Genomic DNA, 113,800 nt, shown 5'->3' on the forward strand with positions numbered 1-113,800 from the left:
GGACGCCGTGCCCGCGCTGGACACCCTGCTCGACCCGGCCTCGCAGTCCCTGGGCTCCGCGCGCTTCTACGGCGAGGCGCTGGGGCTGTCGGCCGCGACGTTCGGGGGTTTCCTGCTCGTCGGCGCGATCACGGTGGCGGTGCTGCCGCGGCTGCTGAAGCCGTTCCTGCGGGCGGACCGGGTGTATCCGCTGTACGGCTTCCACTACTCGCTGCACCGGACGATCGCCCGCATGACCAACATCAAGTTCTTCAAGTGGCTGTGCGGGGACAGCTCGTACATCGTCCCCTACCTGCGGTCCATCGGCTACGACCTGTCCGAGGTGGAGCAGACCGGCTCCAACTTCGGCACCGCGGTCCAGCACGAGACGCCGTACCTGGTCACCGTGGGCAGCGGCACGATGGTCGCGGACGGACTGTCCGTGGTGAACGCCGACTTCTCCGGTACGTCGTTCCGCCTGGCGCACACCACGATCGGGGCGCACAACTTCCTCGGCAACCACATCGCCTACCCGGTGGGCGGCCGTACCGGCGAGAACTGCCTGCTGGCGACGAAGGTGATGGTCCCGCTGGACGGCGAGGTCCGCGAGGGCGTGGGGCTGCTGGGCTCGCCGCCCTTCGAGATCCCGCGCACGGTGGAGCGCGACACCCGCTTCGACCATCTGCGCGAGGGCGACGAACTGGCCCGCAGGCTGGCCGCCAAGAACCGCTTCAACCTGCGCTCGATGGGACTGTTCCTGTTCCTGCGCTGGCTGAACTGGTTCCTGCTGACCGTGCTCGGTTTCGCCGCCTTCGACCTGTACGGCGCCGCCGGCGGCGGTCTGACCGGCGGTCTGCTGATCGGCCTCTACCCGCCGGCGGCCCTGCTGTTCACCGCCGCCTACTGGATCCTGATCGAGCGCGTGATCTGCCGTTTCCGTCCGCTCCGGCCACGGCTGTGCTCGATCTACGACCCGTACTTCTGGTGGCACGAGCGGCTGTGGAAGGTGTCCGACCAGCACCTCGTGGCCTTCAACGGGACGCCGTTCAAGAACGTCCTGTGGCGCCTGATGGGCGTCCGGATCGGCCGCCGGGTCTTCGACGACGGCACCGCCATCACCGAGCGTTCGCTCACCACGATCGGCGACGACGTCACGCTGGCCGCCCACACCAAGGTGCAGGCCCACTCGCAGGAGGACGGCACCTTCAAGTCCGACCACATCACCATCGGCGCGCGCTGCACGGTGGGGACCGGCGCGCTCGTCCACTACGGCGTCTCGATGGGGGACGGCGCCGTACTCGCTCCCGACTCCTTCCTGATGAAGGGCGAGGAGATGCCGGCGGGGGCGCACTGGGGCGGGAATCCGGCGGTCGCCCCGCGGCACAGGTAACAGGCACCACGCACCACACACACCACATGCGCCACATGCACCACATGCACCACGCGTGACATGCAACAGGGGGGAAAGATCATGGAGACAGTGCCGAGCTGGACGCTGCGCCCGATACCGGGTGCGGCCGAGTACGAAGTGCCGCTGCCGGACGGCGTGCCGACCGGGCCCGAGGAGCTGCGGGCCGCCCGCGTCCGGGTCCTGGCCGCGCTCACCGGCGAGGACGGGAGCACCGTCGACGACTCCGAGCTGGAGGTGAGCGTCGACGGGGGCGTCCTGCGGCTGCGGTACCGCACCGAGCTCTTCGACGCGGACGCCGCTGCCCGGATCGCGGGCTATCACATCACCGCGCTGACCGATCCCGGACGGCGGAGTCTGCTGTCCGAGGCCGAACTCCGGTTCCAGCTGGAGGAGTTGGCGGGCCCACACCGGAGGCTGCCCGACCGGCGGGTGCACGAGCTGTTCGAGGAGCGGGCGGCGGCCCACCCGGACGCCGTGGCCGCCGTCCAGGGCGAGCGGGAGTGGACGTACCGCGAACTCAACGCCCGCGCCAACCAGGTGGGGCGCGCGCTGCTGGCACGCGGGCTGGAGCGCGAGGACGTGGTCGCCGTCGTGACGGAACGGAACCTGGACTGGATGGCGGCCGTGCTGGGCGTGCTGAAGGCCGGGGGCGTGTATCTGCCCGTCGAGCCGCACTTCCCGGCCGACCGCGTGACGCGGACGCTGTCCCGCGCGGAGTGCGGCCTGATCCTCACCGAGCGCGGCAGCGACCGCTCCCTCGATCCGGCGGCGGCACGGACGCTGTACCTGGACTCCGTGTACGCCGAGGGCCATGACGAGCACGACCTCGGGGTGGACGTCTCCCCCGGTCAACTCGCCTACATCTACTTCACGTCCGGCTCCACCGGTGAGCCCAAGGGCGCGATGTGCGAGCACGTCGGGTTCCTCAACCATGTCCTCGCCAAGCTGGACGACCTGGGTGTCGGGGCCGGGGACGTGGTCGCCCAGACCGCGCCCCAGTGCTTCGACATCTCCCTGTGGCAGCTGCTGGCCGCGCCGCTGGTCGGCGGGCGGACGGTGCTGGTGGAGCAGGAGACGATCCTGGACGTGCCCCGGTTCGTGGACACGGTCGCGCGGCACCGGGTGAACGTCCTGCAGCTCGTGCCGTCGTATCTCGACACCGTGCTGGCCGAGTTGGGTCGACACCCGCGTGAACTGCCCGATCTGCGCTGTGTGTCGGTGACCGGGGAGGCGGTGAAGAAGGAGCTGGTCGAGCGCTGGTTCGCGGCCCGGCCCCGGATTCCCCTCGTCAACGCCTACGGGCTGACGGAGACCTCCGACGACACCAACCACGAGGTCATGCGCCGGGTGCCGGACCGGGAACGGGTGCCGCTCGGGCGGCCGATCGCGAACGTCCGGGTCTACGTCGTCGACGAGGACCTGGTGCCCGTACCACTGGGCGCGCCCGGCGAGATCGTGTTCTCCGGGATCTGTGTGGGGCGCGGGTACGTCAACGACCCCGAGCGCACCCGGGCCGCGTTCATGGAGGACCCGTACCGGCCGGGTGAGCGGCTGTACCGCAGCGGCGACCACGGGCGCTGGCTGCCGGACGGCAAGCTGGAGTTCCTCGGGCGCCGGGACAGCCAGGTCAAGATCCGCGGTTTCCGTATCGAGATCGGTGAGATCGAGAACGCGCTGCTGCGGGTGCCCGGTGTCCGGGACGGCGCGGTCGTCGTGGTCGGCGGTACCCGACTTGTGGCGTTCTGTACGGGAACCGAACCGGTCGCCGCCGACGTCGTACGGGACAAGCTGGCGGCCTCGCTGCCGGTGTACATGGTTCCGGCGCTGGTCCACTGGCGGGAGCGGCTGCCGCTGACCGCCAACGGCAAGACCGACCGCCGCACGCTCACCGCGCTCGCCGAGGAACTCGACGCGGGTGCCGAGGAGTTCGACGCGGGCACGGACGAGCCCGGGACACCGGGCGAACGGCGACTGGCCGCCGCCTGGGCCGAGGTGCTCGGCGTTCCCGCGGACCGGATCGGGCGCCTGGACCACTTCTTCGACCGCGGGGGAACCTCGCTGGCCGCCGTGAAGCTGGCGATCGCCCTGGACCGGGAGATCTCCCTGAAGGACGTCACCCGGCGACCGGTCCTCGCGGACCTCGCGGAGCTGTTGGACCGCACGGCTCCCTGACAGACCACCGGCCCCGCGATCGCGGGCGCCCATCCCCGAACGACCGCTCCACGCACCATCCGAAAGGAAACTCCGAGATGTCGCCCTCATCTCCGACCCTGACCTCCGAGGTCGCCCTGGCCCCCGGCAGCCCTCCGCTGCTGCGGGCCGACGCCGGCGACGATCCGGCGCGCTGGGCGTCCGAGCACCGTGACGGGCTGCGGGACGTCGTCGCCGGGCACGGCTCGGTCCTGGTCCGCGGGCTGGGTCTGAACGACCCCGCCGCCGCGGAGGCCGTGTTCCGGCGACTGACGCGCGATCGTCTGATGGACGACCGCGAGCCCTTCGCGCCCCGGCGGCGGTACGCGGACGGCGTGTACTCCTCCACCAAGTGGCCCTCCACCCAGCCGATGTGCATGCACCACGAGCTGAGTTACGCGCTGGAGTTCCCCGGCCTGCTGCTCTACGCCTGCCTGGAGGCGCCCGCCTCGGGCGGTGCGACGGGGGTGGCCGACGCCTCGGCCGTGCTCGACGCGCTGCCCGCCGAGCTGACGGCCCGGTTCGAGCGGGAGGGATGGCTGCTGACCCGGACCTACAACGACGAGATCGGGGCGTCGGTCGCCGAGGCCTTCGGCACGGACGACCGGGGCGCCGTCGAGCGCTACTGCCGTACAAACGCCATCGACTTCGCCTGGGAGTCCGACGGCACCCTGCGCACCCGGCAGCGCCGGAGCGCGGTGGTCCGCCACCCGGTGAGCGGCCGCCGCTGCTGGTTCAACCAGATCGCCTTCCTCAACGAGTGGACGATGGACCCCGAGGTCCGCGAGTACCTGGTGGACGTCTACGGGCCCGACGGGCTGCCCTTCAACACCCGCTTCGGCGGCGGCGATCCGATCGGCGAGGACGTCGTCCGCGTGATCAACGAGGTCTACGAGGCCCACACCGTGCGCGAGCCCTGGCGCACCGGCGACCTGCTGCTCGTCGACAACATCCGTACCGCGCACAGCAGGGAGCCGTTCGACGGCCCGCGCGAGGTCCTGGCCGCGCTGGGCGAACCGGTACGGCTGACCGACCTCGACCACACCGAGAGTTCCGAAGTGAGGACCGCATGAGCACGATGTCCGCCCCACCGTTCGCGGTGATCTCCGGCGAGCAGGTCCAACAGGCCCTGCACGGGCGGGAGTCGGAGATCGCCGACCTCGTCGAGACCGTGTACCGGCTGCACGGCGCCGGTGAGTCGGTGAACCCGCCGTCGTACTTCCTGCGGTTCCCGGACCGCCCGTCCTCCCGGATCATCGCGCTGCCCGCCTCGCTGGGCGGACCGCTGCGGGTGGACGGCCTGAAGTGGATCTCCAGCTTCCCCGAGAACACCGCGTCGGGGCTGCCACGGGCGTCCGCGGTGCTGATCCTCAACGACCCCGACACCGGCTATCCGTACGCCTGCCTGGAGAGTTCGGTCATCAGCGCCACCCGTACGGCGTCCTCGGCGGCGCTGGCGGCGGACCGGCTCAGTGCCGGGCGGGAGCGGCCGACGCGGGTCGGGTTCATCGGCACCGGGCTGATCGCCCGCTACATCCACACCCATCTCCTCGGCACCGGCTGGGAGTTCGAGGAGACGGGGGTGCACGACCTGTCCGCGGACAGCGCGGCCGGCTTCCGGGGCTATCTGGAACGCTCGGGAGCCAAGGGGCGGATGACCGTGCACTCCTCCGCCGAGTCACTGATCCGCTCCAGCGATCTGGTGGTGTTCGCGACGGTCGCCCCGGCGCCGCACGTCCACGATCCGTCGTGGTTCGCGCACCATCCGCTGGTACTGCATGTGTCGCTCAGGGATCTGGCCCCCGAGATCCTGCTCGACTCCGCGAACTTCGTGGACGACGTCGAGCACTGCCTGAAGGCTCAGACCTCCCCGCACCTGGCCGAACAGGCCACGGGCGGGCGGGAGTTCATCGACGGCACGCTGAACGACGTGTTGACCGGGCGGGCGACCGTCCCGACGGACCGCACGGTGGTGTTCTCGCCCTTCGGGCTGGGAGTGCTGGACCTCGCGGTCGGCAGGTACGTCCACGACGAAGTCGCCCGGCAGGGCGGACTCCACGTCGTCGACGGGTTCTTCCACGAGTTGCGCCGGTACGGGTGACCGACCGCGCACGTGGTGCATGAGGAGGGGGACACCATGCCCGTGATATCCGATCCCGCACAGTTCAACGAGGAAGAGCTCTATGTCGACCTTCGGGCCGCACTGGGGCTGCCGCTGTACCTGAAGTGCGAGGGGTTCAACTTCGCCGGTTCCGTCAAGATGAAGGCCGCCCACGAGATGGTCACGGCCGCCGAACGCGAGGGCCGGCTGCGACCGGGCTCGGTCCTGGTCGAGTCCTCGTCCGGGAACCTGGGCGTGGCGCTCAGCGTGATCGCCGCGAGCCGGGGCCACCGGTTCCTGTGCGTGACCGACTCGCGCTGCAACCTGCCCACCATCCGGCTGATGGAGGCGCTGGGCGCGCACGTCCACGTCATCCACGAGCCGGACGTCCACGGGGGGTTCCTGGGCGCGCGGCTGGCGTACGTGAACGCGCTGTGCGCCTCGGACGAGCGGTACGTCTGGCTCAACCAGTACACCAACGAGGCCAACTGGCGGGCGCACTACCGCACCACCGCGCCCGCCATCGCCCGCCGCTTCCCGCGCCTGGACGTGCTGTTCGTGGGGGCCGGCACCACCGGGACCCTGATGGGCTGCGCCCGCTGGTTCTGGCAGTGGCGGCGCCCGGTGCGGGTGGTCGCGGTGGACAGCGTCGGCTCGGTGAGCTTCGGCGGCCCCTCGGGCCGCCGGATGATCCCCGGGCTGGGCATGAGCGTGCCGCCGCCGCTGCTGGACCGCTCCTACGTGGACGACGTGATCCGCGTCGAGGAGTCCGACACCGTGCAGACGTGCCGCCGGCTGGCCGGGCGGGGCTTCCTGTTCGGCGGCTCCACCGGCACGGTGGTCAGCGGCGCCGGCCAGTGGCTGGCCGAGTACGGCGGGCGCCGGGAGCTGACGGCGGTGGCGATCGCCCCGGACCTCGGCGAGCGCTACCTCGACACCGTCTACCGCAACGACTGGACCGCCGACGCGGAGTCCCTGGACGAGCCGGAGGTGACGGCGGCCCTGGCCCGGCTGGCCTGAGCACCGCGGCACGCTGCCGGCGCCCGCCCCTCGGGGCGGGTGTCGTCGCGCGGGCGAAGGGTGTGCGGACAGGCTGTGAGCACCGGCCGGTCAGGGTGGTGTCGGCCGCCGCGACGGGTAGGTTCGCACCATGGCAGGCAACACCCACAGCGTGACCAACCAGCCCGAGCCGCTGGTCGGCTACGACGTCTTCGGCGCCGACCGTGCCCTGGTGGCGGCGGTCGAGCGGCACACCGCCCCGGACCTGCTCACCGAGGTGCGCGAGGAGCTCGGCGCCCTCGGCCGGACCGCCGGCTCGGCGCAGGTGCAGGAGTGGGGGGCACAGGCGAACGAGAACCCGCCGAGACTGCGCACCCACGACCGCTACGGCCACCGCGTGGACGAGGTGGACTTCGACCCGGCCTGGCACCGGCTGCTCGGCAAGGGCGTGTCGGCCGGGCTGACCACGGCGTGGTCACGGCCCGCCGGGCATGTGCGGCGCGCGGCCGGTTTCCTGGTGTGGACCCAGGTCGACGCGGGCAACTGCTGCCCCCTGTCGATGACCCACGCGGCGGTCCCCGCCCTGCGCGCCGAGCCCGCGCTCGCCGCCGAGTGGGAACCCCGGCTGGCCTCGACGGTCTACGACCGGGGACTGCGGCCCGCTCACCACAAGGCCGGGGCGCTGTTCGGGATGGCGATGACCGAGAAGCAGGGCGGCAGCGACGTCCGCGCCAACACCACGGCCGCCCGGCCCCTCGCCGAGGACGGGGCGTACGAGCTGACCGGGCACAAGTGGTTCTGCTCGGCGCCGATGTCGGACGGCTTCCTTGTGCTGGCCCAGGCGCTGGAGGGCCTGACCTGCTTCCTGGTGCCGCGCCTGCTGGCGGACGGCACCCGCAACGTCTTCATGATCCAGCGGCTCAAGGACAAGCTGGGCAACCGGTCCAACGCCTCCGCCGAGGTCGAGTTCGACGGGACCTGGGCCCGCCGGGTCGGCGAGGAGGGGCGCGGGGTGCGCACCATCATCGAGATGGTGGCGGCGACCCGGCTGGACTGCGTCCTCGGTTCGGCGGGGCTGATGCGCCAGGCCGTGGCGCAGGCGATCCACCACTGCGCGTATCGGGAGGCGTTCGGCGGCCGGCTCGTGGACAAGCCGCTGATGCGCAACGTCCTGGCCGACCTCGCCCTGGAGTCCGAGGCGGCGACCACCCTCGCGATGCGGCTCGCGGCGGCCTACGACGACGGCGGCGAGGAGGAACGGGCGCTGCTCAGGATCGCCGTACCGGCCGCCAAGTACTGGGTGACCAAACGGTGTGCGCCGCTCGCGGTCGAGGCCGCGGAGTGCCTGGGCGGCAACGGCTATGTCGAGGAGTCCGGGATGCCCCGGCTGGTGCGCGAGTCGCCGCTGAACTCGATCTGGGAGGGCGCGGGCAACGTACAGGCGCTGGACGTGCTGCGCGCCCTGCAACGGGAGCCGCAGGCCCTGAACGCCTATCTCCTGGAGGTCGGCACGACCCGCGGCGCCGACCACCGGCTCGACGCGGCGGTCAAGGACCTGCTCACCGAGCTCGGTGACCTGGAAGGCGTCGAGGGGCGGGCCCGACGGCTGGCGGAGCGGCTCGCACTGGTGCTCCAGGGTTCCCTGCTGGTGCGGTACGCGCCGCCCGAGGTCGCCGACGCGTTCTGCGCCGCGCGGCTGGGCGGGGACGGCGGGGCCGCGTTCGGGACCCTGCCCGCAGGCCTGGATCTGGCGTCGGTGGTGGAACGCGCCCGTCCGGTGGCCTGATCTCGCCGTCGGCAGAGCGGGGGTGGTGCTGCGCCGACACGGCACCACCCCCGCGGCTGGCCCTTTTCAGGCCACGGACACCACCGTGGGCGGTGTCGCTCAAGTTTCAAACACGGCGGGGCCGACCACCAGGGTTGCAAGGGGTTGCAACTTGTTGGTGACTGTGTGCGGAGTGTGTGCCTCCGGCTCGGGCAAACGGCACTATGAGACGGACAGTCAAGACAGTTGCAGGCGTGTCCGAACAGTCGTACGGAAACCGGTTGTGCCCTGCCGGGGTTCCGCGGCCGGTCGGCCGCGCCTCCTACCGGGAGGACCCTGTGGCGAACCCGCCCATGGACACGACGCGCACGGCCGCCGTTCTCGCACGGCCCACGCGACTGCCCGGCGAGGTACGAGGCGCCATCTCCGCACAGCAGGCCCGCAGCGCGCCGCGCCCGCTCATCGAGGAGTCCTGGGAGCGGGTGAGCCGCTCCGGGGTCGATCCCGACCACGACTTCCGGGCCGGGCTGCTGCCGCGCGGGGAGGTGGAGCTGCGGCGCGAGACCTCCCCGCTCCGGCACGTGCTGCCGGTGCTGCGGGAGGGCCTGGTGTCGGCGGCCGACGCCTCCCACCACATCGTGCTGATCGCCGACGACGAGGGGCGGGCCCTGTGGCGCGAGGGCAGCACGCCGGTGCTGCGCCGGGCGGACGAGTCCGGCATCGAGGTCGGCTCCGACTGGCGCGAGGACGTCGCCGGCACCAACGGCGTGGGCACCCCGGCGGTGGTCCGGCGGCCCGTGCAGGTCGTCGCCGCCGAGCACCAGCTGCGGGCCCTGTCCGCGTGGACCTGCGCCGGGGCGCCGATCACCGATCCGCGCGACGGCCGGCTGATCGGCGTCGTGGACGTCAGCGGGCCGCTGGAGACCATGCACCCGGCCACGCTCGCCTGGGTCGACTCGGTGGCCAAGCTCGCCGAGGCACGGCTGCGCGAGATGCACCAGACCTCGCTGGAGCGGCTGCGCGCGGTGGCCGCCCCGGTACTCGCCCGGCTCGGCGGCCGGGCCGCGGTGGTCGACCGGGACGGCTGGACGGCGGCGGTGAGCGGGATGCCGTACGTCAACCGGGTCCCGCTGCCCAAGTCGCCCGTTCCGGGCCGCCGGTGGCTGCCCTCGATCGGGCTGTGCACGCTGGAGCCGCTGACCGGCGGCTGGCTGGTCCGCCCCGACGAGGAGCCGGTGCCGCGCGGCGCCACCCGGATCGTGCTGGACCTGGCGCAGCCGCGCCGCTGGTCGGTGACGGTGTCGGGGTGCGCGGGCTCCTGGAGCCACGAACTGTCGCCCCGGCACGCCGAACTGCTCTACCTGCTGGCCCTGCACCGCACCGGCCGCAGCGCGGCGGGACTGGCCGAGGACATGTTCGGCGACCGGGCCCGCACCGTGACCGTGCGCGCCGAGATGTCCCGGGTACGGCGTTATCTCGGCGGCTTTCTGGAGCACCGGCCGTACCGGTTCAGCGAGGACGCCGAGGTCGAGGCGCTGCTGCCGGACGATCCGCGCGATCTGCTGCCGTACTCGACGGCCCCGGCGGTCACCGCCGCACGGATGTCCGTCCCGCCGGTCTGAGAGGCCGTCCGAGCAGCCGGTCCGGACGCCGTCCGCGTGCGTCTTCCGCATAATTGCAGGGTCTTCGTCCCCCCGGCTGCCGGACTGCCGTAGCATCCCCCTACGGGTCTCCCCACCTGCTCCCTGGTCAACGTACGGATCACCAGGCGCAGTTGACCCGCCTCGGGAGGATGCATGAAACATCGCGGCAGACACCGTCGGCGCAGGCGGGGCAGGGCGCTGCGGGCCTTCCTGGCCGGGACGGCCCTCGCCCTGACCGGTGCGGCGACCATGATCAGCGCCTCGCAGGCCACCGTCGCCGACAGCCCCGGGGCACTCAAGCAGGTCTCCTCGGCCACCGACACCGCCACGCTGCGCCTCCAGGAGGACCTGGTGCCGCGGGGCACCCTCGACCGGCTCTCCTCGGCGATGGGCCGGCCGGTCGGAGTGGGCGCCGTCCTCGACGACGCCGACCACAGCCTGCGGGACGCGATCTCCTGCACGGGCGGCGAGCGCAAGGCGCTGCCGGTCGAGCCGACCGCCACCCGCGCCTTCTGCTGGGACGCCGACGACACCCGCTCCTGGCGGCCCGGCGCGGTCACCACCTCCGGGGACGCCGACGACGACGGCGCCTGGGGCGCCAACCGCGTGATCCTCTCCGGCTGGAGCCGGAACGACAACACCTCCACCGGTCTGAGCAACAGCCAGGCCGCCGTCACGGCCGGCCGGGGCCTGGCCAAGGTCGCCTTCGTCGACGCCGACGACCCGGGCCACCTCACCTACACCTGGGTCCTCCTGGTCGTCCCGGTGGACGGCGGCCGGGACTACCGGGCACTGTCCTCCCAGCTGACCGGCATGGTCTGGTACCAGAACAAGCTGCTGGTCACCGCGACCGGCGAGGGCCGCACCGCGCTGTACGTGTACGACATGAACCGCGTCCAGCGCACCACCGTCGACACGGCGGCCGTCGGCCGGGTGCGCGGCGGCTGGGCGGCGCACGGCTCCCGGTACGTCCTGCCGGCCGTCGGCTCCTACCGGCTGACCGGCACGCAGCCCGTCCGCCCCGAGACGATCTCCCTGGACCGCAGTACGGCCCCCGACAGCCTGGTCGCGAGCGAGCGTCCGGCGACGGACAGCGAGGCGCCCGCCCTGCTGTCCCGCTACTCCTTCGACGCGGCCACGCAGGGCACCCGGGCCGGGCTGCTGGCCACGGACTTCGCCGGGCGCGCGAACCCGTCGGACGTGTACGAGACGAAGGCCGACGACATCGGCGGCGTCCTGTCCTACCGCTCCGACTGGTACCTGGCCCGCACCGGCGACACCGACGACCCCCACGGCACCCTCTGGCAGCAGACCGCCGACGGCGCCCGGGCCACCCGCTGCGGCACCGAGAACCAACGCGACTGCTGGAGCCCGGACGCGGGCGCCCTGTCGTACTGGGAGGCGACGGGCGAGGTGTGGTCCCAGTCGGGGAGGGTGCTGTACGCGCTGCCGCTGGCCTCGGTGGACCGGGCGCTCGGCTAGCGAACGGCGATCGACACGGTGTCGTGGGTCGTGGTTCCCTGACCTCCATGCCCAACATCCCCGTGACCACCTGGTCCCTGGAACAGACCTCCCCCACCGATCTCCTCCCCGCCCAAGCCCCGCAGGGCGACGTGAAGATCGTCCGCGCCGAGGTTCCCTCCCCCGAGTTCAGCCGCTACCTCTACGCCTCCGTGGGCGGGGACATCCGCTGGATCGACCGCCTGGGCTGGACGTACGCCCGGTGGCAGGAGCACCTGGACCGGCCGGGCGTGGAGACCTGGGTCGCCCACGACCGGGGCACGCCCGCCGGGTACGTGGAGCTGAACCCGCAGGACGACGGCGTCGTGGAGATCGAGTACTTCGGCCTGATCCCGGCCTTCCGCGGCCGGCGGATCGGCGGCCACCTGCTGTCGTACGGCGCCGCCCGCGCCTGGGACCTCGCGGACCGCTGGCCGGGGCTGACCGACACCAAGCGGGTGTGGCTGCACACCTGCAGCCTGGACGGCGAGCACGCGATGGACAACTATCTCCGGCGGGGCTTCAAGCTCTTCGACACGCAGGTGGCGGAACAGCCCGAGGTGACCGCTCCGGGCCCCTGGCCCGGCGCCTACCCGGCCTGACCTGCGCCGACAAGCCCTCGCGCGGCTCATGTGATCGACGCCACCCTTGTCTCACTCTACGGGACAAGGGTGTCCGCATGGCGGACAAAGCTGGACTGTGTCCAGATCTCCGTGCCACGCTTCCGTCATGTCTGGAACTGGAATTGCCTTGGTGAGTCGGCGGCACGTCGACCTCGGCCGCATGTCCAGCGCCATCTGTCCGGTGGTCTGAGAGCCGCAGCACCACCCGACTCCTCCCCTTCTGTCTCATTCCTGCGCAATGCCGCGCACGTATGCCCATGCGCCCGTACGCGCAGGTCAGAGCCGCTTTCCCGCCTGTCCCGAAGGACGTATCAACCATGGCCGCCACCCCGCAGAACCCTGCCGCCGCGACTCCCCGCCGCAAGGTGAGCCGTCACCGCGGTGAGGGTCAGTGGGCCGCGGGGCACCACACCCCGCTCAACGGCAACGAGCAGTTCAAGAAGGACGACGACGGTCTCAATGTGCGGACACGCATTGAGACGATCTACTCCAAGCGTGGCTTCGACTCGATCGACCCCAACGACCTCCGCGGCCGGATGCGCTGGTGGGGGCTGTACACCCAGCGCAAGCCCGGGATCGACGGCGGCAAGACCGCGATCCTGGAGCCGGAGGAGCTGGACGACAAGTACTTCATGCTCCGCGTCCGCATCGACGGCGGGCGGCTGACCACGCAGCAGCTGCGGGTGATCGGTGAGATCTCGCAGGAGTTCGCCCGCGGCAGCGCGGACGTCACCGACCGGCAGAACATCCAGTTGCACTGGATCCGCATCGAGGACGTGCCGGAGATCTGGAACCGCCTGGAGGCGGTCGGACTGTCCACGACCGAGGCCTGCGGTGACACCCCGCGTGTCGTCATCGGCTCGCCGGTCGCCGGCATCGCCGAGGACGAGATCATCGACGGCACCTGGGCGATCGACGAGATCCACGAGCGGTACATCGGCAGCAAGGAGTTCTCCAACCTGCCGCGCAAGTTCAAGACGGCGATCTCCGGCTCCCCGCTGCTCGACGTGGTCCACGAGATCAACGACATCGCCTTCGTCGGCGTCGAGCACCCCGACCACGGCCCCGGCTTCGACGTGTGGGTCGGCGGCGGCCTGTCCACCAACCCCAAGCTCGGCGTCCGGCTCGGCGCCTGGGTGCCGCTGGACGAGGTGCCGGACGTGTGGGCCGGTGTCATCGGCATCTTCCGCGACTGGGGTTACCGGCGGCTGCGCACGAGGGCCCGGCTGAAGTTCCTCGTCGCCGACTGGGGCCCGGAGAAGTTCCGCCAGGTCCTGGAGGACGACTACCTGAAGCGCAAGCTGGTCGACGGCCCCGCGCCCGCCGAGCCCTCGGGCCGCTGGCGCGACCACGTCGGTGTGCACCGGCAGAAGGACGGCCGCTTCTACGTCGGGTTCGCCCCGCGCGTCGGCCGCGTCGACGGCGCCACGCTGACGAAGATCGCCGAGGTCGCCGAGGCCCACGGCTCGGGCCGGGTGCGGACCACCGTCGAGCAGAAGATGATCATCCTCGATGTCGAGGAGGCGCAGGTCGATCCCCTGGTCGAGGCGCTGGCCGCCCTCGACCTGACCGCCAAGCCCTCGCCCTTCCGGCGCGGCACCATGGCCTGCACCGGCATCGAGTACTGCAAGCTCGCCATCGTCGAGACCAAGCAGCGCGGCGCCACCCTGATCGACGAACTGGAGCGCCGGATCCCGGAGTTCGACGAGCCGCTCACCATCAACATCAACGGCTGCCCGAACGCCTGCGCCCGGATCCAGGTGGCGGACATCGGTCTCAAGGGCCAGCTCGTCCTCAACGACCAGGGCGAGCAGGTCGAGGGCTACCAGGTGCACCTCGGCGGCGCCCTCGGCCTGGAGGCCGGGTTCGGGCGCAAGGTGCGTGGCCTGAAGGTCACCTCGGACGAGCTGCCGGACTACGTCGAGCGCGTGCTCAAGCGGTTCCAGGCCGAGCGCGAGGACGGCGAGCGCTTCGCCGCCTGGGCGTCCCGCGCCTCCGAGGAGGCCCTGTCATGAGCGAGCGGGCCGCACCCTTCTACTGCCCCTACTGCGGCGACGAGGACCTGCGTCCGAGCGAGGCCGCGAACGGCGGTCACGGCGCGTGGGAATGCGCGGCGTGCAACCGCGCATTCCAGTTGAAGTTCCTCGGGCTGCTCGCCCGGGGCCTTCGACAGACAGACTCTGGGGGAGATCACATATGACGACGACCCAGGAAGAGCGCACCACGGCGGACCTCAAGGAGCTCGCCGAGCAGGCGGGCCGTGACCTGGAGGACGCCTCCGCGCTGGAGATCCTGCAGTGGGCGGCCGACACCTTCGGCAGCCGCTTCTGCGTGACCTCCTCGATGGAGGACGCGGTGGTCGCCCACCTCGCCTCCCGCGCCCGGCCCGGCGTGGACGTCGTGTTCCTCGACACGGGCTACCACTTCGAGGAGACCATCGGCACCCGGGACGCGGTCGAGGCCGTGATGGACGTCAACGTCATCACGCTCACCCCGCGCCAGACGGTCGCCGAGCAGGACGCCCAGTACGAGCCCAAGCTGCACGACCGCGATCCCGACCTGTGCTGCAAGCTGCGCAAGGTCGAGCCGCTGGAGCGCGGGCTGAAGAACTACGTGGCCTGGGCGACCGGTCTGCGCCGCGACGAGTCCCCGACCCGGGCGAACACCCCGGTCGTCGGCTGGGACGAGAAGCGGCAGAAGATCAAGATCTCCCCGATCGCCCGCTGGACCCAGGACGACGTGGACGCCTACGTCGCCGAACACGGCGTCCTGACCAACCCGTTGCTGATGGACGGCTACGCGTCCGTCGGCTGCGCCCCCTGCACCCGCCGCGTTCTGGAGGGCGAGGACGCGCGCTCCGGCCGCTGGGCCGGACGCGCCAAGACCGAGTGCGGGCTGCACGGATGACCGCGAGTGCCTTTCAGGCGAACCCCGAGGAGTTGCACGTGACGACCGGAGCCACCGTCTGGCTCACGGGTCTGCCGAGTGCCGGCAAGACCACCATCGCGTACGAGCTGGCCGGCCGGCTGCGCGAGGAGGGCCATCTCGTCGAGGTGCTCGACGGCGACGAGATCCGCGAGTTCATCTCGGCGGGCCTCGGCTTCAGCCGCGAGGACCGGCACACCAACGTGCAGCGCATCGGATTCGTCTCCGAGCTCCTCGCCCGCAACGGCGTCAAGGTGCTCGTCCCCGTGATCGCGCCCTACGCCGACAGCCGCGAGGCCGTCCGCAAGCGCCACCAGGAGGGCGGGACCGCCTACCTGGAGGTGCATGTGGCGACTCCGGTCGAGGTGTGCTCCGTACGCGATGTGAAGGGCCTCTACGCCAAGCAGGCCGCGGGCGAACTGTCCGGGCTGACCGGTGTGGACGACCCCTACGAGGAGCCCGAGTCACCCGACCTGCGCATCGAGTCCCAGGACCAGACCGTGCAGGAGTCCGCGGCCTCGGTGTACGCCCTGCTCAGCGAAAGGGGACTGGCATGACGACGACCGTGGCCACGACGGAGGAGGGCACGGACTCCCCGTACGCCCTGTCCCACCTGGACGCGCTGGAGTCCGAGGCGGTGCACATCTTCCGCGAGGTGGCGGGCGAGTTCGAGCGGCCGGTGATCCTGTTCTCCGGCGGCAAGGACTCCATCGTCATGCTGCACCTGGCGCTGAAGGCGTTCGCGCCCGCCGCGATCCCCTTCTCGCTGCTGCACGTCGACACCGGGCACAACTTTCCCGAGGTGCTGGAGTACCGGGACCGCACGGTCGCCAAGCACGGACTGCGCCTGCATGTGGCCTCCGTCCAGGACTACATCGACCGCGGTGTGCTCAAGGAACGTCCCGACGGCACCCGCAACCCGCTCCAGACCCTGCCGCTGACGGAGAAGATCCAGGCGGAGCGGTTCGACGCGGTCTTCGGCGGCGGCCGCCGCGACGAGGAGAAGGCCCGCGCCAAGGAGCGGGTGTTCTCGCTGCGGGACGAGTTCTCCCAGTGGGACCCACGCCGCCAGCGCCCCGAGCTGTGGAACCTGTACAACGGCCGCCACGCCCCCGGCGAGCACGTGCGCGTCTTCCCGCTGTCCAACTGGACCGAGCTGGACGTGTGGCAGTACATCGCCCGCGAGGGCATCGAACTGCCGGAGATCTACTTCGCGCACGAGCGTGAGGTGTTCGCGCGGGCCGGCATGTGGCTGACCGCGGGCGAGTGGGGCGGGCCCAAGGACGGCGAGCGGGTCGAGAAGCGCCTGGTGCGCTACCGGACCGTCGGTGACATGTCCTGCACGGGTGCCGTGGACTCCGACGCCGTGACGCTGGAGCAGGTCATCACCGAGATCGCCGCCTCCCGGCTGACCGAGCGCGGCGCCACCCGCGCCGACGACAAGATGTCCGAGGCCGCGATGGAAGACCGCAAGCGCGAGGGGTACTTCTAGCCATGACCACGACCACGGAACTCACCGAGACGACCCTGCTGCGTTTCGCGACCGCCGGTTCGGTCGACGACGGCAAGTCGACCCTCGTCGGACGGCTGCTGCACGACTCCAAGTCGATCCTCACCGACCAGCTGGAGGCCGTCGAGCGCGCCTCCGCCGGCCGCGGCGCCGAGGGCCCGGACCTCGCGCTGCTCACCGACGGCCTGCGGGCCGAGCGGGAGCAGGGCATCACCATCGACGTGGCCTACCGCTACTTCGCCACGCCCAAGCGCCGGTTCATCCTCGCCGACACGCCCGGTCACGTGCAGTACACCCGCAACATGGTGACGGGTGCCTCCACGGCCGAGCTGACGGTGATCCTCATCGACGCCCGCAACGGCGTCGTGGAGCAGACCCGCCGGCACGCCGCCCTGGCCGCGCTGCTGCGTGTCCCGCACGTCGTCCTCGCCGTCAACAAGATGGACCTGGTCGACTACCAGGAGTCCGTCTTCGCCGCGATCGCCGAGGAGTTCACGGCGTACGCGCTGGAGCTGGGCGTCCCGGAGGTCACCGCGATCCCGATCTCGGCGCTGGCCGGCGACAACGTGGTGGACGCCTCGGCGAACATGGACTGGTACGGCGGTCCGACCGTCCTGGAGCACCTGGAGACGGTCCCGGTCGCCCACGACCTGAGCCACTGCCACGCCCGCCTCCCCGTGCAGTACGTGATCCGCCCGCAGACCGCCGAGCACCCCGACTACCGGGGCTACGCCGGTCAGATCGCGGCCGGTTCCTTCCGCGTCGGCGAGCAGGTCACCGTGCTGCCCTCGGGCCGCTCCACCAAGATCTCCGGCATCGACCTGCTAGGCGAGCCGGTCGACGTCGCCTGGACCACCCAGTCGGTCACCCTCCTGCTGGAGGACGACATCGACATCTCGCGCGGCGACCTGATCGTGCCCAGCAAGGACGCGCCGCCGACCACGCAGGACATCGAGGCGACGGTGTGCCATGTCGCCGACGCCCCGCTCACCGTCGGCCACCGCGTGCTGCTCAAGCACGGCACCCGCACGGTGAAGGCGATCGTCAAGGACATCCCGTCCCGGCTGACCCTCTCCGACCTGTCCCTGCACCCGCATCCGGGACAGCTCGTCGCCAACGACATCGGCCGGGTGAAGATCCGCACCGCCGAGCCGCTGCCGGTCGACTCCTACGCCGACTCGCGCCGCACCGGCTCCTTCATCCTGATCGACCCCAGCGACGGCACCACGCTCACCGCGGGCATGGTCGGCGAGTCGTTCGCCTCCCCGGAGCCCGTCAAGGACGAGTCCGAGGACGACGGGTGGGACTTCTGACATGAACTCCACCGACTACTACTCCACGTTCGCGAAGGAGGGCGGCCGCGTCGGCAGCGGTGCTCTCGGCAGCGGGCAGGGCGGAGTGGCGCGATGTGCGTGCTGACGTACGCGCACCGCTCGCGCGCCCTCACCCCCCACAGCCGTAGACGCAGACCTGCCGACCTCCCGGCCACGACCTGAGACACCGTGACCGCCGGGCCTCCGAGAGGAACACCTCCCGTGCCTGCCAAACCCGCTCTTCGCCGCACCTTCGCGGTCATAGCCGCGCTCCCGCTCCTCACCCTGGCCGCCTGCGGCTACGGCTCCCAGGCGAAGGACGACGACACCGTCAAGGTCGCCGCCGGGGCGAAGAAGATCGACGGGCTGGACTCCGTCCGCATCGGCTACTTCGGCAACCTGACGCACGGGACCGCGCTGGTCGGTGCGAACAAGGGCTTCTTCCAGAAGGAGCTGGGGGCCACCAAGGCCGCGTACCAGATCTTCAACGCGGGCCCCTCCGAGATCGAGGCCCTCAACTCCGACTCCATCGACATCGGATGGATCGGCCCCTCCCCCGCGATCAACGGCTACACCGCGTCCCAGGGCAAGAACCTGAAGATCATCGGCGGTTCCGCCTCGGGCGGTGTGAAGCTCGTGGTCAACCCGGAGAAGATCAAGTCCCTCAAGGACGTCAAGGGCAAGAAGATCGCCACCCCGCAGCTCGGCAACACGCAGGACGTGGCGTTCCTCAACTGGATCGCGGAGCAGGGCTGGAAGGTCGACGCGGACAGCGGAAAGGGCGACGTCTCGGTGATCCGCACCGAGAACTCGGTCGTCCCGGACGCCTACAAGTCCGACTCCATCGACGGCGCCTGGGTGCCCGAACCGACCGCGTCCAAGCTGGTCGCCGAAGGCGCGAAGGTGCTGCTGGACGAGGCCGACCTGTGGCCGGACAAGAAGTTCGTGATCACGAACATCATCGTGCGGCAGGACTTCCTCAAGAAGCACCCCAAGGCGGTCGAGGCGGTGCTGAAGGCCTCGGTCGAGGCCAACAAGTGGATCAACGCCAACCCGGACCAGGCGAAGGCCGCGGCGAACGCGCAGCTGGAGGCCGACTCGGGCAAGGCGCTGCCGGCCAAGGTCCTGGACCCGGCCTGGAAGTCCATCCAGTTCACGAACGACCCGCTGGCCTCCACCCTCAACACCGAGGCGGAGCACGCGGTGAAGGCGGGCCTGCTGAAGAAGCCCGACCTCAAGGGCATCTACGACCTCACCCTGCTCAACAAGGTCCTCAAGGCCGAGGGTGGGAACACGGTCGACGACGCCGGTCTCGGCACGAGCTGATTCGAAGACCCGATGACTTCCCAGGAGGTGACGACCATGGCCACGACGTTCGCCAAGGCCGCCGACGACACCGTCGCGGTCACCCATGCCGCCCGGATCGAGCACGTCTCGAAGTCGTTCGCGGGCCCCGCCGGGCAACAGCTCGTGCTGGACGACATCACCATCGATGTCGCGCCCGGCGAGTTCGTCACCCTCCTGGGGGCCTCGGGCTGCGGCAAGTCCACCCTGCTGAACCTGGTGGCGGGGCTCGACAAGCCCACCGCCGGTGCCATCACGACGGACGGCCGCCCCGCCCTGATGTTCCAGGAGCACGCCCTCTTCCCGTGGCTGACCGCGGGCAAGAACATCGAACTCGCCCTCAAGCTCAGGGGAGTTCCGAAGAACGAGCGCCGCGACAAGGCCGACGCCCTGCTCGAACTCGTCCGGCTCAAGGGCGCGTACGGCAAGCGGGTGCACGAGCTGTCCGGCGGTATGCGCCAGCGCGTCGCGCTGGCCCGCGCGCTCGCGCAGGAGAGCAAGCTGCTGCTGATGGACGAGCCCTTCGCGGCGCTCGACGCCATCACCCGTGACGTGCTGCACGACGAGCTGACCCGGCTGTGGGAGGAGACGGGGCTCTCCGTCCTCTTCGTCACGCACAACGTGCGCGAGGCCGTGCGGCTCGCGCAGCGCGTCATCCTGCTGTCCTCCCGGCCCGGCCGGATCGCGCGCGAGTGGACGGTCGACATCCCGCAGCCGCGCCGTATCGAGGACGCGCCCGTGGCGGAACTGTCCGTCGAGATCACCGAAGTACTGCGTGGGGAGATCCGCCGACATGGCCAGCACTGAGACCGGCACGAAGGAGGACTCCGGCAGCATCGAGGCGGGCCTCGACGCGCTGGAGAGCCAGGTCGCCGGCCGGCCTCCGTTCCGGCAGACCTTCCGCGAGAAGATCCTGCCGCCGATCATCGCGATCGCCGTGGTCCTGGTGGTCTGGCAGGGACTGATCTCCCTGAAGATCGTCGACGACCCGACGAAGCTGCCCTCCCCCGGCGCGGTGTGGGCCGAGGTGGAGGACGCCTGGCTGAAGGGCACGCTGCTCGACTACATCTGGACGAGCGTCTCGCGGGGCCTGTTCGGCTTCGCGCTCGCGCTGCTCATCGGCACGCCGCTCGGCCTGATCGTGGCCCGGGTGAAGTTCGTGCGCGCGGCGATCGGCCCGATCCTGTCCGGCCTCCAGTCGCTGCCGTCGGTGGCCTGGGTGCCGGCCGCCGTGATCTGGCTCGGTCTGCGGCCCGAGATGATGTACGCGGTCATCCTGCTCGGCGCGGTGCCCTCGATCGCCAACGGCCTGGTGTCCGGCGTGGACCAGGTGCCGCCGCTGTTCCTGCGTGCGGGGCGGACACTGGGGGCCACGGGCTTCCAGGGCATCCGGCACATCGTGATGCCGGCCGCGCTGCCCGGCTATGTGGCCGGTCTGAAGCAGGGCTGGGCGTTCTCCTGGCGCTCGCTGATGGCCGCGGAGATCATCGCGAAGGCGCCCGACCTGGGCGTGGGCCTCGGCCAGCTTCTTGAGGTGGGCCGCACCAACAGCAGCATGGCGACGGTCTTCCTCGCCATCCTGCTCATCCTGTTCGTCGGTATCGCCATCGACCTGCTGATCTTCAGTCCGCTGGAGCGGTGGGTGCTGCGCAGCCGCGGTCTGCTGGTGAAGAGCTGAGACACATGGTGAACAAGCCCGTCCTCCTGGTCATCGCCCACGGCAGCCGCGACCCGCGGCACGCCGCGACGGTGCACGCCCTCGTCCGCCGGGTGCGCTCCCTGCGCCCCGACGTACGGGTGGAGACGGGCTTCCTGGACTTCAACATCCCGTCGGTGCAAGGGGTGTTGGAGTCCCTGGCGGCGGAGGGCGTCCGGGACGTCGTGGCGCTCCCGCTGCTCCTGACCCGCGCGTTCCACGCGAAGGCGGACATCCCCGCGGTCCTGCGGGACGCGCCGCCGCAGCTGAGGATCCGGCAGGCGGAGGTGCTCGGCCCCTCGCCGTTGCTGCTCGCCGCCCTCGAACGGCGGTTGTACGAGGCGGGGTTGACCCCCGCCGACAAGTCCTCGACCGGGGTCGTGCTGGCCTCGGCGGGGTCCACCGACCCGGAGGCGATCGCAGTGATCGCTGACATCGCGCGGGAGTGGCGGCACACCGGTTGGTGCGCCGTGCGGCCTGCGTTCGCCTCCGCCGCCCTTCCCCGCACCGAGGACGCGGTACGGGAACTGCGCGCCCTGGGCTGCGCGAAGATCGCCGTCGCGCCGTACGTCCTCGCCCCCGGCTTCCTGCCGGACCGCATCGCGCGGGGCGCGGCGGAGGCGGACGTCCTCGCGGACGTGCTGGGGCCGGCGCCGGAGGTGGCGCGGGTGCTGGTGCAACGGTACGAGGCGGCGCGCAGGCCGGTGCTGGCGGCTGTGGGGGCCTGATACGCGCAACTGCCCGGCCTAACGGCACAGTTCGTCGCCGAGCCGCGTACGCGCGTACCGCACCACCCGCCCACTCCGCGTGCGGCTGAGCAGTCCCGCGTCGTAGAGGACCGCGAGGTGTTGGCTGATCGCGCCCGGGGTGACGTCGAGGCGGTGGGCGAGTTCCGTGGTGGAGGCGGGTTCGGTCAGGAGCAGCAGGAGACGGGCCCGGGGGCGGCCGAGGAGGCGGGCGAGGGCGTCGTCGGTGACCGGGGGCGGGGTCTCGGAGAGCGTGGCGCGGCCGCGGGCGGGATACATGAGCACCGGGGGCAGTGACGGGTCGATCAGCGGCTGGGCGCCCCGGGCGAACAGGGTCGGCAGCAGCACCAGGCCCCGCCCGTCGATGCTCACGTCGGCCCAGGGGGCCGGTCGCACGAAGTCCCGGGTGGACAGGCGTAGTTCGCTGCCCGTCCAGGTCAGCCGTTCGTCGAGGCCGGGCAGCAGCGCACCGGCGCCCCGCTCCGCCAGCACCTGTCCGCGATGGGCGATGTCGGCCTCCAGGATGCTCTGCACCCGCGGCCACCAGTCGGCGGCCAGGCAGGTGTGCCAGTAGGCGTCGACGGCGTCCGCGATCCGGGCGAGGAACGCGTCCGGCGCGGTGAGACCGCGGGCGACGACGGGCGGCAGCTCCGCCTCGGTCCGGTAGGTGGCGCGGAAGCCCGCGACGACGATCTCCGGCGGGGTGCGGCGGAGCCGGTCCAGTTCGTCGGCGAAGGAGGGGCGGGCGCGTTCCGGGCGCGGGGTGAGGAAGTCCGGGACCCACAGCCAGGGCGCGGCGAGGACGGTGAGCACCTCGCGGTCGAGGCTGTCGAGACGGGGGCGGATCCGGCGCAGCCACGGCCGGTGATGGGGGTAGCGGGCCGGGTCGCGCAGGGAGCGCAGGGAGAACACCGCCTCCTGCAGCGGGGAGTACGCGAAGGAGGTGGTCGCCAGGTCGCCGACGGCGAAACGGAACTCGATCATTGAGTCCCAGACTAAATCAATGCCGGTGGCTCCGGACTGCGGATTGGCTGTCCGCATGACCACGACACCCACCACGTCTCCCCGGTCGCCGCGGGCCACCCGCGCCGCCGGCCTCCTCCCCGCCGACCCCGGCCTGCGCCGCGCGACCCTGCTGACGGTCCTCAACTCCCTGGGCAACGGCCTCTACTTCCCGCTGGGCGCCCTGTACTTCACCCGGATCGTCGGTCTCGACGCGACCTCGGTCGGGCTCGGGATGACGGTCGCGGGGCTGGTCGGCGTGGCGGCGGGGGTGCCGGCCGGGCGGGCCGCGGACCGGTGGGGCGCCCGGCAGACGGGTGCGGTGCTGTGGGCGGGGACCGGGTTCGCGACGGCCGCGTACACGCTGGTGCATTCCTACGCCGGGTTCCTCGTCGCGGTGGTCTGCGCGACCGGGCTCCAGATGGCGAGCCGCGGGGTGCAGGGCGCGATCTACGCGGACGTGCTGCCCGCGGCGACCCGGGTGGAGGCGCGCGCGTATCTGCGGATGGTGACGAACGTCGGCATGGCCGTGGGTGGGGTGTTCGGCGCGATCGCGCTCCAACTCGACTCGCGGGGCGCCTATGTGACGGTCATTCTGGTCAACTCGGTGTCCTTCCTGGCGCCCGCCCTGCTGGTACGGCGGCTGCCGCTGGCACCGCACGCCGTGGAGCGGGCGTCGGCCGCCGCACCGGCCGAGGGCGGTCCGTGGCGCGCGGTGCGGGACCTGCCGTACCTCTCGGTGACCGTGCTGAACGCCGTCCTGGTCGTGCAGTACACGATGGCCGAGGTCGGTCTGCCGCTGTGGATCGTGGAACGGACCGAGGCGCCGCGCTGGACGGCGGCCCTGCTGATGATCGTGAACTGTGTGCTGGTGGCCGTGCTCCAGGTGCGGGTGGCCCGGCGCGCCTCCCAGGTGCCGTCGGCGGTACGGGCGATGGGCTGGTCCGGGCTGCTGCTGGCGGCGGCCTGCGCGGTGTACGCGGTGTCGGCGGGCCTCTCCCCCGTGTGGGCGGTGCTCGCACTGACCGTCGGCGCGATCGTGCAGGTCCTCGCGGAGGTGCTGTCCGCGGCCGGCGGCTGGACCCTCGGCTACGAGCTCGCCGACGCCCGCGCGCACGGGGTGTACCAGGGGGTGTTCGGCGCGGGCATGTCCGCGGGCATGATGGCGGGCCCGGCGCTCGTCACGGTGACGGCGATCCAGCACGGGGCGGTGGGCTGGGCGGTGCTCGGCGTGCTGTTCGCGGCGGCCGGCCTCGCGGTGGGCCCGGCGGTGCGGTGGGCCGGGCGGGGTGGGGAATGGCGGGGCGAACCGGCCTGACACCCGGGGTTGACCTTGCCCCCGGGGCAGGGTCGAGCCTCCTCGCCATGGACGACTACCTGAAGCAGACGCCGTACAGCGATCCCGGCGATCTCGGTCTCGGTCTCGGTCTCGGTCTCGGTCTCGACGATCTGCCGCGCGACCCCGGCGAACTCGCCCGCGTGGTGCGGGATCTGATCATCCACCGCGGCGAGGGACAGCTCTTCGGTTACACCGTTCCCGAGCAACGCCTGCACGAGGACGCGGAGTCGCGGTACGTGCGCGAGATCCTGCGGATCCTGCGGGAGCGCGGGGACGGGCCGCTGACCGAACGGCGGCCGCCCGAGGGGCGGTTCGTGGGTACCTGCCGGGACTTCTCGCTGCTGCACTGCTCGCTGCTGCGGGCGACGGGGACGCCGGCGCGCCCGCGGTGCGGGTTCGCCGGGTACTTCGTGGAGGGTTTCCACGAGGACCACTGGGTGACCGAGTACCGCCTGCCGGACGGCGGGTGGCGGCTGGCCGACGCCCAGACGCACCACGAGTACGAGCTGCCCTTCGACCCCATGGACGTGCCGCGTGACCAGTTCCTGGTGGCCGGGGACGCGTGGCGGATGTGCCGCGAGGAGGGAGCCGATCCGGAGACCTTCGGGCTCGGCGGCAGCGACTGGCTCAAGGGCCTGTGGTTCGTGCGCGGCAATGTCGTCCGCGATCTCGCCGCCCTGAACGGCGTCGAGCTCCTCCCCTGGGACGGCTGGGGCCCCGAGTTCCTCGGCCGGGCCCCGCTCACCGCCGACGACCTCGCGGCGGCCGACGCGGTCGCCGCGGCCCGCACCGAGGACGACTGGCGGCGGCTCTCCACGGATCCGCGCCTGGCGGTCCCGGCCGAGATCGTCTCGTACACGCCCTATCTGGGCGACCGGAGGGTCACGCTTGCTCAGGGCTGAGAGCCTGTCTTTGAACCCCCGTCGTCCGCGCGCAGCGCGGGCGCAGCGGCGGTCGGTGCGTGCGATCGGCGTGCGTGCCGGGCGTCGGGGCGCAGGCGGGGGTTCAAAGACAGGCTCTGAACGGCGTGCCCTGGTGGAACCACATCTGCCACCCCACGTCGGTCAGCCGCCACAGCGAACTGCGGTGCGCCAGGACGCCGTCGTACTCGGTGTCGAAGGTCAGATGGACGACGTCGGGGGCCAGCCGGGTGCCGGTGATCGGGGTGACGACCCGGTGGCGGGCGCCCGCCGGGTCGGTGCCCGTCGGCAGGCGGGCCAGGGCCGAGGCCCGGTCCCAGCGGCGCCCCGACGAGCCGAACTCGTGGAACTCGGGGTGCAGCAGCGCCCCGAGCAGGTCCGCCGAGCGGCGCACCTCGGGGTCGAGCAGGCGCAGCTCGCCCCGGACGGCCGCATCGATGTCGGTGTCATGGTCAGCCATCGGTCATCTCCACCAGCTTGAGGACGGTGTTCCAGTTGCGGCTGGTGGCGATGACGCCCTTGGTGAGGCGGGGCCGCGACAGGACCTCGGCGAGCTTGGAGCGGCCCAGGCCGTCGGGGGCGTACAGGTACAGCGCGCGGTCGCCGAGGCGGAACTCCTCGGGGAGGTGGGCGGCCTGGTCGATCTCCGCGAAGCGGGCCGCGTCGACCGGTGCGGAGAAGTAGGTGACGTGGAGCTGCTTGCCCTCCAGTTCGGCGGCCGGGAAGGGGCACGCGTCGGCGATCGCCCTGAGATACGCGTGGTCGCGCACGATCACGTCGACGGGGAACCCGAACCGCTTCTCGATGGCCCCGGCCACCTCGGCGGCCAGCGACTCCTCGTCCCCGTGGTCGACGGCGAAGGTGGCCTGGCCGCTCTGGAGATAGGTGCGCACGTCGGTGTGGCCGAGATCCTCCAGCAACCCGCGCAGATCGGCCATCGGGACCTTCCTGCTGCCACCCACGTTGATCCCGCGCAGCAGTGCCGCATATGTCGTCATCCGCACACGATAAAACGGCCGTCGTGCCCCGTGGGGGTGGGCACGACGGCCGGCTTTCGTGGGGGTGGAACGCGCGAAACTCTGGCCGATGCGGAGGGGACGCGGCAACTGATCGGCGTAGCTGTGACTTATTCAACAAGGTTTTGTAATAACAAACAGGCCCCAAGTAGATGTAAGGGGCCGCCTCCTCCCCAGTGGGGAGGGACCGGGGTCCAGGGGGATGATTCCGGCCCGCGCGGCTTCACCGGGCAGCAGGAGGAGATGGCTTTATCCAGCCCATACCTTCGAAACGAAAGGTGGCGGCAGGGGGCTGCCACCGCTCACGAGGGGGCAAGCCCATCATGGGGAACGGAGAGATACGGGTGCGGGGCCTGGCCGCCCGGGCCGGGGGCTGGAGCGCCCGGCACCGATGGGCTGCCGTCGGCATATGGGTGCTGTTCGTCGTCCTGGCGATGGGGCTCGGTTCGGCGGCCGGCCGGGTCGACGTCGACCAGAGTGAGGGGCTGCCGGGTGAGACGCACACCGCCGCCCAGATCATCAAGGACGCCGGGATCGAGGAACCGGCCAGTGAGACGGTCCTGATCCAGTCCAAGGACGGTGGCGTCAAGGCCACGGACGCCGAGTTCCGCGCCGCGGTCACCGCGGTCATGGACGCCGTGGGCGCCACCGGTGAGGTCACCGACGTGACCTCACCGTACGACACGGACACCATCTCCAAGGACGGCCGCAGCGCGCTGGTGCAGTTCGACATCCGCGGCGAGTCCGACACCGCCGGTGAGCGGGTCGAGCCGGTGCTGAACGCCGTCGAGGACGTCCAGAAGGACCACGGGTCGCTGCGGATCGAGGAGATCGGCGGCGCCAGCATGATGAAGACGTTCGACGACGCGTTCGGCGACGACTTCCAGAAGGCCGAGTACTCCGCCGTACCGGTCGCCCTCGGCATCCTGCTCATCGCCTTCGGCGCGCTGGTGGCGGCCCTGCTGCCGGTGCTGCTGGCGGTCACCGCGATCATGGCGACGATGGGTCTGATGGGCCTCGTCAGCCATGTCATGCCGATGAGCGAGACCGCCAACTCCGTGATGCTGCTGGTCGGTCTGGCCGTCGGTGTCGACTACTGCCTGTTCTACCTGCGCCGTGAGCGCGAGGAGCGCGAGGCCGGCCGGGACCCCCAGACCGCGCTGAGGGTGGCCGCCGCCACCAGTGGCCGCGCGATCGTGGTCTCCGGTGTCACGGTGTGCGTGGCGATGGCGGGCATGCTGTTCACCGGGCTCGCCGAGTTCGAGGCGATGGGCCTGGCGTCCCTGATGGTCGTGGCGGTCGCCATGGTCGGGTCGGTGACGGTGCTTCCGGCGCTGCTCTCGCTGCTGGGCGAGCGGGTCGAGAAGGGCCGTATCCCCTTCCTGCGCCGCCGCAAGCGGAACGGCAACGGCGACAGCCGCTTCTGGACGGCCGTCCTCAAGGGCGTGCTCGCCCGGCCCGTCCTGTCGGTCGTGGTGGCGGCCGGCGCGCTGCTGGCGATCGCGGCTCCCGCGGTCGGCATGAAGACCCAGAACCTCACGCTGGACCAGGAGTTCGGCGACTCGCTGCCGATCGTGCAGACCTACAACCGGGTCAACGACGCCTTCCCGGGCGGCTCCGAGCCGGCCGAGGTGGTCGTCAAGGCCGACAACATCAACGCTCCCGAGGTGCAGTCGGCGCTGGCCGACTTCCGTGAGCGGGCGATCAGTTCGGGCGCCTCGCGCGGCCCGGTGGAGATCAAGCTGCACGACGAGCAGAACATCGCCTTCGTGTACGTCCCGCTGGTCGGCGGTTCCGACCTGGACAAGGCGGGCGCGAGCCTGGACAAGCTGCGCGACGACGTGCGGCCCGCGACTCTTGGCAAGGTGGACGGCGTCGAGGCGCCGATCACCGGGCAGGTCGCCGGGTCGAAGGACTTCAACGACCAGCTGGCCGGAGCGGTGGTCCCGGTGTTCGCGTTCGTCGTGGTCTTCGCCTTCGCGCTGATGCTGCTGTCGTTCCGCTCGCTGACGATCGCGATCACCTCGATCGTGCTGAACCTGCTGTCCGTCGGCGCGGCCTACGGCATCCTCGTCGCCGTCTTCCAGCACGGCTGGGGCGCGTCGCTGGTGGGCGCGGAGGGCGTCGGCGCCATCATCACCTGGCTGCCGCTGTTCCTGTTCGTGATCCTGTTCGGCCTGTCGATGGACTACCACGTGTTCGTGGTCTCCCGGATCCGCGAGGCGCGGCTGCGCGGCCGGACGACCAAGGACGCGATCCAGCACGGGGTGGTCACCACCGCCGGCGTGGTCACCAGTGCCGCGGTCATCATGGTCGCCGTGTTCGCCATCTTCGGGACGCTGTCCATGCAGTCCATGAAGCAGATGGGCGTGGGCCTGGCGGCCGCGGTGCTCATTGACGCGACGATCATCCGGGGCGTGCTGCTCCCGGCGGTGATGGCGCTGCTCGGCGAGCGCAACTGGTACCTGCCGAAGTGGCTGCACCGGCTGCCGGACCTGACCCACGACGAGGCCGCGGACGCCGTGGTGGCACCCGCGGCCCGGGACGACGAGGGTGAGCGAGTCAAGGTCTGAACCCGCTTCTGAGGTTCAACCCTCCCTGAACGAGGGCCCGTTGGTGACCGGGGTACCAACGGGCCCTCACCGTTCAGCCGTCGCTCAGGCGGTGCCGTCCTTCCAGACCGGGTTGTGGTGGCCGCTGGAGTTGGACTTGTAGATGTACATCCGGATCGGGGTGCCCTCGGGCAGGTCGAGGTACTTCCACAGGGTGCAGTAGGGCGCGTAGTTCCCCGAGGTGGTGACCGAGGAGTCGAAGTCGCCGTCTCTGCCTATGTCGATGCGGACGTAGATGGCGTAGCCGTCGGACTTGATGTCGCACGCCTGGAACGAGTCGCCCTTGACGTCCCCGGACGGGTCCTGCTGCCACGCGCCGTAGCCTCCGCCCTCGTACGCGCCGTAGGTCCAGGCGCTCGCGGGGCTGGAGAGCGAGAAAGTGAGCCCCATTGCCGCGAGCATGACACCCGCGGCCTTGGTCTTGAGCAGACGCATGTGACAGTCCTCCCGTTGAGGTGGCAACGCCCGGCGCCGGTGCGGCGGTCCGGCGCGCTGCCCTTGATCGTCGGGCAGCCTAATACGCCGGTCGCGCACCGCGCTGGATCACTCACGATGTGCATAGCGGGCTTCCGTTTACCCCGCTCGCTCATGCCCCGGGCAGTTCGGCCTCGATGAGGTCGGCCGCCCGCCGCGTGCCGCCCTCGTGGGCCATCCCGGCCTGGATCTCCTTCAGTTTCCGCGCGACCTCGGGGTCGTCGACGAGCGCGAGGGCGGCCTCCCGCAACGCCTCGGCGGTCGCCTCCTCCGTGTCGAGGCGCCGGGCGACCCCGAGCCCCTGGAGCATGTCCGCGTTGCCGAACTGGTCCACGGCCTGCGGTACGGCGATCATCGGCGTGGCCGTGGCCAGTCCCTCCTGGCTGCCGCCCGCGCCGGCGTGCGTGACGAACAGGTCGGCCTGCCTGAGGACCGCCAACTGCGGTACCCAGGAGCGCACTTCGACACCTTCGGGTACGTCGCCCAGCTCAGCGGGGTCGACATGCTTGCCGACCTGGAGCACCAGGTGCCAGCCCGGCAGCTCGCCGAAGGCCCGGACGCACTCCCGGTAGAAGGCCGGCCGCTTGGTGAAGGAGGACCCCAGCGACACGAGCACCACCTTCTCGGCGTCGGCGGGCCGTTGCCAGTCGCCCTGTGCGGCGCGGTCGCCCTGGCAGGCGCCGACGAAGGTGTACCTGCTCTCGTCCACCCGGTCGGCGTTCGGCTGGAGCGCCTTGGGGATCAGCACGATCGAGCGGTCGGGGTGGCCCACGAAGGTGTCCGGGTCCCGGGTGATGCCGTTCTCCTCCAGCCAGGCCCGGAAGCGGGCGTAGTAGGCCTGCCCGCGCTCGGTCCGCTTCGGCTCGGCCCACATCGGCTCGGTGACCTCCTCCTGGGCGCCCTCCCAGGCGACGAGGTTCGGGGAGAGGGAGATGGCGGGGACGCCCCAGCGGTGGGCGAGGACCATCGCCGGGTAGGCGGTGATGTCGTGCAGCACGAGGTCGGGTTCGTCGCCCTCGTAGGCCTCGATCAGCTGGGGCAGGGCCTGGACGGCGTCCGCGAGGAAGGGCTCCACGTTGTCCAGGAGGGTGGTGCCCCAGGCCGCCGGGTCGTCGTCGGGGCCGGGAAGCGTGGAGTTCCAGAGCTTGGGCTCGGCACCGGTCTCGGCGACCTTGTCGGCGAACAGGGGCGGAATGGCGTAGGTGACCCGGTGTCCGCGCGCGACGAGCTCGCGGATCACTTCCAGGCTCGGGTTCACGTGACCGTGGGCGGCGATGGAGAACATGGCGATGTGCGCGGGGCGACTGGTCATGGGAGGATCGTACGCGAGACGAGACGTCTCGTGCAACAGGAAAGCGCGGCCTCGCCCCGTGCGCTCACTCCGGGCAGCTCGCGCCGGGCAGTTCACTCCGGGCAGCTCGCGCCGGTCCCCTTCACGCCCCGGCCCTCCGCCCCTCTGACGGTCACCGGCTTCGGTTCGGTGCGGGGGTCGGCGGCATGCTGCGCGGCGAGCGCGGTGCAGATCAGCTGGTCGGCCGCCAGACCGTCCAACTCCCCTTCCGAGGCGGCGACTTGGACGGTCACGCGACTACCCCGAGTGGTCACCTCGACGACATCGACCGAGGGCGCGGCCTCTTCCGGCGCACCGGTGACCGGAGGGGTGGCCAGGGACCGCGGGAAGAGCGTCAGCCGCGGCAGCCGGGTGGTCAGCCGCTTGGCCCTCTCCGCCTCGGTCGGGCCCTGGAGCAGGATGTCCAGGGCTACGTCGACCTCGATCGGAGCGGGAGTGCGGCGAGGGACGGGGACCAGGGTGCCCCTCCCCACGAGGTAGACCCGGACCGTCGGCACCACCCCGCCCGCGGGTTCGCCCGCCTCCACCACGCCGGTCTCCGGGACACCGCAGGAGACGAGCGCGAACAGGGCGGGGACGACCAGCAGCGCGGCCCGACGTACGCCTCTCACTCCGGACTCTCCCTGTCCATGGCGTCCCGCCGCAGCGGGAGTTCCACGGTGAACACGGCCCCGCCCTCCGGCCGGTTGGCCGCCCGGACGGTGCCGCCGTGCACCCGGACGTTCTCCGCGGTGATGGCGAGACCGAGCCCGCTGCCCTCGGTGCGGGTGCGGGCCGAGTCCGACTTGTAGAAGCGCTCGAAGACATACGGCAGCACATCGGCCGGGATCCCGGGGCCGCTGTCCAGCACCTCGATGACCGCACGGTCCCCCGTACCGTCGCCGTACAGGCGCAGCAGGACCGGGCGGGCCCCGTGCCGCAGCGCGTTGCCGACCAGGTTGGCGACGACCACGTCGAGGCGGCGCGGGTCGAGGCGCCCGCGCACCGCGTCCGGCGGGGGCAGGTCGGTCTCCACCCGGTCGGTCCAGGCGCGGGCGGCCAGCGTGCTGCGCAGCGACTCGGCGAGGTCGATCTCGTCCAGATGCAGCACGGCCGCGCCCGCGTCGAAACGGGAGATCTCCATCAGGTCGTCCACCAGCCGGGCCAGCTTCACGGTCTCCTCGCTGATCAGCCGGACCGCGGTGGCGGTGTCCGGGTCGAGGCGGGCGGCGTCCTCGTCCAGGACGTCGGTGACCGCCGACATCGCGGCCAGCGGGGTGCGCAGTTCGTGCGAGACGTCCGCGGCGAACCGGCGGGCCCGCGCCTCCATGCCCCGCAGTTCGGCGACCGACTCCTCCAGAGCGGCGGCCGTCTCGTTGAACGTGTGCGACAGATCGGCCAGTTCGTCCGAGCCGTCCACCGCGAGCCGGGTGTCCAGCCGTCCCTCGGCGATGCTGCGGGTGGCCCGCCGCAGCGCGCGCACCGGGCGCAGCACCCCGCGGGCGGCGAGCAGCGCGAGCAGGACGGCGAGTCCGAGGGCGGGCACGGTGGCCCGCTCGACGGCGGTGACCAGTTCGTCGACGTACGCGGCCTCCGTCGTCTGCGGCACCGACAGGAAGACCTGGATCCCCGAGGGGGCCGCGTGTCCTCCGCCGGACGCGTCGAAGGTCACCGACATGCCGACGACGAGGGAGGTGTGGTCGCCGGTGCGCACGCGCTGGAACACGGTGGCCCGGCTGGAGTCGACGGCCCGGCGCAGGGCGGGCGTCACCTCCTCGAACGGGTGGTCGACGTCCGAGGCCGCCCGCAGGTCGCCGTAGCGGACCGACACCCGCCAGGTTCCGGCCGGTTCGGCGGCGGCCACGTCGGTCGCGAGCCGCCTCAGGTCGAGTTCGCGGGGCGGGAAGGCGAGGTCGGGGGCGAGCCGGTCGACGTGGGTGCGCAGCAGCTTGATCACGGCGTCCTGGCTCTGCTGGAGCACGCCCGTGCGCGCCTCCCGGAAGGTCAGGGCGCCGGTGGTCGCGGCGGTGACCGCGGCGACGAGGGCGAACGCGATCACCAACCGCACCCGCAGGCCGCGCAGTTGCGGGGCTCCGAACCGGGCCCGCGCTCTTCCCGGGGGCCGAACCGCCGGCCTCACCGGGAGACGAACCGGTAGCCGAAGCCGCGCACGGTCTGGATGTAGCGGGGCTCGCGCGGGGGCTCGCCCATCTTGGCGCGCAGCCGCTTGACGCAGGCGTCCACCAGACGCGCGTCCCCGTGGTAGCTGTGCTCCCAGACCGCCTGCAGCAACTGCTGCCGGCTGAACACCTGGCCCGGCGAGGCGGACAGCGTGAGCAGCAGCCGCAGTTCGGAGGGGGCGAGCGGGACCGGTTCGCCCCGCCGGGTCACCGAGAGTCCGGCCCGGTCTACGGCCAGATCGCCGTACGTGTCGATCTTCGGTATGCCGGCGTCGGCGAGCGAGCCCCCGGCCCGCCGCAGCACGGCCCGGATGCGCGCCTCCAGCACCCGCGCCTGCACCGGCTTGACCACGTAGTCGTCCGCCCCGGCCTCCAGCCCTACGACGATGTCCTCGTCGTCGCCCCGCGCGGTCGCCATGATGATCGGCAGCGTCTGGTCGAGGGCACGCATCCCCCGGCACACGTCCAGGCCGGGCATCCCGGGGAGCATCAGGTCCAGCACCACGACGTCCGGCCGGAAGCTCCGCAGCCGCTCCAGCCCTTCTTCGCCGGTCACGGCGGCGGAGACCTCGTGGCTCTGGCGGCGCAGGGCGAGGGCGACCGCCTCCCGCACGGCACGGTCGTCTTCGATCAGCAGAACGCGTGGCATGCGCCCAGTATCCGCAGATCCTTCACAGGGCCGGGGGTCTGTTACCGGATGATCATACGCGGGGGCCGTTACGTGTTCGTTATCATCCGGGCCAGATCCGATCACATCCCGGTCACAGCCTCTACGACCATGACCGCGCACCGAGCAACTCCGTCCCGCACCCGGCGCCGCAGGAACGGCGGCCCCTCGCACGCCCCCGCCCGCGGACGGAAGGGAAGGAAGGGGACGCTGTGGGGAGGCCTGAGCATGGTGGTCCTCCTGGGGGCCGCCGGGTTCGCAGCCGTGGGCTGGACGTCGGGGGCGGAACCCGGGGCCGGGGCCGGGGCAGGGTCCGGTGAGGAGCGGGGCATCGCCGCCGATGCCGGTGCGGGTGCGGGTGCGGGGGACGGTGGCGGTGCCGGGCCGTCGAGCGGGCCGTCGGCCGGGGCATCGAGCGGCGCGTCGACCGGGCCGTCCGCGAGCCCGTCCCCGAAGCGGCCCGTCATCCCGGACTCCGGCCCCGGCACGTTCACCACCGCGTCCGGTGGGAGCGCCACGGTGGGGGCCGGGACGCCGCTGCGCTACCGGGTCGAGGTCGAGGACGGCCTGAAGCTGTCCGCCGCGGACGTCGCCGAGCAGGTGGAGCGCGTCCTGGCCGACCGGCGCGGCTGGACCGCGGACGGCCGGTCGGCCTTTCGCCGGGTGTCGGGCGGCACCGTCGACTTCGTCGTCCGGGTCGCGACGCCCACGACCGTGGACAGGATCTGCGCGAAGTACGGGCTGAACACCGGCGGCGAGGTCAACTGCAGCGTCGGCCACCAGGTCATGGTCAACCTCAAGCGCTGGGAACTGGCCACCCCCGTCTACGCCGACGACGTACCGGCCTACCGGGCGCTGATCATCAACCATGAGGTCGGCCACTTCCTCGGCCACGGCCATGTCACCTGCCCCGGCCCGGGGAAGCCGGCGCCCGCGATGATGCAGCAGATCAAGGGCATGAAGGGGTGCGAGCCCAATGTCTGGCCCTACGACGAGGACGGGACGTACCTCACCGGGCCGGCGGTGCCCTGAGGCGCCCGGCCCGGTGAGGTGGCACAGGCTCTCAGCGCTGGTAGCGGGCGAGGACCAGGTTGCCGTCGTCCTCCAGGCGTTCGCGCAGCTCGCCCGGTCCGATCGCCCCGCTGTAGTACTCCTGGAACGCGGGCGTGGCGACCTTGTCCTTCCACTCGGGATAGCCGCGTACGGACTGCGCGGGCGCCGAGCGCAGGTGCGCGGCGAGGGCGGTGCCGGTCGCCCAGCCGTCCTTCGCGGTGTGCAGGGCGGGGTCCTTCAGCGCCTGCGTACCGGTGGGCAGCATCCAGTCGCCCAGGGCCAGCCGGACCATGTTTTGCGGCCGGAGGAGGAAGTCGATGAACGCGACGGCCTCCTTCTTGTGCGGGCTGTCCTCCGCGACGGACAGGGTCTGCGGGCTGACCCCCTGGGCGAGCCCGTCGGCACCGGCCGGGGCGGGCAGCACCTGCCACCGGAAGCCCTTCGGCGCCTGCTGGGCGATCTGCTGGCGGTAGGAGAAGCCGAGCGGCACCATCGCGTACCTGCCGCCGAAGAAGCCGGGCAGGGTGTCCGAGCCGCCGCTGCCGAGCGTGGTGGGCGAGGCGCTGTGATCGGCGTTCACCTGGTCGTGGATCGTCCTCGGCACGGTCTCGTCCGCCGCCTCGAAGCGGATCGTCACCTTGCCGTCCGCGCCCCGGTGGAAGAGCCGGCCGCCCGCCGACAGGGACAGGTTGAGCGTGGCGGAGACGGGCTCCTTCAACGGCCAGGCGACACCGTACTTGCCGTCGCCGGAGCTGAGCCGATCGGTGATGCTTCTGAACTCCGGCCAGCTCCACGGGCGTTGAGGGGTGGGAATCCGGACGCCGGACTCCGCCAGCCACTCGGCGTTGGCGATGAGGACGCGCGGCTCCTGGAGGAAGGGGACGCCGTAGACGCCCTCGCCGAAGGTGGTCGTCTCCCAACTGCGCTGCGGGATGTCGGACTTGAGGCGGGCGGGCAGCAGATCGGTGAGATCGGCGAGGTAGCCGCCGTAGGCGAAGTCCGCGAGGTCGTCCGAGGCGTCGTGGATGATGTCGGGCGCCTCGCCGCCCTCGAAGGAGGTGAGCAGCTGGTCGTGGACGCTGTCCCAACTGCCCTGGACGTACTCGACCTTGACGTCCGGATGGGTGGCGTTCCACTCCTTCACCAGTTCCTGGTTGGCCTCGACGGACTCCTCCTGCCAGGCCAGGGACTGGAACCGGAGGGTGACCGGGCCGCCGGCGTCCTGGTCGCCGCCGCTCGTGCAGCCGGCGAGGAGCAGGACCAGGGCGAGGGCACTCGCGATTTTGATACGCATCAGCTCTTCACCGCCCCGGCGAGCATGCCGCCCGTGATCCGTCGTTGGATGACCGCGAAGACGACCAGGGAGGGCAGGGTCGCCAGGAAGGCGGCCGCGGCCAGCGGTCCGAGGTCGGCGACGCCCTCCGCGCCGATGAAGTGGGTGAGGACGACCGGCAGGGTCTGCTTCTCGGGCGTCTTCAGCAGCACCAGCGCGAAGAAGAACTCGTTCCACGCCGTGATGAAAGCGAACAGGGCCGTCGCCACGATCCCCGGCGCGAGCAGCGGCGCCGTCACCGACACCAGGGTCCGCAGCCGCCCGGCCCCGTCGACCGCCGCCGCCTCCTCCAGTTCGGTGGGCACGGCACGGACGTATCCGACGAGCATCCACAGCGAGAACGGCAGCGCCCACACCACGTACACCAGCACCAGCCCCGGCAGGGAGTTGATCAGCCCCAGGTTCTTCAGCACCAGGAACAGCGGGATGATCACCAGCACCAGCGGGAACGCCTGGCTGACCACCACCCACCCCGTCGCGGCCTTCGCGAGCCGGGTGCGGTGCCGGGCCATGACGTAGGCGAGCGGGGTCGCGATCAGTACGGCGATCAGGGCGGCGCCGAGCGCGGCGAGCAGGGAGTTGCCCGCGGCCCGCAGCAGCGGCTGTTCGTCGAAGGCCTGCCGGAAGTTGTCGAGCGTGGGCTCCCGGGGGAACCAGGTCGGGTGCAGACTGCCCAGTTCCCGCGGCGACTTGAAGGCGATGGAGACGAGCCAGAGGAAGGGGAAGGCGAGGAAGACGAGGTACGCGAGCAGCGCCGCGTACTGGCCGATCCGGCCGCCGGTGCTGGTCCTCGTGCCTCCGGTGCGGGTCCTCATGTGTCCTCGCCTCCCCTGAGCCGGCCCACCAGGAAGAGGGCGAGCAGGACCGAGAGCAGCGCGACCATCACACAGCCCATCGCCGCCGCGTAGCCGAACTGGCCGTAGCGGAAGGCCTCTTCGTAGGCGAAGAGCATGGGCAGCCGGGTGCGGCCGCCGGGGCCGCCGCTGGTCAGGACGTAGACCAGGGCGAAACTGTTGAAGTTCCAGATGAAGTTGAGCGCGGTGATCGCGAGGGCGACCGGCCGCAGCGCGGGCCAGGTGACCGTGCGGAAGCGGCGCCAGGCACCGGCGCCGTCCATCGCGGCCGCCTCGTGGAGTTCGCGCGGGGTGTTCTGGAGACCGGCGAGCAGGGCGACCGTCGTCTGGGGCATGCCCGCCCAGACGCCGACGACGATCACCGCGGGCAGGGCGGTACCGAGGCCGCTCAGCCAGTCGCGGCCGTCGCCGAGGCCGAGGTCGCGCAGGGTCTCGTTGAGGACACCGGCGTCCGGGTTGTAGACCAGCCGCCACATCACCCCGACGACCACCTCGGGCATCGCCCACGGGATGATCGCCAGGGCGCGGGCCAGCCAGCGCAGCTTCAGGTCCTGGTTGAGCAGCAGGGCGAGGCCGAGCGCGAGCAGGAACTGCGGGACCGTCACCCCGACCGCCCAGACCAGACCGATCCGGAACGACTCCCAGAACAGCGTGTCGTGCAGCAGGTCCTGGAAGTTGAGGGTGCCGATCCACTGGGCAGAGCGGGTGCGACCCGACTGTGCGTCGGTGAAGGCCAGCAGGATCCCGTAGAGCAGGGGTCCCACACTCAGCAGCAGGATCGGGATCAGCGCGGGCAGCACCAGGAACCAGGCCCCGTGGTCGACGGGCCGCCGGCCCCCGTCGGCCCGTGGTGGCCCCTGCGCCGACCGCTTCGTCGCGGTCACCCATGTCACGTGAGCGGCTCCCTTGCACGACTCGTGACGTGCCGGACCCGTCGGGCCCACGTCATGGTCGTGAACGCGGTGGGCCGCGTCAAGGCAGCGCGCACACGGTCCGACCTGTGCGAATGCGAGACTGTCGGTCGGTTGTCGGGATCAGGACAGAACAGTGGCGGATTCACGCCACCGTTCGCGGACGCGTACGCGGACAGGCACACGGATCGGCCCGCGGACCGTATGGGTGGACGGACACGAGGCTGGGAGGCCGAACGATGGACGAGACACGGGCGCGGGACGTACTGGCCGCGGCGGGCGTACTGCCCGTCCCGGTACGGGAGGCACGGCTGCTCGCCCTGGGCGAGAACGCGGTGTTCGCCGCCGGTGACCTCGTCGTCAAGGTGGGCCGCGACGCCGAACTCCTAGACCGGGCACGCCGGGAGCTGGCCGTCGCCGTATGGCTCGCGGAGGCGGGCGTGCCGGCGGTCCGGGCCGCCGAGACCAAGCCGCTGCTGGTCGAGGGGCACCCGGTGACGGTGTGGCACCGGCTGCCGGAGGCCGTACGGCCCGCCGAACCACGGGATCTGGCCGACCTGCTGCGACTCGTGCACGCCCTGCCCGCGCCGCCCTTCACCCTGCCGCCCCGTGAGCTGCTGGGCGGTGTCGAACGGTGGCTGCGGCTCGCGGGCGACGCGATCGACCCGGCCGACGCCGCGTATCTGCGCGCGCGGCGCGACGGGTTCGCGGTGGCCGCGGCCGCACTCACCCCCCACCTCCCCCCTGGCCCGATCCACGGGGACGCCCTCCCCCGCAACGTCCACGTCGGCCCGGACGGGCCCGTCCTGGTCGACCTGGAGACCTTCTCCGGGGATCTGCGCGAGCACGATCTGGTGGTGATGGCCCTGTCCCGGGACCGGTACGGGCTGCCCGAGGCGGACTACGACACGTTCACCTCCGCGTACGGATGGGACGTGCGGGAGTGGTCGGGCTGTGCCGTGCTGCGGGGCGCCCGGGAGACGGCGAGTTGCGCGTGGGTGGCCCAGCACGCGCCGAGCAACCCCAAGGCCCTGGCCGAGTTCGAGCGGCGGGTGGCCTCGCTGCGGGACGGGGACGAGACGGTGCGCTGGTATCCGTTCTGAGCTGCTCCGAGGGCTCGTGCTGTAACGCTTTTCGCGTCCCGTTCCAAGTACAGGTGAAAGCGGGGGAGCCGCCGACGACAAGGGGACATCTGTGGATGACGCGGAACGGTTACGGGGCGGGCCGGCGGAGGCGGTGCGTGACCCACGGCTCTTCGAGGAGTTCTACCGGCGCCATGTCGACGCGGTGATGCGCTTCGTGGCCCGGCGTGTGGACGACCCCCACACCGCGGCCGACCTGACCGCCGAGATCTTCCTCGCCGTCCTCGACTCGGCCCACACCTACCGGCCGCGCCTGGGCAGCGAGACGGCCTGGCTGTACGGCATCGCGCGCAACGTCGTCTCCTCGGAGCGGCGTCGGGTCGCGCGGGAGGCCGAACGCGATCTGCGCATCTCCGGGCGGCGGTTGCTGGAGCCCGACGACATCGCCCGGATCGAGGACAGGCTCGACGCGGAGAGCCCCGGCCGGCACGTCCTGGCCGCGCTCGCACGGCTTCCCGAGGGCGAGCGGGCCGTCATGGAACTCATCGCGGTGGACCAGCTCACGGTCACCGAGGCCGCCGCCGCGCTCGGCATCCGCCAGGTCACGGCCCGGGTCCGGCTGCACCGGGCGCGCAAGGCGCTGCGGGAGGGCGCGGGGGCGCCGGACACATCGCTGTTGTACGTCGCGAGGGGGGAAGCATGAGCACGCGGACCACGTTCGAGGACCGGCTGCTGGACGAGCTGCAGAAGGAGATCGAGCGGCGCGAGCCGAAGGCCTCCGTGCGGCCCCTGCTCACCGCCCGCCGGATCGCCGTCGTCGTGGCGGCCTGTGCGGCGGCCTGGCTCGCCACGGTGACCGTGCCCGGCTCGCCGGCCGAATCGACGGCCTTCGCGACGGAACCCCTCGGGAACGGCAGCGTCAGGCTCACCGTCAAGGACCAGTTCATCAGCGTCGGGGACCAGCACCGGCTCGCGGACGAAGTGGGCGCGTGGGGCATCGAGGTCACCATTGCCGTGCTCGATCCCGGCTATGTCTGCGAGCGCAGCAAGGTCACCCCGCTGGTGGGGCTCGACAGGCACGGCAATCGGATGCCCGTCATCCCGATGCAGAAGAGCTGGGACTTCACGCTGCGGCCGGGCAACGTCCTCGCCTTCGAGAACATGCGAGGCTCCGATCGGCCCCGCGCGGTGGAGCTCTACGCGACCCGGGCCGAGGTGGAGCCCTGCGTCCCGGTGAAGCTCGTCCTGCCGGGCGACTAGGACATGGAGCCTTTACCGTCGCGGCTGGCCTGGCTGGACGCCCTGCGCGGTCTCGCCGCACTCGTCGTGGTCCTCGACCACTCCTCGTACACCTTCATGGCGGACTTCCGTCGGGAGCTGATGCCCCAGTTCAACACCAGCCGCTACGGCATCATGGTGTTCTTCCTGGTGAGCGGCTACATCATCCCCGCCTCGCTGGAACGCCGAGGCTGCGTCCGGACGTTCTGGGTCGGACGGATCTTCCGGGTGTACCCGCTGTGGGCGGCCGTCGTGACCGTGCTCCTCGCCGTCCACCTCCTGGGATTGGCCGAGTTGCGGAGCTTCGGCGGGCAGAGCGCGGTCACGGTGGCCGTCGCCCACGCGACCATGCTCCAGGAGCTGCTGGGCACACCGAATCTCCTACTGATCCTGTGGACGCTCTCGTACGAGATGGCCTTCTATCTGCTGGTCGTCGCGCTCTTCACGGTCCGCCTGCACCGGCGTTCGGCGGCGATCGCCACCGTCCTGGCCGTGCTCGCCGCCGTGAGTGCGGCGGCCGGGGTCGCGCTGCCGGCCTCCGCCCTGTCGGGCCGGGTCGGTACCGGTCCGCTGATCGCGGTCGCCTCGATCGGCATGGGGGTCGCGATCTGCTGCGCGAGCGCCGGGTCCCGCGTGCTCCGGGTGTGCGGGGGTGTGCTGGGCGGTGTGCTCGGCCTCGGCCTGGTCGCGTTCAACGGCACGGTCCCGCTGTGGGAGGGGCTGGTGATCCTCGCCGTGATGTTCCTCGGCACCGCGGTCCACCGGGCGGAGAACGGCCGCGGCACCTGGCGGCAGGCGGCGGGCACCGCCCTCGTGGTGGTCGCCTGCGCCGTGGGATGTGCCTACCGGTACGGCGACGGCCACCACTTCACCCGCCGGGGCTGGATCACGGCCTTCCTCCTGGCCGTGCTCACCTTCGGCGCGGGACTGGCATGCCGTCACCGACGCCTTCCGCGGCTGCTGACCGGACTCGGAACGATCAGTTACTCGGTCTACCTGGTCCATCCGGTACTGCTCGCGGTGATCGACGGCACGGTCGGGCGACGGCGGCAGGACAGTCTCACGCTCGAAGTGGCGTTCTTCGCCGTGCTGTTGCCGCTGTGCGTGCTGACCCACCGGTACGTCGAGGCGCCGGGCCGGAGGTGGGGGCGCCGGGTGGCGGAGCGGGTGCGGCCACCGTGACGGACGCGGATCCCGCACGGATCCCCCGCGCCCTACGGGGTCCCCTGGTCCTGGATCGTCCGTGCCGCCCGGCGCAGTTCCGTCAGCACCGAGCGCACCGCCTTCCTGGCCGTGCGCTCGGGGCGGTACAGGGCGTCGATGTGGCGCCGGGCCTGTACGCCGCTGAGCGGCCGCAGGACCAGCGCGGGGTGCCGGCGGGAGGTCCAGCGGGGCATGAGGGCCAGGCCGCCGCCCGCCGCCACCGCCTCCGCGGCCACCGCGAACTCGTTGATGCGGTGGGCGAGATGGAGCCGTCGGCCCGCCGCCGCGGCGATCGCCTCGATGGTGGCCATGACCGGAAACCCGTCGTGGACGGTGATCCACGGCTCGTCGGCCACATCGCGCGGAGTCACCCGGCGCCTGGCGGCGAGCGGATGGTCCACGGGCATGGCCACGTCCAGCGGTTCGCGGAGCAGTGTCGTCGCGGCGACCGTCTCCGGCCAGGCGGGGGCGTGGTCGAGACGGTGGGCGAGGACGAGGTCGTACTCCCGGGTCAGCCGGGGAAAGTCGTCCTGGACCACGTCCTCGTCGGCCAGGGCGAGCACCGGGTGGCCGGGGCCCGCGAGCGCCCGCAGGAGCAGGGGGAAGAAGGCCGCGCCCGCGCTGTGGAACGCCGCCAGCGACACCTCGCCGTCCGGTCGGGCGACGAACTCCTCCACCGTGTGCCGGGCGCGTGCCAGCGCCGATTCCACCTCGATCGCCGCGCCCGCCAGGGCCTGCCCGGCGTCGGTGAGCACCAGTCGCCGCCCGTCACGCTCGGTCAGCGGCACCGGCATCGAGCGCTGGAGCAGCCGCAGCTGCTGCGAGATCGCCGACGGCGTCACCAGCAGCGCGTCGGCGACCGCGGTGACGCTGCCCAGTTCGCCCAGTTCCCGCAGGATCCTCAGCTGGCGTTCGTCCACCTCCTCAGTGTAGGGAGACTTTGAAGGACTGCTAAAAGATCGTTTAAGGAAGTGGCTCTGGGCTTCATGGACCTCCGCGGTGCACGGTGGGCGGGTGTCCGATGCCCGCCGTACCGACGCGGTACTCCTTCTGGTCGCGCTCGTCTGGGGTTCCAGCTATCTGTCCGCCCAGACCGCCGTCGCCGCCCTCCCCGTCCTGCTGGTCCTCCTGGTGCGCTACGCCCTCTCCGCGCTCGCCTGTCTCGGCCTTCTCTCGGCCGGTGCCGGGGCCCGGTCCGGCCCGCGCCGGTGGACCCGCGACGAGCTGAAGGCCGGTGTGCCGCTCGGTGTCACCCAGGCCGCCGTCCTGGTCGTGGAGACCTACGGTGTCGCCCACACCACGGCCGCCAACGCGGGCCTGATCATCAGCCTGACCATCGTCCTCACCCCCTTCCTCGACCGCAGCGGCCACCCCGGCGGGCTGCCTCCCGCCTTCTACGCCGCCGCCGGCGTCTGCGTCCTCGCCGTCGGGCTCCTGATGTCCGGCAACGGCTTCCACGCGCCCCGCCTCGGCGACCTGCTGATGCTCGGCGCGGCGGTCGTCCGTGCGGGCCATGTGGCGCTGGTCGGCCGCCTCACCACCGGCCGGGCGATCCGGCCCCTGCACCTCACCACCGTGCAGACCCTCGTCGGCACGGCCCTGTTCCTGGCGCCGGCGGCACGCGACCTGCCGGACCTCGCCCGCGCCGAGGCGGCCACCTGGACCCAGCTCCTCTATCTCGCCCTGTTCTGCAGCGTGTTCGCCTTCCTCGCCCAGACCTGGGCGGTGCAGCGCACCTCGGCCAGCCGCGCCAGCCTGCTGCTGGGCACCGAGCCCGTCTGGGCCGCCGCGGTGGGCATCGCCCTGGCCGGCGAGCACTTCACGGCGGTGACCGGCCTGGGCGCGGTGCTGATGGTCGCCGGCACGTACTGGGGGCAGGCCGTGGAACGCTCCCACCGCGCCACCGCCTCGAAGCGGACCGAAGCCCACCCCGCCGAGACCGAAGAGGAACCCCGATGCCCGACCATGACACCACCGACGCCCCCGACGCCCCCGACGCCCCCGACGCCCCCGACGCCCACACCGACCACGAAAGCCACGAAAGCCACGAAAGCCACAGCACCCACAACACCTACGACCGTCTGATCTCCCTGCTCGACACCTCCTCCGTCGGCTACAAGCTCATCGACCACGAGCCCGAAGGCACCACCGAGGCCGTCAGCGCGCTGCGCGGCCACCCCACGTCCGAGGCCGCGAAGTGCATCGTGCTGCGCGTCAAGGTGGACCGGCGCACCACCCGGCACGTGCTCGCGGTGGTCCCCGGGGACCGGCGCGTGGACCTGGACGCCGTGCGCGCGCTGTTCGCGGCCCGGTATGTCGGGTTCAGCGACGCGGAGACGGCCGAGCGGCTGGCCCGCGCGATCCCCGGCACGGTGCTGCCGTTCAGCTTCGATCCGGGCCTCGAACTCGTCGCCGATCCGGAGGTGGTGAGCCGCCCGCGGCTGTACTTCAACGCCGCCCGGCTGGACCGGTCGCTGTGCCTGTCCGGTGCGGACTACGCGCGGGTCGCGCGGCCCCGGGTGGAGCCCATCGCCGGCCCGGCGGCGGAGTGAACCCCGCTCACACCGTCTCGTCGGCGAGCTCGCGCAGCGGCCACATGCCGTCCACCACCGCCGCCGCGTCGCCCTTGCGGCGCAGGAAGCTCTGGAAGTCCGCCGCCCACTCGGCGTACCACTCGATCTGACGGCGGTGCAGTTCCGCCGGGCCGAGGGCCGCGACCTTGGGGTGGCGGGCGGCTATCGCGCAGGCCAGCCGGGCCGCGGCGAGGGCGTCGGCCGAGGCGTCGTGGGCGGCGCCGAGCACGATGCCGTACTCCTCGCAGACCGCTTCGAGGTTGCGCTTGCCCCGGCGATAGCGGTCGACCCAGCGGTCGATGGTGTACGGGTCGACGACCGGGGCGGGGTCGAGTCCGCCCAGGCGGTCGCGCAGGGACGGCAGGCCGTGGCGGCGCAGTTCGGCGGAGAGCAGGGTCAGGTCGAAGGCGGCGTTGTAGGCGACGACCGGCACGCCCGTCTTCCAGTACGTCGTCAGGACGTCCGCGATGGCGTCCGCCACCTGGTCGGCGGGGCGGCCCTCGGCGCTCGCGCGTTCGTTGCTGATGCCGTGCACCGCGACCGCGTCCGCCGGGATCTCCACGCCCGGATCGGCCAGCCACTCCCGGCGGCCCATGGGCTGTCCGGCCCTGACCTCGATCACGGCACCCGTGACGATGCGCGCCTCGCGCGGATCGGTCCCGGTCGTCTCCAGGTCGAAGCCGATCAGCAGCTCCCGGTGCCAGCCCATGGGCGGTCCCCCTTCTTGGTGGTGCTTTCCCCCAGTGGTCTCCACCTTCCCATGAGCCACTGACAATCAGAGGACCGCATTCCGCTTGGCCGAAGCGACAGCTGCCGGAGAACGGGGGACGGTTCAGGACACCGGGCGCGAATCCGCCCAAGCCAGCTCGAACTCCTCGCGGTACGTCGGGAAGAGACCGGTCTCGTCGACTTCGCCCGGCTTGACCAGCTTGCTCCCGCCGCGCAGGACCAGGACCGGTGCCTCCATCCCCCGTGAGCGCCGCAGATACGACTGGACCACGGCGATGCCGTCCGAGCCGTCGCCGTCGACGAGGTAGGCGGTGAAGCGGGGTGTCTCGTCGTAGACCTGGATCTCGAAGGCGCCGGGGTCGCGCAGTTTCGAGCGCACCCGGCGCATGTGGAGGATGTTCATCTCGACGGAGCGGCTCAACTCACCGCGCTTCAGGCCGAGTTCGCGCTCCCGTCGCTTGACGGCACTGGAGGCGGGGTTGAGGAAGAGCAGCCGTACCCGGCAGCCGGACTCGGCGAGGCGGACCAGGCGGCGGCCGGAGAAGTTCTGCACGAGCAGGTTGAGGCCGATGCCGGCCGCGTCGAGGCGGCGGGCGCTGCCGAAGATGTCCTCGGCGGGGAACTGTCTGAGCAACCGCACCCGGTCGGAGTGCACGGCGACGACGTCCGCGTACCGGTCGCCGACGAGGTCCTCGACCGCGTCGACGGGCAGCCGGCGCGCCGAGGGCACGTCGCCGCCCGTGCCGAGCGTCTCCAGCAGCCGCGCCGAGGCCCGCTCGGCCTGGCCCAGGACGGCTTCGGACAGAGCGCGGTTGCGCGAGACGACGTTCCGGGTCACCTCCAGCTCGTCCAGGGCGAGTTCGAGGTCCCGGCGGTCGTCGAAGTAGGGCTCGAAGCAGGGCCAGTGCTGCACCATCAGCTCGCGCAGCTGGGGCAGGGTGAGGAAGCTGAGGACGTTGTCGTCGGCCGGGTCGAGCAAGTAGCCCTTGCGGCGGCTGACTTCGCGTACGGCGACGGCACGCTGGACCCACTCCTGGCCGGCGGGTCCGGCGGCGGCGACCACCCAGTCGTCGCCGTGGACGGGTTCGTAGATGGGGCGCAGCACCGCGGCCACGACGGCCCGCAGCCGCTGTTCGACGAGGTTCAGCCAGATGTAGGCCCGGCCGGCCCGCTGGGCACGGGTGCGCACCTCGCGCCAGGCGTCGGCGTCCCAGTCCAGCTCCGGCCCGATGGCCCCCGCGTCCATCGGCCGGGCCAGGGACACCGTGCCGGGCGGGACGTCTGCGGAGTTCCCCTCGTGACCCTCGTCACCAGGGGGCAACTCCAGCCCTCCCGAGCCCACCCGCGCACCGCCTTCCGCTCCCCCGAGCATCCCCGTCCCAACGATCAAGGAAGGGTACTCCGGGAGCGGTCGGCGGTGCAGCCGGATGGACAGGGTCAATTCTCAACCCCGGTCCTCCCAGTGGCCGTTCTGCCAGGCGAGGTCGGCGGGAGTGAGCGGATTCATAGCGGTGACGTCGCGCGGGACGACGGAGAAGCCCTGCCAGTGGACCGGCATGGGCTGCTGGTCCTCGTCCCGGGCGATGTGGTGGAACCCGATGTTCATCCAGGCCACCGGGTGCGTGAGGTCCTGTCCGTCGACCCACTTGTCGACGGACTTGCCCGCTCCGGCGCCGCAGGCACCGGGGTTGTGGGTGGCGAACAGCTCGCACCGGTTGTACTGGGTGAAGTAGAGGTCGTGCTTGGTGTAGCTGCGGCCCGGGTACTTGGTGGAGGCGCCGGGGACGATCTCGTAGGAGCGCGCGTGCCCGTCCTTGTTCCTGCCGATCGCGCTGACCACCCGCCACCAGCGGTACGGCTTGGCGTCACCGGCGAGTTCCTTGGTGACCCTGGTGCGGGTGGTCTTGGTGGTGGGGGCCTCCTGCCCGGGCGCGGCGGCGGTGACGGCCGAGTCGTACTGCTCGACGCGGTTCCTGGAGGAGCCGTCGAGGCCGAAGTCGAGCCGCCAGAAGGCGTTGTGGCTGTGGCTGGTGGCGGCGGCCTTGGGCCCCTTGCCGATGGGCCAGCCGCGTCCGTCGCCGGCGTCGTAGTCGTCCCAGGAGAGGCTGCCGGTCGCGCCGACGTTCATGTGGAGGGTGCCGTCGTCCTGGAAGCGCCACTCGGTGATGTACTCGTACCAGCCGACCTGGTTGACGGTGTAGACGAGCAGGTCCTTGCCCTGGGCCTGGTGGACCTTGCTCTCGGGGTCGGTCTGCATGCGGTAGGCGTGGCCGCGGGAGCGGGTGGTGGAGCACAGGCCGGTGACGTCGGAACTGGTCTCGCTCCAGGGGTCCATGACCTTGACGCTCCTGATGGTGCCGCCGGGGCACTCGGCGGGCGCCAGCGGCATCAGGCCCTGGGCGAAGCCCTCGCCGGTCAGGTCGTCGTACTCGTGCTGTCCGTCGTCGTAGGGGACGTGGATCTGGCCGAGGCGGGCGCTGTTGAGGACCTTGATGGGCCGGGTCTCGCCCTTGGGCTGGTAGGAGATGTTCTCCAGGACGAGTCCGGCCTTGTTGTCGTAGCGCCAGCACATCCGCCAGGTGGTGCCCCCGGCGAGCTTCTGCTCGATGCGGTAGGCGGTGCTGCACTCGGCGGCGGCCGCCGCGGGTGCGGCCTTGGGCTCGGCGGCGGCCGGGGCGGTGCCGGTGGTCAGTCCGGCGGCGAGCCCGGCCACGGTGAGGCCCACGGCCGTCCGCCTGCGGGCAGGGCTGAGTCTGTTCACACGCATGAAGGAGTGGCTCCCTTGCAGGAGGTGCGGGGTGGAAAAGTGGACGGAGCGGGTTTCAGCGACCCAGGTCGACGACCTTGCGGGCGCTCAGGTCGACCACCAGGGACCGGGCGTCGATCCAGGGGCCCTTGTCGACCTTCACGAAGAGCCGCACGCACCGGTGCTCGCCGCAGCTGTCGAGCGCGGCCGGCTGCGCGCCGGCACTGGCCCGGTAGATCCCGCCGCTGAGCCGGAGCTGGTCGGTGGAGGTGAGGTCCTTGCCGGTGGCGTCCTTGTAGTCCGCCTTGAGGCCCGCGCCGAGCGGGTCGGCCAGCAGGAGGTTCGCCGCCTCGATGTTCTCGGCCCGGCTCGGCGGCGGCTGCACGCCGCGCTGGGTGTCGGTCCGTACGACCTTGCCGCTGTCGAGATCGACGGTCCTGGTGACGAGGGTGTCGTCCCGGTAGTCGTAGAACGTGACGTCGGCGCGCCGGGGCGGGTTCGCGGCGTCGACCTCGTCGGCCTCGGGCTCGGCGAGATCCACGGTGAGGCGCTGGGGGCCGCGGTCGCCCTCGACGTCCTGACTGGTGGTGAACAGCTGCTGGTTCACGGCGAGCTTCTCGACCCGGGTGATCTCGTCGTCGGTCAGCGGGTCGCGTCCCCGGCCCTTCTCGCCCTCGGCCGGGGCCTGGGCGACGACACCGGGTTCGACGGCCGCGCCCGCCCCCTGTCCCTGCTCCCGGCCCTGTCCCGCCCCCTGCACGGCCCCGGTGCCGGCGCTGGTGCTCCCCGTGTCGTCGGCCCCCGCCGTGCCCGGCAGGGTGATCCCGATCATCACGGCGGTCCCGGCCACCGCTATGGCGGTCCCGGCCACCACCTTGCCCAGATGACGGTGCACTAGTTCGCGCACATCTTCCCCCTACTCCCCCTGCATCCCCGGGAGTACGTGTCTGCCCCACTGATTCGGCACACGCGTCTCAAGTGATCGGCGTATGCACTGGTCGCCCGGTAAGAGGGACGTAAGTCATAGGTGGTTCCCTCACTTTCGGGGACACTCGGGGCCAAGGCGCCACCCGCGGCGCCGGACACCTGAAAGAGTCGTATCCATGCAGGTCTGGCCTGGAGAGGCGTATCCACTCGGTGCCACGTACGACGGCGCCGGCACCAACTTCGCGGTCTTCACCGAGGCCGCGGACCGAGTAGAGCTGTGTCTGCTGCACGACGACGGCTCGGAGACGGCGGTGGAACTGCGGGAGAGCGACGCGTTCGTACGGCACGCGTATCTGCCCGGCGTGATGCCGGGCCAGCGCTACGGCTTCCGGGCGCACGGCCCGTACGCCCCGGAGCGCGGGCTGCGGTGCAACTCGGCGAAACTGCTGCTCGACCCCTACGCGCGCGCGATCAGCGGCTCGATCGGCTGGGGCGAGGAGGTGTACGGCTACCACTTCGACGCCCCCGACCGGCGCAACGACCTGGACTCGGCGCCGCACATGATGACGTCGGTCGTGGTCAATCCGTACTTCGACTGGGGCGACGACCGGCGGCCGCGCATCGGGTACCACGAGACGGTGATCTACGAGGCGCATGTCAAGGGCCTCACGATGACCCACCCGGGGCTGCCGGAGGAACTGCGCGGCACCTACGCCGCCCTGGCGCATCCCGCGATCATCGAGCACCTGGTGGAACTGGGCGTCACCACCCTGGAGTTGATGCCCGTCCACCAGTTCGTGAACGACCACCGCCTGGTGGACATGGGCCTGAACAACTACTGGGGCTACAACACCATCGGCTTCTTCGCCCCGCACAACGCCTACGCCTCCTGGGGCGACCGCGGCCAGCAGGTCCTGGAGTTCAAGTCGGCGGTGCGGGCCCTGCACGAGGCCGGCATAGAGGTGATCCTCGACGTGGTCTACAACCACACCGCCGAGGGCAACCACCTGGGCCCGACGCTGTCCTTCAAGGGCCTCGACAACCCGCAGTACTACCGGCTGACGGACGACCCGCGCTACTACATGGACACCACGGGCACCGGGAACTCGCTGCTCATGCGGTCCCCGCACGTGCTCCAGCTGATCATGGACTCGCTGCGGTACTGGGTGACCGAGATGCACGTCGACGGGTTCCGCTTCGACCTCGCGGCGACCCTGGCCCGGCAGTTCCACGAGGTGGACCGGCTGTCGTCGTTCTTCGACCTGGTGCAGCAGGACCCGGTGGTCTCCCAGGTGAAACTGATCGCCGAGCCGTGGGACGTCGGTGAGGGCGGCTACCAGGTGGGCAACTTCCCGCCGCTGTGGACCGAGTGGAACGGTATGTACCGCGACACCGTGCGGGATCTGTGGCGGGGCGACACCCGCTCGCTCGCGGAGTTCGCGTCCCGGCTGACCGGGTCCTCCGACCTGTACCAGGACGACGGGCGGCGCCCGCTGGCGTCCATCAACTTCGTGACCTGCCACGACGGCTTCACGCTGCACGACCTCGTGTCGTACAACGACAAGCACAACGAGGCCAACGGCGAGGGCAACCGGGACGGCGAGAGCCACAACCGGTCCTGGAACTGCGGCGTGGAGGGTGACACCGACGACCCGGACGTCCTGGCGCTGCGGGCCCGGCAGATGCGGAACTTCATCGCCACGCTGATGCTGTCCCAGGGCGTGCCGATGATCAGCCATGGCGACGAGGTCGCGCGCACCCAGCGCGGCAACAACAACGCGTACTGCCAGGACAGCGAGCTGGCCTGGGTCCGGTGGCCGGAGGAGGACGCCGCCGGGACCGGCGCCGAGCTGCTGGCGTTCACGCGCGCGATGGTGTGGCTGCGCAAGGACCATCCGGTGTTCAGGCGGCGGCGCTTCTTCCACGGGCGGCCCGTCGAGGGCACCCACGACGAGCTGTCGGACATCGCCTGGTTCACACCCGAGGGCGCGGAGATGACCCAGCGGGACTGGGACTCGGCGCGGGCCTCCGCCCTCACCGTGTTCCTCAACGGCAACGCCATCTCCGAGCCCGGTCCCCGCGGCGAGCGGGTCGCCGACGACTCGTTCCTGCTGATGTTCAACGCCTCGCCCGGGACGCTGGACTTCGTGGTGCCGGTCAACCACGGCCGTCAGTGGCAGGTGGTCGTCGACACCGCCCGCCCGGACGGACTGCCGGCGGACCCGGCGGCCAAGGTGCAGGCCGGCGACCGGCTGACGCTGGTGGACCGGAGCATGACGGTGCTGCAGCGGCCGGTGTGAGGCGGGCAGCGGCGGCGACGGCGTGGGGACGGTTGCGGGACGATGCCGGTTCGTCGTGACGCGGGCGTCGGGACGACACCGTCCCGACGTACCGCCGACGTCGGGACGGCACCGGCCCGTCGTGACGGTCGTGTCGGGACGGCACCGGCCCGTCGTACCGAAGGCGTCGGGACGGCACCGGCCCGTCCCGACGCCGGCTGCGGCACATGGCCGTCGCGATGACACGAAAGGCGGCCGGGCGGGTACGTAGGTCTGCATGACACCTGAGCGACACGACCCGACGGTGCCGACGGCCACCTACCGGCTTCAGTTGCAGCCCGAGTTCCCGTTCGGCGCCGCCGCGGAGGTCGTGCCGTACCTGGCCTCGCTCGGCGTCTCGCACGTGCACCTGTCCCCCGTCCTGGAGGCGGTGCCGGGCTCGACGCACGGCTACGACGTCGTGGACCACGCGCGCGTGCGCGAGGAGCTGGGCGGTGAGGAGGGGCTGCGGGCGTTGTCGCGCACCGCGCGGGAGCACGGGCTCGGCGTGGTGCTGGACATCGTGCCGAACCACATGGCCATGGCCCCGCGCCACAACCACGCCCTGTGGGAGGTCCTGCGGGAGGGCCCCACGTCGCCCTACGCGCGCTGGTTCGACATCGACTGGGAGGCACAGGGCGGCCAGCTGCTGCTGCCGGTGCTCGGCGGACCGCTCGGCGCGGAGATCGAGCACCTGGAGGTCGACGGGACTCTCCTGCGCTACTACGACCATGTCTTCCCGTTGCGCGAGGGCACCGAGAAGCTGCCGCTGCCGCAGCTGCTGGACGCGCAGTGGTACCGCCCGGTGTGGTGGCGACTGGCCCGTACGGAGCTCAACTACCGGCGTTTCTTCAGCATCTCGGAGCTCATCGGGGTGCGCGTGGAGGACCCGGAGGTGTTCGAGGCGACCCACGCGATGATCCTGCGGCTGCTGCACGAGGGCGTGGTCGACGGGCTGCGCGTCGACCACCCCGACGGGCTGGCCGACCCGGACGCCTACCTGCGGCGGCTGCACGAGGCGACCGGCGGCCGCTGGACGGTCGTGGAGAAGATCCTCGCCGACGGGGAGCGGCTGCCGGCGTCCTGGCCGGTGGCCGGCACCACCGGCTACGACGCCCTGCGGCACGTGGACGGCCTCTTCACGGACCCGGCCGGCTTCGGCGAACTCCTGGGACAGTACCGGCGGTTCGCGGCCCCGCAGACGGACCGGGGCGGCGACTGGGCGGCGACGGTACGACGGGCGGCGTACAAGGTGATCACGCACGAGCTGGCCACCGAGGTGGAGCGGCTGACCCGGGTGACGAGCCGTCTGTGCGCCCTGGCCCCGGAGCCCGCGCTGCGCGACCGGGCGCCCTGGGCGCTGCGCACCGCGCTCCAGGAACTCCTCGTCCGGCTGGAGGTGTACCGGCCGTACGCCTCCGGTGACGCGGCACGGGTCGTCACCGCGGAGGCGGCGGCCGAGGCGAGGTCGGCGTTCGTGGTGCCGGAGGAGGCGGGCGCGGTCGACGTCGTCCGCGACCTGGTGCTCGGACGGTACGGCGACGGGCCCGACCACGTGGAGTTCCGGACGCGGTTCGCGCAGACGGCGTCGGCGTTGCGCGCCAAGTCCGTGGAGGACACCGCGTTCTACCGTCATGTGCCGCTGCTGTCGGCCACCGAGGTGGGCGGGAACCCGGGCGGCCCCGCGGTGTCGGTGGCGGACTTCCACGCGTACTGCGCGCGCGTGCAGCGCGACTGGCCGCTGTCCGGGACCGTCGTGTCGACGCACGACACCAAGCGCAGTGCCGACGTGCGGGCGGCCCTCGCGGTACTCACCGAGTGCCCGGAGCGCTGGGCGGACGCGCTGGCCGAGGTGACGCGCACCGGCGACGGGGTGCCGGACGCGCAACTGGCGTGGGCGGCCTGGCAGACGGTGTTCGGGCTCGGCCCGGCGTCCGCGGACCGCGTCCGGGGGGCGCTGCTGAAGCACGTACGGGAGGCCGGGCTCTACACGAGCTGGACGGAGCAGGAGCCCGCCTACGAGGAGGCGGTGGCGGCGTTCGTGGCGGCGGGGCCGTGCGGGGCGCCCGGCGAGCACGTGACCGCCCTGCGGAGCGGCCTCGAGCCGTACGTCCGCGCCAATGTGCTCGGCACCGCCCTGGTCCATCTGACGATGCCGGGCGTGCCGGACGTCTACCAGGGCACGGAGGCCGAGTACCGGGCCCTGGTGGACCCGGACAACCGGCGGCCGGTGCGGTTCCCGCCGGAGGATCCCGGTGACAAGGGCACGGTGACGCGGGCCGCGCTGCGGCTGCGCGCCCGGCGGCCCGGGGCCTTCGGTGATGCGGCGACGTACGCGCCGCTGACGGCCGAGGGTCCGGCGGCGGCCCACTGCGCGGCCTTCGCGCGCTCGGGCGAGGTCGTCACGGCCGTGACGCGGCTGTCGCTGCGGCTGGCCGAGGCGGGCGGCTGGCGTGACACCGTGCTGCCGCTGCCGCCCGGCCGGTGGGCCGACGTGCTGTTCCCGGAGCGGGAGTTCACCGGGCACGCGCGCGTGGAGGAGCTTTTCGAACGGCTGCCGGTCGCCCTGCTGGAGCGCGTGGACGGAGCGGAACCGGAGTGAACTCCGGCGTCGGCACGGCTCACGCTCGCGCACGCTCCGGCCGTTCGTCGCGGACGGAGCGCCGGGCGTACCGGGGGCGGCCGAGGCGCCGGTGAAACGTCCGCGACCCCGCTGGCACCCACGGTCCTACCCGCTGCCGGTAAATGCATCTTGGCGCCCCCTGGAGCCTCCCCCATGGGGTCCTTGACACGTAAACCAGTCCGTGGGGTACTGCGGATTGCGAAGCCGGGCGGATGTGTCGGGGGTGAGTCTCCTGCCGGAGCTGCGCTACCCCACGGTGACCGAACTGACCGCGACCGCAAGGGCGTTGACCGCCCAGCGACCTGGCGTGTGCAGCTTGCGCCAGGTGGGCGAGTCGCGGGCGGGCCGACCTCTGCATCTGCTGTCCATAGGCCGGGCCCGGCGTGCCGTCCTGGTGGTCGCGGGCGCCCACTCCAACGAGCCGACCGGCGGCCCCACGGCCCTCTCGGTGGCCCGGCGCGTGCTGTACGACCGGCGGTTGCGGTCGGACACGTCCTGGCACTTCCTGCTGTGCGCCGATCCGGACGGGGCGAGTCTGCACGTCACACCGGCGCCGCGCAGCCTGTTCGAGTACCACCTCGGCTTCTTCCGTCCCGCGGGGCCGGAGCAGCCGGAGTGGTCGCCCTCCCTGCTCCCGCCCGACCGGCTGCCATCCGAGACGGTCACCCTGAAGCGGGTCATGGACGAGCTGCGGCCCTACCTCCAGGTGACGCTGCACGGCACCGATCTGGGCGGCACCTGGGTGCAGCTGACGAAGGACGTCCCGGGTCTCGCCGAGCCGTTCGCCAAGTCCGCGGCGGAGCTGAACATCCCGGTGGAGACCGGCGCCTCCGACGCCGCGGGCTGGCCCGCCTCGGGGCCGGGCGTGCATGTGATGCCGGCGCCGGGCGCGGGCGCCGCGTACCCGAGCATGCCGGACGACGCCCGGCACAGCACCTGGCACCACGTCCACCGGTACGGCGGTCTGACGGCGATCGTCGAGGTGCCGATGTGGGCCGGCGACCTGGTGGACGACCCGGCCCCGCACCCGGCGCCGGCCGCGGCGATGCGCCGGCTCGCGGACCGGCTGCTGCGGGACACGCGGGAGGTGGAACAGGTCCTCGCGCAGGCGCTGCCGCGGCTCCAGGGCCTCGACGACCCGCTGCTGCGGGCCGCGACCTGGGGGATGGAGCTGGTGCCGGGACTGGCGGCGGACTGGATCCGCACCCCGCCCGCCGACAACTCGAAGGCCTACATCGGCAGTGTCGACGCCTTCGGCCGCAGACTGCCGCTGCGGGCCGCGGCCATGCTGCTGCGGGTCCTGCGGGAGAGCGACGACCCGAACGCCGCCCGCCTCGAACACCTGGTCGCGACCTGGAGCCATGCCTTCGCGGACCGCTTCAAGGCCCGCTGGGTGCCCTTGGCGCACCAGGTCGAGCACCAGTCCCGCACGGTGCTCGCGACGGCGCTGTACGCCCGCGACCGGGCCGACTGAGCGGCCGTACGGGAACGGCCTCCACGCGGGCGCGTGGAGGCCGTGGGAGAGGCGCGGCGGGGTGGCGGGGGTGTCAGCCGTCGAGGGCGAAGACGGCGCCCGTCCGGGCGCCCATGACGCACTTGTTGGTGAAGGTCTCCGTGTAGTCGACGGGCCGTCCGTTCCACTCCCCGCGCGCGTGGGCGGTCACCGGGGCGTGGACCATCGGGCACAGGACGTCACGGGGCGCGATGGCGCGGACGTCGCCGCCGGCCGCCGTCAGCTCGGCGCAGGCCTCGGCGGCGCGGCCGTGGCCCTGGGGCGGGTCGCACAGCAGCAGGGTGCCGCGCGTGTCGCTGGAGCGGGCGTCGCCCGTGGTGACGGTGACGAAGAGCCAGTCGCCGCGGGCGGCCTCCTGGACGGTCGCCCGCGCCGGGGCGGCGCCGGCGAGGAGGAGGACGGCGGCCGCGCCCAGCAGCCCGCCGCGGACGGCTCTCGCCGTGGTGGTGTACGTGGTGTGGGTCATTCCCGGTGCATCGGCACGGCGGCTTCCGTACCCCAGCCCGACTCACCCGAACGGGAGCGGGCGGGCCCGTGCCGTGCGGCGAGTTCGAACGCGGCGAGCACCACCCGGGACTGGTACTCCACCTGGCGGGCGACCGGGATCCAGCGCGCCCCGCAGCCGTCGCGGTAGTCGGCGCACCAGTCGTCGATCAGCCGTTCCAGTTCGGGCAGCGCACCGGCCGGGTCGGTGCCGGCGCGGGTCACGAGCTGGTGCAGGAGCCCCGCCGTGCGCAGTGCGAGCCGGCGTCCGGCGATGCGCAGGGCGGCGAGGTGGCCGGTGCTGAGCAGCGGCAGCGGGCGGGCGCCGTCGGGGACGTCGGGGTCCCAGGTGTCGGCGAGGCCGGGACAGACCAGTAAATAGTCCTCGACCGGGGCGAGCAGGCGCGCCGCGTCCGGGGCGCCCGAGACGTACGGGCGGATCCTCGCGAGGAGCACCTCCAGCAGGCGTGCGTCGCCGCGCAGTCCGTGGCTCACGGTCCGCAGGACGCCGGAGCGGTCCGCGGGCGGGCTGTCGTCCTCCACCGCCGCCACGCCCCACATGGGCGCCTCGACGACGGCCGTCACGGTGCCGTACCGATGGGGGTGGTACCAGGTGGACTCGACGGCGGCCTCCGTTATGGCGGCGGCCAGGTCACCCCGGCTGGGCGGTGGGATGCGGTAGACGGCCGGGCCCAGGTTCGGCCAGTACAGGGTGTCGTAGGGGCCGAGTTCGCGGGGTATGCCGAGGCCGGCCGCGATGTGCGCGACGCGCCGGGCGAGACCGGGCAGGTCGCGGGTGAGTTCGACGAAGCCGCCGCCGACGTCGACGCCGTGCAGGGAGCACTGGAAGACGGGCCGCAGTTCGTCGTGGAGGTCGAGCAGGGCGCGGGTCTCCGGCAGGGCGGCCGCGGCCGCGCCGTCGGGCAGCCATTCGGGCTGCTCCAGGAAGCCGGGCCGGAAGAAGTTCCGGAAGTAGCGGTCGAGGGTGTACGGGCCGCGCAGCCAGCCCTCGTTGCGGCGCAGGCCGTCGGGGTCGAGGCAGAGCAGCAGGTTCCAGGTGGCGTCGGCGCCGTCGGTGAGCCGGGGGTCGGCCAGGGCCCGTTCGGCCAGCCGCAGGGCGGTGGCGCCGCCCACGGGCTCGTTGGCGTGCGGGCCGGCGACGACGAGGGCCTGACGGCTGCCGTGGCCGACGGAGAGCAGCCACAGGGGCGTGCCCGCGCGGGACACTCCGGCCCTGCGCAGTCGGGTGTGGGCGGGGTGGCGGGCGACCAGGGCGGCCGCCCTGGCGCCGAGTTCGTCGACGGTCGGATAGCGGAGGAGGGGCGGCAGGGCACACCTCCACAATGTGGTGCCGTCGGTTCACCTGGTGTACATGGTGTACGCACAGTCAGTCACGACTTGTCGGGTACGTCAACACCATGAAGAGCAAAGGGATTTGACCCATCACAGCAGGTGAAGCCCAGGCCAGGGGTGTGTCCGGCTCAGTCGGACGCGAGCCGGAACCACATCCGCCCGAACCCGACCTGATCGCCCTCGCGCACGACGGCGGCACCGATGACCCGACGGCCGTTCACCGTCGTGCCGTTGGTGGAACCGAGGTCCCGCAGCACCCACATGCCGCCCTGGCGGCTGAGCTCGGCGTGCACCCGGGAGACCGTCTCGTGGGTCAGCCGCAGGCCGTTGGCGGGGTCCCGGCCGATCCGCAGGGGGTGGCCGCCGCCTGGGTGGGGCAGCAGCAGCTTGGGCAGCCGCTCGGCCTGCCAGGCCCTGCGCAGCCGTACGGTGAAGCCGGAGACCGCTTCGACGGTGCCGAACACCAGGCGCGAGAGGCGGCTCTCGGTGGGCAGGTCGGCGGTGAGGGCGGCGAGTTCGTCGGACCGCCGGGCGGACAGGGCCAGTTCCATCCGCCGGACGAACGTGTCGTGCGACAGCCGGCCCATGGCGACGCCGTCGCGGAGCACCTTCAGCGCCTGGTCGCGCTCCGCGTCGGACAGCCGCGCGGGGTACGTGTTGAACTCGAAGGACGACGTCACGTTCGTGATTGTCGGGCAGCGGGCGCCGGGTGTCCAGAAAACACAGGAACGCCCGCCCCGCGCGCGTGCCCGACGACACCTGCCGCAAAGGGACGGATTCGACCGCGTATTGATCGCGTTTGAAGCACCATGGACGGGCTACATCACGGTGAGCAGACGAAGGGGAACCGTCCGTGCAGTTCGAGGTGTGGGCACCGCAGGCAGACCGTGTGACGCTCCAGTGCGACGGCGTCACGCGCGTGTTGGAGCGCGATCCGCAGCGCGCGGGGTGGTGGAGGGGCGAGGCGGAGGCGCGGGACGGCTCGCGGTACGGCTTCGCGCTGGACGACGGCTCCGTGCTGCCCGATCCGCGCTCGCGCCGGCAGCCGGACGGCCCGGACGGGTTGAGCGCGGTCGTCGAGCACGACCGGTACACCTGGCGTACGGAATGGGCGGGGCGCCCCCTGCCCGGCGCGGTCCTCTACGAGCTGCACGTGGGCACGTACACGCGCGAGGGCACCCTGGACGCGGCCGCCGATCGGCTCGGGCACCTGGCCGAACTGGGCGTCACCCACGTCGAGTTGATGCCGCTGTGCCCCTTCCCGGGGCGGCACGGCTGGGGGTACGAGGGCGTCTCGCTGTGGGCGGTGCACGAGCCGTACGGCGGGCCCGAGGCGCTGAAACGCTTCGTCGACCGCGCCCACGAGCTCGGTCTGGGGGTGGTCCTGGACGTGGTCCACAACCACCTGGGCCCCTCCGGCAACTACCTGCCGCGCTTCGGGCCGTACTTCACGGACACCCACCACACGCCGTGGGGCTCCGCGGTGAACCTGGACGCGCCGGGTTCGGACGAGGTGCGCGCGTTCCTCCTGGGCAGTGCGCTGGCCTGGCTCAGGGACTACCGGATCGACGGGCTGCGCCTGGACGCGGTGCACGCGCTGGCCGACACGCGCGCGTGCCACTTCCTGGAGGAGCTGTCGACGGCGGTGGACGCCCTCGCCGCCGACCAGGGCAGGCCGCTGTTCCTGGTCGCCGAGTCCGACCTGAACGACCCGCGGCTGATCACCCCGCGCGCGGAGGGCGGTCTCGGCCTGCACGCGCAGTGGAACGACGACTTCCACCACGCCCTGCACACGGCCCTGACCGGGGAGTCCCAGGGCTACTACGCCGACTTCGGGCGCGCCCCGCTCACGGCGCTCGCCAAGACGCTCACCGGCGGCTACTTCCACGACGGCACGTACTCCAGCTTCCGGGGACGCTCCCACGGCCGTCCGCTGGACCGGTCGCGGGTGGCGGGGCACCGGCTGCTCGGCTACACCCAGACCCACGACCAGATCGGCAACCGCGCCCAGGGCGACCGCCTCTCGGCCACCCTCTCCCCCGGGCTGCTGGCCTGCGCGGCGACACTGATGCTGACCGCGCCGTTCACCCCGATGCTGTTCATGGGCGAGGAGTGGGCGGCGGGCACGCCCTGGCAGTTCTTCACCGACCACACCGACGCCGAGCTCGCCGACGCCGTACGACGCGGCAGGCGGCGGGAGTTCGCGGCGCACGGCTGGGCCGAGGAAGACATCCCCGACCCCCAGGACCCGGCGACCCGTGAGCGCTCGTGCCTCGACTGGTCCGAACCCGAACGTGAGCCGCACGCGCGCGTACTGGCCTGGTACCGCCGCCTCCTGGCCCTGCGCCACGAACAGGCGGACCTCACCGACCCCGACCTCGCCGACACCAAGGTCGCCCACGACGAACACGAGCGATGGCTCGCCTTCCGCCGCGGCGACGTCCGCGTCGCGGTGAACCTCTCCAAGAAGACGGCGGCGATCCCCCTGGGACCGCGCGAAGCCCGTGTACTGGCCGCCTGGGAGCCCGTCGAGGGACCGGGGGCGGACGGCGTGCTGCAGGTGCCCGGGGAGTCGGCCGTGGTGCTGCTCCAGACGTGACCGGACGGCGGCGCCGGCCCGGACGTAAGCGTGTGCGCAATCGCTTACGTCCGGGGGTCGGCGTCCCGGCGGACGGGCGCCACCGCAGGCGCCACCGCAAACCACCGCCCCGCTCTACAACTCCGCGTCGTCCGTCTCCTCGTCCCGCAGTTCCGTGACGCGTTCCAGCAGGATCGCCTCCCACGCGCGGCGGAGACGGGTGCGCAGGAGGGGCAGGGGGGTGGCGTCGCGGCCTTCGAGGCGGGCGGCGAGGTGGATGACCGTGTCGCAGCGGGCGAGCCAGAGGCCGCGCAGGCAGGGGCGGGCGCCGTAGCCGGCGAGGGTGGCGGCGCGGACCGCGGCCGGGGAGCCGACGGCGAGGGCGAGTCCCGCGATGTCCTCGGCGGGGTCGCCGACGACCGCGTCGCCCCAGTCGAGGACGCCGCGCACCCGGCCGTCCGCGCTGACCACGAGGTGCTCGCCCGTGAGGTTGTGGTGGACGAGGACCGCGCCACCGGCCTGCGCGGCGAGCTGGACGGCGGCGGACGGCGCCAGCTGGGCCAGGCGGGCGGGGTCGAACTCGTCGGCGGGGGCGAGGCGTTCGACGGCCCGTCCGGCCTCCCGGCGCAGCGCCTCCAGGGACCGCGGGGTGGTCCGCGGCACCCCCAGCGCCTCGGCCTGGCGGACCGGCACCTCGCGCAGCCCCGTGAGCAGCCCGGCCAGGTCGGCCTCGCCGACGGCGGACACGTCGTGCTCCTCCCCCGAGCCGCCGGGCAGCCGGGTGTCCAGCGTGTAGGCCAGCCCGGGCGCCCATTCGCCGTGCGCGACACCGGTCGGCACCGCGACCGGCAGATGCGGTCGCACCAGGTCGCGCAGACGCAGTTCGCGGCGCTGCCGGACGGTGGCCTCGCGGTCGGGGGCGAGCCGCAGCACATGGCGGGTGCCGACCCACCAGGTGGTCTGCCCGCCGCCCTCGGCGACGGGCCGGAGCTCGGGTCCGGGGGCGTCGGCCGCGCCGGCCGGGCTGTCCTTGAGCAGGGAACGGACCAGTCGGCGGACGGTGTCCGCGGTGGGTGTCGGTGCCTGGGTCATGGTCGCGCCGTAGTCGCTCGAAGGGAGGAGGGGGCTCCGGAGGCGGTCAGTCCACTATGACCATCTCGCGGGACGTGTCGTTGAGGCGGCGGCCACCGTCCTCGGTGACGGTGACGATGTCCTCGATCCGTACCCCGAAACGGCCCGGCAAATAAATACCCGGCTCCACGGAGAAGCACATGCCGGGCACGAGGGGCTGTTCCTCGCCCTCCACCATGTAGGGCGGCTCGTGGGTGGTGACGCCGATGCCGTGCCCGGTGCGGTGGATGAAGTACTCGCCGTAGCCGGCGTCGGCGATGACCGCGCGGGCCGCCCGATCCACCTCCTGGCAGGACACGCCGGGCCGGACGGCCCGGAATCCGGCCTCCTGGGCCTCGCGGACCACGGCGTGGACCCTGCGCTCCTCGTCGGTGGGCTCGCCCACGTGGACGGTGCGGGAGGTGTCGGAGCCGTAGCCGTCCTTGAGGCCGCCGAAGTCCAGGACGACCATGTCGCCGGGCTGGATGACCCGGTCGCCGACCTCGTGGTGCGGGTTGGCGCCATTGGGCCCTGAGGCGACGATCGTGAAGTCGACGGTCGCGTGGCCGTGCCGGCGCAGCAGCCGAGCGAGTTCCGCGGCGATCTCGGACTCCCTGCGGCCGGTGAAGGCCACGTTCCGGATCTCCTCGAACGTCGCGTCCGCGGCCGCTCCCGCCGCCGCCAGCAGCTCCAGCTCGGCGGCGTCCTTGACGGCACGCAGCATCGGTAGGGCCTCGGTGAGGGAGGCGTAGGTGGTGCCGGGCAGCGTCCTCTGCAGGCCCAGCAGGTGCAGGGACCAGGTGTTGTCGCTGATGCCGAAACGGCCCGCGCCGTCGAGGAGGGCGGCGGTGGCGGCGTAGGGGTCCTTGCCGTCGGTCCAGTCGCGCAGGGTGAGGGCGGGCGCGCCGGTGGCCTTCGCGGCGTCCGGGGCCTCCAGGGTGGGCACGACGAGGACAGGGTCGCGGTCGGGGGCGAGGACCAGCAGGGTGAGCCGTTCGGTGGTCGCGGTGGGCGCGTAGCCGGTGAGCCACACCAGGTCCGGTCCCGGGGCCACCAGGAGCCCGGCGAGCCCGGCGTCGGCGGCGGCGCGCGCCGCACGCTCCATACGGGCCCGGTAGTCGTCGGCGGTGAAGGGCGCGCGCGTGCTGCCGGTCATCCGGGCCTCCCTGAGCGGGTGAAAGGACTACGGGCAGCATCCTGCCCGGACGGCGTGGGCGGCGCGAGCCGGTCGGCGGGTGTTTCGGGCGAGCGGCCGGCCACGGATCAGCTCTCCAGTGCCATGCGGACGCCGAGGAGCAGCAGCACGCCCCCGGAGACCTGTTCCAGGCGCCGGCGCACTCCCGCGCGGGACAGTACGGACTTCAGACGGCCCACGAACCACACGTACAGTCCGTAGTAGCCGACCTCGTAGACCGCCCAGAGTGCGGCGAGTCCCACCATGGCCGGCAGGTGCGGTGCGCCTCGCGGGACGAACTGCGGGAGGAAGGACAGGGCGAAGACGGCCGCCTTCGGGTTGGCGAGGTTGAGCAGCAGTCCGGCGCGGTAGGCGGACCAGCCGGTCTTCCCGGAGCTCTCCCAGCCGCCCTCTGCCGCCTCTCCTCGGGAACGGCGCGCCTGGCGCAGGGCCTGGACGCCGAAGACGACGAGCACGACGGCACCGGCGATCCGCATGACGTCGTAGGCGATCTCGGAGGCCGTCAGCAGTGCGGTCAGGCCGAGTGCGGCGGCGACGCCCCAGACGAAGACGCCGGTCTCGTTGCCGAGGACGGTCAGGAAGCCGGAGCGTCTGCTGTGCAGCGACTGCTTGATGATCAGTACGGTGCTCGGTCCGGGGGAGGCGGCGATGAGCGTGCAGGCCCCGAGGAAGGCGATGAGGGTACTCGGCATGGGCCCATCGTGGCGTGCCCGGCCGGAACCGGACCAGTGGTTTTGCGGCGGGTGCGGCTGGTCACGTGACGATTCCGGGTACCGCCGCCAACTGCTGGTAGCCACCGCCTCGGTGACGCACCGTCAGGACGATCTGCTTGCCGGGGCGGGCCTCGGCCACGGCGTGCGCGAGGTCGGCCGCGGAGTCGATACGGGTGCGGCCGAACGCGAGGAGTACGTCGCCCCTGACCAGCCCCGCCGAGTAGCCCGGGCCGGGCACGTGCACGCCGACGACCTGGGCGCCCGCCTTCTCGGCGTCCACGACCTCCAGGCCGAGGGTCGCCCGCGCGCGTGCGGACGCGGGACCAGCGGGCGGCCCCGAAGGGCCGGAGTCCGCCGGAACAGACGGGCTCCCCTGCGCACCCGGCACCCCCGGTGCCCCCTGCCCGGCCTGCCCGGCCTGTCGCTGGAGCTCGGCGAGCCTGCTCATGCCGATCACCGTGGCGCCGATGGTGCCGAGGCCGACCCCGGACAGGACCAGGACCGTCCCGACGGACAGGGCGAACAGCACGGCCCGCAGACGTCGGCCCCGCCGCCGGGCGGCGTGCGGACGCCGGACGGGGGTGGGTCCGGTGCCACCGCCGGGGTCCTGACCTGGCATCGGCTTGGGGCGCAACGCGGTCTGTTCCATGGATCGCCTCCGGCTGGTGCGGATCGCTTCCGGCGGATGTGGATCGATCCCGGCTGATGCTCTACCCGGTGCGCCGGCGCACCACGAGCCACGAACGAGTGAGACTGACCGGTGGTCAGGGACGGGAAGTCATAGCCGTCATGGCAGGTGAGGGCACCTCTCACCCGCCGTCGGCCAGCGCGCTCACGAGGGCCGCCGCCCCTCCTGCGGGCGTGCCCGCGTACACCAGTTCGGTCCGGTGGACGACCCTCGGCTCGGTGACCGGGACCGCGACCGCGCCCGGCACGCCGGTGGCCGCCGACCGGGGCAGCAGGGTGAGGCCGTGGCCCGCGGCGGACAGGGTGGTCAGGGTGCGGACGTCGGTGCCCTCGTAGCGCAGGGCGGGACGGAATCCGTGGCCGCCGTTCGCCGCGCGGAGCCGGGTCAGCGGCAGTCCGGCGTCGGGCGCGTCCAGCCAGCGCGCGTCGGCGAGGTCGCCCAGGCGCAGCCCGGCGCGCCGGGACAGGGGGTGGTCGTCGGGGAGCAGGACGCACACGGGTTCCTCGGCCACGCCGCGTGCGGTGAGCGGGGCCACGTCGGGCAGGCGCAGCGGGTCGCTGGGGGCGACCAGTCCGTCCACCAGGCCGATCTGGACGGCGCCGGTGGCGACGGCCGCCGGGATCTCCTCCCGGGGCAGCACCCGTACCGTCGCGCCCACGGCCGGGAGGGCGGCCAGGGCGCGCGGCCCGAGGGCCGTGGGCGAGGCGGCGAGCGTCAGCCCCGGCTCGGGCGCGGCGGCCATCCGTACGACGTCCGCGCGGGCCGCGTCCAGGCGCAGCAGCAGCGGGCCCGCGTGTTCGAGGAGCCGCTCGCCGGCCGCCGTGGGGGCGACGGGGCGGCGGGTGAGCAGGGGTGCGCCCAGGTCCTGTTCGAGTGCGGCGATGTGCTGGGAGACGGCCGACTGGGTGTAGCCGAGGTGGCGCGCGGCCTCGGAGAAGGAGGCGAGGCGGGTGACGGCCAGGTAGGTGCGCAGGAGGTGCGGGTCCATGCGCGCCAGCATCGCACCGGCGGTCGCATCAGTTCTGCTGATGGACAGTGCAGACATCATCGTTGGACGCGATCCGGGGCCCGCGCCCAGGATGAGGCCATGACGAATCCCGCGGCACCGACCGCCCGTACGGCCCGGCTCGCCCTGGTCGGCGACCGCTCCCCCGAGGTCGCCTCCCACACGCGCGTCCCGCTCCTGCTCGACGCCCTCGCCGAACGCGACCGGCTCGTCCTCGACGCGTACTGGATCCCGTCCGAGGAGGCCGGCGACGAGGACGCGGTCCGGGGGTTCGACGCGGTGTGGGTGCTGCCGGGCAGCCCGTACCGCAGCGAGGCCGGGGTGCTCGCCGCGATCCGCACCGCGCGCGTGGCGGGCATCCCGTTCCTGGGCACGTGCGGCGGGTTCCAGCACGCGCTTCTGGAGTACGCCCGTCACGTGTGCGGGCTCACGCGGGTGGCGCACGCCGAGAACGACCCCGGCGCCGAGGACCCGCTCATCGAACCGCTGGCCTGTTCACTGGTGGGCCACGAGAGCGTCGTCCTGATCGAACCGGGCTCGCTCGCCCAGTCCGTCATCGGCTCGGAACGCACGGTCGAGCGCTACTTCTGCGCCTACGGCCCCTCCCGTCACCTCGACACCCTGCGCACCCATGGGCTGCGCTTCTCCGGGCACGACGAGGACGGCAACGTGCGCGTCGCCGAACTCCCCGGCCACCCCTTCTTCCTGGCCACGCTCTTCCAGCCCGAGCTCTCCGGCGACGGCGCCCGCCCGCACCCGGTCGTACGGGCGATGGCGCGGGCGGCGGTCGAGCACGCGGCGGGTCAGCCGGTCACGGGCACGGCGGGCGCCTGATCCGGGAGGAAGCCGTGGGTGCGCCGGGCGAGGTAGTCGGCCTTGTAACGGTCCACCTCCTGGTGCCAGTTGAGGATGCCGGCGAGCCAGTTGCGCAGGTCGTCGACGTAGTCGCGCATGATGGCGCGGGCTTCCTCGGAGAGGTCGAAGTCGTCGTGGACGACGGGCAGTTCGTGCGCGACGACGTGCTCGAACTGCCGCATCCGCTGGGTCATGAGGTCGTGGACGACACCCAGGGCGGTCGGGTAGTCGACGCCGAAGAAGTTCTGTACGACGAGGATCGCGTTGTGGATCTCGCCCTCGTACTCGATCTCCTTCTGATACGAGAAGACGTCGTTGAGCAGGCACGCGTAGTCGACGGCGGCGTTCTCCAGGGAGCGCACGGGCCCGCTGCGGTAGACCTCGGGTGGGACGGCGGGGCCGTGGCCCATGCGGCACAGGCTCAGGGTGAGGTCGGAGCCGAAGGTGGCGCGGCGCATCTCCAGGTAGTCGACGGGGTCCGGGATGCGGTTCTGGAGCTGGTTGGACAGCTCCCACACCCAGCTCTCCGTCATCACATCGACCGCGTCCTTGAGGGTCTGCCGCTGGTCGGGGGTCATCGGCGCCGTGGTGAGGGCCCACAGGTCGACGAGTCCGCGCTCCATGCCGTTGAGGGGGACGAGGGTCTGCTCGCCGTCCACGGGCATGCAGGCGGACAGGCGTTGGGTGGTGAGGCGGGCGGCGGCCAGGTCGCGGCGGTGGCCGAAGACGAGGGGGTAGTAGTCGTCGCCGTAGGTGCCCCAGGCGAGCCATCGCGAACTGAGGTCCAGGGCGTCGGGAGTGGCGTCCGGGTCGAGGCCGGCCGAGCAGAGCGGAAGGTCGTAGGCGGCGAGTTTGTCCTCGTCCCAGACGCCCTCCTGGAGCATGCCCATGCGGTGCGTCCACTCGGTGAGGCGGGTGCGGGCGCCGTCCAGATGCGGGCTGAGCTCGACCTGGAAGGGCATGTGGAAGTCGGGCAGCAGGGAGGGGCCGACCTTCTGGTACGGCACGTGGGTGTAGGCGCGCAGCCGTTCGGCGCCGGCCGAGGCGAGCAGGGCGCCGACGTCGGCGGCGGAGGTGCCGGGGCCGGTGAGGCCCTGCCAGGGCTGGGTGGAGCGGGCGCGCGCGTTCATGTACCGGCTCGACTTCATGTGCCACTCGTGGCCGCCGGACTGCCAGTCCTGCAGGCCCCGGGTGTACGCGGCGACGGCGGTGACCTCGGCCGGGGTGAGCCCCTCGGCCAGGGCCAGGGCGGGCACCTCGGTGAGGGCGGTGTGCTCGAACTGGTGCAGGCGTGAGGTGAGGACGTCGTTGACGGTGTCGGCGGCCTCCTGGGTGGTGCAGTCGAAGAAGGTCTCCAGGACGAGCACGCCGTTGCTGTTCTCGCCCTCGTCCTCGACCTCGCGCTGGTAGGAGAAGAGGTCGTTGCGCAGGTGGACGGCGTCGGAGAAGGTCTCCATCAGCACCCTGAGCGGCCTGGATCCGGCCACGGCGGCGGGGACCTCGGAGGTCGCGTACTCCACGAGCCCGGCCGACCAGGGGGCGCCGCCCACCTTGCGGCGCATCTCGATGTACTCGACGGGGTTGGCGATCCGCCCCTCGTTGATGTTGGAGAGCTCCCACAGGGACTCGTTGAGCAGGTGCTCGGTGGCGACGGCGAAGCGGCGGCGCCAGTCGGCGGACATGGCCGGCACCGTGCGCGTCCACAGGTCGGCCAGGCCCGCCTCCACCGGGTTCTGCGGCTCGGGCATCGCGGTGGCGAGGTCCATGGGCATGAACAGCGGCAGCCGGTCCAGATAGGCCTTGCCGCCGGCGCGGTCCTGGGTGCGCTTGAACATCTCCAGGAAGTGGTCGTCGAAGAAGAAGACCCACACGTACCAGTCGGTGATCAGGGAGAGCGCCGGGCCGTCGCAGTCGGGATGGGTGTAGGCGCAGAGCAGGCCGTAGTCGTGCGCGTCGAGGTCGGACTGCTCCCAGACCCCGGATCCCTCCAGCATGCCCATCTCGCGCGCCCACGCGGTCGAATGGGCGCGCGCCTCGTCGACATGAGGGTTCAGCCGCGCGGGGTACGGCATGTAGAAGTGCGGGAGTTCGAAGGGCTGCTGCGTCATGGCCGGGGCCCTACCCACGGCTCCGGGAGGGCATCCGGAGGCGAAGACATGATCACACCATCGTGTGAATCGGACGTGAATCCGGGAGTTCTCGACGGGCCTTGTGGCGTTCATCTCTACGCGCGCAGACTGCGGGAGTTCACGAGCCCTTTCCCGACCGGGAGTTCCGATGAACCACACCTCTCGAACGACGGACCACACCGCCGGACCGCTGTCGCGCCGTGCCACGCTCGCCGCGTTCGCCGGGGCGGCCCTGGCCGGCGCCTCGGCGCTGCCCGCCGCCGCACAGCCCGCGCCGGCGACGGGCCGTCGCACGGTGCGCTTCGCCACGTTCAACGCCTCCCTGAACCGCGGCACCGAGGGCGCCCTCGTCACCGACCTGTCCACCCCGGACAACGCGCAGGCGCGCAACGCCGCCGAGACCATCCAGCGCGTCGACCCGGACGTGCTCCTGGTCAACGAGTTCGACCACGACGACCGGAGCACCGCCGCGGCCCTGTTCCAGCGCAACTACCTCTCCGTCGGACAGAGCGGCGCCCGGCCGATCCGCTTCCCGTACCGCTTCACCGCTCCGGTGAACACGGGCGTCGCCTCCGGCGTGGACCTGGACGGGCGCAACGGCGCGGTGACGACGCCGGGTTCGGACGCCTACGGCCAGGACGCCTTCGGGTACGGCCTCTTCCCGGGGCAGTACGGCATGCTCGTGCTCTCCAAGTACCCGATCGACACCCGCGCGGTGCGCACCTTCCAGCGCTTCCTGTGGAAGGACATGCCGGAGAACGTCATGCCGGAGGGCTACTACAGCGCCGAGGCCCGGGCGATCCTGCGGCTGTCCTCGAAGAGCCACTGGGACGTGCCCGTGCGCCTCGGGCACGCCGCCCGCGACACCGTCCACTTCCTCGTCTCGCACCCGACCCCGCCCACCTTCGACGGCCCCGAGGACCGCAACGGCCGGCGCAACCACGACGAGATCCGGCTGTGGGCCGACTACATCTCCGGGCGTCGGCGCAGCGCCTATCTCTACGACGACCAGGGCGTCCGGGGCGGGCTGCGGCCGGGCGCGCGGTTCGTGATCGCGGGCGACCTGAACGCCGACCCGTTCGACGGCGACAGCTACGACCACGCCGTACGGCAGTTGCTGGACCACCCGGCGGTGCGGTTGCCGCGGACCGCGCCCTCCAGCGCGGGCGGTGTGGAGGCGGCGCGGGTGCAGGGCGGGGCGAACGCCGCGCACCGGGGGAACCCGGCGTACGACACGGCCGACTTCGGTGACGGCGCTCCCGGGAATCTGCGCGTCGACCACGTCATCCCCTCCCGGGGGCTGATACCGCGCGCGAACGGCGTCTTCTGGCCCACGTCCGACGACCCGCTGTACCGGTTGGTGGGCAACGGCACGACCGTTCCGACCTCGGACCACCGGCTGGTGTGGCAGGACGTTCAGGTGGTCTGACCGCGCACCGCCCGGCCCACCCGCGCCCGCAGCGCCACGAACTCGGGCAGTCCCCTGGTGGCGATCTGGTCGCGGGTGCCGGGCAGGTCGACGGGCAGGTCGAGGACGATCCGGGCGGCCGGGGCCGCGGAGAGGGCCACCACGCGGTCACCGACGTAGACGCTCTCGTCGATGTCGTGGGTGACGAACACGATGGTCGTGTCGTCGGTGTGGTGGACCTCCAGGAGGAGGTCCTCCAGGTCCTCGCGGGTCTGGGCGTCGAGGGAGCCGAAGGGTTCGTCCATGAGCAGGAGGGTGGGGCGGCAGACCAGGGCGCGGGCGATGGCGACGCGCTGCTGCATGCCGCCGGAGAGCTGCCAGGGGTGGCGCCGTGCGGTGCCGGTCAGGCCGACGCGCTCCAGGATGCGGTCCGCCTCGGCCCGCCGTTCGGCCCGGCCGAGGCCCTGGCGGCGCAGCGGGAGTGCCACGTTGTCGCGGACCGTGAGCCACGGCAGGAGGGAGCGGCCGTAGTCCTGGAAGACGACGGCGAGCCGGTCGGGGACGCCCGTGACCGGGGTGCCGTCGATCTCGACGGTGCCCTCCCGGGTGGGCAGCAGACCGGCGATCGTGCGCAGCAGGGTGGACTTGCCGCAACCCGACGGGCCGACCACGCACAGGAGTTGGCCGGCGGGGACGGTCAGCGTGAGGTCGTGCAGGACCTGGTGGTCGCCGTAGTGCTGGCCCACCGCGGAGAGCCGGAGCATGTGACGCGTGGTCCGTCCTGCCGTGCTCATGGTGCTCATAGGGCCTTCCCCCTGCCGATCAGCCGTTTCTCGACGGCCAGCAGGCCGGTGTTGAGGAGGTGTCCGAGGGCGCCGAGCAGGACCAGCGCCGCCCATACGGTCAGCAGGTCGGAGCGGGTCTGGGCGTCGGTGAGCGTGAAGCCGATGCCGTTCTCGGTGCCCGGCAGCAGTTCCGAGAACACCATGAGGATGAGCGAGAGCGAAAGGCTCAGGCGCAGTCCCGCGAAGATCCGGGGCAGCGCCGAGGGCAGGACCACGAACCACAGGCGTTCGGCGGTGTTCAGGCGCAGCACGGCCGCGACGTCGAGCCGCAGCGGATCGGTGTTGCGGGCGCCCGCCGCGGTGTTGATCAGCACCGGCCAGACGGCGCTGAAGACGATCGACGCGATCTGCATGGGCGTACCGAAGGAGAAGATCACCACGAAGACGGGGACCAGGGCGGGCGGCGGGACGGCGCGGGCGAACTGGAGGACCGGGTTGCACAGCGCGTACGCCCGACGGGAGCGGCCGACCGCGAGACCGAGGACGATCCCGGCGACGGCCGCGACGGCGAACCCGGCGGCCATCCGGCCGAGGCTGGGCAGGATGTCGTCCACGGCGGCCGAGGTGAGGAAGGCGTGCCGGGCGGGCCCGGAGAACCACAGGTCGTACGCGTGGCGCGCGATACGGCCGGGTGGCGGGAAGTAGACGCTGCCGTGGGCGCGGGCGACCGCCTCCCAGACACCGACCGCGAGGACGAGCACCGACCAGCGCAGGAGGACGTGGTGGGCGACGGTGCCGAAGCGATCTTGACGGGGGCTAGGTGCGGTGTTCTTGGCGCGGCGGCTCTTGATGCGGGTGCTCTTGATGCGGGTGCTCTTGGTACGGGTGCTCTTGATGCGGCTGCTCCTGGTGCGGTTGCCCTGTGTGCCGCTGCCCTGCGTGTCGCCGCCGCCGTGTGTGCCGCCGCCCCGGGGCGCGGCCGTTCCGGGTCGGCCGACGGGCGTGCCCGGCTCCCCGCTCATCCCCGTGCCCCCTGCTCGGCGGCGGCCCGCTGCTCCGGTGTCCAGGGGAAGAGCCGGCGTTCCGCGCCCACCAGCACGCCGTTGATGACCAGGCCCAGCGTGCCCGCCCAGACCACGCCGGCGAGGACGTCCCGGTTGCCGTCCGTGGCCAGGCCCGCCTGGGCGATGAAGATGCCGAGGCCCTCGCCGAAGCCGGCGAGGATCTCGGTGGCCACGGCCAGGATGAGCGCGACGGCCGCCGAGATCCGGATACCGGCGGCGATGAAGGGGGCGGTGCCGGGCAGCTCCACCCGCAGCAGCACCGCGAGGCGTCCGAAGCCGAAGGCGCGCAGGGTCTCCTTGGCCAGCGGATCGGTCTCACCGAGGCCGTAGACGGTGTTGAACAGGATCGGCCACACGCAGGCGTAGGTGATCAGCGCGACCTCGGTCTCGGTGCCGGAGCCGAGGAGCAGGGAGACCAGGGGGATCAGGGCGACGGAGGGCAGCGGCCGCAGGAACTCCACGATCGCGCGGGTGGCGGCGTCGACGACGGGCACGCTGCCCAGCAGCAGTCCGAGCGGCACGGCGACGGCGCAGGCGAGCGCGAGTCCCAGGAACCAGGCGCGCAGGGTGGCGCCGATCCCGTCGAGGAAGACCGGGTCGCCCGCCAACTCCACGGCACGGGCGAGCACTTCGGAGGCCGGCGGGAGATGGTTGCGGCGCACGAGCCCGGCCCGGCTGACCGCCTCGCAGACACCGAAGGCGAGGAGCACGCCGAGCAGCCCGAGCCACAGCTCCTGACGCCCCCTCAAACGCCGTGGCATCGGGGCCCTCTCACTTCACCAGCAGCGTCGCCGGATCGAGCGGCTTCTTCACCATCCGCCGCTTCTCCATGAGATCGGCGAGCCGGGTGATCTGCCCGCCGTCCATGACCGGCGGAAACACCGGCAGGTCGAGCGACTTCGCCTGGTCGGCGGTCACCTTGGTGTACGTCGGCAGGATGTCCCGTACGACCGACGGGTCGTCCTCGGCGATCTTCACGGCGGCCCGGATCGCCCGCTGGAAGGCCGTCAGGGTCTCGGCGTTGTCCGCGGCGAACGTCCGTGTCGTGATGTATCCGCTGAGGGGGATGGACTCGACGGGCGCGGACGAGCCGTCCACGAGCACCCGCGCACCCAACTCGTCCTGGATGGCGCTGTCGTAGGGCTCGACGACGTGCACGGCGTCGACCTGGCCCTTGTCCAGGGCGGCGCCCATCTGCGGGAAGGGGATCTGCCGGTAGACGGGCTCGCCGGCGCCCCGCTTCTCCAGGATCTCGTTGAAGGTCAGCGTCTGGACGTTGTTCAGGACGTTGACGGCGACCTTCCTGCCCGCGAGGTCGGCGACGCTCTTGATGTCCGAGTCCTTCGGCACCAGGACGTCCATCATGCGCGGCGCGGCCCGGATCGCCTCGGCGACGATACGGATGTCGAGGGTGCCCTGGTCGTGCGCCTGGAAGTAGGTCACGTAGTTGGCGCTGGCGACCATGTCGATCTGGCCCTTGGACAGGGCCGGCAGCGCCTGGAGGCTCTGCTGGATCTGCTGGACGCGGACGTCCAGCCCTTCCTTCTCGAACAGCCCCCGGTCCTGGGCGAGGTAGAGCATCGCGGAGTCGACCAGGGGCAGCGCGGCCACGGTGACCGTCTTCCGTCCGCCGCCCGGGGACGAGGAGTCCCCGTCGTCACCGCAGGACGCGAGCGCCAGTGTCAGGGCGACCGCGAGGGCCGCCGCCTTTGCCTTGCCGGAACACCATGGACGTAACGCCATGGGCGCATGATGACGGCTGACTTGTCATGATCACCACACCCAGACCGGCCGAATCACGGCTCACCTCACCTGGATCAGCGCGTGCGTGCCGCTGGTGCGCCAGCGCTGCCCCTCCGCGGCGACCAGGGCGGACTCCGTGTCCGCGGCGAGTCCGGCGATCACGTCGGACTTCAGGGTGCGCAGAGCCGCGACCGGACCCGGGAAGTGGGCGGTGACCTCCGCGAACGGCGTGGTCGGGGGCCAGCGGCGGTCGCCGACCAGGCGCCGGTAGTTGAGGTCGCCCTTGACGACGGTCAGGGTGGCCGCGGCGAGCTCCGCGCGGAAGTCGTCGGGCAGATCGGCGTAGGGCAGCGGGGCGCAGGAGAACGGGTGGGCGCGGACCGTGAGACTGCCGTCGGCCATGGCGGACCACAGGCGGCGCCCGTACCCGGCGGCCTCACCCGGCGCGTCCGTCAGCCGGCGCAGCGCGTCGACCACGTCGGCGGTGGTGGCGTCGGAGACGTAGTAGGGGTACGGCTTCACGTGCAGGACCGCTCGCCGGACGTGCCCCTGGGTGAGCAGATGGGCGATCAGGAGCAGGTCGGGGATCAGTTCGCGGCCCGCGTTGTCGGCGATCAGGCACAGCGTGTCCGCGCCTGTGAGCAGCCGCAGGAGGGTGTCGCCGTCGTCGGCGACCAGGCCGGGGACGGCCGCCCGGGCCTCGGCGTCGGCGTCGGAGAGCCGGAAGCCGAGGTCGGCGCGGTTGCCCCACAGCGAGCCGTGCAGCAGGGCCGCGGTCCGTTCGGCCACCGGACGGTCCGCGAGGTCGTCGAGCGCGGCGAGTTCCTCGTCCGTCTCCCGGGAGCGCAGCTCGGCGAGCTTGGAGGGGCGGAAGGGGTCGATGCCCTGCCAGGAGCCGGGGCCGAAGTAGCCGACGGCGTCGAGGAGTCGGCGGTAGAAGTGGCTCTCCGACCACAGCCACGGCACGTCGAACCAGGACCGTCCGACGTACGCGTCCATGCCCCAGGCCGCCCAGCGGTCCCGGTCGGCCGCGTCGGCGGGGAGCGGCTCGATCACGCCCTTGGCGCAGCTCTCCACCAGCGCGTCCAGGGCGCGATGCTGCTCGGGGCCGTAGGGGAACGCCTCCCGCACCTGGCGGACGATGGCGGGGTGCCGTTCGGCGAGCACGCCGTGGGGGAAGGAGCCGGGTTCGTTGCCGAGGATCACGGGTGCGGGCGGGGTGTCGGGCATGCGACTCACCGTATCGCGCGGGTCACTTCGTACAGAGCGGGTCACTTCGCCCTCGTGCGTGTCACAGCGGCCGCATGCGCGTCGCGATGCCCTGTCCGACCGAACCCGCCCCTGTCACATCACCCTGATCTCCCGTTCCAACTGCGTGACCAGCGTCAGGTAGCGGGCCCGGCGCGGCACCGGGACCAGGCCCCTGATCATGAGCTGCCACATCTCGGCCAGCCGGCGCGGCTGTCGGGTGACGGGTTCGACGGAGCGGCCCACCACACGGGTGCCGACGAAGAAGCAGACGAGGGAGTGGGCGGCGGCCTCGACGTCGGTGTCCGGGTGCAGGTCGGACTCCTTGAGCGCGCCCAGGAACCGGCGGGAGGCGATGTCCAGCCACTCGGTGAAGGGGTCGCGCAGCGGCGGCCGTACCTCCACTCCCCCGGTGGCCAGGCGCAGCCCGGCCCGGGGGATCGGGTCCTCCACGGACAGCCGCGCCAGGCCGAAGGTGATGCGCACCAGCGCTTCGAGGGAGGAGCAGCCCCGGGCGTCCGTGTCACTCGCCAGGCGGCGCGAGGCGCGCGACTGCAGCTCCATGATCGCGTGCGCCAGGTCCTCCTTGGCGGCGAAGTGGAAGTACAGGGCGCCCTTGGTCACTTGGGCGTGTTCGACGATGTCGCTCAGGCTGGTCGATTCGTAGCCGTGCCGGTCGAACAGATCGGCGGCGGCCGTGATGATGGTCGCGCGGGTCTGTTCGGCGCGTAACTGCCTCGGCATCGACGGGACACTCCTGCGGGAAAGAACGGGTCATGCCGTTTGTTTCTGGCTCTCGGTCCACGATAACTCACCATGCCCCGGTACCGACCACGCACGCGAAGACCGCCGAATCCCCTTGCGTTCCCACCACTTCGACATCACCGGCGGAACCCTCCGATGCCTGTAACCAGACGGGTTCGTCCAGTTCGGCGTAGCGATCGAAGGTGATGCGGAAGGACACCGGTGCACGGGTTCCGCGGGTCGCCACGCGCACCGCCTGGCGGGCGGCCTCCAGTAACAGCATCCCGGGGATGTGGTCGAGAGGGTGGTCGAAGAAAACGGGATGCGCGGTATCTACTCGCAGTTGCCAGCGGTCCGGACGGTCGGTCCGGGCCAGGACGACGTCCGTGGCCAGCGCCCGGCCGACCGCCGCGGGCGGTAACGGGGGCGGCAGCGGCAGGGCGGACACCGTGGCGGCCGTACGACCGCCCCGCAGCCGCCGGTAGACGGGCTCGCCCGCGCAGGTGAAGGTGACGCTCGACGCCGTCGCGACGCGTTCGCCGCCGCGCAGGACGTCCGCGGTGTAGCGGGCGCCCACGGTGCGGCGGCCCCGGTACTGCACGTCCACGAAGGCGACCTCGACGGTCACCTCTGCGGGGACCGCTCCCACCGCCAAGTACTGCGGAAACGTGCTCACTTCGAACTCCTGGAGCACGAAGTGGTGGTCGAGCGGCACGTCGTACTCGGTGTGCGCTATCAGCGTCCCGCTCTGCCGCACGGTCTCCACGACGAGCAGCGGGTCGTAGGCGGACCGGTCCGCCGACACGTGTAAGCCGTGGGCACGAGGCCATTGCGCGGTGACGGAGAACCGGTCGGGCGCGGTCCGCGTCCAACCGGTGAGGAAGGTCTCCGCGACGGCCGCGCGGTGGACGAGTTGACGGGGAACGGTCGCCGTCATGGACGGGGTCTCGGCAAGTTGCCGCGGTTGAGGCATGTCTCTCCCTACGGTCCCCCGAATGGCACGGCGGACGGTGAAAAGTCCGCTTCGGTGAGCGTTAGAGTACGAGCCGACCGGTTTGTTTTCAATGAGATCAGTCGGCGGCGCCCTATGATCGGGGTCACTGCGGCACACGATCGCCGGCTGATTCAACCCGGCGCAGTGGAGGGGCTCTTATGGCACGACAGGAGCGCGCCATCAGGACGCGCAGAGCGATCCTGGAAGCGGCGGGCGCGGTCTTCGACGAGCACGGATACACCTCCACCACCATCGCCATGGTGCTGGAGCGGGCCGAAGTCACCAAGGGCGCGCTGTACTTCCACTTCCCCTCCAAGGAGTCGTTGGCCCAGGCGGTGCTGGACGAGCAGGTGCCGTTCGGGGCGGTTCCTGAACAGCCCTGCAAGCTGCAGGAGATCATCGACATGACGTTCGTGGTGGCGCAGCGGCTGCTGACCGACCCGCTGCTGCGCGGGAGTGTGCGGCTGACGGTGGACCAGGCGACGCCGCCCGGGGTGGACCACACCGGGCCCTTCGTGAAGTGGGCGGAGCGGCTGATGGTGCTCATGGACCAGGCCGCCGCGCAGGGCGAGTTGCTGCCCACGGTGAGTTCCCGCGACACGGTGGAGCTGTTGGTGGGGGGCTTCGCGGGCATCCAGCTGATGTCGCGGGCGCTGACCAACCGGGGTGATCTCGCCCACCGGATCTCCGTCCTGTGGTCGCACATCCTGCCCAGCATCGCGGTGCCGGGGCTGCTGCTCGGCCTGGACAGCAGGGCCGACCGCGGTCTCCGCGTCCTCTCCGCGGTCCCCGTCCCGTGATCCTGGTGACCGGCGCCACCGGCACCGTCGGCCGGCTGGTGACCGAGCGGCTGTCCGGCACCGGTCCGGTGCGCCTGTTCACCCGTGATCCCCGCCGCGTCACGTCCACGGGTCCCGATGTCGAGGTCGCGGGAGGGGACTTCGATGATCCCGGCGGTCTGCGCGCCGCGCTGGTCGGCGTTCGGTCCGCACTGCTCGTCACCACGAACCCGTTGGCGCCCGCCCAGGACCGGAACTTCGTGACGGCCGCCCGTGCGGCGAGGGTCGGCCATGTGGTGAAGCTGTCGGCCCAGGCGGTGGCCGACACCGGCGCCGACGATCTGATCACCCGGTGGCAGCGCGACAACGAGGAGCTCCTGCGGGCGTCAGGCCTTGCCTGGACCTTTCTGCGCCCCCGTGCCTTCATGTCCAACACCCTGGGCTGGGCCCGCTCCGTCCGCGAGGAGGGGGTCGTCCGGGCGCCCGACGGCGCCTCGCGCAACGCCAGTGTCGATCCGCGGGACATCGCCGACGTGGCGGTACGGGTCCTGGCGGATCCGGCGGCACATGCGGGGCGGGCGTACCCGCTCACCGGGCCCGCCGCTCTGAGTGCCGTACAACAGACCGACATGCTCGGGGAGTTGCTGGGGCGTCCGCTGGAGTTCGTCGAGCTGACTCGGGAGGAGACGTTGTCCGGGCTGCTGGCGCGTTATCCGGAGCCCCTGGCGCACGCTCTGATGGAGAGCGCCGCCCGCGGACGGCAGGGGGCGAAGACGGGGGTCGATCCGACCGTTCCCGATCTGCTCGGCCGGCCCGCGCGCGGCTACCGTGCCTGGGCGCGCGATCACCTCGCGGCCTTCCGCGCCTGACGCTCGTACGGCGTACGGCGTACGGCGTACGGCGGACGGCGTACGGCGTACGGCGGACGGCGGACGGCGGACGGCGGACGGCGGACGGCGGGCCGGCCGATGCCCATCCGCATCGACCGGCCCGCCCGTTCGGGGGCACCGCCTGGGAAGGCTGCCTCAGAAGGTCAGCTTCCAGCTGTTGAGCGTGCCCGTGTCCTGCGCGGCGGTGTCCTGGACGCGCAGCTTCCAGGTGCCGTTGGCCGTCTCGGAGGAGGCGTCCACGGTGTAGGTGGTGGAGACGTTGTCCGCGGAGTCCGAGGTGCTCGCGGCCTTCAGGCGGTAGGCCGTGCCGTCCGGGGCCACCAGGTCGACGACCAGGTCACCGCGGAAGGTGTGGGTGATGTCGACGCCGACCTGGAGGGCGGCGGGGGCGTTGCCGGTACGGCCGCTGACGGCGATCGAGGACTCGACGGCCGAGCCGTTGTCCGGGACGGCGACCGCGGTGCCGCTGGTGAAGGTCGTGCCCGTGGTCGTACCGCCCTTGACCGCGGTGACGGTCTTCGCGGCGTCCGCCAGGCCCGCGCCGCAGCCGCCGGAGCAGGCGCCGGGCAGGGCACGGGCGTTGCTCTTGATGGCGGTCTCGATCTGCGCCGGGGTCAGCGCGGAGTTGGCCGACTTCATCAGCGCGACCAGGCCCGCGATGTGCGGGGTGGCCATGCTGGTGCCCTGGTAGTAGGCGTACGACTCCGAAGTGGGCGTCTTGGTACCGGAGTTGAGCGTGGACAGGATGCCGTTGGCGGTGCCGGTGCTGGTCTGGCCGCCGGGCGCCGAGATGTCCACGAGGGAGCCGTAGTTGGAGTAGGACGCCTTGGCGCCGGTGCGGCTGGTCGCGGCGACCGAGATGACGTTGTTGCAGTTGCCCGGGTTGTGGTTCGCGACGTTGTCGTTGTCGTTGCCCGCCGCGACGACGACGGTGGTACCGCGGTTCACGGCGCCGTTGATGGCGCTCTGGGTGGCGGAGGAGCAGGCCCCGTCACCACCGAGGCTCATGTTGATGACCTTGGCGACGTTGGTGTTGGCGGGCACGCCGGAGACGGTGCCGCCGGACGCCCAGGTGATGGCGTCGATGATGTCGGAGTCGTAGCCGCCGCACTTGCCGAGCACGCGCACCGGGGAGATCTTCGCGCCGTACGCGATGCCCGCGACGCCCTTGCTGTTGTTGGTCACCGCGGCGATGGTGCCGGCCACGTGGGTGCCGTGCCAGGAGGACGTGGAGGCCGGGACACCGGCGGCGCACTCGTTGGCGTTGTACCAGTCGCCCGGGTCGGCCGGGTTGCTGTCGCGGCCGTTGCCGTCGACGGAGACCGCGGTGTCGGCGATGAAGTCGTAGCCGCCGACGATGTTCGCGGCGAGGTCGCTGTGGGCGACGTAGCCGGTGTCGATGACGGCGACGGTGACGCCGGTGCCGGTGGTGGTGTTCCAGGCGCCGGGCACGTTCATGCCGGCGGTGGCCTCGAAGAGGTCCCACTGCTTGGCGTACTCGGTGTCGTTCGGGTCGGCCTGCGGCTGGTTCAGGCGGTCCGGGACGACGTAGGCGACCTGCGGGTCGGCCTTGAACTCGGCGACGACGTCGGCGACCTCGGCGGTGCTCGGGTTCGCGCCCAGGTCGACGAGGGCGGCTCCGGTGCCCAGGCGGCGCTGGAAGTCGACGTCCTCGCCGGTCTCCTTGCCCTTGGCGGCGGCGTCGGCCTCGGCGGCCGTGTTGGACCTGGCCTCGGCGGCGCCGGACTTGTAGCCGACGATGAGGCGCTCGGCCGGGGTGCCGGGCGCGGACTGGGCGAGCGCGGCCGGGACCGCGGCGGCCTCGGAGGCGGGCTCCTGGGCCACGGCGACCGTGGTGGTGGCGGCCGTGAGCAGAGCGGCGGAGACCGCGGCGACGGATATCAGCTTCCGTCTGGAGGAGTCAGGGGTGCGCAAGGGGGTGCCTTTCGTGGCCGCACTCCGGGCAGCGCGGAGTGGCGATCGATTCGCTTCGTCGATGAAGCGGCGGGGGGTGCATCGAGGAGCGCGCGGAGCCGGCCAAACGCGGTGCGACCCGTCCGGGGTTACCTGTGGGTCAGCAGTGCTGGAACGATAGGCAAAGAGATGGTCATCGGGATACAGGGGAAACCCTTGATCCGACCGGAAAACGACCCTCTACGCAGGCCGCTTGACCGGGATGGGGCGATTTCGTTCCGGCTCGGGGCGCCGTGAACGCTCCGGGCCGGTTTCCCGTACGTCAGGGGAGCACACCGCTCACCACGGGAAGCGGACCGTTCCCGTGCCGCCCGAGGAGACGTTCCGGATGCTCCGGATGACCGCACACCGCACCGCCGCCCTGGTGACGGCCGCCGCGAGCCCGCTGCTGCTGGGCCTGTGGGCGGCTGCACCGGCCCAGGCGCACGGCGCGCCGACGGATCCGGTCAGCCGGGTCTACGGCTGCTCCCCCGACGGCGGCGACGCGTCCGGTTCCGCCGCGTGCCGGGCGGCCGTCGCCGCGAACGGGTCGCCCTTCACCGCCTGGGACAACCTCCGTGTCGCGAACGTGAACGGGCGGGACCGGCAGACCATCCCCGACGGGGAGCTGTGCAGCGGCGGGCTGCCCGCCTACAAGGGGCTCGACCTGCCCCGCTCCGACTGGCCGTCGACCCGCCTGGATCCGGGCTCCACACTGACCATGCGGTACGTCTCGACGATCCCGCACACCGGCACGTTCAAGCTCTTCCTCACCAGGCCGGGCTACGACCCGACGAAACCGCTGACCTGGGCCGATCTGCCCGAGAAGCCCTTCGCCGAGGTGACGGACCCGGCGCTCACCAACGGCGCGTACCGGATCAGGGCGACGCTGCCGTCCGACCGTACGGGGCGGCAGGTGCTGTACACGATCTGGCAGAACAGCAGTACGCCGGACACCTATTACTCGTGCTCGGACGTGGTGTTCCCGGCGGCGAAGAGCGCGGCGGGCACCGGCGGTCCGGCCGGGAGCGGGAAACCGGCGAGCACCGGCCCCTCCCCCACGCGGCCCGCGGCGAAGACTCCGGTACGGAAGAGCCCGTCGCCGACGGCCGACCCCTCGCCCACCCCGCGCGCCGGGGCCGGCGCGCACGCCGACACCCACGCGGGCGCCGCTCCGTCCGGCACTCCGGTCGCCTCCTCGGGCGGCTCGGACTCCGGCCCGTCCGCGCCCATGGTGGCGGGCGGCGCCGCCGCGGTGCTGGTGCTCACCGGGGGCGCCGCCCTGGCGCTCCGTCTGCGCCGACGCTGAACCACCGCGTCACAGGGGTCAGTTCACGTGGACGACCTCACCGGCGGAGGTGGTCACGGGGCCGTACTTCGCGGTCCAGAAACCGTTGGCGGGGCACAGCGCCGAGCCGGAGGAGCGGGTGAAGGCCTGGTTGGCGAAGGCGATGCTGTTGTCGGCGTTGTCGGCCGTGCCGGTGAGGCTCGGCGCCTGGTAGACGCAGTTGACGCTGCCCAGCAGGGTGCGCAGCACGACGGTGGTCTGGATGGTGGTACCGCCCGCCGGGGTCACGGTGACGGTGCCGTCGGAGGACACGGATGTGGTGTACGGGAGGGCGTTGACCGTGATGCTGGTGACGCCGAGGACACCGACGTTGTTCGAGGTGCAGTTGCTGAAGGTCTGGCCGGTGAGCGACTCGGTGGCCGTGCCGGGCGCGGCCGGGTTGTCGGTGACGCCGGCGGTGAACTGCGAGGACGAGCAGGTGATGCCGCTGGTCCCGGTGGCGCTGGAGTAGAGGGTCGCGGTGGTGCCGGTGGCCAGGGAGGCGGTGAGGGTCTCGCCGACCGCCACGGCCGTTCCGCCGGGACCGCCGGTGGTCAGGACGTTGTCGTCGGCCGCCGACGCGGGAGAGACGGCGGTGAGCGAGAGGGCCGCGACGGTACCGGCGAGGGCGATGAGGGAACGCTTGCGCATGCGGGTGTGCCTCATTTCTGGGGTGGGGGTGCGGAATTTCTGGGTGGGGGTGCGGAACTTCCGGAGTGGGGGCGCGGATGATCCCCGTGAGGGATGTGCCGCCGACCCCCGTGGGAGATGTGCCGCTGACTCCCGTGAGGGATGTGCCGTTGCCGGCCGTGACGCCTTCTCCGTACGTGACGGACCGACAACGGCAGCCGGCCGGTGACCGGCCGAAGGCCCATGGGGGAGGGTCTCCGGCCGGGCCGGGCGGGAAGGGCTGCCCGGCACGGCCTCAGGGGGAAGCGACCGTGCGGGTGCCTGGAGGGTCGGGCTCGGGCCGTGACGTACCCGTGGGTCGGGCAGTGACGTACCCGTACTGGACAGAGCGTCCGGGAGACGGCTGGATCCGGCGCCACGGATCCGGGGGAAGCCAGGGAGAGTTGTAAGCCTGAGTGTCTGTCAACGTCAAGGTGTCGCGCGGGAGTTGATGTGCGGAGCGGGAGCTCTGCGGTCACCGGGGAAGAGCCCGCGACACAGGCGGCACACAATCGACACTCTTTTCCCACAACATGCTTGACCCTCGAATGTAACCACCGGTAACTTCCTCGACGGCTACTGGTGCGTAACGAGAAAGCCCTTGCAGCCACCGGGAGTTGCGAGGGGACGTACGCCACAGTTCCGCTGTCCGCGCCAGGGCAACGTGCCGCCGAAGCAAGAGCAATGACTATTGCCCAACGGGAGCAGAACATGGCCGAGAACCGGGAAAGCGGTTCCACCCCCGAAGTGTCCGAGACGGCATCCGACGTGTCCGGGACAGCAGAGGAGCCGGCGAGACGCGGACGGGTCCGGGCCCGCCGGGCCGCGATCATGGCGGTGCCCGCCACCCTGGTCGCCGCGGGGCTCGCGGTACTGACCGCCGAGGGGGCGCTGGGTGTGCAGTTCGCCATCTCCGGCATGCCCTTCACGGTCACCGCGACCGAGCTCAACGGCACCGGGTTCGAGCAGTTCGGCGGCCTCGACCAGATGGCGGAGGGCAGCCCGAACGCGGGGGACACCGGCGGCCAGGTGCTGGTCGTCACGTCCGCGATCAAGAACGCCACCCTCACCAAGCTGTGCCAGAGCGTCGACCTCGGCGGCACCAACCTGCTGATCACCGCGGGCAGCGGGGCCGAGAAGGTGTCCGCCAGCGACCTGACCACGGACTCCACCGAGCTGTCCGGTGACGCGGCGTTCAACAACATCGAGATCGGCAACGACGCCAGCACGCTCACCAAGGCCGGCGTGAAGGGCCCGATCGGCGTCTTCAGCCAGCAGGCCGACACCGTGCGCATCGCCAACCTGCGGCAGACCAACTACGCGACGACGGCCGGGGTGTTCAAGCTCCCGGGTCTGAAGCTCAGCTTCAGCAGCAAGGGCTGCTGATGTCGGGGCGGCCACGGCAGGGCACGGGGTCCGCCTTCCGGCGCTGGCGGGCCGCCCGGCCGTTCTGGGGCGGGCTGCTGCTCGCCCTGGGCGGCGCGGAGATCCTGCTCACCCAGAAGGCGTCGCTCAAGGTCGTCCTGCACATCGGCATGCAGGGCCTGGCCGGCTATCTCCTGCCGGTCCTGCTGGTGGTGCTCGGACTGCTGATCCTGTTCAACCCGGCGCAGCGGCTGTTCTACTCGATCACCGCCGTCCTGCTGTCCCTGGGCACCTGGGTCACCTCGAACATGGGCGGCTTCTTCATCGGTCTGCTACTGGGGGTGGTGGGCAGCTGCCTCACCTTCGGCTGGCTGCCCGACCAGGAGCCGCGCGTCAGCAGGCGCAAGCGCCGGAAGGCGGCGCGGGAGGCCGGGGCGGCACCATCGCAGCCGCAGTCACAGCCACAGTCGCTTCCGCCGACCGCCGAGCCGGCCTGAGCATCCGCGTCACCGCACCGCGGAGGGCGGTTGCGCCGGCGTCGGCACGGACCCCGACGGGTCGAGGTCGCCCGTCGGTTTCGAGGGCGCGGAGCCCACCGGCTCCGCGCCCTCCTCCTTCATCGCCTTCGCCTCGCTCTTGAGGATGCGCATCGACCTGCCGAGGGCCCGCGCCGTGTCGGGAAGCTTCTTCGAGCCGAACAGCACGATGACGACGATCCCCACGATCAGCAGGTGCCAGGGTTCCAGTCCGTTGCGGAGCATGACCGCCCCCTCACTTTCTCTTGGCCGACAGTTGCTACATTGCGCAACTGTACAACCCGGGGTGAGACGGCCAGAGGGCACCGATGACAGTGACCAGCAATCGCAGGGCAGCACCGCCGAGGCACCGCGGCGGTGGTGGCGTTGGCGGCGAGCGACGCCGGCGCAGGAGGCGTCGCGGCAAAGGGCGGCTCGTGCTGGCGATCCTCGTCTCCCTGCTGGTGCTGGTGGCCGCCGGAGCCGGCTGGCTCTATCTGAAGCTGGACGGCAACATCACGACCTTCGACTCGGGCGGCCTGTCCGACAACCGTCCCGCGGACGACTCCAAGGGCGAGAACGTCCTGGTCATCGGCTCCGACGCGCGCACCGACGGCAACGCCGCGCTCGGCGGCGGCGACAAGGACGACATCGGCCGCTCGGACACCACGTTCCTGCTGCACGTCTACGCCGACCGGCGCCACGCCCTGGCCGTCTCCATCCCTCGCGACACCCTGGTCACCGTCCCGCCCTGCAGACTTCCCGACGGCGGCTGGACGAAGGCGCAGCCGGACACGATGTTCAACGCGGCCTTCTCGGTCGGCCAGACCGACAAGGGCAATCCGGCCTGCACCCAGAACACCGTCGAGCAGCTCACCGGGCTGCGCGTCGACCACACCGTGGTGGTCGACTTCAAGGGCTTCGCGGCGCTCACCGAGGTGGTGGGCGGGGTGAAGGTGTGCCTGCCCGAGGACGTGTACGAGAACGACCTGAACCCCCACCGCACCACGCCCGGCAGGCTGCTGTTCAAGAAGGGCGAGCAGACCGTCTCCGGGCAGCGGGCCCTGGACTACGTCCGCATCCGGCACGGCATCGGCGACGGCTCCGACATCGGCCGTATCAAACGCCAACAGGCTTTCGTGGCAAGCCTGTTGAAGGAGGTGAAGAGCAGGGGGCTGACCCCGACCAAGCTGCTGCCGCTCGCCGAGGCGGCCACCAGGTCGCTCACGGTGGACCCGGGTCTGGGCTCCGCCGACAAACTCATCTCGTTCGCGATGTCCCTGAAGGACATCGACCTGCACAACACCAAGTTCGTGACGGTGCCCTGGCGGTACGAGGGTTCCCGCGTCGCGATCGTCCAGCCGGACGCCGACGCGCTGTGGGCGACGCTGAAGGCTGACCACACGATCGACGGCAAGAACGCGGGCGGCAAGAAGAGCACCGCCGGGCCCTCCCCTTCCCCCACTCCCGCGCCCGTCTCCGGCGAGGGCATCGACGTCGCCGTCTACAACGGCACCACCGTCCCGGGCCTGGCCGCCCGCGGCGCCGCCGCGCTCACCGCGGACGGCTTCACGGTCACCGGTACGGCGACGGCGTCCACGCAGGACCACGCCACCACCGTCGTGGAGTACGGCCCCGGGCTGCGGTCGCAGGCGGAGACCGTCGCCCAGGCCTTCCCCGGCGCGGGCCTGGAGCCCGTGACCGGGTCCGGCGTCAACGTCGTACTGGGCCAGTCGTACGCGGCCTCGCCCGGCGCGAGCGCCTCCCCTGCGCCGACGGCCGTGCCCTCGGAGGTGGCGTCCGGCGCGCGTTCCGCGGACGACAACCCCTGCTCGAACCTCACCTACGGCTGACGCCGGTCGTGCCGGTCGTGCCGGACGCGGATCGCGGTCAGGGCGAGGGCGTAGAGGGCGAGGACGACGGCGAGGAGCAGGTAGTAGGCGAGGGGCAGCGCCGTCATGCCGAGGGCGCCGCCGAGCGGGCTGGGCGGCAGCAGCAGCCCGGCCACCGCGAGGAGGGCGGCCGCCCGGACGACCGGCCCCGGCGCCCGGCCCTCGGCGAGGCCCCGTCCGGTGCGCAGGAGCACCATCACCAGGGCCTGGGTGAGCAGGTTCTCGGTGAACCAGGCGGAGTGGAAGACCGTACGGTCGTCCAGCGCGTCCGGGCCCCGCAGGGCGAGCGCGAGGACACCGAAGGTGGCGAGGTCGGCGACCGCGTTCAGGACGCCGAAGCCGGTGATGAACCGCAGGAAGGCCCGGGGCCGCAGCACGGCGGGGCGGCGCAGCGCGTCGGCGCCGGGACGGTCGTACGCGAAGGCGAGCTGCGCGGTGTCGAAGCAGAGGTTCTGGACGAGGACCTGCGCGGGGAGCATCGGCAGGAAGGGCAGCAGCAGTCCGGCGGCGAGCATCGCGAGGACGTTGCCGAGGTTGGAGGAGAGCGTCACGCGCAGGTAGGAGGCGATGTTGCCGCTGCTGTGCCGGCCGGTCGTGATCGCGTGCCCGATCGCGGTGAGGTCGGTGTCGTCCCGGTCGGTGAGGACGACGTCGGCGGTCTCGCGGGCCACGTCGACGGCGCCCCGGGGTGCGATGCCGACGTCGGCCGCACGCAGGGCGGGGACGTCGTTGACGCCGTCGCCGAGGAAGCCGACGGTGTGGCCGGCGGCGCGCAGCCCGGTGACGAGGCGGGCCTTGTCCTCGGGGGTGCAGCGGGCGTGGACGGCGGCGGGGTCCAGGCCGAGGTCGCGGCAGACGCGGGCGGCGGTGGCCGGGTGGTCGCCGGTGAGGACCTTCACCGTCACGCCGAGATCGGCCAGCTCGCGCAGGGCCTCGGCCGCGGTGGGGGCCGGGGCGTCCCGGAAGGTGACGAAGCCGCGGAAGGTCAGGCCGCGTTCGTCGGCGGGCGTGTACGCGCGCGTCCGGGCGGGCCGCTCGGCCGTGGCCACGGCCAGCAGCCGCAGCCCGGCCTCCGCCTCGCGCGCGGCCAGCGCCCGCAGCCGCGCGCCCTCCGCCGCGTCCGTCGCACAGCGGTCGAGTACGTCGTCCACGGCGCCCTTGACGACCAGCGTGTGCGTGCCGGGCGTGCCGCGCACGACGGCCGTGGAGATCCGCCGTACCGGGTCGAAGGGCACCGCGTCGACGCCGTCCTCCTCCTCGCCGGCCGGGCCCGCCGCCTCCAGGAGGGCCTCGTCCAGGGCGTCCGGGGACGGCAGTTCGGCGAGCTGGAGGGTCCACCAGGCGTTGACGGCGGCCCAGCGCAGGACGTCGGGATCGTCCCGGCCGGCCGTGTCGAGGGCCCGTTCGACGACCGGGCGGTCCTGGGTGAGCGTGCCGGTCTTGTCGACGCACAGCACGTCGACCGCGCCCAGGTCGTGCAGCGCGGGCAGCCGCCTGACGATCACGGCGTGGGTGCGGGCCAGCAGCGCGGCCCCGCGTGCCAGACAGGTGGTGACGATCACCGGGAGCATCTCGGGGGTCAGCCCCACGGCGACCGCGACGGCGAACGGCAGGGTCTCCAGACCGCGGCCGCGCAGCGCGGCGTTGGCCATCAGCACCAGCGGCGGCGTCAGCAGCATGAACCGGATCAGCACCCAGGAGATCCCGTGCACGGACCGGTCGAACGCGCTCGCCTCCCCGCGCCGGAGCGCGCCCTGCGCCGCGGCCAGCCGGGTCCGGGGGCCGGTGGCGAGGACCACGGCGGTGGCGCTGCCGGTGGCCACCCCGCTGCCCTGGAAGCACAGGTGGGACTCAGCGGCGGGCGTCCCCGCGTCGGCCGCCTCCTTGGCCACCGGTGCCGACTCCCCCGTGAGGGCCGCCTGGTGCACGGTCAGGCCGCGGCTGCGCAGGAGGCGTACGTCGGCGGGGACCATGTCGCCCGGACCGAGGCGGATCACGTCGCCGGGGACGAGCTCGGAGACCGGGATCTCCCGGACCGGCGCGTCCTCGTCGCCGCGTCGCAGCACGGTGGCGGTACCGGCGACGAGCTCGCGCAGGGCGGACAGGGAACGGTCGGCGCGGTGCTCGCCGCTCACCCGCAGCCCGCAGCTGACCGCGACCAGCGCGAGGATCACGGCGGCGGTGCCCCAGGAGGCGACGGCGGCCGAGACCAGTCCGAGGCAGAGCAGTACGGCGGTGAAGGGGTCGCGCAGCCCGCGCGCGACCCGGAGCGGCCAGGGGGCGGTCCGCTGTCGCGGGAGCGTGTTCTCGCCGTACTCGGTGAGCCGGGCCGCCGCCTCGGCCCCGGTCAGGCCGCGCGGGCCGCTGCCCAGGCGGCGCAGCACCTGGAGGGAGGTGCCCTCGCCGGTCTCAGAGTCCACGGAGGTGACGCGCGGGCGCGGCACGGTCGGAGAGCCGGCCCACCATCAGCCGGACCACGTCCACGACGTCCGGGTCGTCCACGAAGTAGACCTGTCGGCGGCCCTCGCGCCGAGAGCGGACCAGACCGGCGAGCTTGAGCTTGGTGAGGTGCTGGCTGACCGCGGGCAGCGCGCCGCCGACCCGCTCCGCGAGGCCGGTGACATCGCTCTCGCCCTGGGACAGCGCCCACACGATGTGCAGCCGCGCGGACGAGGCCAGCAGTCCGAAGGCCGCGGCCGCCTGGCCGAGCACGTCGGCGGAGGGGTCCTCGAAGCCACTGCCGGTCACCGTCGCCGCCCTCCTGATCCTCGCCCGTGGACCTGCGGTCCCGTATGCCCGTAAGCCCGTGATCCTGCCGGTCCCGTGATGTGAACCGGTCCAGTCTAGGCGGCCGGCCCGCCCTGCCCCGGCGCCCCGCTCCCCCTCCAGAAGAGCCCCGCGCGCGGAAAATCCCCCGGTTCACCAACGTCACGCGGTTAGAGGGAAGTTGAGCATGGGAGGGGAGGTGCATGGACGAAGACATCGACACCGGCAGCGCGCACTCGGCGCGGATCTACGACTACATCATCGGCGGCAGGGACCACTACCCGGCGGACCGGGAGGCGGGGGACGCCATGTGCCGGGAGTGGCCCGCGCTGCCGGTGCACATGCGGGCCAACCGGGACTTCATGAACCGGGCGGTGCGGTATCTGGCGGCGGAGGCGGGGATACGCCAGTTCCTCGACGTCGGCACCGGTATCCCGACCTCGCCGAACATCCACGAGATCGCCCGGTCGGTGTCGCCCGACGCGCGGGTGGTGTACGTCGACAACGACCCGCTGGTCCTGCGCCTGGCCGAGGGGCTGCTCGACGGCTCGCCCGCGGGCCGGACGGCGTGCATCGAGGCGGACATGCGCGATCCGGCGGGCATTCTGGCCGCCCCGGAGCTGCGGGCGACCCTCGATCCGTCCCGGCCGGTCGCGCTGACCGTGATCGCGATCGTGCACTTCATGACGGACGAGGACGACGCGGTGGGCATCGTGCGCCGCCTGCTCGATCCGCTGCCCTCCGGCAGTCACCTCGCGATGTCCATCGGTACGGCCGAGTTCGCGCCCGACGAGGTGGGACGGGTGGCCCGCGAGTACGCTGCGCGGGGCATGCCGATGCGGCTGCGCACCTTCGCCGAGGCCGAGGAGTTCTTCGCCGGTCTCGATCTCGTCGCTCCGGGCATCGTCCAGGTCCACAAGTGGCGTCCGGACGGCACGGGCACGGAGGTGATCCGGGACGAGGACATCGCGATGTACGGGGTGGTGGCCCGCAAGCCGTAGAAAAGGCGGGGGCAGGAAGGCCGGGTGCCGGGGACGGTGTCGGGCCTGGTCCGTACCTCGCCACCCCGCTACCACCACCATCGGCCCCTCTTCACGATCCTTCCGAGGGAAGATCATTACGATGCGGCACCGACAACTCAGTGCGAGCGGTCGATCACTTGACTACCGGCGGTCACACGCGGTTGGCTCCAGGCCAGTGAAAGTTGAACGGTCGGCGCAGGACCTCCGCATCGGCCCCGCTTTCGCGTTCCTCTTGCTCGGCAGCACAGCGAGGTGCCGTACTTCATGAACACGTCCTCCCCACCTCGGGCATCCTCCGGATCCATCCGCGTCGCGGTCCTGGCCGGAGCGCTCTGCCTGCTCCTCGCGGGCTGCTCCGGATCCGGGGACGCACGGCTCGACGCCGACACCGACGCCGCGGCCGGCGCGAGCGGCGGCTCGATGCGGGTCGCGCTGATCACCCACGGCGGCAAGGGCGACGCCTTCTGGGACCTGGTGCAGAAGGGCGCCCGCGCGGCGGCCGCCAAGGACGGCATCGACCTGACGTACGTCAGCGACTCCGACTCGGTCCGGCAGGCCCAGCTGGTCCAGGACGCGGTCCGGGACAAGGTCGACGGCATCGCGGTGACCCTGGCCAAGCCGCAGGCGATGAAGGGGCCGGTGGCCGAGGCCAGGGCGGCGGGCATTCCGGTGGTGGGGCTCAACTCCGGCATCGACGCCTGGAAGTCCGCCGGGCTCCTGGAGTACTTCGGGCAGGACGAGAGCCTCGCCGGCCGGGCCGTCGGCGACAAGCTCGACGAGATCCGGGCCAAGCACGCCCTGTGCGTCATCCACGAGCGGGGCAACGTCGCCCTGGAGGCGCGCTGCGCCGGCGTGAAGAAGACCTTCGCCGGCCAGACCGAGAACCTCTACGTCGAGGGGACCGACCCGAGCGCGGTCCAGGCCGCCGTCACCGCGCAGCTGCGGCAGGACCCCACGATCGACGAGGTCGTCACGCTGGGCGCCCAGTTCGCGCTCACCGCGGTCAAGTCGGTGCAGGCCGCGGGCAGCAGGGCCAAGGTCGCCACCTTCGACCTCGACAAGGACCTGGTTCGGGCCGTCGAGAACGGGCAGGTGCAGTTCGCCGTGGACCAGCAGCCGTACCTCCAGGGCTACCTCGCCGTGGACGCGCTGTGGCTGTACCGGACCAACGGCAATGTCAGCGGAGGCGGCGTGGCCCCCGTCCTGACGGGTCCCGCGTTCGTCACCCGCACGAACGTCGCCTCGGTCGCGAAGTTCGCCGCCGCCGGAACCCGGTGACCGGCATCCGGCCCGCCGCTGCCGGGCGCCCCCTCCCGCTCCCGCCCTCACCCCGGCTCGCCCTCTCCCCTCTCCCTCCCGCTCCCCACTCCCCCTCCCCGCTTCCTCGCTGATCGCCCAAGGACGACCATGTCTGCACGGACAGGTGCCCGGCGCCGCCTCGGCTCCATACGTCTCTCCCTCATCCTCCTGGCGCTGGTCCCGAGCGTCACCCTGGCCGCCCTGTGGGGGCTGACGACGACCCAGATGTTCTCCGAGGGCCTTCACCTGCGCTCGCAGACGGAGCTGAGCCGGTCGACCGGCGCGATGGGCACGGAGGCCACGCTCGCGCTCCAGCTGGAGCGCGGCGCGTCGGCGTCCTGGCTGGCCAAGGAGCCCGGTTCCCGGGCCGAACTGGACAAGGCGCGCAAGACCACCGACACCGCCGTCGCCAAGCTGGTGGGCCGATCCGAGGAGATCCGGCAGGCTCCCGCCCGGATCGCGGACCGGCTGTACTCGGTGGTCGGCTCGGTGAGCAGCCTGGAGTACTACCGGGGGCAGGTGGACAACCCCACCGACATCACCGCCGCGCAGGCCCTCGACCAGTACACCTCGATCATCGACGACCAGATCCACGCCTTCCAGGAGCTCTCCCAGGTCGACGACGGCGACCTCACCTCGCAGGCCGGTCCGCTGGTCGCGCTGGAGCACGGGGCGGAACTGGTCTCCCAGGAGAGCGCGCGTCTGACGCTGGCCTGGCCGTCCGGGCGGCTGGCCGAGAAGGACTGGACCGAGTTCGCCCAGCTGGTGAGCACCCGCCGCTGGATCGTCGAGGACCAGGTCGTCCCCTCGCTGCGCGGCGACGCCAAGACGCAGACCGAGCGGATCCTCCAGGGCGCGGACTGGCAGGCCCTCCAGGACGTCGAGGACCAGGTGCTGGCGGCCCGCCCCGACGCGTCGGGCCAGGTGGTCCTGCCGGACGTGAAGAAGCGGTGGGACACCGCCCTGGACCGGGTCGCCGACCAGTACTCGGCGCTGATCCAGCGGCAGACCTCGGCGCTGCTCACCCGCAGCGCCGACAAGGCCGACGAACTGCTGCTGACGGCCGGTTCCCTGAGCGTCGGCGGACTGGTCGCCCTGCTGCTGTGCATCGGCATGTCCTGGCGGATCACCCGCTCGCTGTCCCGGCGGCTGGGCGGTCTGAAGCGGGCCACGCTGAGCCTCGCCGAGGAGCGGCTGCCGGACGTGGTCCGCCGACTGGACCGGGGCGAGGCGGTCGACGTGGACCTGGCGGCGCCGCCGCTGGACTACGGCTCGGACGAACTCGGCCAGGTGGCGCAGGCGTTCAACACCGCGCAGCGCACCGCGGTGGTGACCACCGTGGAACTGGCCGACACCCGGCGCGGGTTCCAGAAGGTGATCCTCGGCATCGCCCGGCAGAGCCAGAACCTGGTCAACCGCCAGCTGAGCCTGCTGGACGCGCTGGAGCGCGAGCACCAGGATCCCGACGTCCTCAAGGGCCTGTACGAACTGGACTCCACGGCCAGCCAGTTGCGCCGCTACGAGGAGAACCTGGTCATCATCAGCGGCGAGCAGCCGCGCCGCAGCTGGACCGAGCCGGTCGCGCTGATCGACATCCTGCGCAGCGCGGTCGGGGAGGTCGCCGAGTACCAGCGGGTGGAGGTGCACACCGAGGAGGAGGTGTGCCTGGCCCCGCCGGCCGTCGCGGACGTGATCCATCTGCTGGCCGAGCTCATCGACAACGCCACCGCCTACTCCCCCGCGCCCAGCCCGGTCGGGGTGCGGGCCGCGATGGTGGCCAAGGGCCTGGCCGTCGAGGTCGAGGACCGGGGCCTGGGCATGTCCGAGGAGGACTACGCCGCGTTCAACGAGCAGTTGGCCGAGCCGCCGAAGTTCGACGTGGTGGCGCTCGCCGACGATCTGCGGCTCGGCATGTTCGTGATCGCCCGGCTCGCCGCCCGGCACGGCATCACGGTGACGCTGCGCTCCTCGCCGTACGGCGGCACCACGGCGATCGTGCTGATCCCGCACGACATCGTGGTGCCCGAGCCCTTCCCCGCGGACGCGGAGGACGGCGACCGGACCGAACAGGGCGCACGGACCGAGCAGGCCGCACGGCCCGCACAGACCGCACAGCCCGAGGACGAGGTCACCGGCAGGGACACCGGGGACAGGGGCGGCAGCGTGCACCGGGAGCCGGTGTCGGCCCGTACCGCCCGGCCCCTGCTCACCGCGCGGACGGCGGCCGTCGCGCCCGCGCCCGAGCCCAGACCCGCCCCCGCCGTCGTCCCCCGCACCGACGGGCTGACCCCGCTGCCCAGACGGGTGCCGCAGACCAGTCTGGCCGCCGAACTCCGCGAGGAGGCCGCGACCACCGAGGAGCAGGAGCTCGACGACGACTTCACCGCGGAGCACGCCGCCTCCTCGCTCGCCGGGTTCCAGAGCGGAACGCTCCGGGCCCGGGACGAGGACGAGGCGGTGCGGGACGATTCTGAAGAACCGTCCCTGCCGGAGCCCGTCGGTTCCCGTGCCCCCTCCGCCGGCCCGGCCGCCCCCCAGCCCGACCCGACCGACCGCTCATGAAGGACACCGCAATGACACGCCCCACCCCCGCCACGAACACCCAGCTGGACCAGTTGCTCACCGGTCTCGTGGACCGGGTCGCCGACGTGAACCACGCCGTGGTGCTCTCCGAGGACGGGTTGGTCGTCAGCCGGTCCACCGGGTTCGTGCGCGACGACGCCGAGCGGCTGGCGGCGACCGCGTCCGGGCTGATGAGCCTGAGCAAGGGCGTCAGCATGGACTTCCGCGGCGGCCCGGTCCGCCAGGCGCTGATCGAGATGGCCAACAGCTTCCTGATCCTCACCTCCGCGGGCCCCGGCGCCCACCTGGTCGTCCTGACCGGTCCGAACGCGGACGTGGGCGTGGTGGCGTACCAGATGAACATGCTGGTGAAGAAGATCGGCGAGCACCTGAGCGCGGCGCCGCGGGCGCACGTCGGACCGTCGACCGCCGCCGGCGAGTGAGATGAGCGGAAGCGACGCGGCGGGCCGGCTGGTGCGGCCCTTCGCCCTGACCGGCGGACGGACCCGGCCCAGCCGCGCCGACTTCACCCTCATCACGACGGTGACCGCGGTGGATCCGCCGCCGGAACGGGCGCCCAGACCCCAGCCGGAGCAGACCCGCATCCTGCGCCGGTGCGCGCGGCCGGTGGCCGTGGCGGAGCTCGCCGCCGTGCTGGACCTGCCGGTGAGCGTGATCGTCATCATGCTGTGCGATCTGCTGGAGGCCGGTCTGATCACGGCCCATCCGCCGCATCCCGTCTCGCCCCGCACCCCGAACCTGGACCTGCTTCAGAAAGTGAGGGACGGCCTTGGCCGGCTCTGACACCGCCGTTCCGGCGGCACCCGACACCGTGAAGATCCTGATCGCCGGGGGCTTCGGCGTGGGCAAGACCACCATGGTCGGCTCGGTCAGCGAGATCGCCCCGCTGCGCACGGAGGAGTCGCTGACCTCGGCGGGTCTGGGCATCGACGATCTCGACGGCATCGAGGACAAGAAGGCCACGACCGTGGCCCTGGACTTCGGCCGGATCACCATCAGCGACGAGCTGGTGCTGTATCTGTTCGGCACCCCGGGTCAGCAGCGGTTCTGGTTCATGTGGAACGACCTGGCCATCGGCGCCCTGGGCGCGGTGGTGCTGATCGACGTCCGCCGACCGGAGGCGAGCTTCGCCGCCGTCGACTTCTTCGAGCGGCGGGGCATCCCGTTCGTCGTCGGTGTCAACGGCTTCCACGGCAGGCATCCGTACCCGCCCGAGGACATCCGGGAGGCCTTCGCGCTGCCGGCGCACGTCCCGGTGCTGCTGTGCGACGCGCGCGAGCGCGGCTCGTGCCGGGACGTGCTGATCGCCCTGATCGACCAGGTGATAGCGGCGGCGGCCTGAACCGCCGGTCGCGTCGGGCGGTTACTCGTCCGGCCCGGTCAGTGGCGTGTCCGAGGGCGCGATGATCCGGGCCGTGAGGTCGGGGACGGGCATCTCCGGGTCGAAGGGGAACAGCGGCCTGCTCAGGCGGTGATGGCCGAGCCGGGTCAGGTCCTGGTCGACGCCGCCCGGCGTGAGCGCCATCTTCCAGTCGGCGGCCATGGCGAACAGCTCGGGCTCCAGGTAGCCGATCTTCACGATGACGACATCGGCCGACCGGGGGTCCAACTCCAGGTCGGTGAAGTCGTGTTCGTGGTGGTACGGCTTGCGCAGCCGCGTCAGGACCACCTGGACGCTGCCCACCGTGAGCACCACCTCGGTCTCCGCGTCCCGGTCGCCGTGCCGAATGGCGTGCACCACACCGGTCAAGGTGAGCGGTCCGGAGTGCCGGTCGTCGACCTCGGCGCCCGCGGTGACGGTGACGGTCGCGCCGACGCCCGCCCGCACGGCCGTGTCGACCGCGTCCGGGCCCGGGAGCGAGGCGTAGATGACGGTGGGACCGGTCGGGTCCTTGAACTCCGGGCGTTCCAGGATGTGTTGGAGTCCCCAGGTGACGTCCCCGGCGCCGCCCGCCGTCGGATTGTCGCCGGTGTCGCTGATGAAGTACGGGCGCGAGGGGGAGGCCAGGGCCGCGTCCAGGCACTCGTCCAGGGTGCCGGTCGGCGCGACGAACTCGAAGGCGTGGCGGGCCTTCCAGAAGCCGCGGGCCAGGCGTTCCGCCCCGGCGGTGACCGCCGTTTCGTCGTGTCCCGTGACGACGACCGCGGCCCGGTTGCGGGGTTCGTCCGCCCAGGCGTAGCCGACCCAGATCGCCGCGTCCGTCACGCCCTCGGCGGCCTCCACGTCCGCCACGGCGGCGTAGACGCTCTTCGCCGGTTCGATACGGGTGGAGGTCTGCTCGCCCGCCAGCAGTACGGGGACGGGGATCCATGCCTTGACCGGGCGGGGGGCGCCGCTCGTCAGGTGGTGCACGAGGTTGCGGGCGGCGCGTTCCTTGGTCTCCATGGCGTCCTCGTGCGGGGCCATGCGGTAGCAGGTGATCAGGTCGGTGCGGTGGACGAGGGCGCGGGAGACGTTGCCGTGCAGGTCCATGGAGGTCGACACGATCGTTTTGGGGCCGATGACTTCTCTGATGCGGTGCAGGAGGTCGGCCTCGGCGTCGTCCAGGTTCTCGACCGTCATCGCGCCGTGGATGTCGTACCAGAGGCCGTCTATGGGGCCCAAGTCCGTTAGGCGGGTGAGGAGTTCGTCGGTGAGGTCGGCGTAGGCGGATGCGGTGACTGTGCCGCCGGGGAGGGCCTTGCCTACGAGGGTGCCGTGCCAGTCCGCCTGTTCGCGCAGGGGTTTGCCCGGGGCGAGGAAGGGGTAGCGGGTCAGGACGTCGGCGCCGCGTTGGGGGTGGAAGGCGGGGGCGTCGGTACGGGCCGGGGAGAAGGTCGAGGATTCGATGCCGAGGCCTGCGATGGCGATCTTGGGGGGCATGGGGGGGGCTCCAGGTTGTGCGTTGTCTGCGGGCGTGTGGGGGTTGATCGCGCAGTTCCCCGCGCCCCTAGGTGGGTGATCGCACCCCTGCATTACCCGTGACCGCCTGCATCGCGTCCGCCAGGGCCCTTTGCAACGCGAACTGGCCCGCTCCCAGCAGCCCCGCGTCCGCACCCAACGACGTGCGTTCGATCACCAGGCGTTGGGTGACCAGGGGATGGCAGCCCTCGTACAGCTGGCTGCGGACCGCCGCGACGAAAGGTTCCAGGGTGGAGAGGATGCCGCCGAGGTAGACGGCGTCGGGGTTGAAGAAGTTGACGTTGGCGGCGAGGACCTGGCCGAGGTGGCGGCCGGCCTGGCGGACGGCGCGGGTGGCCTCGGGGTCGGCGTCGGTGGCGAGTCGTACGACGTCCTCGGTGGACGCCACGTCCAGGCCCCGTTCGCGCAGGGTCCGCACCAGGGCAGCCCCGGAGGCGACGGTCTCCAGGCAGCCGGTGTTGCCGCAGGAGCAGGGGATGGCGTGGCCGGCCTCGACGCGGGCGTGGGTGATCTCGCCCGCGGCACCGCTGCCGCCCCGGTAGAGCCGCCCGTCGGCGATGACGCCGGCGCCGATGCCGGAGCCCGCCTTCACCATGATCGCCTGGCGCTGCTCGGCGGGGCGGACGCTGTGCTCTCCCACGGCCATGCAGTTGGCGTCGTTCTCGATGGCCACCGGCACGCCGAACCGCTCCTGGAGCCAGTCCCGTACGGGGAATCTGTTCCAGCCGGGCATCCGCGCGGGCAGGGTGACCAGGCCGGATGCGACGTCGACCGGGCCGGGCAGGCACAGGCCGACGCCCCGGAGCAGGTTCCGGCCGTGCCGGTCGGCGAGAGCTTCGAGGGTCTCCACCAGTCCGGGCAGCGCGGCCTCCGGTCCGGCGGCGGTGGCGAACGGCACGGTGGAGACGTCGGTGAGCCCGCCGCCGGGGTGGACGACGCCCACATGGGCGTGCTTGCCGCCGAGTTCGGCCGCCACGGCGTATCCGTCGCTGCCGCCGAGCCGGAGCACCTTGCGCGGGCGTCCGCCGGTGGAGTTGCGGGTGCCCTCCTCGGCGACCAGCCCGTAGTCCACCAGCTTGCCCACGGCGAACGAGACCGTCGACGGGGCGGCGCCGAGCAGGTCGGCGAGCTCCGTACGGGTCGCCGCCTGCCCGGAGGCGAGCAGTTCGAGGATGCGCGCGGTCAGCGCGGAGCTTTTTTCAGGCATGGACGAAGTTACTTCCGTCGGCGGCTGTCGAGACAGCGAGCGTAGGCCCCGGAAGCCCCCTCACGGCTTTTTCCAGAACAGCAGTAACAGGCTTTTTACAGCTGCACGCCTGTTTCTTCGAACAGTCGGGGCGTTCACTGGCTCCCACCCCGCTTCTGTTCCTCCCGAGGAGAGCCATGTCCCCTGCCCGCACGAGACTTCTCACCGGTGCCGCCCTCGGCGTGGGCACGCTGCTGCTCGCTGCCTGCTCCGGGGCGAACGGCACGTCGTCGGCGTCCAAGGACACGATCAACTACGCGCTGCCCGCCAACTTCACGCCGAACTGGATCCTGCCGATCGGCACGGCGGCCCACCTGAACACCAACAACATCTCCATCGCCAACTCCCTGTGGGAGCCGCTGATCGCCTACGACGGCTCGACCGGGAAGATCGGCTGGAACAAGAAGGCGTCGATCGCCACGGCCGCCGACTTCGCCGCCGACAACAAGAGCGTGCGGATCACCCTGGGCGACCGGCACTGGAGCGACGGCAAGCCGATCACCTCGGCGGACGTGCGGTTCTGGTTCGACCTCATCAAGGCCAACAAGACCGCGTGGGCGGGCTACACACCGGGCAAGGCGCCGGACAACTGGACGTCCTTCAAGACCGAGGACGACCGCCACTTCACGATCACCTTCGACCGGGCGTACAACCCCCAGTGGATGCTGGCGAACGAGCTGAACTCGATCACGCCGCTGCCCCGGCACGCCTGGAACAAGGGCAGCGGTCCGAAGGAGGTGTGGACCTACCTCAACGACGCCGCCAAGAACATCTCCGGCTACGCCTCGAACCCGCTGTGGAAGGTCATCAGCGGCCCCTACGCGGTCAAGTCGTTCTCAACGGCGGGCAAGGTGGTCCTGACCGCCAACAAGAAGTACGACGGCGGTGAGAAGCCGGGCATCCCGACGGTGAACCTGCTGCCCTTCACCACGGCCGACGCCGAGAAGAACGCGCTGCGTTCCGGCAGCGTCGACTACGGCTACATCGAGGCGACCGACCTCGACCAGAAGGAGAGCTTCACCGCGCAGGGCTACCAGGTGAAGCCGTGGTCGGGCTGGGCGATCACCTACATGCCGTACAACTTCAACAACCCTTCCATGGGCGCCGTGTTCAAGCAGCTGTACGCCCGGCAGGCCGTCCAGCACTCGATCGACCAGCAGAGCCTGGCGAAGGTCGTCCTCAACGGGACGGCGGTGCCGGGCTACGGGCCGATCCCGCAGGGGCAGCCCTCGGACTTCCTCTCCCCGGTGCAGAAGGACAACCCGTACCCGTTCTCGACGGACACCGCCAGGTCTCTGCTGACCAGCCATGGCTGGACCGAGCAGGGCGGGGTCATGACCTGCTCCGAACCGGCGAAGTGCGGTGCCGGGATCGCCAAGGGCACGAAGTTCGAGATGGGGGTGCTCTCGCAGTCCGGGTCGACGGTGACGGACAACATGATGAGCGCGATCCAGTCCTCGCTCGCGAAGACCGGCATCAGGTTCTCCATCAAGACCGCGCCGGTCAACTCCGTGCTCTCGCAGACCCCGCAGTGCACCTCCGGCCAGTCGATCTGCAAGTGGCAGCTGAGTTTCTTCGGTACGGCGGGCAGCTGGTACTTCAACGCATTCCCGACCGGTGACTCGCTCTTCCAGACCGGTGGCGGTTCGAACTTCGGCGGTTACTCCAACCCGGCGGTGGACAAGCTCATCTCCGCCTCCACCACGTCGAGTTCGAACCAGGCCATCCAGGACTACAGCGCGGCCCTCGCCAAGGACCTGCCGGTGATCTGGCTGCCGGAGCCCGTCTACCAGGTCTCGGTCGTCAGGAACGGCCTCGGCGGCTTCTCCCAGGACTCGCTCGCCAACTTCCACCCGGCGCAGTGGAAGTGGACCGACTAGTGGAGACCCTTCTCTACCTCACCCGTCGGCTCCTCCAGGCCCTCGCCGTGATCCTCATCGTCACGATCGTGGTCTTCTGCCTGCTGCACGCGCTGCCCGGGGGTCCCGCGCGCGGGATCCTCGGCCCGCAGGCGACGGCCCAGCAGATCGCCGCGTTCAACCACGAGCAGGGGCTGGACCGTTCACTGCCCGTCCAGTACGTCTACTACCTGCGCGATCTGGTGCGGGGGGACCTGGGGACGTCCTACACACTGAACGAGGCGGTCTCCCGGCTCATCGAGCAACGCCTGCCGAAGACTTTGGTGTTGACGGTACTGTCCGCGCTCGTCGGGCTGCTGCTGGCGGTTCCGCTCGGCATGTGGCAGGCGGTGCGGCGGAACAAGCCGACGGACTACGTCATCACGACGTTGAGTTTCGTGGCGTATTCGACTCCGGTGTACTTCCTGGGGCTCGTCCTGGTGATGGTCTTCACGCAGAGTCTGCGGTGGTTTCCCTCGCAGGCGCCCCAAGGGGACACGCTGGCCCAGGTGTTCGCGGATCCGGCGGGGCTGGTGCTGCCCGTTGTGACGGGGGCCGCGTCGATGGTGGCCGTGTTCAGCCGGTACATGCGTGCCTCCACGCTGGAGAACCTGTCCGAGGACTATGTGCGGACCGCTCGGGCGGGGGGTGCGGGGCGGTACGCGGTGCTTTTCCGGCACGTGTTCCGGAACTCGCTGACTCCGGTGATCGCGATGCTCGGGTATTACGTGCCGGTGCTGTTCGGGGGTGCGTTGGTTGTTGAGCAGTTGTTCAACTATCCCGGTATGGGGCTGCTGTTCTGGTCGGCTGCGCAGTCGTCGGACTATCCGGTGTTGCTCGGGTGTGTGTTGGTGATCTCTGTCGCGACGGTGGTGGGGACGTTGCTTGCGGATGTTGTGCAGCGGGTTGTTGATCCTCGGGTGAAGGAGGGGCGGGTGTGAGCGGTCGTGTTGAAGCCGCGGGCCGGTGGGGGCTTGTCGCGCCCCGCGGCGGAGCCGCAAATGGACAGGGCCCCGCGCCCCTAGGTGCGCGCTTCGCGCGCAATCGGCTTGCTGTGGCCGGGCTGGTGGTCGTCGTCCTGTTCCTGCTCTTCTGCTTTGTCGGGCCCCTCGTCTACTCCACCGACCAGACCCATACCGATCTCACCCAGGTCAATCTGGCGCCCGGCGGGGCCCATTGGCTCGGTACCGATGCCGTCGGGCATGACCAGCTCGGGCGGCTGATGTACGGCGGGCAGGTGTCGCTGTTGGTGGGCCTCGCGGCCGGGGTGCTGGCGACGGTGATCGGGACGTTGTGGGGTGCGGTCGCCGGGTATGCCGGTGGCTGGGTGGACGCGGTGATGATGCGGGTGGTGGACGCGGGGATCGCGATTCCGGCGCTGTTCATCCTGCTCGTCGTCTCGGCGATCACCAGTCCGGGGACGCCGGGTCTGATCCTGATCCTGGGGCTGGTGTCGTGGCTGGTGCCGTCCCGGCTGGTCCGGGCGGAGACGCTGACGCTCAAGAACCGGGACTACGTGCTGACGCTGCGGGCCACCGGCGGTACGCACGGGCGGGCGATCCGGCGGCACATCCTGCCCAACTCGGTGTCGACGATCGTCGTCGCGGCCACCTTCCAGGTCGCCGACGCGATCCTGCTCGTGGCGTACGTGTCGTATCTGGGCCTGGGGGTCCAGCCGCCGGCGACCGACTGGGGCGGCATGCTGTCGGCCGGTCTGACGGCCGCGTACTCCGGGCGCTGGTGGCTGATCGTGCCACCGGGTCTCGCGATCATCCTCGTCGTGTGCGCGTTCAACGCGATCGGCGACGGGCTGCGGGACGCCTTCGACGTGAGGGGACGCTCATGAACGACATCCTGGAGATCGACGGCCTGGGCGTGACCTTCTCGACGGAGACCGGTGACGTGCCGGCCGTGCGGGACGTGTCGCTGCGGGTCCGGCCCGGCGAGACGCTCGCCCTGGTCGGCGAGTCCGGGTCGGGCAAGTCGACGGTGGCGCTCGCCGCGATGGGGCTGCTGCCGGGCACTGCGCGAACCTCGGGGCGTGTCGAGGTCGACGGCACGGACGTGGTGGGCGCCTCGGAGGCCGAACTGGCCCGGTTGCGGGGACGTACGGCGTCGATGGTGTTCCAGGAACCGGCCACCGCGCTGGATCCGCTGACCCGGGTCGGCGCGCAGATCGCCGAGGTGGTGCGCAATCACCGTGCCGTCTCCCGGTCCGAGGCCGCCCGTGAGGCGGTGGAGCTGCTACGCCGGGTCGGTATCCCGGAGCCGGAGCGGCGGGCCTCGGCCTTTCCCTTCCAGCTGTCCGGCGGGCAGCGGCAGCGGGTCGTCATCGCCATGGCGATCGCCAACTCCCCCGGTCTGCTCATCGCGGACGAGCCGACGACCGCGCTCGACGTCACCGTCCAGGCCGAGATCCTGGACCTGCTGCGGCGGTTGGCGGCCGACTCGGGCACCGGCGTGCTGCTGGTCACCCACAACATGGGCGTGGTCGCGGACTTCGCGGACCGGGTGGCCGTGATGCTGCGGGGCGAGGTCGTGGAGACGGGGCCGGTGGAGGAGGTGCTGCTGCGGCCCACGCACGCGTACACGCGCAAGCTGCTGGCGGCGGTGCCGCGGCTGCGGTTCGACGGCGAGGGCGACACACCCGCCCCGGACGCACCCGCCCCGGCTGCTCCCGCACCGGACGCTCGCTCCGCGGACGCGGACGTCCCCGTGGTGCGGCTGCGGGACGTCTCCGTGCGGTTCGGGCGCGGTATCCGTGCCGTACAGGCCCTCGACGGGGTGTCCCTCGACGTCCTGCCGGGCGAGACCGTCGGGCTGGTGGGCGAGTCCGGGTCGGGCAAGTCCACGGCGGCCCGGGTCGCGCTAGGGCTGGTCGCGCCGGCCGCCGGGTCGGTGTCGCTGTTCGGCACCGAGCTGGGGCGGACGCGGGGCCGGGCGCGGCGGGCCCTGCTGTCCGGGGTGGGGGTGGTGCTCCAGGATCCGGTGGCCTCGCTGGACGCGCGGATGAGCGTGGCGGAGTGCGTGGCCGAGCCGCTGCGGACGCACCGGCGGGGCATGTCGGCCGCCGAGCGGCGGGAACGGGTCGGTGAGGCCCTCGAACTGGTGCGGCTGCCACGGGAGTTGGCGGGCCGGGGGCCGCGTGAGCTGTCGGGCGGTCAGCGGCAGCGGGTGAGTCTGGCGCGGGCGCTGGTGCTGCGGCCCCGGCTGCTGGTCGCGGACGAGCCGACCAGCGCGCTCGACGTGAGCGTGCAGCGGACGGTCCTGGAGGTGATCGCCGAGCTGCAACGCGAGCTGGGGTTCGCCTGCCTGTTCGTGTCGCACGATCTGGCCGTGGTGCAGGAGTTCGCCCGGCGGGTCGTCGTCCTGCGGGCGGGCCGGATCGAGGAACAGGGGCCGGTCATGTCCACCCTGCTGCGGCCGGAGAAGGAGTACACGCGCCGGCTGATCGCCGCCGTGCCGGTACCGGATCCGGTGGTGCAACGGCGTCGGCGCGCGGCGCGGCGGACGGGGGCCGCCACGTGACGTGCATGGTCGCGGGTGTCGACATCGGCGGCACCAAGACCCGGGTGACCCTGTGCGCGCCGGACCTGACAGTCGTCGACCGCCTGGAGGTGCCGACCCCGGCGGCCGCGGGCGGGGCGGCGATGGTCGGGGCCGCCCTGGACGCCGTACGGCATCTGCTGGGCCGTACGGATGCGCGGTTGCTCGGGGTCGGGGTCGGGGCGGCGGGGGTGGTGGACGCGCGGACCGGGCGGATCCTGGTGGCCAGCGACTCCTTCCGCGGCTGGGCCGGGTTCGGGGTGACGGCGGCCGTCGAGGCGGCGCTCGGTGTGCCGGCCTTCCTGGACAACGACGTCAACGCGTTCCTGCGCGGCGAGGCGGCGGCCGGTGCGGTGGCGGGCGAGCGGCAGGTGCTCGGGATGACGCTCGGCACCGGGGTCGGCGGGGCGCTGTGGCTGGACGGCGCGCTGTACGACGGTCCGCACGGGGCGGCGGGCGAGATCGGGCACGTCCCGGGCTTCGGCGCGCTGCCGTGCACCTGTGGCGGCCGGGGGCATCTGGAGACCCTGGCCTCCGGGCGGGCGATCGCCGGCCGGTACGGGGAGCGCACCGGGCGGGAGCTGAGCGCGCGGGAGGTGGCCGACGCGGCGGCGGCCGGTGATCCGGACGCACTCGCCGTGTACGAGGACGCGGGAGCGGCGGTGGCCCGCGCCATCCTGGTCACGGCGGGTCTGCTGGACGTCACCACCGTGGTGATCGGCGGCGGTGTCAGCCGGGCCTGGGCGCTTCTCGGGCCGTCGGTGGAGCGGGCGCTGACCGCCGAACCGCCCGTCAGCGGACATCCGGTGCGGGTGCTGCCCGCCCGGCTCGGCGGGGACGCGGTGGCGGTGGGGGCGGCGGCGCGGGCGCGGGCGGAACTCGCGGAAATCTGTGAAGCGTGACGGGAGCATTGACGCGTACGCGTCGCGCCTCTACCTTCTGGTCGCTCCCTCGAACTCTGTTCGATATTTCGACCTGTCGGCGGTAGGCCCGCCCTCCCGGTCGGCAGGCCCGCACCCCCCTGGAGAGCCCATGCCCCGCCCCACCCGCAGACAGTTCCTCGGCATGACCGCCACCGTGCCGCTGGCCGCCACCGGCGCCCTGACCCTGGGCGCCGGGACCGCCCACGCCGCCGACTCGGCGTACGTCATGGGGTACTTCACCGAGTCCCCGGACATGCTGGCCGCGAACTACGGCCTGCACCTGGCCGTCAGCACCGACGGGCTGAACTGGACGCCCCTCAACCAGAACAACCCCGTCGTCACCCCGACCGCCGGGGCCGGAGGGCTGCGCGACCCGTTCATCCTGCGCAAGCAGAACGGCACGTTCGTGGTGCTGGCCACCGACCTCAAGGGCACCGACTGGACCTACAACAGCCAGTACATCCACGTCTGGGACTCCACCGACCTGCGGACCTTCACCGGCTACCGGCGACTGAAGCTGCACGACATGGTCACCCACAGCTGGGCGCCGGAGGCCTACTGGGACGCGGGCCGCGGCCAGTACGGGGTGATCTACTCGTCCGTGAACAGCAGCGGCCACAACGTCATCATGGTGAACTACACCAGCGACTTCGTGACCGCGAGCGCCCCTCAGGTCTTCTTCGACCCGGGCTACGACGTCATCGACGGCGATCTGGCGATCGGTGTGAACGGCGTCAACTACCTCTACTACAAGCGGAACTCGACCCTGGTCGGCGCCCGCTCCAGTTCACTGGACCCGGGCAGCTTCACGCCCTTCAGCACCCCGGTCTCGCACGGCGGCACCGAGGCGCCGACGCTGGTGAAGTCCCTGACGTCCAGCGGCACTTGGTATCTCTGGGGAGACACCTGGAGCCCCAACGGCGTCTTCTACGCCTGGCAGTCGAACGACCTGGCCGCCGGCACCTGGACGGCCCTGGACCAGAAGACCTACACCCAGCCGCTGAACTCCAAGCACCTCACGATCCACCCGATCACCACGACCGAGTACACCAACCTGCTCGCCAAGTGGGGCACGCCCACCTGGAACCGGCTGAAGTCCTACAACTACCCGGCGCGTTACGTCCGGCACGCGAACTACGTGGGCCGGATCGACGCGTACGCCTTCGACCCGTACACCGACTCCCTGTGGAAACCGGTCCCGGGTCTCGCGGACAGCACGGGCGTCTCCTTCCAGTCGGTCAGCCACCCGACCCGCTATCTGCGGCACTACGACTACGAGATGCGGCTGGACGTCAACGACGGCACGTCGACGTTCGCCGGGGACGCGACCTTCTACCGCACGGCCGGGCTGGCCGACTCCTCCTGGTCGTCGTTCCGGTCGTACAACAATCCGACCCGGTACCTCCGGCACGCGGACTACGTCCTGCGGATCGACCCCGTCTCCACCGCCACGGAGCGGCAGGACGCGACCTTCCGGGTCGGTTACTGAGGCCGTCGGACCGGCGCGGGTGCTCCCCGTGGGGGAAGCACCCGCGCCGATACGTCAGAGGTCGGGTGTCAGTCCAGGCCGTTGGTCTTCAGCCAGGCCTTGGCGACGTCGAGCGGGTCCTTGTTCTCCAGCTGGACCTGGACGTCCATGTCCAGCAGCGTCTTGGTGTCCAGCTTGGCCGAGACCGCGTTGAGGGCGGCGACGCCCTCCTTGGAGAGGCCGGACTTGTAGACGAGCGGGGTCACGTTCGCGAAGCCGAAGAGGTTCTTCGGGTCCTTCAGGACGACGAAGTTCTCCTTGGAGATGGTCGGGTCCGTGGTGAAGATGTCCGCCGCCTGCACGGTGTTCTTCGCCAGCGCCGCCTGGGTCAGCGGGCCGCCCGCGTCGAGGGCCTTGAACGACTTGAACTCCAGGCCGTACTCGGACTTCAGGCCCAGCAGGCCCTGGTGCCGGGTCTGGAACTCCGGCGAGCCGCCGATGACCATCTCCGGCGCGATGTCCTTGAGGTCGTCGAGCGTGGACTCGGCGGTCAGGCTGTACTTCTTGGCCGTCTCCGCGTTGATGCTGACGGAGTCCTTGTCCTCGGCCGGCGCCGACTCCAGCAGCGTCAGCTTGGAGTCCAGCTTGGCCTTCGCGGCCGCGTTGACGGCCGCCACGGAGGCCTGCTCGGCCTTGGGGTCGAGGTAGGACAGCAGCGAGCCGTTGTACTCCGGCAGGACCGTCACGGAGCCGTTCTTCAGCAGGCCGTAGGTGGTCTCGCGGCTGCCGATGTTCAGCTTGTACTCGACCTTGATCCCCTTGGCCTTGAGGGCCTCGCCGTAGATGTCGGCGAGCAGGGTGGACTCGGGGAAGTTGTTGCCGCCGACGACGACGGTGCCGCCCTCGGCCTTGTCCCCGGCGAGGGGGTCGGAGGTGTCGTCGGAGGAGCCACAACCCGCCAGCAGGGCCGCGGCCGCGGCGAGCGCGACGGCGGCCACGACGGGATGGTTCCTGAAGGACCTGCTGTGTGCGGCGGTAGAAGTCACGATTTCCGTTCCGGACTCGGGATGTTGCGCGGAAGCTCTTGCACTGATCCAATCCAGCCGGTTCTTGATCAGTCAAGAGAGGCCTGATTACCAATTGGCTTCAACCTCTGCCTCATTGTGAAGGCGGGGTAAACCGGTCCTCCATCGAACCCGTCGAAGTATGGGCAGGTCGTAATCGATTCTTGACGCAGGGTGCCGTAAGCGCTTGTCCGAAAAGGCTGTAGTCTCGCGGTCGTTGGCGCCGGTCACAGCGGGGTGCGGGGGCCGCCGTCCCGTATCGATCAGAAACGGTCACGCGAGTTGCTCGCGCGCCGTGCGACTCCCCTGAAGGAGGCCCGGTGTCCACGACAGAGGTGGGCGCACCCGCCCGGCCGGCACCACGGTCGGGCCGGACCGGTATCCGGGGTTTCGCCGACCGCTGGCCCTTCCGCCGCAAGCTCAACATCCTCGTCGGTGTGCCGCTCGGCGTGGTCGCCGCGATGCTCGGCTACCTCATCACCGACCAGGTGAACCAGGCCCTGGACGCGGACGCCGCGGCCCAGCTGGTCCGGGACAGCGCCCAGGTCGCGGAACTGGTGGACCTGGTCGAGACCGAGCACCAGCAGGCCGTCCTGCTGTCCGTGCGCTACGAGTCCACCGGGCCCGGCTGGCGGCCCTCCACCAAGGACTACCGCACGGCACAGGCCGCCGTGGACGCCCAGGTCGACAAGGTGCGCGAGACCTTCGGCGACCGGCTCCCGGCCACCGAGGCACAGGCGCTGAAGGAGATCAACGGCCTCAGCAGTCTGCGCGACACCGTCGAGAAGGCCTATCTGCCCGCCGACAACATCGACCCGGCCTACACCAACGCCTCCCAGGGCCTGATCGACGGCCTCGGCCTGGACCACAACGCCACCCTCGCCGGCACCTTCACCGGCAACCTGCTGGACTCGCTGCTGCGCGCCGACGCCGCCCACAGCGCCTTCGAGACGGCCGTCTTCTCCGCGCGGACCGGTGACAGCAACGCCCTCATCGAGTTCATCGGCGCGGTCGGCTCCGAGAACGAGTACACCCACCAGGCCGACCGCTTCGCCCGGTTCGCCTCCGAGGACCAGGTGAACGAGCTGGGCGGCATCGAGCACAACAGCGCCCAGGCGACCATCGACCGGGACTACGCCGAGCTCCAGATCGACCCCAGCAACCTCCAGGCCGACACGCCCCAGGAGATCCGCCAAGCCTTCACCGCGGCCCTCGACGCCTACCCGGACTACCGGGCCCAGTCCGAGAACCGGCTGAAGATCACCGCCTCCCTCATCGACCAGATCGCCGACCGCGCGGACCGCACGTCCAGCGAGGCCGCCTGGCGCGCCACGCTGCTGCTCGGCCTCGCCCTTCTCGGCTTCGCCCTGTGGATCGCCTTCGCGGTGCTGGTACGGCGTTCCGTGGTCCGGCCGGTGCAGGCCCTCACCGGGGCGGCCCGGCAGGTCGCCGAGGTCGCCGGGCGCGAGCTGGCCCGGGTGGCCGACGACGACGCCGAGGACGACGCGCCGCCCCGGCTGCACGAGGTGCCGGTCACCGCGAAGGACGAGATCGGGGACCTCGCCGCGGCCTTCAACCACGTCCAGACCACCGCGTCCGCGCTGCTGGAGCGGCAGGTGCACAGCCGCCGCAACGTCGCCGAGATGTTCGGCAACGTCGGCCGCCGGGTCAGCAACCTGACCACGCGGCAGCTCGCGCTGATCGACGCGGTGGAGCGCGGCGAGACCGATCCCGCGCTGCTGGAGCGGCTCTACTCCATCGACCACATCGCGGTCCGGCTGCGCCGCAACGCCGACAGCCTGATGCTGCTCGCCGGCATCCGCGAGACGGTCCTCGACTCCGGCCCCACCGAGCTCACCAACGTCGTACGGGCCGCCCTCGGCCAGATCGAGGGGTTCCAGCGGGTGCAGCTGCGCGCCTGGACCGACGTCCTGGTGCAGCCCGACATCATCGGCGACCTCACCCTGATGGTGGCCGAACTCGTCGAGAACGCCGTGCAGTTCTCCCCCGCCGGCAGCCCCGTCGAGGTGATGGTCAAGGCCGGCGACGGCGGTGCGATGGTCGTGGTCGCCGACCACGGTCTCGGGATGAGCGCCGAGCGCCTCGCCGAGGAGAACGCCCGCCTCATCCGCCGCGAACGGCTCGACGTCGTCCCCACCAAGGTCCTCGGCCTCTTCGTGGTCGGCACCCTCGCCCGTCGCTGGGAGGTCGGTGTGACCCTCTCCCGCACGCCCGGGGGCGGCCTCACCGCCGAGGTGGCCATCCCGTCGTCCCTCCTGCTCGCGATGAGCCCGGTGGCGATCGCCTCCGGCGGTTCGACGGAGGGCACGACGGCGGGCTCGACGGTGCGTGCGTCCGTCGGCGGGTCGTCGGAGGCGGTGGGTGCGGCCGTCCGTTCGGCTTCGAGGGCTTCGCTCGCCTCGGCATCGGGATCGGGATCGGGCTCGGGCTCGGGCTCGGACAGTTCCGGTACTGATGCCGGTGCCGCTGCCTCTCCTCCGGCCGACGAGGAGTACGCTCCGCCGCTCCCCCGCAGAGTTCCCCGGCGCGACGCCGACCCGACGGACACGCCGGACACGACGGACGCGCCCGCCGCCGACATCGCGGCCGGCTCCGGTGACGGGGCCCGGCCCCTGCGTCGCCGCGTCCGTGGGGCCACCCTGCGGACGACCTTCGGCGCCGACCCCGACCAGCCGGCCGTCCGCCGGGCGGCGCCGCGCGCCGCCGACGCGGAGGCCGTCCGGGCCTCCCTCGACGAGTTCGAGGCGGCGGTGGAACGGGCACACCGCGACACAGAGACCGGCAACCACCGCACACCCACGTTCCGCGGCGACGAAGCCGCGGCCGGCCCCCAGACCGCATCCAACCCCCCGCACAACCAGAACCACTCCCCGGAAGGAGCGGAGCAGTGAGCACGTCGACGACAGGTGACACTCCGACGGGAGGCACCACGCCGGCCGAACTGCAGGCCGCCGCGGCCGACTTCACATGGCTGTTGAATCGCTTCGCGACCGAGACGGCGGGCGTCGTGGACGCCATCGCCGTCTCCTCCGACGGCCTTCTCATCGCCGTGTCCGATCTGCGCGAGCCCGCCGACTCCGAGCGCCTGGCCGCGATCGTGTCGGGCATCACCAGCCTGGCGGCCGGAGCCTCCGGCAACTACGGGCTCGGCGGCCTGAACAAGGTCATCATCGACCTGGAGGGCGGCCACGTCCTGGTCTCCGCGATCGGCAGCGGCGCCGTACTCGGCGTGGTCACCGACAAGGAGGCCAAGCTCGGCAACATCGCCTACGAGATGACGCTGTTCGCCAACCGCGCCGGCAGCGCGCTCAGCCCCCAGCTGGTGCTGGAGCTGAAGAACAACGTCGGCGCCGCGAAGAAGCGCTGAGCGGACACCGCCCGGCCGAGGAGGACGAACAAGCGATGGCGGACGGCGGCACTCCCCCGGGTGCGGACGGCACGGGCCCCGACCCGGTCGGCCCCGCCCCCGCCGTACGGCCGTTCCTGGTCACCGCAGGCCGGGTGGCGCCCAGCGCCAGCGACCGGACGATGCCCGTCGAGACCCAGGTGGTGGCCACCGCCGAGGGTCTCGCCGAGCTCGACGGTCTCGCCTTCGAGCAGCACGACATCGTCGCCGCCTGCCGCCGGCCGCAGTCCATCGCGGAGATCGCGGCCCGGCTGCGGCTGCACCTGAACGTGGTGCGGATCCTCGCCGAGGACCTGCGCGCGGCGGGGCAGTTGACGGTGCACGTGCCCGACACCGGCGCCACCCACGACGCATCCGTTCTGCGCAAGCTCATCGAGGGCCTGCGCGCGATCCCCGACTCCCGAGGGGTACTCCGTGACACCGACTGAACCGGCCACCCGGCCCGGGGGCCCGCAGGCCGCCGCCGTACGACCGCCGCTGCCGGTCAAGATGGTGGTCGCGGGCGGCTTCGGGGTGGGCAAGACCACCGCTGTCGGTTCGATCTCCGAGATCGAGCCGCTGACCACCGAGGCCGCCATCACCGAGGTCGCGGCGGGCGTGGACGACCTCAGCCACACCCCGCGCAAAACCACGACCACGGTCGCGATGGACTTCGGCTGCATCACCATCGACCCGACCCTGAAGCTGTACCTGTTCGGCACGCCGGGGCAGGAGCGGTTCGGGTTCATGTGGGACGACATCGTGGAGGGCGCGGTCGGCGGACTCGTCATCGTGGACACCCGCCGCCTGGACGACTGCTACGCGGCCGTCGACTACTTCGAGCACCGGCAGATCCCCTTCGCCGTCGCGGTCAACGCCTTCGACGGCAAGGTGGAGCACTCCCTGGACGAGGTCCGCTGGGCCCTCGACGTCAACGACCGGGTCCCGGTGCTCGTGTTCGACGCCCGCGAGCGCGGCTCGGTCCGCGACGCGCTGCTGGTCGTACTGGAACAGGCGCTGGCCCGCTCGGAGGCCTGAGGGGATCCACGGGGCCGGGCGGGGAATCCCCTTCCCGGGGGCGGGGTTGTCGCCGTCATGAGCCATGACGACAACGACACCCGTGTGATCACCAACCCGCCCGCCCTGCACGACCCGACGCCCTTCGGCTACAGCCACGCCGTCTCCGCGCCCGGCGAACTCGTCTTCGTCGCCGGGCAGTACGCCTCCGACGCCGACGGCGCCCCCGTGCCCGGTGACTTCGCCGCCCAGGTCGACCTGGCCTTCGACCGGCTGGAGGCGGCGCTGGCCGGGGTGGGCCTCGGCCTCCGGAACGTCGTACGGCTCGGCTCGTTCGTCGTGGACCACGACACCGGCAAGCTGGAGGTCCTCGGCAAGGCCCTGCACGCCCGGTTCGGCGAGCGGCTCCCCGCCCAGACCCTGAGCGGGGTCGCCTCGCTCGCCCTGCCGGGCATGCTGTTCGAGGTCGACGCGATCGCCGTACGCCCCACCGACCGCGGCTAGTCCACCGGGGCTAGTTGCTCCTGCGCACTCCCGGTGAGACCGCGACCCGGTTGGCGATCCAGAACACGCCGAGCGTGGCCAGGGCCATCACGGCGACCAGGGTGGCGCCGCCGACGACCTTCTCGTAGTCGCGCTGGTAGAGGCCGTCGACGATGTAGCGGCCGAGGCCGCCGAGGGAGACGTACGCGGCGATGGTGGCCGTCGAGACGATCTGGATGGCCGCCGAGCGCAGGCCGCTGAGGATCAGCGGGAGGGCGACGGGGAGTTCGACCTGGAGCAGGACGCGGGACTCGTGCATGCCCATGCCGCGGGCCGCGTCCACCGGGGAGGGGTCGACCGAGCGGACCGCCTCGTAGGTGGTGACGAGGATCGGCGGGACGGCGAGGATCACCAGCGGGATCATCACCGGCAGCAGACCGAGGCCGAGGCCGATGAACATCAGCACCAGCAGACCGAAGCTGGGCAGGGCGCGGGCGGCGGTGGCGATCATCGCGAGCGCGTTGCCGCCGCGTCCGGTGTGCCCGGTCAGCAGGCCGATGGGGAGACCGATCCCGGCCGCGATCGCGAGGGCCAGGAGGGAGTACCAGATGTGCTCCCACAGCCGGGTGGGGATGCCGTCGTAGCCCTTCCAGTGGGCGCTGTCGCTGAAGAAGGCGTTGATGAAGTTGAGCACGTTCACCGGGACACGTCCTCCAGGGCGACGGCGGCCGGGTCGGGACGGTCGGCCTTCGGTTTCGGGCGGGCCCCGCTCGGCATCCAGGGGGTGAGCAGGATCCGCAGGCCCACCAGCAGTCCGTCGATGAGGATCGCCAGGACGGCCGTGGTGAGGACGGAGTTCACCGCGAGTTCGGTCCGGTGGTAGAAGAGCGCGTCGGTGAGCAGGTTGCCCAGCGCGCCCTGGTTGCCGATCAGCGCGCCGACGCTGACCAGGCTGATGCTGGAGACGACCGCGATGCGCAGACCGGCGATGATGGCGGGCACGGCGATCGGCAGCTGCACCTGGACGTACCGGCGGACCGGTCCGAAGCCCATGGCCTCGGCGGCGGCCAGCGTCTCCGGCGGCACCGACCGCACCCCGTCGACGATCGCGGGGACCAGCACCACCAGGCTGTACACGGCCAGCGGGATCATCACGGTGAGTTCGGTCTGGCCGGTGTAGTCGATGAGGACGACGAAGAAGGCCAGCGAGGGGATCGCGTACAGCACGGTCGTCACCCACAGCACCGGCGGGTACAGCCAGCGGAACCGCACGCAGAGCTGGGCGAGCGGCAACGCGAGGACCAGTCCGGCGAGGACCGGCAGCAGGGCTTCCCTGAGGTGCAGTCCGACGAGGCCGATCCAGCTGTGCTGGAGGTCGCTGGGGATGTCGAAGAAGCCGTTCATCCGGTGACCTTGGTGACCGTGTCGCTCTTGGCCGGGGTGGTGCCGCCGTTCTCGCGCCCCTCCGCGTGGGCGCCGCGGATCGCCTCGCCGATGGCCTGCTGGGAGACGACTCCGGCCGCCCGTCCCTCGGCGTCCACGGCGACGGCCCAGCCGGTCGGCGAGAGCACCGCGCAGTCGAGCGCGGCCCGCAGCGAGTCGGTCCCGGCCACGAACGGGCGGCCGTACGGCAGGAGTTCCGCGGGCCGGATGCCGTCGGCGGCCAGCTCCCGCGGCTCGCCCCAGCCGAGCGGCTTGCCGCCCCGGTCGGTGACGAGGAGGTAGGGGGCGTCACCCGTGCCGCGGGCGGCGATCTGCTCTGCGGTGGCGTCGACGGCGACGATCGGCGCGGTGAGCAGGTCGAGGCCGGCCGAGGAGAAGAAGGACAGCCGCCGGATGCCGCGGTCCGCGCCGAGGAAGTCCTCGACGAACTCGTCCGCTGGGTGGGACAGCAGTTCGGCGGGCGGGGCGAACTGGGCGAGGTGCCCGCCGGTGCGCATCACGGCGACCATCGTGCCCAGCTTCACGGCCTCGTCGATGTCATGGGTGACGAAGACGATGGTCTTGCCCAACTCGTCCTGGATCCGCAGGAGTTCGTCCTGAAGCCCCTTGCGGACGACGGGGTCCACGGCCGAGAACGGCTCATCCATGAGCAGCACCGGCGGGTCGGCGGCGAGCGCCCGCGCGACACCGACGCGCTGCTGCTGTCCGCCGGAGAGCTGGTAGGGGTAGCGCTTGGCGAGCGAGGCGTCGAGGCCGACCCGCTCCATCAGTTCCCGGGCCCGGGACCGCGCCTTGTCCTTGCCCCAGCCGAGCATGCGGGGCACGGTCGCGATGTTGTCGACGATCGTGCGGTGCTGGAAGAGCCCGGCGTTCTGGATGACGTACCCCATGGACCGGCGCAGCGTGTTCACGGGCTGCTGCTGGATGTCCTTGCCGTCGAGCAGGATGGTGCCCTCGCTCGGCTCGACCATCCGGTTGATCATCCGCAGCGTCGTCGTCTTTCCGCAGCCCGAGGGGCCCACGAGGACGGTGATCGAGCGGTCGGGTATCTCCAACGAGAGCCGGTCGACCGCCACCGTGCCGTCCGGGTACCGCTTGGTGACTGAATCTATCCGTATCAAAACGCCGAATACCCTTCGGGGTTGGCCATATCCGCCCATGTTGGACCACGTCTGTCCGGGCTGTTGCGGGGAGAGTCTAGACGGCTCGTATTGCGGGCGTTCGAACGCCCGAGGCCCTCTGTGGGCAGCCTGTGAGTCCGCTGATTCTCAGTGTCCCCACAGGCCCGGCTCAGGGCTTGCCCAGGCGGGGCGCCCATCGTCGCTGGCACGAGCTCGTCACCGCCATGAGCTCTTTCTCGTCCGGAGCATCTGGAGTACGCGTCATGACGACCCTCGCCCCACCGCCCGCACCGGTCCACGAGGGCCGCCACCGGGCCGCCGCGCCGCCCGTCCCCCGGGTCAGGAGGCTGTTCACCGGCGCCCCCGAGGACCCCCGCTGGGCCCGCCCGGCACTGTGGGCGATCCTGGTGCTGGCCACGGCGTTGTACGCCTGGAACCTGTCGTCCGTCACCGGCAACAGCTTCTACAACGCGGCCGTCTACAGCGGCACCAAGAGCTGGAAGGCGTTCTTCTTCGGCGCCCTGGACTCCGGCAGTTTCATCACCGTGGACAAACCGCCGTTCGCGCTGTGGGTGATGGGGCTGTCGGCCCGCGTCCTCGGCTACGGCACCTGGCAGCTGGCGCTCCCGATGGTCGCCGTCGGCGTCGGCTCGGTGGCCCTGCTGTACCGCATGGTCAAGCGGGACTTCGGCGCCGTGGCGGGCACGGTCGCGGCCCTGGCGCTGGCCCTCACGCCGATCACCGTCGCCATCACCCGGGACACCAACCCGGACCCGATCCTGGTCTTCCTGATGCTGCTCGGCGCCGCCGCCCTGATGAGGGCCGTGCGCACCGGCCGGACGATGCCGATGGTGTGGTCGGGCGTCGCGATCGGCTTCGCGTTCAACACGAAGATGATGCAGGCCTACGTCGTCCTGCCGGTCTTCTTCCTGGTCTACCTGTGGGCGGCCCGCGGCAGCATCGGCCGCCGCGTCCGCGCCCTCGCCGCCGGCACGGTGGCCCTGGTGGTCTCCAGCGCCTGGTGGATGGTGGTCGTCGACCTGATCCCGGCCTCGCGACGGCCGTACATCGGCGGCTCGACCGACAACACCGTGTGGGACCTGGTCATCGGCTACAACGGCTTCGGCCGGATCTTCGGTGCGAGTGCGTCGGTGGGGTCGCAGGGCAACGGGGCGAGCTTCGGCGGCGAGTCGGGGCTGTACCGGATGTTCAACGACATCATGGGCGGCCAGATCTCCTGGCTGATCCCGTTCGCGGCCGTCACCCTCGTCGCCGGGCTGGTGCTGCGCGGCCGGGCGCCCCGCACCGACGGCCGGCGGGCGGCACTGCTGCTCTGGGGCGGCTGGTTCGTCCTGCACTACCTGACCTTCGCCCTCGCCGAGGGCACGTTCCACCCGTACTACGTCACCGCCATGGCGCCCGGCATCGCGGCGCTGGCCGGTATCGGCGCGGTGATGCTCTACCGGGCCTTCCGCGAGGGTGCGGCGGTGAAGTGGGGGTGGGTGCTGCCGACCGCGGTGGCGGCCTCCACGGTCTGGGCGGTCCTCCTGCTCCAGCGGGTCTCCGGCTCCGGGACCCTGTACACGGTCGCGGAGGTCGTGGCCGGGGCGGCCGGCGCGGTCGCGGTGACCGGGCTGCTCGTCGGGCGGTTCACGAAGCGGCGGCGCCTGATGGGCTTCGCGGCCCTGGCGGCGATCGT

Annotated in this window: 103 protein-coding genes (2 of these 103 running past the window's edge); 60 read left to right on the plus strand and 43 right to left on the minus strand. The window is 71.9% G+C overall.

The features are described 5' to 3' along the window. From K4B79_RS02725 to K4B79_RS02820, 20 genes are all read left to right on the plus strand, one after another. On the plus strand, window positions 1-1,369 hold the 3' portion of the coding sequence (locus K4B79_RS02725; RefSeq protein WP_232024548.1) for a Pls/PosA family non-ribosomal peptide synthetase. Its footprint begins 1,085 nt before the window's first position; the window shows 1,369 of its 2,454 coding nt (coding positions 1,086-2,454); the start codon falls outside the window, past its left edge; the stop codon is at window positions 1,367-1,369. A gap of 81 nt (window positions 1,370-1,450) precedes the next feature. Beyond that, the gene (locus tag K4B79_RS02730) at window positions 1,451-3,562 is read left to right on the plus strand and encodes a non-ribosomal peptide synthetase (RefSeq protein ID WP_232024550.1); all 2,112 of its coding nucleotides are present in this window, start codon (window positions 1,451-1,453) and stop codon (window positions 3,560-3,562) included. Between the two features lie 77 nt (window positions 3,563-3,639). Next, entirely contained in the window at window positions 3,640-4,653 is a 1,014-nt protein-coding gene (locus tag K4B79_RS02735; protein WP_232024551.1) for a TauD/TfdA family dioxygenase, read from the plus strand. Continuing rightward, window positions 4,650-5,681 (plus strand): 2,3-diaminopropionate biosynthesis protein SbnB, encoded by a 1,032-nt coding sequence (sbnB, locus tag K4B79_RS02740; protein ID WP_232024552.1) that lies wholly within the window; start codon window positions 4,650-4,652, stop codon window positions 5,679-5,681. The genes K4B79_RS02735 and sbnB overlap by 4 nt, the downstream gene beginning before the upstream one ends. 36 nt (window positions 5,682-5,717) lie before the next feature. Continuing rightward, window positions 5,718-6,701: a 2,3-diaminopropionate biosynthesis protein SbnA gene (gene sbnA / locus K4B79_RS02745; RefSeq protein WP_232024553.1), complete on the plus strand. Its 984-nt coding sequence runs from the start codon at window positions 5,718-5,720 to the stop codon at window positions 6,699-6,701. A 130-nt stretch (window positions 6,702-6,831) separates the two neighbouring features. Beyond that, window positions 6,832-8,466, plus strand: a complete 1,635-nt coding sequence (locus tag K4B79_RS02750) for an acyl-CoA dehydrogenase family protein (protein ID WP_232024555.1) — start codon at window positions 6,832-6,834, stop codon at window positions 8,464-8,466. A gap of 332 nt (window positions 8,467-8,798) precedes the next feature. After that, a complete protein-coding gene (locus K4B79_RS02755) occupies window positions 8,799-10,067 on the plus strand; it encodes a GAF domain-containing protein (protein ID WP_232024557.1) in 1,269 nt (422 codons plus the stop codon). Window positions 10,068-10,241: 174 nt separating this feature from the next. Further along, window positions 10,242-11,570 carry a hypothetical protein gene (locus K4B79_RS02760; protein WP_232024558.1) on the plus strand — a complete coding sequence of 443 codons (1,329 nt, stop codon included), beginning with the start codon at window positions 10,242-10,244 and terminating at the stop codon, window positions 11,568-11,570. A 47-nt stretch (window positions 11,571-11,617) separates the two neighbouring features. Then, window positions 11,618-12,190 carry a GNAT family N-acetyltransferase gene (locus tag K4B79_RS02765; RefSeq protein ID WP_232024559.1) on the plus strand — a complete coding sequence of 191 codons (573 nt, stop codon included), beginning with the start codon at window positions 11,618-11,620 and terminating at the stop codon, window positions 12,188-12,190. Between the two features lie 127 nt (window positions 12,191-12,317). After that, window positions 12,318-12,401: a putative leader peptide gene (locus K4B79_RS48525; RefSeq protein ID WP_374208414.1), complete on the plus strand. Its 84-nt coding sequence runs from the start codon at window positions 12,318-12,320 to the stop codon at window positions 12,399-12,401. Window positions 12,402-12,528: 127 nt separating this feature from the next. Next, window positions 12,529-14,226, plus strand: a complete 1,698-nt coding sequence (locus K4B79_RS02770) for a nitrite/sulfite reductase (protein ID WP_232024561.1) — start codon at window positions 12,529-12,531, stop codon at window positions 14,224-14,226. Further along, entirely contained in the window at window positions 14,223-14,411 is a 189-nt protein-coding gene (locus K4B79_RS02775) for a hypothetical protein (protein WP_232024562.1), read from the plus strand. Before K4B79_RS02770 ends, K4B79_RS02775 begins: the two co-directional genes overlap by 4 nt. Continuing rightward, the gene (locus K4B79_RS02780; protein ID WP_232024563.1) at window positions 14,408-15,118 is read left to right on the plus strand and encodes a phosphoadenylyl-sulfate reductase; all 711 of its coding nucleotides are present in this window, start codon (window positions 14,408-14,410) and stop codon (window positions 15,116-15,118) included. Before K4B79_RS02775 ends, K4B79_RS02780 begins: the two co-directional genes overlap by 4 nt. Window positions 15,119-15,156: 38 nt before the next feature. After that, a complete protein-coding gene (gene cysC, locus K4B79_RS02785) occupies window positions 15,157-15,693 on the plus strand; it encodes an adenylyl-sulfate kinase (protein WP_232024565.1) in 537 nt (178 codons plus the stop codon). Next, a complete protein-coding gene (gene cysD / locus K4B79_RS02790; protein ID WP_232024567.1) occupies window positions 15,690-16,628 on the plus strand; it encodes a sulfate adenylyltransferase subunit CysD in 939 nt (312 codons plus the stop codon). Before cysC ends, cysD begins: the two co-directional genes overlap by 4 nt. Window positions 16,629-16,630: 2 nt before the next feature. Then, window positions 16,631-17,959: a sulfate adenylyltransferase subunit 1 gene (locus tag K4B79_RS02795; protein WP_232024568.1), complete on the plus strand. Its 1,329-nt coding sequence runs from the start codon at window positions 16,631-16,633 to the stop codon at window positions 17,957-17,959. 222 nt (window positions 17,960-18,181) lie between these two features. Further along, entirely contained in the window at window positions 18,182-19,285 is a 1,104-nt protein-coding gene (locus K4B79_RS02805; protein ID WP_232024570.1) for an aliphatic sulfonate ABC transporter substrate-binding protein, read from the plus strand. Between the two features lie 36 nt (window positions 19,286-19,321). Continuing rightward, a complete protein-coding gene (locus K4B79_RS02810) occupies window positions 19,322-20,110 on the plus strand; it encodes an ABC transporter ATP-binding protein (RefSeq protein WP_232024572.1) in 789 nt (262 codons plus the stop codon). Continuing rightward, on the plus strand, window positions 20,097-20,981 hold the full coding sequence (locus K4B79_RS02815; protein ID WP_232024574.1) for an ABC transporter permease: 885 nt from the start codon (window positions 20,097-20,099) through the stop codon (window positions 20,979-20,981). The genes K4B79_RS02810 and K4B79_RS02815 overlap by 14 nt, the downstream gene beginning before the upstream one ends. 5 nt (window positions 20,982-20,986) lie before the next feature. Next, window positions 20,987-21,727, plus strand: coding sequence for a sirohydrochlorin chelatase (locus tag K4B79_RS02820; RefSeq protein ID WP_232024575.1), 741 nt, complete (start codon window positions 20,987-20,989; stop codon window positions 21,725-21,727). Between the two features lie 18 nt (window positions 21,728-21,745). Here the strand turns inward: K4B79_RS02820 and K4B79_RS02825 are convergent, their stop codons facing one another. Next, window positions 21,746-22,729, minus strand: a complete 984-nt coding sequence (locus K4B79_RS02825; RefSeq protein ID WP_232024577.1) for an ArsR/SmtB family transcription factor — start codon at window positions 22,727-22,729, stop codon at window positions 21,746-21,748. A 55-nt stretch (window positions 22,730-22,784) separates the two neighbouring features. On the opposite strand from K4B79_RS02825, the gene K4B79_RS02830 reads away from it, so the two are divergent. Both K4B79_RS02830 and K4B79_RS02835 read left to right on the plus strand, forming a co-directional pair. Then, a complete protein-coding gene (locus tag K4B79_RS02830; protein WP_232024578.1) occupies window positions 22,785-24,065 on the plus strand; it encodes an MFS transporter in 1,281 nt (426 codons plus the stop codon). Between the two features lie 47 nt (window positions 24,066-24,112). Beyond that, window positions 24,113-24,988 carry a transglutaminase-like domain-containing protein gene (locus K4B79_RS02835; protein WP_232024580.1) on the plus strand — a complete coding sequence of 292 codons (876 nt, stop codon included), beginning with the start codon at window positions 24,113-24,115 and terminating at the stop codon, window positions 24,986-24,988. Window positions 24,989-25,091: 103 nt separating this feature from the next. Here the strand turns inward: K4B79_RS02835 and K4B79_RS02840 are convergent, their stop codons facing one another. Together K4B79_RS02840 and K4B79_RS02845 are read right to left on the minus strand one after the other, a co-directional pair. Then, on the minus strand, window positions 25,092-25,466 hold the full coding sequence (locus K4B79_RS02840; protein WP_232024582.1) for a nuclear transport factor 2 family protein: 375 nt from the start codon (window positions 25,464-25,466) through the stop codon (window positions 25,092-25,094). Continuing rightward, the gene (locus tag K4B79_RS02845; protein WP_232024583.1) at window positions 25,459-26,004 is read right to left on the minus strand and encodes a DUF1697 domain-containing protein; all 546 of its coding nucleotides are present in this window, start codon (window positions 26,002-26,004) and stop codon (window positions 25,459-25,461) included. The genes K4B79_RS02840 and K4B79_RS02845 overlap by 8 nt, the downstream gene beginning before the upstream one ends. Before the next feature lie 341 nt (window positions 26,005-26,345). Here K4B79_RS02845 and K4B79_RS02850 point away from each other — a divergent pair, with 341 nt between their 5' ends. Continuing rightward, the gene (locus K4B79_RS02850; protein ID WP_232024584.1) at window positions 26,346-28,595 is read left to right on the plus strand and encodes an MMPL family transporter; all 2,250 of its coding nucleotides are present in this window, start codon (window positions 26,346-26,348) and stop codon (window positions 28,593-28,595) included. A gap of 84 nt (window positions 28,596-28,679) precedes the next feature. Here the strand turns inward: K4B79_RS02850 and K4B79_RS02855 are convergent, their stop codons facing one another. From K4B79_RS02855 to K4B79_RS02875, 5 genes are all read right to left on the minus strand, one after another. Next, window positions 28,680-29,069, minus strand: a complete 390-nt coding sequence (locus tag K4B79_RS02855; protein ID WP_232024585.1) for a hypothetical protein — start codon at window positions 29,067-29,069, stop codon at window positions 28,680-28,682. 151 nt (window positions 29,070-29,220) lie between these two features. Next, complete coding sequence (gene mgt, locus K4B79_RS02860; RefSeq protein WP_232024586.1) at window positions 29,221-30,420, minus strand: macrolide-inactivating glycosyltransferase; 1,200 nt, start codon at window positions 30,418-30,420, stop codon at window positions 29,221-29,223. Between the two features lie 92 nt (window positions 30,421-30,512). Continuing rightward, a complete protein-coding gene (locus tag K4B79_RS02865) occupies window positions 30,513-31,070 on the minus strand; it encodes a hypothetical protein (RefSeq protein WP_232024587.1) in 558 nt (185 codons plus the stop codon). After that, the gene (locus tag K4B79_RS02870; RefSeq protein ID WP_232024588.1) at window positions 31,067-32,497 is read right to left on the minus strand and encodes a sensor histidine kinase; all 1,431 of its coding nucleotides are present in this window, start codon (window positions 32,495-32,497) and stop codon (window positions 31,067-31,069) included. The genes K4B79_RS02865 and K4B79_RS02870 overlap by 4 nt, the downstream gene beginning before the upstream one ends. A 77-nt stretch (window positions 32,498-32,574) precedes the next feature. Next, window positions 32,575-33,267: a response regulator transcription factor gene (locus K4B79_RS02875; RefSeq protein ID WP_232024589.1), complete on the minus strand. Its 693-nt coding sequence runs from the start codon at window positions 33,265-33,267 to the stop codon at window positions 32,575-32,577. 249 nt (window positions 33,268-33,516) lie between these two features. Between K4B79_RS02875 and K4B79_RS02880 the strand changes: the two genes are divergently transcribed. Continuing rightward, a complete protein-coding gene (locus K4B79_RS02880; RefSeq protein ID WP_232024750.1) occupies window positions 33,517-34,317 on the plus strand; it encodes a DUF3152 domain-containing protein in 801 nt (266 codons plus the stop codon). A 31-nt stretch (window positions 34,318-34,348) separates the two neighbouring features. Here K4B79_RS02880 and K4B79_RS02885 read toward each other — a convergent pair whose 3' ends face one another. The 3 genes from K4B79_RS02885 to K4B79_RS02895 are packed head-to-tail and all read right to left on the minus strand — an operon-like array spanning window position 34,349 to window position 37,418. Then, the gene (locus tag K4B79_RS02885; protein ID WP_232024590.1) at window positions 34,349-35,632 is read right to left on the minus strand and encodes an ABC transporter substrate-binding protein; all 1,284 of its coding nucleotides are present in this window, start codon (window positions 35,630-35,632) and stop codon (window positions 34,349-34,351) included. Further along, window positions 35,632-36,486, minus strand: coding sequence for a carbohydrate ABC transporter permease (locus K4B79_RS02890; protein ID WP_232024591.1), 855 nt, complete (start codon window positions 36,484-36,486; stop codon window positions 35,632-35,634). Before K4B79_RS02890 ends, K4B79_RS02885 begins: the two co-directional genes overlap by 1 nt. Next, window positions 36,483-37,418 (minus strand): carbohydrate ABC transporter permease, encoded by a 936-nt coding sequence (locus K4B79_RS02895; protein ID WP_232024592.1) that lies wholly within the window; start codon window positions 37,416-37,418, stop codon window positions 36,483-36,485. Before K4B79_RS02895 ends, K4B79_RS02890 begins: the two co-directional genes overlap by 4 nt. Window positions 37,419-37,675: 257 nt before the next feature. Between K4B79_RS02895 and K4B79_RS02900 the strand changes: the two genes are divergently transcribed. The 4 genes from K4B79_RS02900 (at window position 37,676) to K4B79_RS02915 (ending at window position 40,978) form a co-directional block, all read left to right on the plus strand. Next, window positions 37,676-38,539, plus strand: a complete 864-nt coding sequence (locus tag K4B79_RS02900) for a phosphotransferase enzyme family protein (protein ID WP_232024593.1) — start codon at window positions 37,676-37,678, stop codon at window positions 38,537-38,539. A 91-nt stretch (window positions 38,540-38,630) separates the two neighbouring features. After that, window positions 38,631-39,221: an RNA polymerase sigma factor gene (locus tag K4B79_RS02905; RefSeq protein ID WP_232024594.1), complete on the plus strand. Its 591-nt coding sequence runs from the start codon at window positions 38,631-38,633 to the stop codon at window positions 39,219-39,221. Beyond that, window positions 39,218-39,778, plus strand: coding sequence for a hypothetical protein (locus tag K4B79_RS02910; protein ID WP_232024595.1), 561 nt, complete (start codon window positions 39,218-39,220; stop codon window positions 39,776-39,778). The genes K4B79_RS02905 and K4B79_RS02910 overlap by 4 nt, the downstream gene beginning before the upstream one ends. Before the next feature lie 3 nt (window positions 39,779-39,781). Beyond that, complete coding sequence (locus K4B79_RS02915; RefSeq protein WP_232024596.1) at window positions 39,782-40,978, plus strand: acyltransferase family protein; 1,197 nt, start codon at window positions 39,782-39,784, stop codon at window positions 40,976-40,978. Window positions 40,979-41,010: 32 nt separating this feature from the next. On the opposite strand, the gene K4B79_RS02920 is transcribed toward K4B79_RS02915, so the two are convergent. Then, window positions 41,011-41,919 (minus strand): LysR family transcriptional regulator, encoded by a 909-nt coding sequence (locus K4B79_RS02920; protein WP_232024597.1) that lies wholly within the window; start codon window positions 41,917-41,919, stop codon window positions 41,011-41,013. Window positions 41,920-42,013: 94 nt separating this feature from the next. Between K4B79_RS02920 and K4B79_RS02925 the strand changes: the two genes are divergently transcribed. Both K4B79_RS02925 and K4B79_RS02930 read left to right on the plus strand, forming a co-directional pair. Further along, on the plus strand, window positions 42,014-43,084 hold the full coding sequence (locus K4B79_RS02925) for a DMT family transporter (RefSeq protein ID WP_232024598.1): 1,071 nt from the start codon (window positions 42,014-42,016) through the stop codon (window positions 43,082-43,084). A gap of 5 nt (window positions 43,085-43,089) precedes the next feature. After that, window positions 43,090-43,551: a YbaK/EbsC family protein gene (locus K4B79_RS02930; protein WP_232024751.1), complete on the plus strand. Its 462-nt coding sequence runs from the start codon at window positions 43,090-43,092 to the stop codon at window positions 43,549-43,551. A 7-nt stretch (window positions 43,552-43,558) separates the two neighbouring features. On the opposite strand, the gene K4B79_RS02935 is transcribed toward K4B79_RS02930, so the two are convergent. The 4 genes from K4B79_RS02935 to K4B79_RS02950 form a co-directional block, all read right to left on the minus strand. Beyond that, complete coding sequence (locus K4B79_RS02935; RefSeq protein WP_232024599.1) at window positions 43,559-44,281, minus strand: 3'-5' exonuclease; 723 nt, start codon at window positions 44,279-44,281, stop codon at window positions 43,559-43,561. Window positions 44,282-44,404: 123 nt separating this feature from the next. Next, the gene (locus tag K4B79_RS02940; protein ID WP_232024752.1) at window positions 44,405-45,673 is read right to left on the minus strand and encodes an SAV2148 family HEPN domain-containing protein; all 1,269 of its coding nucleotides are present in this window, start codon (window positions 45,671-45,673) and stop codon (window positions 44,405-44,407) included. Window positions 45,674-45,745: 72 nt separating this feature from the next. Next, window positions 45,746-47,068 carry a copper amine oxidase gene (locus K4B79_RS02945; RefSeq protein WP_232024600.1) on the minus strand — a complete coding sequence of 441 codons (1,323 nt, stop codon included), beginning with the start codon at window positions 47,066-47,068 and terminating at the stop codon, window positions 45,746-45,748. A 55-nt stretch (window positions 47,069-47,123) separates the two neighbouring features. Then, window positions 47,124-47,954, minus strand: coding sequence for a Tat pathway signal sequence domain protein (locus K4B79_RS02950; protein ID WP_232024601.1), 831 nt, complete (start codon window positions 47,952-47,954; stop codon window positions 47,124-47,126). Between the two features lie 196 nt (window positions 47,955-48,150). Between K4B79_RS02950 and glgX the strand changes: the two genes are divergently transcribed. The 3 genes from glgX to K4B79_RS02965 all read left to right on the plus strand — a co-directional run bounded on the left by glgX (window position 48,151) and on the right by K4B79_RS02965 (window position 54,389). Next, window positions 48,151-50,274, plus strand: coding sequence for a glycogen debranching protein GlgX (gene glgX / locus K4B79_RS02955; protein WP_232024602.1), 2,124 nt, complete (start codon window positions 48,151-48,153; stop codon window positions 50,272-50,274). 256 nt (window positions 50,275-50,530) lie between these two features. Then, window positions 50,531-52,894 carry a malto-oligosyltrehalose synthase gene (gene treY / locus K4B79_RS02960; protein ID WP_232024603.1) on the plus strand — a complete coding sequence of 788 codons (2,364 nt, stop codon included), beginning with the start codon at window positions 50,531-50,533 and terminating at the stop codon, window positions 52,892-52,894. Between the two features lie 244 nt (window positions 52,895-53,138). Further along, window positions 53,139-54,389, plus strand: coding sequence for a M14 family zinc carboxypeptidase (locus tag K4B79_RS02965; RefSeq protein ID WP_232024604.1), 1,251 nt, complete (start codon window positions 53,139-53,141; stop codon window positions 54,387-54,389). A 73-nt stretch (window positions 54,390-54,462) separates the two neighbouring features. Here the strand turns inward: K4B79_RS02965 and K4B79_RS02970 are convergent, their stop codons facing one another. From K4B79_RS02970 to K4B79_RS02980, 3 genes are all read right to left on the minus strand, one after another. After that, on the minus strand, window positions 54,463-54,894 hold the full coding sequence (locus K4B79_RS02970; RefSeq protein ID WP_232024605.1) for an SSI family serine proteinase inhibitor: 432 nt from the start codon (window positions 54,892-54,894) through the stop codon (window positions 54,463-54,465). Further along, window positions 54,891-56,255 (minus strand): M14 family zinc carboxypeptidase, encoded by a 1,365-nt coding sequence (locus K4B79_RS02975; protein ID WP_232024606.1) that lies wholly within the window; start codon window positions 56,253-56,255, stop codon window positions 54,891-54,893. Before K4B79_RS02975 ends, K4B79_RS02970 begins: the two co-directional genes overlap by 4 nt. 137 nt (window positions 56,256-56,392) lie before the next feature. Continuing rightward, entirely contained in the window at window positions 56,393-56,944 is a 552-nt protein-coding gene (locus K4B79_RS02980; RefSeq protein ID WP_232024607.1) for a DUF1707 and FHA domain-containing protein, read from the minus strand. Between the two features lie 173 nt (window positions 56,945-57,117). On the opposite strand from K4B79_RS02980, the gene treZ reads away from it, so the two are divergent. Beyond that, entirely contained in the window at window positions 57,118-58,863 is a 1,746-nt protein-coding gene (gene treZ / locus K4B79_RS02985; RefSeq protein WP_232024608.1) for a malto-oligosyltrehalose trehalohydrolase, read from the plus strand. 114 nt (window positions 58,864-58,977) lie between these two features. On the opposite strand, the gene K4B79_RS02990 is transcribed toward treZ, so the two are convergent. The 5 genes from K4B79_RS02990 to K4B79_RS03010 form a co-directional block, all read right to left on the minus strand. Beyond that, window positions 58,978-59,934, minus strand: a complete 957-nt coding sequence (locus K4B79_RS02990) for an aminoglycoside phosphotransferase family protein (RefSeq protein ID WP_232024609.1) — start codon at window positions 59,932-59,934, stop codon at window positions 58,978-58,980. A gap of 46 nt (window positions 59,935-59,980) precedes the next feature. Then, entirely contained in the window at window positions 59,981-61,108 is a 1,128-nt protein-coding gene (locus K4B79_RS02995) for an aminopeptidase P family protein (RefSeq protein ID WP_232024610.1), read from the minus strand. Between the two features lie 107 nt (window positions 61,109-61,215). Beyond that, window positions 61,216-61,839: a LysE family translocator gene (locus K4B79_RS03000; protein ID WP_232024611.1), complete on the minus strand. Its 624-nt coding sequence runs from the start codon at window positions 61,837-61,839 to the stop codon at window positions 61,216-61,218. A 61-nt stretch (window positions 61,840-61,900) separates the two neighbouring features. Beyond that, complete coding sequence (locus K4B79_RS03005; RefSeq protein WP_232024612.1) at window positions 61,901-62,509, minus strand: PDZ domain-containing protein; 609 nt, start codon at window positions 62,507-62,509, stop codon at window positions 61,901-61,903. Window positions 62,510-62,669: 160 nt separating this feature from the next. Beyond that, window positions 62,670-63,536 (minus strand): LysR family transcriptional regulator, encoded by an 867-nt coding sequence (locus tag K4B79_RS03010; RefSeq protein ID WP_232024613.1) that lies wholly within the window; start codon window positions 63,534-63,536, stop codon window positions 62,670-62,672. Window positions 63,537-63,635: 99 nt separating this feature from the next. On the opposite strand from K4B79_RS03010, the gene K4B79_RS03015 reads away from it, so the two are divergent. Then, window positions 63,636-64,388 (plus strand): CTP synthase C-terminal region-related (seleno)protein, encoded by a 753-nt coding sequence (locus K4B79_RS03015; RefSeq protein WP_232024614.1) that lies wholly within the window; start codon window positions 63,636-63,638, stop codon window positions 64,386-64,388. On the opposite strand, the gene cyc2 is transcribed toward K4B79_RS03015, so the two are convergent. After that, window positions 64,358-66,517 carry a germacradienol/geosmin synthase Cyc2 gene (gene cyc2, locus K4B79_RS03020; protein WP_232024615.1) on the minus strand — a complete coding sequence of 720 codons (2,160 nt, stop codon included), beginning with the start codon at window positions 66,515-66,517 and terminating at the stop codon, window positions 64,358-64,360. The genes K4B79_RS03015 and cyc2 overlap by 31 nt on opposite strands. Before the next feature lie 169 nt (window positions 66,518-66,686). Between cyc2 and K4B79_RS03025 the strand changes: the two genes are divergently transcribed. Next, a complete protein-coding gene (locus K4B79_RS03025) occupies window positions 66,687-67,967 on the plus strand; it encodes an endonuclease/exonuclease/phosphatase family protein (protein WP_232024616.1) in 1,281 nt (426 codons plus the stop codon). Here K4B79_RS03025 and K4B79_RS03030 read toward each other — a convergent pair. From K4B79_RS03030 to K4B79_RS03060, 7 genes are all read right to left on the minus strand, one after another. Continuing rightward, a complete protein-coding gene (locus K4B79_RS03030; RefSeq protein WP_232024753.1) occupies window positions 67,955-68,710 on the minus strand; it encodes an ABC transporter ATP-binding protein in 756 nt (251 codons plus the stop codon). The genes K4B79_RS03025 and K4B79_RS03030 overlap by 13 nt on opposite strands. 35 nt (window positions 68,711-68,745) lie before the next feature. Continuing rightward, window positions 68,746-69,753 (minus strand): ABC transporter permease, encoded by a 1,008-nt coding sequence (locus tag K4B79_RS03035; protein ID WP_232024617.1) that lies wholly within the window; start codon window positions 69,751-69,753, stop codon window positions 68,746-68,748. Beyond that, window positions 69,750-70,544, minus strand: coding sequence for an ABC transporter permease (locus tag K4B79_RS03040; RefSeq protein ID WP_232024618.1), 795 nt, complete (start codon window positions 70,542-70,544; stop codon window positions 69,750-69,752). The genes K4B79_RS03035 and K4B79_RS03040 overlap by 4 nt, the downstream gene beginning before the upstream one ends. 22 nt (window positions 70,545-70,566) lie before the next feature. After that, entirely contained in the window at window positions 70,567-71,538 is a 972-nt protein-coding gene (locus tag K4B79_RS03045; protein ID WP_232024619.1) for an ABC transporter substrate-binding protein, read from the minus strand. A gap of 60 nt (window positions 71,539-71,598) precedes the next feature. Further along, on the minus strand, window positions 71,599-72,768 hold the full coding sequence (locus K4B79_RS03050) for a damage-control phosphatase ARMT1 family protein (protein ID WP_232024620.1): 1,170 nt from the start codon (window positions 72,766-72,768) through the stop codon (window positions 71,599-71,601). 114 nt (window positions 72,769-72,882) lie between these two features. Then, window positions 72,883-73,530: a ScbR family autoregulator-binding transcription factor gene (locus K4B79_RS03055; protein ID WP_232024621.1), complete on the minus strand. Its 648-nt coding sequence runs from the start codon at window positions 73,528-73,530 to the stop codon at window positions 72,883-72,885. Between the two features lie 67 nt (window positions 73,531-73,597). Further along, the gene (locus K4B79_RS03060; protein WP_308280370.1) at window positions 73,598-74,467 is read right to left on the minus strand and encodes a ScbA/BarX family gamma-butyrolactone biosynthesis protein; all 870 of its coding nucleotides are present in this window, start codon (window positions 74,465-74,467) and stop codon (window positions 73,598-73,600) included. A 215-nt stretch (window positions 74,468-74,682) separates the two neighbouring features. Here K4B79_RS03060 and K4B79_RS03065 point away from each other — a divergent pair, with 215 nt between their 5' ends. Together K4B79_RS03065 and K4B79_RS03070 are read left to right on the plus strand one after the other, a co-directional pair. Beyond that, entirely contained in the window at window positions 74,683-75,324 is a 642-nt protein-coding gene (locus K4B79_RS03065) for a ScbR family autoregulator-binding transcription factor (RefSeq protein ID WP_232024623.1), read from the plus strand. Continuing rightward, window positions 75,321-76,172 carry an SDR family oxidoreductase gene (locus tag K4B79_RS03070; RefSeq protein WP_232024624.1) on the plus strand — a complete coding sequence of 284 codons (852 nt, stop codon included), beginning with the start codon at window positions 75,321-75,323 and terminating at the stop codon, window positions 76,170-76,172. Before K4B79_RS03065 ends, K4B79_RS03070 begins: the two co-directional genes overlap by 4 nt. 156 nt (window positions 76,173-76,328) lie before the next feature. Here K4B79_RS03070 and K4B79_RS03075 read toward each other — a convergent pair whose 3' ends face one another. Further along, the gene (locus K4B79_RS03075; protein ID WP_232024625.1) at window positions 76,329-78,128 is read right to left on the minus strand and encodes a S8 family peptidase; all 1,800 of its coding nucleotides are present in this window, start codon (window positions 78,126-78,128) and stop codon (window positions 76,329-76,331) included. 367 nt (window positions 78,129-78,495) lie between these two features. Here K4B79_RS03075 and K4B79_RS03080 point away from each other — a divergent pair, with 367 nt between their 5' ends. After that, window positions 78,496-79,455 (plus strand): lytic polysaccharide monooxygenase, encoded by a 960-nt coding sequence (locus K4B79_RS03080; protein WP_232024626.1) that lies wholly within the window; start codon window positions 78,496-78,498, stop codon window positions 79,453-79,455. A gap of 18 nt (window positions 79,456-79,473) precedes the next feature. Here K4B79_RS03080 and K4B79_RS03085 read toward each other — a convergent pair whose 3' ends face one another. Beyond that, window positions 79,474-80,124, minus strand: a complete 651-nt coding sequence (locus tag K4B79_RS03085; protein ID WP_232024627.1) for a Tat pathway signal sequence domain protein — start codon at window positions 80,122-80,124, stop codon at window positions 79,474-79,476. Between the two features lie 702 nt (window positions 80,125-80,826). Here K4B79_RS03085 and K4B79_RS03090 point away from each other — a divergent pair. Both K4B79_RS03090 and K4B79_RS03095 read left to right on the plus strand, forming a co-directional pair. After that, window positions 80,827-81,528 carry a DUF6230 family protein gene (locus K4B79_RS03090; RefSeq protein ID WP_374208408.1) on the plus strand — a complete coding sequence of 234 codons (702 nt, stop codon included), beginning with the start codon at window positions 80,827-80,829 and terminating at the stop codon, window positions 81,526-81,528. Continuing rightward, window positions 81,528-82,004 (plus strand): DUF6114 domain-containing protein, encoded by a 477-nt coding sequence (locus tag K4B79_RS03095; RefSeq protein ID WP_232024628.1) that lies wholly within the window; start codon window positions 81,528-81,530, stop codon window positions 82,002-82,004. Before K4B79_RS03090 ends, K4B79_RS03095 begins: the two co-directional genes overlap by 1 nt. 9 nt (window positions 82,005-82,013) lie before the next feature. On the opposite strand, the gene tatA is transcribed toward K4B79_RS03095, so the two are convergent. After that, complete coding sequence (tatA, locus tag K4B79_RS03100; protein WP_232024629.1) at window positions 82,014-82,268, minus strand: Sec-independent protein translocase subunit TatA; 255 nt, start codon at window positions 82,266-82,268, stop codon at window positions 82,014-82,016. Window positions 82,269-82,351: 83 nt separating this feature from the next. Here tatA and K4B79_RS03105 point away from each other — a divergent pair, with 83 nt between their 5' ends. Beyond that, entirely contained in the window at window positions 82,352-83,875 is a 1,524-nt protein-coding gene (locus K4B79_RS03105; RefSeq protein ID WP_232024630.1) for an LCP family protein, read from the plus strand. Here K4B79_RS03105 and K4B79_RS03110 read toward each other — a convergent pair. Then, entirely contained in the window at window positions 83,866-86,334 is a 2,469-nt protein-coding gene (locus tag K4B79_RS03110) for an HAD-IC family P-type ATPase (protein ID WP_232024631.1), read from the minus strand. The genes K4B79_RS03105 and K4B79_RS03110 overlap by 10 nt on opposite strands. Further along, complete coding sequence (locus K4B79_RS03115) at window positions 86,324-86,662, minus strand: ArsR/SmtB family transcription factor (RefSeq protein ID WP_232024632.1); 339 nt, start codon at window positions 86,660-86,662, stop codon at window positions 86,324-86,326. The genes K4B79_RS03110 and K4B79_RS03115 overlap by 11 nt, the downstream gene beginning before the upstream one ends. A gap of 221 nt (window positions 86,663-86,883) precedes the next feature. Between K4B79_RS03115 and K4B79_RS03120 the strand changes: the two genes are divergently transcribed. The 6 genes from K4B79_RS03120 (at window position 86,884) to K4B79_RS03145 (ending at window position 92,926) form a co-directional block, all read left to right on the plus strand. After that, complete coding sequence (locus tag K4B79_RS03120; RefSeq protein WP_232024633.1) at window positions 86,884-87,681, plus strand: SAM-dependent methyltransferase; 798 nt, start codon at window positions 86,884-86,886, stop codon at window positions 87,679-87,681. A 285-nt stretch (window positions 87,682-87,966) separates the two neighbouring features. Further along, the gene (locus K4B79_RS03125) at window positions 87,967-88,980 is read left to right on the plus strand and encodes a sugar ABC transporter substrate-binding protein (protein ID WP_232024634.1); all 1,014 of its coding nucleotides are present in this window, start codon (window positions 87,967-87,969) and stop codon (window positions 88,978-88,980) included. A gap of 129 nt (window positions 88,981-89,109) precedes the next feature. After that, window positions 89,110-91,563: a sensor histidine kinase gene (locus tag K4B79_RS03130; RefSeq protein WP_232024635.1), complete on the plus strand. Its 2,454-nt coding sequence runs from the start codon at window positions 89,110-89,112 to the stop codon at window positions 91,561-91,563. Window positions 91,564-91,574: 11 nt separating this feature from the next. Then, the gene (locus tag K4B79_RS03135) at window positions 91,575-92,006 is read left to right on the plus strand and encodes a roadblock/LC7 domain-containing protein (protein ID WP_067441763.1); all 432 of its coding nucleotides are present in this window, start codon (window positions 91,575-91,577) and stop codon (window positions 92,004-92,006) included. 1 nt (window position 92,007) lies between these two features. Beyond that, window positions 92,008-92,367, plus strand: a complete 360-nt coding sequence (locus tag K4B79_RS03140) for a DUF742 domain-containing protein (protein WP_232024636.1) — start codon at window positions 92,008-92,010, stop codon at window positions 92,365-92,367. After that, the gene (locus K4B79_RS03145) at window positions 92,354-92,926 is read left to right on the plus strand and encodes a GTP-binding protein (RefSeq protein ID WP_232024637.1); all 573 of its coding nucleotides are present in this window, start codon (window positions 92,354-92,356) and stop codon (window positions 92,924-92,926) included. Before K4B79_RS03140 ends, K4B79_RS03145 begins: the two co-directional genes overlap by 14 nt. A 21-nt stretch (window positions 92,927-92,947) precedes the next feature. Here K4B79_RS03145 and K4B79_RS03150 read toward each other — a convergent pair whose 3' ends face one another. Both K4B79_RS03150 and K4B79_RS03155 read right to left on the minus strand, forming a co-directional pair. Then, window positions 92,948-94,447, minus strand: a complete 1,500-nt coding sequence (locus K4B79_RS03150; RefSeq protein WP_232024638.1) for a M81 family metallopeptidase — start codon at window positions 94,445-94,447, stop codon at window positions 92,948-92,950. Window positions 94,448-94,514: 67 nt separating this feature from the next. Continuing rightward, on the minus strand, window positions 94,515-95,693 hold the full coding sequence (locus K4B79_RS03155) for an ROK family transcriptional regulator (protein ID WP_232024639.1): 1,179 nt from the start codon (window positions 95,691-95,693) through the stop codon (window positions 94,515-94,517). A 176-nt stretch (window positions 95,694-95,869) separates the two neighbouring features. Between K4B79_RS03155 and K4B79_RS03160 the strand changes: the two genes are divergently transcribed. The 6 genes from K4B79_RS03160 to K4B79_RS03185 all read left to right on the plus strand — a co-directional run bounded on the left by K4B79_RS03160 (window position 95,870) and on the right by K4B79_RS03185 (window position 103,588). Next, window positions 95,870-97,612 carry a peptide ABC transporter substrate-binding protein gene (locus tag K4B79_RS03160; RefSeq protein WP_232024640.1) on the plus strand — a complete coding sequence of 581 codons (1,743 nt, stop codon included), beginning with the start codon at window positions 95,870-95,872 and terminating at the stop codon, window positions 97,610-97,612. Next, the gene (locus tag K4B79_RS03165; protein WP_232024755.1) at window positions 97,612-98,571 is read left to right on the plus strand and encodes an ABC transporter permease; all 960 of its coding nucleotides are present in this window, start codon (window positions 97,612-97,614) and stop codon (window positions 98,569-98,571) included. Before K4B79_RS03160 ends, K4B79_RS03165 begins: the two co-directional genes overlap by 1 nt. Then, complete coding sequence (locus tag K4B79_RS03170; RefSeq protein WP_232024641.1) at window positions 98,568-99,476, plus strand: ABC transporter permease; 909 nt, start codon at window positions 98,568-98,570, stop codon at window positions 99,474-99,476. Before K4B79_RS03165 ends, K4B79_RS03170 begins: the two co-directional genes overlap by 4 nt. Beyond that, on the plus strand, window positions 99,473-101,158 hold the full coding sequence (locus K4B79_RS03175) for a dipeptide ABC transporter ATP-binding protein (protein WP_232024642.1): 1,686 nt from the start codon (window positions 99,473-99,475) through the stop codon (window positions 101,156-101,158). The genes K4B79_RS03170 and K4B79_RS03175 overlap by 4 nt, the downstream gene beginning before the upstream one ends. A gap of 5 nt (window positions 101,159-101,163) precedes the next feature. Beyond that, complete coding sequence (locus tag K4B79_RS03180) at window positions 101,164-102,078, plus strand: ROK family protein (protein ID WP_232024756.1); 915 nt, start codon at window positions 101,164-101,166, stop codon at window positions 102,076-102,078. Window positions 102,079-102,208: 130 nt separating this feature from the next. Further along, window positions 102,209-103,588 carry a glycoside hydrolase family 43 protein gene (locus K4B79_RS03185; RefSeq protein ID WP_232024643.1) on the plus strand — a complete coding sequence of 460 codons (1,380 nt, stop codon included), beginning with the start codon at window positions 102,209-102,211 and terminating at the stop codon, window positions 103,586-103,588. A 68-nt stretch (window positions 103,589-103,656) separates the two neighbouring features. On the opposite strand, the gene K4B79_RS03190 is transcribed toward K4B79_RS03185, so the two are convergent. Further along, window positions 103,657-104,613, minus strand: coding sequence for an ABC transporter substrate-binding protein (locus K4B79_RS03190; protein WP_232024644.1), 957 nt, complete (start codon window positions 104,611-104,613; stop codon window positions 103,657-103,659). 338 nt (window positions 104,614-104,951) lie between these two features. Between K4B79_RS03190 and K4B79_RS03195 the strand changes: the two genes are divergently transcribed. Genes K4B79_RS03195 through K4B79_RS03215 form a run of 5 tightly spaced genes read left to right on the plus strand, consistent with a single transcriptional unit; the run spans window position 104,952 to window position 109,558 of the window. Continuing rightward, window positions 104,952-107,543, plus strand: coding sequence for a sensor histidine kinase (locus K4B79_RS03195; RefSeq protein ID WP_232024645.1), 2,592 nt, complete (start codon window positions 104,952-104,954; stop codon window positions 107,541-107,543). Next, window positions 107,540-108,019: a roadblock/LC7 domain-containing protein gene (locus tag K4B79_RS03200; RefSeq protein WP_232024646.1), complete on the plus strand. Its 480-nt coding sequence runs from the start codon at window positions 107,540-107,542 to the stop codon at window positions 108,017-108,019. The genes K4B79_RS03195 and K4B79_RS03200 overlap by 4 nt, the downstream gene beginning before the upstream one ends. 35 nt (window positions 108,020-108,054) lie before the next feature. Further along, window positions 108,055-108,486 carry a DUF742 domain-containing protein gene (locus tag K4B79_RS03205; protein WP_232024647.1) on the plus strand — a complete coding sequence of 144 codons (432 nt, stop codon included), beginning with the start codon at window positions 108,055-108,057 and terminating at the stop codon, window positions 108,484-108,486. Beyond that, entirely contained in the window at window positions 108,473-109,075 is a 603-nt protein-coding gene (locus K4B79_RS03210) for a GTP-binding protein (protein WP_232024648.1), read from the plus strand. The genes K4B79_RS03205 and K4B79_RS03210 overlap by 14 nt, the downstream gene beginning before the upstream one ends. Before the next feature lie 57 nt (window positions 109,076-109,132). Next, on the plus strand, window positions 109,133-109,558 hold the full coding sequence (locus K4B79_RS03215) for a RidA family protein (protein WP_232024649.1): 426 nt from the start codon (window positions 109,133-109,135) through the stop codon (window positions 109,556-109,558). A gap of 10 nt (window positions 109,559-109,568) precedes the next feature. Here the strand turns inward: K4B79_RS03215 and K4B79_RS03220 are convergent, their stop codons facing one another. The 3 genes from K4B79_RS03220 to K4B79_RS03230 are packed head-to-tail and all read right to left on the minus strand — an operon-like array spanning window position 109,569 to window position 112,101. After that, entirely contained in the window at window positions 109,569-110,237 is a 669-nt protein-coding gene (locus tag K4B79_RS03220) for an ABC transporter permease (protein ID WP_232024650.1), read from the minus strand. Further along, window positions 110,234-110,941 carry an ABC transporter permease gene (locus K4B79_RS03225; protein WP_232024651.1) on the minus strand — a complete coding sequence of 236 codons (708 nt, stop codon included), beginning with the start codon at window positions 110,939-110,941 and terminating at the stop codon, window positions 110,234-110,236. Before K4B79_RS03225 ends, K4B79_RS03220 begins: the two co-directional genes overlap by 4 nt. After that, entirely contained in the window at window positions 110,938-112,101 is a 1,164-nt protein-coding gene (locus K4B79_RS03230; RefSeq protein WP_232024652.1) for an ABC transporter ATP-binding protein, read from the minus strand. Before K4B79_RS03230 ends, K4B79_RS03225 begins: the two co-directional genes overlap by 4 nt. A gap of 263 nt (window positions 112,102-112,364) precedes the next feature. Between K4B79_RS03230 and K4B79_RS03235 the strand changes: the two genes are divergently transcribed. After that, window positions 112,365-113,800: the 5' portion of an ArnT family glycosyltransferase gene (locus K4B79_RS03235; RefSeq protein WP_232024653.1), read on the plus strand. 616 nt of this gene lie beyond the right edge of the window; only the first 1,436 of its 2,052 coding nucleotides appear in the window; it begins with the start codon at window positions 112,365-112,367; its stop codon lies off the right edge, out of view.

Origin of the sequence: Streptomyces lincolnensis, from assembly GCF_021173675.1 — a bacterium.
Taxonomy (GTDB): Bacteria; Actinomycetota; Actinomycetes; order Streptomycetales; family Streptomycetaceae; genus Streptomyces; species Streptomyces lincolnensis_B.

Excerpts from the sequence above, each read along its gene's own strand:
- K4B79_RS02850 (WP_232024584.1), top strand. The coding sequence starts at position 26,346 with ATGGGGAACGGAGAGATACGGGTGCGGGGCCTGGCCGCCCGGGCCGGG.
- K4B79_RS03155 (WP_232024639.1), bottom strand. The coding sequence starts at position 95,693 with ATGCCTGAAAAAAGCTCCGCGCTGACCGCGCGCATCCTCGAACTGCTC.
- K4B79_RS02940 (WP_232024752.1), bottom strand. The coding sequence starts at position 45,673 with ATGCTCGGGGGAGCGGAAGGCGGTGCGCGGGTGGGCTCGGGAGGGCTG.
- K4B79_RS03080 (WP_232024626.1), top strand. The coding sequence starts at position 78,496 with ATGCTCCGGATGACCGCACACCGCACCGCCGCCCTGGTGACGGCCGCC.
- K4B79_RS03090 (WP_374208408.1), top strand. The coding sequence starts at position 80,827 with ATGACTATTGCCCAACGGGAGCAGAACATGGCCGAGAACCGGGAAAGC.
- K4B79_RS03050 (WP_232024620.1), bottom strand. The coding sequence starts at position 72,768 with ATGCCCGACACCCCGCCCGCACCCGTGATCCTCGGCAACGAACCCGGC.
- cyc2 (WP_232024615.1), bottom strand. The coding sequence starts at position 66,517 with ATGACGCAGCAGCCCTTCGAACTCCCGCACTTCTACATGCCGTACCCC.
- K4B79_RS03010 (WP_232024613.1), bottom strand. The coding sequence starts at position 63,536 with ATGGACCCGCACCTCCTGCGCACCTACCTGGCCGTCACCCGCCTCGCC.
- K4B79_RS03150 (WP_232024638.1), bottom strand. The coding sequence starts at position 94,447 with ATGCCCCCCAAGATCGCCATCGCAGGCCTCGGCATCGAATCCTCGACC.
- K4B79_RS02840 (WP_232024582.1), bottom strand. The coding sequence starts at position 25,466 with ATGGCTGACCATGACACCGACATCGATGCGGCCGTCCGGGGCGAGCTG.
- K4B79_RS03185 (WP_232024643.1), top strand. The coding sequence starts at position 102,209 with ATGCCCCGCCCCACCCGCAGACAGTTCCTCGGCATGACCGCCACCGTG.
- K4B79_RS02815 (WP_232024574.1), top strand. The coding sequence starts at position 20,097 with ATGGCCAGCACTGAGACCGGCACGAAGGAGGACTCCGGCAGCATCGAG.
- K4B79_RS03215 (WP_232024649.1), top strand. The coding sequence starts at position 109,133 with ATGAGCCATGACGACAACGACACCCGTGTGATCACCAACCCGCCCGCC.
- K4B79_RS02835 (WP_232024580.1), top strand. The coding sequence starts at position 24,113 with ATGGACGACTACCTGAAGCAGACGCCGTACAGCGATCCCGGCGATCTC.
- K4B79_RS02970 (WP_232024605.1), bottom strand. The coding sequence starts at position 54,894 with ATGACCCACACCACGTACACCACCACGGCGAGAGCCGTCCGCGGCGGG.
- K4B79_RS03175 (WP_232024642.1), top strand. The coding sequence starts at position 99,473 with ATGAACGACATCCTGGAGATCGACGGCCTGGGCGTGACCTTCTCGACG.
- K4B79_RS02995 (WP_232024610.1), bottom strand. The coding sequence starts at position 61,108 with ATGACCGGCAGCACGCGCGCGCCCTTCACCGCCGACGACTACCGGGCC.
- mgt (WP_232024586.1), bottom strand. The coding sequence starts at position 30,420 with ATGACCAGTCGCCCCGCGCACATCGCCATGTTCTCCATCGCCGCCCAC.
- K4B79_RS48525 (WP_374208414.1), top strand. The coding sequence starts at position 12,318 with ATGTCTGGAACTGGAATTGCCTTGGTGAGTCGGCGGCACGTCGACCTC.
- K4B79_RS02780 (WP_232024563.1), top strand. The coding sequence starts at position 14,408 with ATGACGACGACCCAGGAAGAGCGCACCACGGCGGACCTCAAGGAGCTC.
- K4B79_RS02735 (WP_232024551.1), top strand. The coding sequence starts at position 3,640 with ATGTCGCCCTCATCTCCGACCCTGACCTCCGAGGTCGCCCTGGCCCCC.
- K4B79_RS03125 (WP_232024634.1), top strand. The coding sequence starts at position 87,967 with ATGAACACGTCCTCCCCACCTCGGGCATCCTCCGGATCCATCCGCGTC.
- K4B79_RS02755 (WP_232024557.1), top strand. The coding sequence starts at position 8,799 with ATGGACACGACGCGCACGGCCGCCGTTCTCGCACGGCCCACGCGACTG.
- K4B79_RS02825 (WP_232024577.1), bottom strand. The coding sequence starts at position 22,729 with ATGATCGAGTTCCGTTTCGCCGTCGGCGACCTGGCGACCACCTCCTTC.
- K4B79_RS03060 (WP_308280370.1), bottom strand. The coding sequence starts at position 74,467 with ATGACGGCGACCGTTCCCCGTCAACTCGTCCACCGCGCGGCCGTCGCG.
- K4B79_RS02830 (WP_232024578.1), top strand. The coding sequence starts at position 22,785 with ATGACCACGACACCCACCACGTCTCCCCGGTCGCCGCGGGCCACCCGC.
- K4B79_RS02900 (WP_232024593.1), top strand. The coding sequence starts at position 37,676 with ATGGACGAGACACGGGCGCGGGACGTACTGGCCGCGGCGGGCGTACTG.
- K4B79_RS02875 (WP_232024589.1), bottom strand. The coding sequence starts at position 33,267 with ATGCCACGCGTTCTGCTGATCGAAGACGACCGTGCCGTGCGGGAGGCG.
- K4B79_RS03055 (WP_232024621.1), bottom strand. The coding sequence starts at position 73,530 with ATGCCGAGGCAGTTACGCGCCGAACAGACCCGCGCGACCATCATCACG.
- K4B79_RS02770 (WP_232024561.1), top strand. The coding sequence starts at position 12,529 with ATGGCCGCCACCCCGCAGAACCCTGCCGCCGCGACTCCCCGCCGCAAG.
- K4B79_RS02990 (WP_232024609.1), bottom strand. The coding sequence starts at position 59,934 with ATGACCCAGGCACCGACACCCACCGCGGACACCGTCCGCCGACTGGTC.
- K4B79_RS03105 (WP_232024630.1), top strand. The coding sequence starts at position 82,352 with ATGACAGTGACCAGCAATCGCAGGGCAGCACCGCCGAGGCACCGCGGC.
- K4B79_RS02750 (WP_232024555.1), top strand. The coding sequence starts at position 6,832 with ATGGCAGGCAACACCCACAGCGTGACCAACCAGCCCGAGCCGCTGGTC.
- K4B79_RS02730 (WP_232024550.1), top strand. The coding sequence starts at position 1,451 with ATGGAGACAGTGCCGAGCTGGACGCTGCGCCCGATACCGGGTGCGGCC.
- K4B79_RS03135 (WP_067441763.1), top strand. The coding sequence starts at position 91,575 with ATGACACGCCCCACCCCCGCCACGAACACCCAGCTGGACCAGTTGCTC.
- K4B79_RS02810 (WP_232024572.1), top strand. The coding sequence starts at position 19,322 with ATGGCCACGACGTTCGCCAAGGCCGCCGACGACACCGTCGCGGTCACC.
- K4B79_RS02915 (WP_232024596.1), top strand. The coding sequence starts at position 39,782 with ATGGAGCCTTTACCGTCGCGGCTGGCCTGGCTGGACGCCCTGCGCGGT.
- K4B79_RS03085 (WP_232024627.1), bottom strand. The coding sequence starts at position 80,124 with ATGCGCAAGCGTTCCCTCATCGCCCTCGCCGGTACCGTCGCGGCCCTC.
- sbnA (WP_232024553.1), top strand. The coding sequence starts at position 5,718 with ATGCCCGTGATATCCGATCCCGCACAGTTCAACGAGGAAGAGCTCTAT.
- tatA (WP_232024629.1), bottom strand. The coding sequence starts at position 82,268 with ATGCTCCGCAACGGACTGGAACCCTGGCACCTGCTGATCGTGGGGATC.
- K4B79_RS03045 (WP_232024619.1), bottom strand. The coding sequence starts at position 71,538 with ATGGCGTTACGTCCATGGTGTTCCGGCAAGGCAAAGGCGGCGGCCCTC.
- K4B79_RS02775 (WP_232024562.1), top strand. The coding sequence starts at position 14,223 with ATGAGCGAGCGGGCCGCACCCTTCTACTGCCCCTACTGCGGCGACGAG.
- treY (WP_232024603.1), top strand. The coding sequence starts at position 50,531 with ATGACACCTGAGCGACACGACCCGACGGTGCCGACGGCCACCTACCGG.
- K4B79_RS02765 (WP_232024559.1), top strand. The coding sequence starts at position 11,618 with ATGCCCAACATCCCCGTGACCACCTGGTCCCTGGAACAGACCTCCCCC.
- K4B79_RS02885 (WP_232024590.1), bottom strand. The coding sequence starts at position 35,632 with ATGCGTATCAAAATCGCGAGTGCCCTCGCCCTGGTCCTGCTCCTCGCC.
- K4B79_RS03000 (WP_232024611.1), bottom strand. The coding sequence starts at position 61,839 with ATGCCGAGTACCCTCATCGCCTTCCTCGGGGCCTGCACGCTCATCGCC.
- K4B79_RS02795 (WP_232024568.1), top strand. The coding sequence starts at position 16,631 with ATGACCACGACCACGGAACTCACCGAGACGACCCTGCTGCGTTTCGCG.
- K4B79_RS03015 (WP_232024614.1), top strand. The coding sequence starts at position 63,636 with ATGACGAATCCCGCGGCACCGACCGCCCGTACGGCCCGGCTCGCCCTG.
- K4B79_RS03025 (WP_232024616.1), top strand. The coding sequence starts at position 66,687 with ATGAACCACACCTCTCGAACGACGGACCACACCGCCGGACCGCTGTCG.
- K4B79_RS03180 (WP_232024756.1), top strand. The coding sequence starts at position 101,164 with ATGGTCGCGGGTGTCGACATCGGCGGCACCAAGACCCGGGTGACCCTG.
- K4B79_RS02845 (WP_232024583.1), bottom strand. The coding sequence starts at position 26,004 with ATGACGACATATGCGGCACTGCTGCGCGGGATCAACGTGGGTGGCAGC.
- K4B79_RS03140 (WP_232024636.1), top strand. The coding sequence starts at position 92,008 with ATGAGCGGAAGCGACGCGGCGGGCCGGCTGGTGCGGCCCTTCGCCCTG.
- K4B79_RS02820 (WP_232024575.1), top strand. The coding sequence starts at position 20,987 with ATGGTGAACAAGCCCGTCCTCCTGGTCATCGCCCACGGCAGCCGCGAC.
- K4B79_RS03160 (WP_232024640.1), top strand. The coding sequence starts at position 95,870 with ATGTCCCCTGCCCGCACGAGACTTCTCACCGGTGCCGCCCTCGGCGTG.
- K4B79_RS02760 (WP_232024558.1), top strand. The coding sequence starts at position 10,242 with ATGAAACATCGCGGCAGACACCGTCGGCGCAGGCGGGGCAGGGCGCTG.
- K4B79_RS03035 (WP_232024617.1), bottom strand. The coding sequence starts at position 69,753 with ATGAGCGGGGAGCCGGGCACGCCCGTCGGCCGACCCGGAACGGCCGCG.
- K4B79_RS03225 (WP_232024651.1), bottom strand. The coding sequence starts at position 110,941 with ATGAACGGCTTCTTCGACATCCCCAGCGACCTCCAGCACAGCTGGATC.
- K4B79_RS02945 (WP_232024600.1), bottom strand. The coding sequence starts at position 47,068 with ATGCGTGTGAACAGACTCAGCCCTGCCCGCAGGCGGACGGCCGTGGGC.
- K4B79_RS03095 (WP_232024628.1), top strand. The coding sequence starts at position 81,528 with ATGTCGGGGCGGCCACGGCAGGGCACGGGGTCCGCCTTCCGGCGCTGG.
- K4B79_RS02855 (WP_232024585.1), bottom strand. The coding sequence starts at position 29,069 with ATGCGTCTGCTCAAGACCAAGGCCGCGGGTGTCATGCTCGCGGCAATG.
- K4B79_RS02890 (WP_232024591.1), bottom strand. The coding sequence starts at position 36,486 with ATGAGGACCCGCACCGGAGGCACGAGGACCAGCACCGGCGGCCGGATC.
- K4B79_RS03120 (WP_232024633.1), top strand. The coding sequence starts at position 86,884 with ATGGACGAAGACATCGACACCGGCAGCGCGCACTCGGCGCGGATCTAC.
- cysD (WP_232024567.1), top strand. The coding sequence starts at position 15,690 with ATGACGACGACCGTGGCCACGACGGAGGAGGGCACGGACTCCCCGTAC.
- K4B79_RS02935 (WP_232024599.1), bottom strand. The coding sequence starts at position 44,281 with ATGGGCTGGCACCGGGAGCTGCTGATCGGCTTCGACCTGGAGACGACC.
- K4B79_RS02910 (WP_232024595.1), top strand. The coding sequence starts at position 39,218 with ATGAGCACGCGGACCACGTTCGAGGACCGGCTGCTGGACGAGCTGCAG.
- K4B79_RS03205 (WP_232024647.1), top strand. The coding sequence starts at position 108,055 with ATGGCGGACGGCGGCACTCCCCCGGGTGCGGACGGCACGGGCCCCGAC.
- K4B79_RS03030 (WP_232024753.1), bottom strand. The coding sequence starts at position 68,710 with ATGCTCCGGCTCTCCGCGGTGGGCCAGCACTACGGCGACCACCAGGTC.
- glgX (WP_232024602.1), top strand. The coding sequence starts at position 48,151 with ATGCAGGTCTGGCCTGGAGAGGCGTATCCACTCGGTGCCACGTACGAC.
- K4B79_RS03065 (WP_232024623.1), top strand. The coding sequence starts at position 74,683 with ATGGCACGACAGGAGCGCGCCATCAGGACGCGCAGAGCGATCCTGGAA.
- sbnB (WP_232024552.1), top strand. The coding sequence starts at position 4,650 with ATGAGCACGATGTCCGCCCCACCGTTCGCGGTGATCTCCGGCGAGCAG.
- K4B79_RS03005 (WP_232024612.1), bottom strand. The coding sequence starts at position 62,509 with ATGGAACAGACCGCGTTGCGCCCCAAGCCGATGCCAGGTCAGGACCCC.
- K4B79_RS03130 (WP_232024635.1), top strand. The coding sequence starts at position 89,110 with ATGTCTGCACGGACAGGTGCCCGGCGCCGCCTCGGCTCCATACGTCTC.